Origin of the sequence: Paragemmobacter amnigenus, assembly GCF_009908265.2 — a bacterium.
Taxonomy (GTDB): Bacteria; Pseudomonadota; Alphaproteobacteria; order Rhodobacterales; family Rhodobacteraceae; genus Paragemmobacter; species Paragemmobacter amnigenus.
This window is the reverse complement of the sequence record NZ_JAAATX020000004.1, coordinates 55,776-166,903: the sequence shown is the minus strand read 5'-3', so window position 1 is coordinate 166,903 and position 111,128 is coordinate 55,776. Positions and strand designations below refer to the sequence as shown.

The following is a 111,128-nucleotide window of genomic DNA, read 5'->3' as shown; positions in this document are numbered from 1 at the left end:
CCGAGTCGATGCTGCCAAGGCCGAAGCGGCTGGAGGCCCAGAGCGACAGGATGGAGCCGATATTGGGCAGAAGGTCGCCCAGATAGTGCAGCCGGTCCGCCGCGACGACGCGGCTGCCGGTGCGGCGGGCGACGCGGCCCTGCCACCAGACGAGGCCGAGCGTCAGCACGATCGAGACGCCCATGATGGCGATGCCCAGCCGTTCATCCGTCAGCGCCACGGGTTCGGGCGCGAGCAGGCGTCCGGCCGCGCTCCATGCGATGGTGCCTGCGGCGATGGCGATAAAGACGGACTGGCCCAGCGCGGCGAGGTCCTCGGCGGAGGTATGGCCGAAGGCGTGATCCTCGTCGGCGGGCTTGGCGGCGTAGAGGATGGCGGCCATCGCGCCGAGACTGACCATGAGGTCCATCGCGCTGTCGGCCAGCGAGGCCGCGACAGAGAGCGCGCCGGTCTGGCCGAAGGCCCAGAGTTTCAGCCCGACAAGGCTGCCGGCCACGAGGACCGAGGCCAGACCTGCGGAGAGGTTCATGCGGACGGTGGAAGGTCGGGTCATGGCAGGCTCCGGTCACGCGCCGCGTGGTGTCTGGCGGCGCGCTAGCAAAGGTATGCCTTGCCGATCAAGCGAAAGCGACTCGCAGCTTTGTCATTCGATGGTTTCGTCGGGTTTCACGCCCCAGAGCGCGGTCTTGCGGATCCAGCCCTCTTCGCCCTGCACCGACAGGCGGCACCAGTCGGGCAGGCATTCCTCGATCCAGCCGATGACGTTGCGTTCGGCCTTGAAGGTGACGGTGGCGTCATCCTGCGGGCGGGCGCGGAATTCGGCCATGTCGACGGCGACAAGGGCCGAGCGGACGCCGGAGAGCAGCGCGTAGTTGACCCAGCCGCCGAAGCCTTCGGCATCCTCGACCCGGCGCCAGTGTTCGTATTCGGCGGTTATCTTGAGCGGCATGCCCGAGCGGGTGAAGACCCAGTCGATCCGGTGCGTCAGGCCCGGGCCGCGGCGGGCGTTGCCGCCATTGCCCTTGAGGCTGACGAAGCGGGGCAGGGGCAGGTTGGTGACCGAGCCCTTGGACATGTCGCGGGCAGGCGGGCGGGCGGCGGTGGCCTGCGCGGGGGCGGGCTGGGCCGGAGCGGCGAGGGCGGGGGTTTCGGTGGCCGCCGCCGCAGCGGGGGGCGGGGCTTGGCCACTCTGGGTTCCGGCGCTTTGGGTTTCGGCGCTGGCGGGGGCGGGTGCGGCGGCACCTGTCACCAGATCTGCCGGTCGCGGCATGGGGCGGAGGGTTTCCGCCGCCAGTCCCGTCGCCGACAGGATGAGCGCGCCCGCAAGCGCCGCCCTGAGAATGATCGCCATCGCGTCCGCCCGTCCTTGCCGCGGTTCCCCCTGCGGGGGCCGCTGTTGCCGCCTCTGGGGTCCGCGTCGTTGCGCGGACCTTTGCGGGGGCTTGTACCTTGCCCCGCTTCCCGCCACTTTGCCATTCCGAGGACGGATTTGGAAGTGCAGGGAGACGCCAATGCCCGCAGGACGGCTGAGTGTTGTCGTGACGCGACGGTTGCCGGAACCGGTGGAAACGCGGATGAAGGAGCTGTTCGACGTCGATCTGCGCGATCCCGACACGCCGATGTCGCGCGACGAGCTGGCGGCGGCGATGCGGCGGGCGGATGTGCTGGTGCCGACGATCACCGACCAGATCGACGCGGGCCTGCTGGCGCAGGCGGGCGAGAAGCTGAAGCTGATCGCGAATTACGGGGCGGGGGTGGACCATATCGACGTGGCGACCGCCCGCAGCCGCGGGATTCTTGTGTCAAACACCCCCGGTGTGGTGACCGAGGATACGGCGGACATGACCATGGCGCTGATCCTTGGCGTGACGCGGCGCATCCCCGAGGGGATCGCCATGATGCAGGCCGAGGGCTGGTCCGGCTGGTCGCCCATGGCGATGCTGGGCGGGCGGATCGGGGGCAAGCGGCTGGGCATCCTTGGCATGGGGCGCATCGGGCAGGCGGTGGCGCGGCGGGCGCGGGCCTTCGGGATGCAGATCCATTACCACAACCGCCGCCGCCTGCGCCCCGAGGTGGAGGCGGAGGTCGAGGCGACATGGTGGGAAAGCCTTGACCAGATGGTGAGCCGGATGGATGTCATCTCGATCAACTGCCCGCATACGCCGTCGACCTATCACCTGATGAACGCGCGGCGGCTGAAGCTGATGAAGCCCTCGGCGGTGATCGTGAACACGAGCCGCGGCGAGGTGATCGACGAGAATGCCCTGACCCGCATGATCCGCGCCGGAGAGATCGCGGGGGCGGGGCTGGACGTCTACGAGCGCGGGGCCGAGATCAACCCGCGCCTGCGCGAGCTGCCCAATGTGGTGCTATTGCCGCATATGGGATCGGCCACGCTGGAGGGCCGGATCGAGATGGGCGAGAAGGTGATCATCAACATCAAGACCTTTGCCGACGGGCACCGTCCGCCGGATCAGGTCGTGCCCGGGATGCTGTAGGGGCGCAAGGCGGGGGTGACGGCGGGAGGGGGTCAGACCCGTTCCAGCGCGATGGCGATGCCCTGCCCCACGCCGATGCACATGGTTGAAAGCGCGCGTCGGCCGCCGGTTTCCTGCAAGTCCAGCGCGGCGGTGCCCGTGATGCGCGCGCCCGTCATTCCGAGGGGATGGCCCAGCGCGATCGCCCCTCCGTTGCGGTTCACGCGCGGGTCGTCATCGGCGATGCCGAGCTGGCGCAGGGTGGCGATGCCCTGTGCCGCGAAGGCCTCGTTCAGTTCGATCACGTCGAAATCGTCCTGCCGCAGTCCGAGGCGGGCCATGAGTTTCGTGCTGGCCGGTGCGGGGCCGATGCCCATGATGCGGGGGGGCACGCCCGCCGTGGCGCCGCCGAGGATACGGGCAAGCGGGCGCAGCCCGTGGCGCGCCATGGCAGGTTCCGAGGCCAGCAGGAGCGCCGCCGCGCCATCGTTCACGCCCGAGGCGTTGCCTGCGGTGACGGAGCCGCCGGGGAAGAGCGGCGCGAGTTTCGCGAGGGATCCGGCCGTGGTGGCACGGGGATGTTCGTCTTGCGCCACGCGAAGGGGGTCGCCCTTGCGTTGCGGGAGGATGACGGGCGTGATCTCGCGCGAGAGCCTGCCATTGGCCTGCGCGGCGGCGGCCTTGGTCTGCGAGGCCAGCGCCATGGTATCCTGCGCCTGACGGTCGATGCCGTAGTCATCGGCCACGTTCTGCCCCGTCTGCGGCATGGAGTCGGTGCCGTAGGCGGCCTGCATGGCGGGGTTGACGAAGCGCCAGCCGATGGTGGTGTCGTGGATTTCGGCATGGCGGGAAAAGGCGGTGTCGGCCTTGGGCATGACGAAGGGCGCGCGGGACATGGATTCGACGCCGCCTGCGACCATCAGCTCTGCCTCGCCCGAGGCGATCTGCCGCGCGGCCATGAGGACGGCATCCATGCCCGACCCGCAGAGGCGGTTGATCGTGGTGCCGGTGACGCCGACGGGCAGCCCTGCGAGCAGGAGCGCCATGCGCGCGACGTTGCGGTTGTCCTCGCCCGCCTGATTGGCGCAGCCGAGGATCACGTCATCCACGGCGTCCCAGTCGGTGCCTGCATTGCGCTGCATCAGCGCGCGCAGCGGGATCGCGCCGAGGTCGTCGGTGCGGACATGGGCGAGGGCCCCGCCGAAGCGGCCGATGGGGGTGCGGATGTAGTCGCAGATATAGACGGGGGTCATTCAAGGCTCCGCTCGGGTCAGGGCCGCCGGTGCGGCGCGGAGCAGCATTTCGCCGCCTGTCGGGGAATGCAATTCGTCTCGCGACAGGGCAGGCGTTTTCTGCGCGGCAGGGGCGGGCATCCGATCCGCGCGGGGCGGGGTGGCCCTTCAGACGCGGTAGTAGTCGCGATACCAGTCGACGAAGCGGCGGACGCCGTCGCGGATGGCGGTGCGGGGCAGGGGGCCGGTCAGCGCCTCGATCAGCGTCGCATCGGCCCATGTGGCGGGCACGTCGCCAGGTTGCATGGGCAGGAGGTTCTTTTTCGCGGTCGTGCCCAGCGCCTCTTCGATCGCCTGCACGAAATCCATCAGCCCCACGGGCGCGCCGTTGCCGATGTTGACGATGCGGAAGGGGGCGACGGGCGAGAGGCTGTCGCGGTCGCCTGCGCTGTGCCGTGGCGGGACGGCGATGAGGCGGATGATCCCTTCGACCAGATCGTCGACATAGGTGAAGTCGCGGCGCATGTCGCCGTGGTTGTAGATGTCGATGGGTTCGCCTGCGAGGATCGCGCGGGTGAATTTGAACAGCGCCATGTCGGGGCGGCCCCATGGCCCGTAGACGGTGAAGAAGCGGAACATCGTGGTGGGGATGGCGTAGAGGTGGGCGTAGGAATGCGCCATCGCCTCGGCCGCCTTTTTGGTGGCGGCGTAGAAGGACATGGGAAGGTCGGCCTTGTCCGTCTCGGCATAGGGCATGGCGGTATTGGCACCGTAGACCGAGGAAGTGGAGGCGATCAGCAGATGCGCGGGGCGGGTGGCGCGGGCGGCCTCGAGCACCTGGAAGGTGCCGGTGAGGTTGGCGTCGACATAGCTGCGCGGCGCGTCGATGGAGTGGCGCACGCCGGCCTGTGCGGCAAGGTGGAGGATGGCGTCGGCGCCTTGGGCGAGGGCGGCGACGCGGCCCTCGTCCTCGATCCGGCCTTCGACGGGGCGGAAGGCGGGGTGCTGCGCCAGCAGGGCGTGGCGGCGCTGTTTGAGCGTGACGTCGTAATAGGGGGTCATGGCGTCAAGGCCCGTGACCTGCCAGCCCGCGGCCAGAAGGCGGTGGCAGAGGTGGTAGCCGATGAAGCCCGCCGATCCCGTCACCAGCGCCCGTTTCGCCATGATCACACCCCTTTTGTCACGTCACCCGCCACCTGTCGCAGGGGCGGGGGAAAAATCAAGCCCGCGCGTCGGGGGGTGACGGGGGCGCATGATTTTCTGGCGAAAATCATGCGGGGCAAATCTTCTGCGAAGATTTGGGGGGGATGGGGGGATCCTTCGCAGAAGGATCGCGTGAAACCTCTTCGCGGGGCGGATTTTGCGGTCAGAAGCGGTGGGGCAGCAGGGGGCGCAGGTCCATCTCGGTCGGGCGGCCCGCGATGATGTCGGCCACGAGGCGGGCGGTCACGGGGGCGAGCGTCAGGCCGATATGGCCGTGGCCATAGGCATGGATCACCTCGGCCCCTGCGCGGGAGGGGCCGATGACGGGGACGGAATCGGGCATCGACGGGCGGAAGCCCATCCACTGGCGCGAGGGTTCGGGCAGGTCGGGGAAGATGGCGCGGGCCCCTTCGACAAGGCGCGCGATGCGGTGCGGCGAGGGGGGCGCGGTCAGCCCGCCCAGTTCCACCGTGCCTGCCACCCGCAGCCGTCCCTGCATCGGGCAGAGGTAGAAGCCCCGCGTGGTCGGGCAGGTGGGTCGGGTGACGGGGGGGCAGTCCATGTCCCATTCGACATGGTAGCCGCGTTCGGTGTCGAGGGGCACGCGGTCGCCTGCCATGGCGGCGAGGCGGCGGGAATGGGCCCCTGCGGCGATCACCACGCGGCGGGCGTGCAGGTGCAGGCCGGGGCCGGTGAGGGTGACGCCGTCGACCTGCCGGTCGAGGCGGTCGGCGCGGGTGGCGATGATCTCGGCGCGGCGGGTGACTTCGGCGGCGAGTAGGGCGACCATCCGGCCGGGATCGTCGAGGAAGACGGCCTGCGGGAAGAAGGCGGCGCCGCCCTCGACCTCGGGCAGGGCGGGTTCCATCTGGCGCAGGGTGGCGGGGTCGATCAGGTCCACCGTGACGCCGAGGCTGCGGCGGAAGGCCATGTCGGTGGCGGCGGCGCGGAAGGCGGCGGCCTTTTCGTAGACATAGAGGCAGCCACGCTTTTTCAGGATGTCGCCGCCGCCGAGACGGTCGCCGAGGTCAAGCCAGTCGGCGGTGGCGGTGGAGAGGAGGGCGGCGATGGTGCGGGCGTTGGCCTCGGCCCTGCGGGGCAGGGATTGCAGGGCGAAGCGGGCGAGCCAGGGCAGGAGCGCGGGCAGCGCGGCGCGGCGGATGGCGAGGGGGGAATTGCGGTCGAAGAGGAGGGAGGGGAGGTTTTTCAGCACGTCCGGCGTGCCGACGGGCAGGACGGCGTAATCGGCGATGGTGCCGGCATTGCCGTAGCTGGCCGCCGTCTCGGCCACGGTTGCGGCGGGCGGGTGGGGGTCGAGGAGCGTCACCGCGTGCCCCTGTGCCAGCAGGCGTTCGGCCACGGCCAGACCAACGACGCCCGCGCCGATGACGGCGATTTCGGTGGTAACGTGGCGGGTCATGGCGGTGCGGTCCGGTGGGGCGCAGGATGGGCGCTATAGCCCATCCTGCGGGTGCCTTACATGCAGGCGGCGTAGAGGGCGCGGGTATTCTCGCGCGTCATCTCGATCGGGTTGCCGCCGCAGGACGGGTCTTCCAGCGCCATGTCGGTGAGTTCGTCCAGACGCGCGGCCTCGACCCCCATGGCTGTCAGGTTGGCGGGGATGTTCAGCGTGGCGCGCAGGTCCATCACCGCCTTGCGGAAGCCGTCGAAGCCGCCCGCGATGCCGATATAGGCGGCTGCCTTTTCGAGACGCGCCTCGATCGCGGGGCGGTTGAAGTCGAGCACCATGGGCATGACCACGGCATTGGTGGTGCCGTGATGGGTGTTGTAGACCGCGCCCACGGGATGCGAGAGCGAGTGGATCGCGCCCAGACCCTTCTGGAAGGCGACCGCGCCCATGGCGGCGGCGGACATCATATGCGCCCGCGCCTCGAGGTTGGCGGGGTCGCTATAGGCGGTGGGCAGGTTTTCGAACACCAGCCGCATCCCTTCGAGCGCGATGCCCTGCGACATCGGGTGGTAGAAGGGGGAGCAGAACGCCTCGAGGCAATGGGCCAGCGCGTCCATGCCGGTGCCTGCGGTGATGAATTTGGGCATCCCCACGGTCAGCGCAGGGTCGCAGATCGTGACGGCGGGCATCAGTTTGGGGTGGAAGATGATCTTCTTCTTGTGCGTGACGGAATTCGTCAGCACGCCCGCGCGGCCCACTTCCGAGCCGGTGCCTGCGGTGGTGGGGACGGCGACGATGGGGGCGATCTTGTCGCCATCGGCGCGGGTGTACCAGTCGTCGATATCTTCCAGATCCCAGACCGACAGGTCGGCCCGCTGATGCGCCATCAGCGCGATCATCTTGCCGAGGTCGAGCGCCGAGCCGCCGCCGAAGCAGATCACGCCGTCATGGCCGCCCGCCTTGTAGGCGGCGATCCCTGCGGCCATGTTGCCTTCGTTCGGGTTGGGGTCGACTTCGGAGAACACTGCCGATCCCAGCCCCGCCTTGGACAAGACCGCTACGGCTTCGGCCGTAATGGGCAGCGAGGCGAGCGCCTTGTCGGTGACGAAGAGCGGCTTGGTGATCCCTGCGCCCTTGCAGTGATCGGCCAGTTCCGCGATGCGGCCCACGCCGAATTTGATGGCGGTGGGATAGGACCAGTTCCGGTTGGGAACGTTGTGGGTCATGGGGTCAGACCTTCTTGAGGTGATAGGATTTCGGACGGGTCACCGAATGGAACCCGAGATAGGACAGGCTGCCGCCGCGACCCGTATCCTTGCACCCTGTCCAGCAGAGCGCGGGGTCGAGGTAGTCGGCGCGGTTCATGAAGACCGTGCCGGTTTCGATGCGCTGGCCGATGGCCTGTGCCGTCTCGTAATCCTGCGTCCAGACCGAGGCGGTCAGGCCATAGGGCGAGTCGTTCATCAGGCGCACGGCTTCTTCATCGTCCTTGACCTTCATGATGCCGACGACGGGACCGAAGGATTCCTCGGTCATCACGCGCATGGAGTGGTCGACATTGACGAGGATTTGCGGCGCGAGATAGGCGCCGCCGTCATCGGCGGGGAAGAGGGCGGGGTCGATCAGGGGTTTGGCGCCTGCGGCCACGGCCTCGGCGATCTGGGAGCGGACCACGGCGGCGAAGCGCTTGTTCGCCATCGGCCCGAGGGTGCTGTCCGCGTCGAAGGGGTTGCCGAGTTTCAGGGTTTTCACCCATGCCACGGCCTTTTCGACGAAGGCGTCGTAGAGCGATTCATGCACGTAGATGCGTTCGATCCCGCAGCAGCACTGGCCCGCATTGTACATCGCGCCGTCCATGAGTGTATCGACGGCGGCGTCGAGGTTCGCGTCGTGGCGGACATAGCCCGGGTCTTTCCCGCCCAGTTCGAGGCCGAGGGGGGTGAAGGTTCCTGCGGCGGCCTTTTCCATCGCGACCCCGCCCGCGACCGAGCCGGTGAAGTTGACGAAGCCGAAGGAGCGCGCGGCGATGAGCGATTCCGTCGTGGCATGGTCGAGGACGACGTTCTGGAACACGTCTTCCGGCACGCCTGCGGCGTGGAAGGCCTCTGCCAGACGCTCGCCGACCTTCATGGTCTGGCTGGCGTGTTTCAGGATCACGGTGTTGCCCGCGATCAGGGCGGGGACCAGCGTGTTGATGGTGGTCAGGTAGGGATAGTTCCACGGGGCCACGATGAAGACCACGCCCACCGGATCGCGGGCGAGGTAGCGGCGGAATTTGTCGCTGTCCTCGATCATCTGCGGGGCGAGGGTCGCGGCGGCGATGTCGGACATGTATTCCGTGCGGGCATTCACCCCGCCGAATTCGCCGCCGAAGCGGGTGGGGCGGCCCATCTGCCAGGCCAGTTCCTCGACGATCACGGCCGACATTTCGTTCAGCTTCTTCACGCCCGCCTTGACCAGCGCGATGCGGTCCTCCAGCGGGCGGGCGGCCCATGCCTTTTGCGCGCCCTTGGCGCGGGCGACGGCGGCCTGTGCGGCCTCGGGCGTCAGGGGCATGCGTTCCAGATAGACCGATCCGTCGACCGGCGAGATGAGTTGGATGGGTTTCATGTTCGGCGTCCTTGTAGGGCGGGGTTCACCCCGCCGATCCGTCCCAGGGCGGGGTGAACCCCGCCCTACTTATGCGCGTTCCAGCAGTCGCTGGAGTTCGAAATCGGTCACCACGCGGTCCGTTTCCGAAATCTCCCACTGCGCGGCGTGGTGGTAGTGGTCCACCACATCGTCGCCGAAGGCCGCGCGCAGCATGGACGAGCCATGCAGGCGGTCTGCGGCCTCGCGCAGGGTTTTCGGAATTTCGCGGATACCGGCGGTGTTGTACATGTCGCCCTTCATCTCGGGCTCCAGCTCCATCTTGCCTTCGATGCCTGCAAGTCCTGCGGCCAGAAGGGCGGCGCAGCAGAGGTAGGGGTTCACGTCGGAGCCGGGGATGCGGCATTCCACGCGCACGGCCTTGGTATGCTCGCCGCAGATGCGGAAGCCTGCGGTGCGGTTGTCCGCGCTCCACACCGCCTTGGTCGGCGCGAAGAGGCCGATGCAGAAGCGTTTGTAGCTGTTGACGTAAGGCGCGAGGAAGGCGGTGATTTCCTGTGCATGGGCAAGCTGGCCCGCGAGGAAGTGCTTCATCGTGGCGGACATGCCGTGTTCGTCATCATGGTCGTAGAAGGCGGGTTTGCCGTCCAGCGTCCAGAGCGACTGGTGCACGTGTGACGACGACCCCGCCTTGCGGTGGTCGTATTTCGCCATGAAGGTCACCGACTTGCCCTTCAGATGCGCGATCTCCTTCACGCCCTGCTTGACGATGACGTGGTTGTCGGCGGTGTCCAGCGCGTCGGAATAGCGGTAGTTCACCTCGTGCTGGCCGCTGTCGGCCTCTCCCTTGGTGTTTTCGATGGGGATGCCTGCCGCGTAGAGGTGGTTCCTGACGTCGCGCATGAGGCTTTCTTCCTTGGTCGTCTGGAAGATGTGGTAATCCTCGTTATAGGCGCTGATGGGCTTGAGGCCGCCGAAGCCGGTGTCGCGCAGGTCTTCGTAGGCGTTCTCGAAGATGTAGAATTCGAGTTCCGTCGCCATCATCGCGTCAAAGCCCATGGCGCGGGCGCGGGCGACCTGTCTTTTCAGGATGGCGCGGGGGCTGACGGCCACCTCCTCATGCGTGTGGTGGTCGAGCAGGTCGGCAAGGCAGAGCGCGGTGGCGGGCAGCCACGGGATACGGCGCAGGGTGGCGAGGTCGGGTTTCATGACGTAGTCGCCATAGCCCTTTTCCCAGCCGGCGGTCTTGTAGCCGGGGACGGTGTTCATCTCCATGTCCACGGCGAGGAGGTAGTTGCAGCAATGGGTTTCCTTCCAGCCGCCATTCACGAAGAAGGCGGCGTGGAAGCGTTTGCCCATCAGCCGCCCCTGCATGTCGACCGAGGCGACGAGGACGGTGTCGATCTCGCCGCGGTCCACGGCTTCTTTCAGGGCGTCGAGGGTCATGTTGCCGGGCATGTCTTGCTCTCATCTGTTGTGCGGTGCGTCTGGCCCTTGGCCGGGCCGGGGAACGGGCTGGGTCGCTCAGACGGAACGGGCACCGCCGAATTCGGGCTTGCGGGGCCAGCAGTCGCGCAGAAGGGGGTCGGAGGGCGGCATGGCGGGGTCCGTGGGTTGGACGGGGAATTTGATCATATCTTTGCGGGCCGCGTCGCGGAAGGCAAGGGGCCTGCGCGGCGGGGCGGGCCGCGTCATGCCGTCACCCCGGCGGGAAGGGCGGCGATGGCGGCCGACAGGACGGGGGCAAGGGTGCCGGCCATGGCCTGTTCGGCCGCGGGGGTGGCGATCAGGTCGTTGCGGATTTCCAGCATGGCATTGGGCAGGCCATAGGGCGTGGCCTGCAGGCGCAGGGTGTGGGTCACATCGTCCAGCGCGGAATAGGGTTCGTTCCATTCGGCGCGGAGCGGCGTGCGGGCGCGGGCTTCGGACAGGATGGTGCGGGGCAGGGTTTCGTCGGCATCGTGGATGACGCCGAATTCCACCGCGCGGGGCGTGCCGAAATAGACCGGCGTGAAGCTGTGGATGGTCACCATCACCGGGGCAAGGCCGCGGGCGAGGCGGTCCATCAGCAGGGAATGCAGGCCATGGTGGAAGGGAGTATAGACCGCCGCCGTGCGCGTGGCGCGCTGGTCGGGGGTGAGGGCGGCATTGCCGGGGATGTCATGCACCTCGGATCGTGCGGGCATGGCGCCCGCCATATGCGGCGCGCGGTTGAGATCGTAGACAAGCCGCGAGACGGGCGCATGGACCAGCACGGCGTCGAGCAGGCGCGCAAGCCCGCGCGCCACGCCCAGCGCGCCGGGGTCCCAGGCGATATGGGCCATGCGCTGTTCCGCCGTCAGGCCCAGATCGCCCCAGCGCGCGGGGATATGGTTCGAGGCATGTTCGCAGACCAGCACCAGACGCCCACGGGCCGTGCCATTCTCGACCACGGGCGGAAAGACCGCCGTATTCCCCGTTCCGCCCGCGTTCATGGCGCGAGTCCCCTTCGCCGCTGATGGGGCCAAGAGTTCCGCCGCGGCGTGGGACTGTCAAGAATTTTTCGGCCCGCGCATTTCTGTTACAAACTTTTCTGACTTGGACGGTTGCGGGAATTCGGCCACGCTGGCCGAATGTGCCCCGGGCGGGGGAAAGAGGAGGCCGCATGGACGCTGCGCTGACGATCGAGGACCGGATGCGCGGCGCGATGGGTGACCTGACGCGGGCCGAACGGCAGTTGGCGGGGCATATCCTGACGCATTATCCCGTGGCGGCGCTGGGATCGATCACCGAACTGGCCAAGGCGGCGGGGGTGTCGAATCCGACGGTGGTGCGGCTGTGCCAGAAGCTGGGCTACAAGGGCTATCCCGATTACCAGCAGGCGCTGCGGGGAGAGGTAGAGGCGATGCTCGTCTCGCCGCTGGTCAAGCATGACCGCTGGGCGGGGGGGGTACCGGATACGCATATCCTCAACCGTTTTGCCGATGCGGTGGTGGGCAATCTGCAGGCGACGCTGGGGCAGATCGACCATGCGGAATTCGACGCGGCGGCGGCGCTGCTGGCCGATCCGGCGCGGCGGGTCTTTGCGATGGGCGGGCGGATCACCCATGCGATGGCGGATTACCTTGTCACGCTGATGCGGAATGTTCGGTCGGATGTGACGCTGCTGTCGGGGATGTCGAATACGTGGCCGCCCGCTCTTCTGGACATGCGGCGGGGGGATGTGCTGGTCGTGTTCGACATCCGCCGCTACGAGAATTCGGTGCTGCAACTGACCGAGCTGGCGCTGGAGCAGGGGGCGGAGGTGATCCTTGTCACCGACCGCTGGCTGTCGCCCGCCGCCGCCCATGCGCGGCATGTGCTGGCCTGCCATATCGAGGCGCCGAGCGCGTGGGATTCCACCGTGTCCCTGCTGGTTCTGGTGGAGACGCTGCTGGCGTCGGTGCAGGACCGGACGTGGGAGGTGACGGAAGGGCGGCTGAAGCGGCTGGAGGAGCTTTATGCCAAGGCGCGGTTCTTCCGGCGGCACCGGTAGGTGGGCAATAGTGCCCATCCTATGGCCAGTTCCGCGCGCTGTGCAGGACGCGCAGGATGGTGACGGTGTCTTCGGCGAGGGCGTAGACGAGGATATAGTTCGGGTGCACCACCATCTCGCGCGTGCCGGCAAGGCGGCCGGTGCGATGGGCGCGGGGGTTGGCGGGAAGGCGGGCAACGCGCTCGAAGATCGTGGCGCGAAGGGCCGCCGCTGCGACCGGATTGTGGTCTGCGATAGGCATGGATCGAGGCCACGTCGAGACGGGCGCGTCTACTCCAGCGGACTTCTGTCTCGGACACGGATACGGATCAACTCGTCAATTTCACGGATCGCTTCTTCATGGGACAGGAGCGGCCCCGGGTCGTCAAGCGCCTCTTGCACCTTGCGGCGGAACCATTCGTCGTGGGTTTCCTCGGACACGGTCAGGCCGGGGGGAAGGCCGCCCTCGCGCGCGACGCGGGTCAGCAGGATGCGGACGGCGTCCGAGAGGGTGAGCCCCACCCCTTCGAGCGCGGCGGCGGCGCGGGTCTTGACGTCTTCGTCGATGCGGATGTGGAGCATGGTGGTGTTGGCGGGCATGCGGGCTTTCCCTTGGACCTGCGGGCAAGGGTGTATCTCGATTGAGATACAGTCAAGGGGGTCTGCGGGGCGTGGGGGCGGGGTCAGGCGGCCGCGGCCCGCCTTGCGCCGGAGATGCCGTTCATGGTGACCGCGACCAGCAGGACCGCCCCGCCGAGGAAGGTGGCGGCAGAGGCCGTCTCGCCCAGGAACAGCCAGACCCAGAGGGGGGCGAGCATCACCTCGATATTCGACAGGAGCGCGGATTCGGCGGCGGGGACCACGCGGCTGCCCAGTTCGTAGAGCACCATCCCCCCCGACAGCGTCACCGCCCCCATCGCCATGGCCCAGAGCGCGTCGGGCAGGGGGACGGCCAGCGTCTGGCCCATCTGCGCGGCGACGGTGGCGCCTGCGATGATCGAGAAGAGCCCGCCCAGCAGGACCGAGGGCAGGCTGTCCGACACCTTGCCCCAGCGCAGGGTGACGGTGAATACGGCAAAGCCCAGCGCCGAGAGGAGTGCTGCGGCATTTCCCGCCAGCGCGCCGCCCGACAGGTCGCTGCGGACCATGATGAAGATGCCCGCCAGCGCCACGCCCATGGCGGCCCATGTCTCGGTCCGGACGCGTTCGCCCAGCGCCATCCAGCCGATCAGTGCGGTCAGGAAGGGCGAGGCGGAAAAGAGGAAAACGGCATTGGCGATGGTGGTGGACTGGATAGAATAGATCGCGCCGCCGAAGGCCCCCACCAGCCCCAGCCCGCCCAGCGCGCCCGCAAGCCCGACCGAGCGGATGGCGGGGAGGGGCGAGCCGCCCGCGCGCCACATCAGGAAGCCCAGAAGCACGGGGATCATCCCGACCGAGCGCCAGAACAGCGTGGCCCATGTGCCCGCGTCATGGATCTGGCGGAAGATCAGCCCCTGCAACGACCATGTCACGCCTGCCGCGACCACCAGCACCATGCCCGTTCCGTAGCGCATCCGTCCCTCCGCCCTTGACCGACATCAGGAGCACGGGGCGCGGGGTGGCGTCTGTTCCAATCCCGACTTGCGTGCCGCCTTTTCCGCAGGGGCCGCGGATCAGCCCTGCGCGCCGCTGCCGTCGCGCCAGCGCATGACCATGGGATAGCGGCGGTCGAGCCAGAACGCCTTTTGCGTGAGCCGCACGCCGGGGGCGGACTGGAAGCGCTTCCATTCGCTGGTATAGAGCAGCCCTTCCACCCGTTTCACCGTGGCAAGGTCGTGGCCCTGTGCCACGATCTCGGCCACCGACAGCTCCTTTTCCACCAGTCCTTCGAGGATGGCGTCAAGCACCGGATAGGGCGGCAGCGAATCCTCGTCCTTCTGGTTGTCGCGCAGTTCCGCGCTGGGGGGCTTGTCGATGATGGCGGGGGGGATCACCTCGCCGCGCGGGGCCTTCATCCACGGGCGATGATGGGCGTTGCGCCAGCGGCAGGTGTCGAAGACGCGGGTCTTCCACAGGTCCTTGATCGGGTTGAAGCCGCCGTTCATGTCGCCGTAGATCGTGCAATAGCCCACCGCCACCTCGGACTTGTTGCCGGTGGTCAGGAGCATCGCGCCGAACTTGTTGGACAGCGCCATGAGCAGGAGGCCGCGCAGGCGGGACTGAATGTTTTCCTCGGTGATGCCCGGCTGAGTTCCGGCAAAGAGGGGGGCGAGTGCGGTACCCACGGCATCCTGCGGGCCGGTGATGGGCAGGGTGTCGAGCCGGCAGCCCAGACGCCGCGCGCAATCGGCGGCATCGTCGAGCGAGCCTTGCGAGGTGAAGCGCGAGGGCAGCATGACGCAATGCACGTTCTCCGGCCCCAGCGCATCGGCGGCGATGGTGGCGACGAGCGCGGAATCGATCCCGCCCGAGAGGCCAAGGACGACCTTGGAAAACCCCGATTTGCCCAGATAATCGCGCAGGCCGATGGTCATGGCGCGATAGTCGGCCTCGGCCACGGGGGGGATGTCGGCCATCAGGCCGCGCGCGGCCTGCCAGCCGTCGGGGGTGCGGGTGAAGTCGACATGGGTGATGCAGTCCTCGAACTGGGGCATCTGCACGGCAAGGTGTCCGCCCGCGTTCAGCACCATGGAGCAGCCGTCGAACACCTGATCGTCCTGCCCGCCGGTCATGTTCAGATAGACCAGCGGCAGGCCCGTTTCGACCACCCGCGCCACCATCAGGTTCAGCCGCAGGTCCGGCTTGCCGCGGTGATAGGGCGAGCCGTTGGGGACGAGCAGGATCTCGGCCCCCGTCTCGGCCAGCGTTTCGGCCACGTCGGGGTGCCAGCTGTCCTCGCAGATCGGGGTGCCGATGCGGAGGCCGTTCACCACATAGGGGCCGTGCACATCGGCAGGGGTGAAGAGGCGCTTTTCGTCGAAGACGCCGTCATTGGGCAGGTGGTGTTTCAGCACGCGCGCCGACACCTTGCCGTGCTGGAGAACGTACCAGGCGTTGTAGAGCGCCCCGCCGTCGGACCACGGCCCCCCGATGCCGAGGGCTGGGCCATCGGCGCAGGCCGCCGCCAGCGACTCGACCGCCGCCATGGCATCGCGGACGAAGGCGGGTTTCAGGATCAGGTCCTGCGTCTGGTAGCCGGTCACGAACATCTCGGTCAGGGCGACCATGTCGGCGCCTGCCGCGCGCCCCTCGTCCCATGCGGCGCGGGCCTTGGCGATGTTGCCCGCGATGTCGCCCACCACGGGGTTCAGTTGCGCCAGCGTGAGGCGGAAGGTATCGGCCATGCGAGGACATCCGTTGCGTCTTTGGTCCGTTCTAGCAGAACCCCCGCCGAGGGAAAGGTGCGCGCCTTGCGGCAGGGCGGGGCGGCGGCTAGGGTTCGCGCAGGATCATGGGCGGGGCGCGGCGCGGATGCGGGTGACGGGACGGGCGGTTCTTGCGGTGTGGCTGGCGTTGGCGCTGCCTGTGGCGGCGGTGGCGCAGGACGGGGGCGAGGTCGTCACCAAGCAATATGACGACGGGTCCGTCTACGAGGGCACCTTCCGCAACGGATTGCAGCACGGGACCGGCACATACCGCCTGCCCAACGGGTTCGAGTATTCCGGCGAATGGGTGGACGGCAAGATCACCGGACCGGGGCGGGCGCGCTATCCCAACGGGTCGGTCTACGAGGGGGCGTTCAGGGACGGCCAGCCCGACGGGACGGGGCGGATCACCTATTCCGACGGCGGCAGCTACGAGGGTGACTGGGTCGCGGGCGCGATCACCGGCAAGGGCGTCGCACGCTATGCCGACGGGTCGGTCTATACCGGCAGTTTCCGCGACGGGCGGCACGAGGGCGAGGGCGTGCTGGAGGCAAAGGGCGGGTTCCGTTACGAGGGCAACTGGTCCGACGGTGCCCTGCAGGGCGAGGGCCGCGTCACCTATCCCGATGGCGCGGTCTATCAGGGCGCTCTGGTGGCGGGCCAGCGCGAGGGGGCGGGGACGCTGACCCTGCCGGACGGGATGGTCTATGTGGGCAACTGGTCGAAGGGCCAGATGAACGGGCAGGGCAAGCTGACCTATCCGGCGGGCGACGTCTACGAGGGCGGCTTTGCCGAGGGGCAGAAGACCGGCAAGGGGCGGCTCGCCTATGCCAATGGCGATGTCTACGAGGGCACCTTCGCCGCCGACCGGCGCAGCGGGCAGGGGGTGTTCCGCGCGGCCGACGGCTATGTGCTGGAGGGGAACTGGCGCGCCGGGGTGCTGGAGGGGCAGGGGAAGCTGACCTATCCCGACGGGTCTGTCTACCAGGGCACGCTGAAGGCGGACCGGCCGGACGGGCGGGGCAGGATCACCTATCCCGGCGGCGCGAGTTACGAGGGCGACTGGAGCGCGGGGGTGATCGGCGGGACGGGGCGGGCGACCTATGCCGACGGGTCGGTCTACGAGGGGCCTTTCAAGGATGCGCGGCCCGACGGGATCGGGACGATGACCATGCCCGACGGCTATGTCTACAAGGGCCAGTTCAAGGCGGGCCAGCGCGAGGGGTTCGGGCGCGCGGTCTGGCCCGATGGCACGGTCTATGCGGGCGAATTCCGCGCGGGGCTGCGCGAGGGCAAGGGGCAGCTGACCATGCCCGACGGCTTTGCCTATGTGGGCGACTGGCTTGGCGGCGAGATCCACGGGCAGGGCACGGCGACCTATGCCAGCGGCGATGTCTATGTCGGGGCCTTCGAGAAGGGGCGGCGTCAGGGGCAGGGCAAGCTGACCTATGCCTCGGGTCAGGTGGCCGAGGGGGTGTGGCTGAACGGCATCCTCGTCGCGCCGCCGGAGGCACCCGCAGAGACGGGCGAGGCGGCGGCGCCTGCCGAACCTTCCGTTCCGGCAGAGGGGGGCAACTGACCCGCCCCTTCATCTCGGCCCAAATACTCCGGGGGTTCGGGGGCTGGCCCCCGATATGCGGCGGGGGAGGCGGGGTCAGACTTCGGAGACCACCGCCTCGGGCAGGAGGCGGGCCACGTCGCCGGCGTTGCACAGTTCGGTCGCGGCGGACATGACGGCGGCGGCGGCGGCGGCGACGCCCTGCGAGAGCGCCGCATCCTCGGACTGCCCGCGGGCGAGGGCGAGGACGTAGCCCCCTACGAAGCTGTCGCCTGCGCCGACCTTGGAGGTGACCTTCACCTTCGGGGCCTTGGCGAAGATGCGGCGGGTGGCATCGGCAAGGACCGACCCGTCCGCCCCGCGCGCCACGATCACCTTGCGCGCCACGCCGCGGCGGACCAGCGACTGGGCGAAATCGGCGGTGTCGGCGCGGGTGTCGAGGGTGCGGCCTGCCAGCGTCTCGGCCTCTTCGCCGTCCATGCGGAGGACTTCGAGATCGGGGATGGGATGCGTGACCGCCTGCGTCAGGGCCGCCCCCGATGTATCCACCACCACGCGCATTCCGGCCATGGCGGCGGCAAGGCGGGCGGGGAAATCCATCGGTACGCCGGGCGGCTGGCTGCCCGAGATCACGGCGAAACCGCCCGGTTTTCCGGCGGCGCGCAGCAGCATGAAGACGCGGGCCTGATCCTGTTCCTGCCAGACGGGGCCGGGGAGCATGAAGCGGTATTGCCGGCCGGTGGAAGCTTCGTTCACCGTCAGGCTCTGCCGCGTTTCGCCCGGGCCGGTGATGCCGAGGAACATGACCCCCTCGCGCCGGATGAGTTCGGCCAGACGGTCGCCGGTCAGCCCGCCGAGTGCCACGAGGGCAAGGGATTCGCCCCCCAGCGCGTGGATGGCGCGGCTGACGTTCAGACCGCCGCCGCCGGGGTCGAGTTGCGGGTCGGAGCAGCGCAGTTTTTCGTCCGGCACCATCCGCGGCACCGAGGAGGCCATGTCGAGCGCCGGGTTCAGCGTCAGCGTCAGGATCGAGGCGGGCTGCGAAATCTTGGCTTGGTCAGGCATTTCGCGGCCCCTTTCGGTCGGTCGTTCCGGTCGGGGCGCATGATAGCGCTAACGGATGGTATGGGGCAAGGTGGTGCGGGGCAAGCGGTGGCCTTGCCCCGCCCCTGCCTTAGAGCATGAGCTGGTAGCTGGCCGGAACGTAGCGGAAGCCGTCGCCATTCGCCTCGACATAGCCGATGGCGGGGAAAGGCATGTGGTAGCCCGCAAAGGGGATGCGGTCGGTGGCGAGCATCCCGAGGATCTGGCGGCGGGTGGCGGCGGCCTGTGCCTTGTCCTGATCGAAGCGGACCTCCCAGTCGGGATGGGCGAGGGACCAGACATAGTGGTTGGTGGTGTCGGCAAGGATCGCCATGCGGGCGTTGCCGCTTTCCAGCATATAGGTGAAATGGCCGGGGGTGTGGCCGGGGGCGGCCATGGCGGTGATGCCCGAGACGACCGCGCCGCCGTCATCGAGGAAGCTGAACTTCTCGTTCAGCGGTTTGACCTTGGCGTCGAACGTCTCGTTCCCGGCGGCGGACCAGGTGTTGTGTTCGGTCGCGCCGGTGACGTAGCGGGCATTGGTGTAGGTCGGGCTGCCATCCTCGCCCGAGAGGCCGCCGATATGGTCGCCGTGCATGTGGGTGATGATGACGATGTCGATCTGGTCGGGGGTGATGCCCGCGCCGGAAAGGGCGGCGGTGGTGGCGGTGGCGTCAAGGCCCGTGTCGAAGAGGACAAGCTCCGCGCCGGTGTTCACCACGACGGGGGTGAAGAAGTTGAAGGTCCGGTCGGCGGGGATGAAATTCGCGGCGGAGACGGCGGCGAATTCCTCGGCCGGGACGTTCATGCCGAAGGTTTCCTGCGGCTTGTCGCCCGCGCGGGTGCCGGCGAGGATGGTCGTGACCTCGAAGGCGCCCAGTTTCACGCGGTGGAAGGGGGCGTGGCCTGCGCCCTGCTGGGGCGCGGCGGCAAGGGCGGGGCGGGCGGAAAGCAGCGCGGGGGCGGCAAGCGGAAGGGCGGCACCGGCAAACAGCGCCGAGCGGCGCGACAGGGTCGGGGTCGTCATGTGGCATCCTCCGGTTTGAAGTACTATCCGGAAGGATAGGGTCGGGGCGGGGGCGGGCCAGTCACGGTGACGTTAACGGGTGCGAACGGGCGCACAGTCGCTGTGCGGTTGTGCGGGGTGGGGGCATGGGAGCGTCGGGCAGGTCTGGGTTTCGCCCGGGGCCAAAGCCCCGGGCGGCGGCCGCACCGCCCCCACGGGGCGGCCGCACGTATACGTGCGACCACCCCGCGGTGCGGCCGCCGCCCTGCCGTTGCGCCGGATCGGGGCTATTCCCACCACGGGTCGATGGCGGCGATGTCGTCATCCGACCAGCCGAAATGGTGCGCCAGTTCATGCACCACCACATGCGACACCAGATCGCCCAGACCCACATCTCCGCGGTCGATCCATTCTTCAAGGATCGGGCGGCGGAAAAGCCAGACCACGTCGGGATGCTGGGGCTGGTCCATCACCGATTTCTCGGTCAGGGGGGTGCCTTCGTAAAGGCCGGTGAGTTCGTAGGGGTCTTCCAGACCCATCGCCTCCAGCACCTCGTCGGGCGGGAAGTCGGTGATCCGCAGGGCGACGCGCGTTGCCGCGTCGCGCCACGGCTGGGGCAGGTTGACCACGGCGTCATGGGCAAGCTGTTCGAACAGCGCAAGGTCGGGGGCGGTGAAGCCGTCCCATCCGGGCGCATCCTCGTCGGGGTTGTCGGCTGTGGTCATGCGGGCCCTCCATCCCCCAGATATGGACAAAAGCGCCCGCCTGTGAAAGAGGAACGGGGTTCCAACGGAGCCGTTCCCCCATGTCCACCGCTTCTGCCGTCACCACCCGTTTCGCGCCCTCGCCCACCGGTTACATCCATGTGGGCAACCTGCGCACCGCGCTGATGAATTACCTGATCACCCGCAAGGCGGGGGGGACCTTCATCCTGCGGCTGGATGACACGGATCAGGAGCGCTCCAAGCAGGAATATATCGACGGGCTGATGGAGGATCTGGACTGGCTGGGCATCCGCTATGACCGCGTGGAACAGCAGTCCAAGCGGCTGGCGCGCTATGCCGAGGCGGCCGAGCAGTTGAAGGCGGCGGGGCGGTTCTACGAGTGTTTCGAGACGCCGACCGAACTGGACCTGAAGCGGAAGAAACTGCTGAACATGGGCAAGCCGCCGGTTTATGACCGCGCATCGCTGCACCTGACCGAAGAGCAGAAGGCGGCCTATCGCGCCGAGGGGCGGCAGGGCTATTGGCGCTTTCGTCTGGATCAGGAGCGGATCGAGTGGCGCGACGGGATCATCGGGGACATTTCCATCGATGCGGCGTCGGTGTCGGACCCCGTGCTGATCAAGGCGGACGGGCAGGTTCTTTATACCTTCGCCTCGTCGGTGGATGACGTGGACATGGGCGTCACGCATATCGTGCGGGGCGCGGACCATGTGACGAATACCGCGACGCAGATCCAGATCATGAAGGCGCTGGGCGGCACGCCGCCGCAGTTTGCCCATCACAGCCTGCTGACCGGCCCGCAGGGCGAGGAATTGTCCAAGCGTCTGGGCGTGCTGAGCCTGCGCGACTTGCGGGCGCGGGGGGTGGCGCCCTTGGCGCTGATGTCGCTCATGGCGCGGCTGGGGTCGTCGAAGCCGGTGGAACTGGCGTCAAGCATGCAGGACCTGATCGACGGGTTCGATGTGGGATCCTTCGGCGCGGCGCCGACGAAGTTCGATGCCGAGGACCTGTTCCCGCTGACGCGGGCGCATGTGCAGGGGCTGCCCTATGCGGCGGTGGCTGACCGGATCGCCGCGCTGGGCGTGCCGGCGGGCGAGGCGGAGGCGTTCTGGAACGTGGCCAAGGGCAATATCACGGTGCTGGACGATCTGGGCGAGTGGTGGACCCTGTTCCGCGACGGGGCGGAGCCCATGGTCGAGGCGGGCGACGAGGAATTCGTGGCGCAGGCGGTGGCGATGCTGCCCGCGCGGCCCTGGACGCAGGCGACCTGGGGCGAGTGGACGGAGGCGGTGAAGGCCGCGACGGGGCGGAAGGGCAAGCAGCTTTACATGCCGCTGCGCAAGGCGCTGACGGGGCGGGCGAACGGGCCGGAGATGGCGGATGTGATGCCGCTGTTGAAGGTGGTTAAGGCGGGCTGAGGGCGAATTTTCTGGCGAAAATTCGGGCGCTTCGGTCCCGACGTCGTGACGGTTGAAACGTCGGACCGGGGGTTTTGCACCCCCGGACCCCCGCAGGATATTTGAGAACGGATGAAGGGCAGGGGCCTTTCGAAGGGGGGACTGGCGTGACGGCGGCGGGGATGGCGGGGCCTGAACAGGCGAAGTTCGTGTCGGGCAACCTGTTCCGGCATATCGCGGTGATGTCGCTGACATCCTCGGTCGGGTTGATGGCGATCTTCGTCGTGGACCTGATCAACATGCTGTACATCAGCTGGCTGAAAGACCCCGAAAAGACGGCGGCGATCGGCTATGCGGGGGCGGTGCTCTTCTTCACCACGGCCTTCGGGATCGGGCTGTCGGTGGGGGTGTCGGCGCTTGTGTCGCGGGCGGTGGGGGCGCGGGACGTGGCGCTGGCGCGGCAGCGGACGACGGAGGGGCTGTTGCTGGGCGTGGGGTTCGGCGGGGCCTTTGCGGCGCTGGTCTGGCTGGCGCTGCCGTGGATCGTGGCCCTGCTGGGGGCCACGGGCGGCACGGCGGAGGAGGCGCTGCATTTTCTGCGGGTGCTGGTCCCGTCGCAGCCTTTGCTGATGGTGGGCATGATCGGGGCGGGGGTGCTGCGGGCGCATGGGGATGCGCGGCGGGGGATGATGGTGACGGTCTGGGGGGCGGTGGTGCTGGCGGTGCTGGACCCTGTGCTGATCCTCTGGGCGGATCTGGGGCTGACGGGGGCGGCGCTGGCGGGGTGGGGGTCGCGGGCGGCGATTTCGGGCATGGCGCTGTGGCCGGTCTGGCGGCATTACGGCGGGTTCGGGCGGCCGTCAGTGCGGTCGGTCTGGCTGGCGGCGGCGCCGATCTTCGCGATTTCGGGGCCGGCGATCCTGACGCAGCTTGCCACGCCGGTGGGGCAGGCGGTCGTCACGCGCATGGTGGCGGGACATGGCGAGGCGGCGGTGGCGGGGATGGCCATCGCGGGGCGGCTGACGCCCGTGGCCTTTGGCATCATCTTCGCGCTGTCGGGGGCGGTGGGGCCGATCATCGGGCAGAACCTTGGCGCAGGCCGGATGGACCGCGTGCGGCGGGCATTCCGCGAGTCCATCGTCTTTGCGGGGCTGGTGATCGTGGGGATGTCGGCGATCCTGTTCCTTGCGCGGGGTGCCATCGCGGATGCTTTCCATGCGACGGGGCAGACGCGCGACCTGATCTACCTGTTCTGCGGGCCGCTGAGTTTGCTGTTCTTTTTCAACGGCCTGATCTTTGTCGCCAATGCCGCCTGCAACAATCTGGGGGCTGCGATGCAGTCGACCATGGTGAACTGGGGGCGGCATACGATCGGGACCGTGCCCTTTGCATGGGCGCTGGGCCTGTGGTGGGGGGCGGAGGGCGTGCTGGTCGGGCAGGCGGTGGGGGGCATCCTCTTCGGGCTGCTGGCGGTCTGGCTGGCGCTGCGGGTGATCGACCGCGTCGAGGCGGGCGCGCGGGTTTGATGCCTTTTGCGACGGGGTGTTTTGCCCCGTTGTATACCGTGGCATCCAAAATTTTGCTTGCCCGGTGACGCGGCCTCGGGGTATTGCATGGGGGTCAGCATCGGGAGAATCCGGCGCTCGGGGCGTGCCCCTTGTGAGCCGGTGCCGAAGGAGCAACCGCCCCGGTAAACTCTCAGGCAACAGGACCGTTGCTGGCGAAGAACTCTGGAGAGTGGCGCGGACGCGCCCGCCGAAGGGATAACGATCTCAGGCGCCCGAGGATCGGGCAAGGACAGAGGGGGCATCGTGGGACAGGGATTGGCCTGTCCGGACGGTGCCGCGTTTGCAAGACCGGCGCTGATGACGGGGGAGGGACGTGGTGTCCGACCTGAAGCGATTGGGTCTGCATGACCTGCATGTGGAACTGGGGGGCAAGATGGTCCCGTTTGCCGGATACGAGATGCCGGTGCAGTATCCCGCGGGGGTGATGAAAGAGCATCTTCACACGCGCGCGGCTGCGGGGCTGTTCGATGTCAGCCATATGGGGCAGGTGATCCTGCGTCCGAAGAAGGGGATGGAGGCGCTGTGTCTGGGCTTCGAGGCGCTGATGCCGGTCGATGTGGCCGGGCTGGCGCAGGGGCGGCAGCGATACGGGCTGTTCACCGACGAGACGGGCGGGATTCTGGATGACCTGATGTTCGCCAATCGCGGCGACCATCTGTTTGTGGTCGTCAATGCGGCCTGCAAGGAGGCCGATGTGGCCCATATGCGCGCCCATCTGGGCGACGTGGCGGAGGTGGAGTTCCTGTCCGACCGCGCCCTGATCGCGTTGCAGGGGCCGGGGGCGGAGGAGGCTTTGGCGTCCCTTGTGCCGCAGGTTGCGGCGATGCGGTTCATGGATGTGGCGATCTGCGCGTGGCAGGGGGCCGAGCTGTGGGTGTCGCGGTCGGGCTATACCGGCGAGGATGGCTATGAGGTTTCGGTGCCCGATGCGGCAGCGGAGGCGTTCGTGCGGGCCTTGCTGGCCTGCGACGGCGTGATGCCCATCGGTCTGGGCGCGCGGGATTCCCTGCGGCTGGAGGCGGGGCTGTGCCTCTATGGCCATGACATCGACACCACGACCAGCCCCGTCGAGGCCGGTCTGACATGGGCGATCCAGAAGGCCCGCCGTGCGGGTGGCGCGCGCGAGGGCGGCTTTCCCGGTGCCGCGCGCATCCTGCGGGAACTGGCCGAGGGGCCGGAGCGGTGCCGCGTGGGCCTGCGCCCCGAGGGCCGCGCGCCGATGCGCGAGGGGGTGGAGCTGTTCGCGACGGATGGCACGTCCCTTGGCCGCGTGACATCCGGCGGGTTCGGGCCGAGTGTCGAGGCCCCTGTCGCCATGGGCTATGTGCCTGCGGCATTCGCGAAATCCGGTCAGGCCGTCGAGGGCGAGGTGCGCGGCAAGCGCCTGCCCGTGACGCTGGTCGATATGCCTTTCAACCCCACCACCTACAAGCGTTGAGGACGTGCGATGAAGTATACCGAAGAACATGAATGGCTGCGGGTCGAGGGTGACTATGTCGTCGTCGGCATCACGGAACATGCCGCGACACAACTGGGCGACGTGGTCTTTGTCGAGCTGCCCGAGACCGAGACGATGGTCGCGGCAGGCGACGAGGTCGTGGTGATCGAGAGCGTCAAGGCGGCGTCCGACATCCTTGCCCCCGTGGATGGCGAGATCGTCGCGGTCAATTCCAAGCTGACCGACAACCCCGGTCTGGTGAACGAGGACCCGACGGGGGCCGCGTGGTTCTTCAAGATGAAGCTGGATGACCTGTCGGTTCTGGACCAGTTCATGGACGAGGACGAGTATAACGACCTGATCGGGTGATCCCGGCAAGCCGTTGATAGGCAAAAGTTTTCCAAAACTTTTGCAAATTCCTTCGAAGGAATTTGGCGGGCGCGTGCGGCGGCCGTCATGCCCAAACCCGCATCCGGTGAGGCCGCGCCATGTCTTACACACCTGTCGACTACAACCCCTATGACTTCGCCAACCGCCGCCATATCGGGCCTTCGCCGTCCGAGATGGAGGAGATGCTGAAGGTCGTGGGCGTCAAGACGCTGGACGAGCTGATCGACCAGACGGTTCCGGCATCCATCCGGCAGAGCATCCCCTTGGGCTGGGCGCCGCTGTCGGAGCATGAGCTGCTGGCGCGGATGCGGGCTGTGGGGGCGCGGAACAAGGTGATGACCAGCCTGATCGGGCAGGGCTATTACGGCACGGTGACGCCGCCTGCGATCCAGCGGAACATCCTTGAGAACCCCGCGTGGTATACGGCCTATACGCCCTATCAGCCGGAGATCGCGCAAGGTCGGCTCGAGGCGCTGCTGAACTATCAGACGATGATTGCCGACCTGACGGGCCTGCCGGTGGCCAATGCGTCGCTGCTTGACGAGGCGACGGCGGCGGCCGAGGCCATGGCGATGGCCGAGCGGGTGGCGAAGTCGAAGGCCAAGGGGTTCTTCGTCGATCAGGGCTGCCATCCGCAGACGATCGAGGTCATCCGGACCCGTGCGGTGCCGCTGGGGATCGAGGTGATCGTGGGCGATCCGGCCAAGATGGAGCCGGAAAAGGTGTTCGGGGCGATCTTCCAGTATCCGGGCACCTATGGGCATGTCACGGATTTCACAAAGGAAATCGCGGCGCTGCATGCGGCCAAGGCGGTGGCTGTCGTCGCCACCGATCTGCTGGCGTTAACCATTTTGAAAGAACCGGGCGCGATGGGGGCGGATATTGCCATCGGGTCCAGCCAGCGGTTTGGCGTGCCGATGGGGTACGGTGGCCCCCATGCGGCCTTCATGTCCTGCAAGGATGATTACAAGCGCGCTATGCCGGGGCGGATCGTCGGCGTGTCCATCGATGCGCGGGGGAACAAGGCCTACCGGCTGTCGCTGCAGACACGCGAACAGCATATCCGGCGTGAGAAGGCGACGAGCAACGTCTGCACGGCGCAGGCGCTGCTGGCGGTGATGGCGTCCTTCTATGCGGTGTTCCACGGGCCGAAGGGGCTGCGCGCCATTGCGGAACGGGTGCATTTCCTGACCAACCGTCTGGCCCGCGCCCTGAAGGCGGCGGGGGCGAAGGTCAGCCCCAAGGCGTTCTTCGACACGATCACGGTGGAGGTGGGTGTCGGGCAGGCCGGTATTCTGGCCGCCGCACGGCATGAGGGGTTGAACTTCCGCAAGATCGGCAGCGACCGCGTCGGCATCTCGCTGGACGAGACGACGGATGAAAAGGTGCTGATCCGCGTGCTGCGGGCCTTTGGCATCGAGGGCGTGCCGCCCCACCGCGCGACGCTGGGCTTCCCCGAGGAGATGGTGCGGACGACGGAGTACCTGACCCATCCCGTTTTCCACATGAACCGCGCGGAATCCGAGATGATGCGCTACATGCGCCGTCTGTCGGATCGCGACCTTGCGCTGGATCGGGCGATGATCCCGCTGGGCTCTTGCACGATGAAGCTGAACGCGGCGGCAGAGATGATGCCGATCACCTGGCCGGAATTCGGCACGCTGCACCCCTTTGCGCCGGCGGATCAGGCGGCGGGATACCGCGAGGCGATCGAGGACCTGACGGCCAAGCTGTGCGAGGTGACGGGGTATGATGCCTTCTCCATGCAGCCCAACAGCGGTGCGCAGGGGGAATATGCGGGACTTCTTACCATTCAGGCCTATCACCGTGCGCGGGGGCAGGGGCACCGGAACATCTGCCTGATCCCCGTGTCGGCGCATGGGACGAACCCTGCCAGCGCGCAGATGGCGGGGATGCAGGTGGTCGTGGTGAAGTCGGCGCCGAATGGCGATGTGGATCTGGAGGATTTCCGGCAAAGGGCTGAAGAGGCTGGGGAAAATCTGGCGGCCTGCATGATCACCTATCCGTCCACGCATGGCGTGTTCGAGGAAACGGTGCGGGAGATCTGCAAGATCACGCATGAGTTCGGGGGGCAGGTCTATCTGGATGGCGCGAACATGAACGCGCTGGTGGGGCTCGTGAAACCCGGCGAGATCGGCAGCGATGTGAGCCACCTGAACCTGCACAAGACCTTTGCCATTCCGCATGGCGGCGGTGGTCCCGGCATGGGGCCGATTGGCGTCAAGGCACATCTGGCGCCCTATCTGCCGGGGCATCCGGAGACGGGTGGCTCGGAAGGGCCGGTATCTGCGGCGCCTTACGGGTCTGCCTCCATCCTGCTGATTTCTTGGGCCTATTGCCTGATGATGGGGGGCGAGGGGCTGACGCAGGCGACGCGGGTGGCGATCCTGAATGCGAACTATATCGCGGCGCGGCTGAAGGGGGCTTATCCGATCCTGTTCATGGGGAACAAGGGGCGGGTGGCGCATGAGTGCATTCTGGACACGCGGCCCTTTGCGGAGGTGGGCGTGACGGTGGATGACATCGCCAAGCGGTTGATCGACAACGGCTTCCACGCGCCGACGATGAGCTGGCCGGTGGCGGGCACGCTGATGGTGGAGCCGACGGAGAGCGAGACGAAGGCCGAGATCGACCGGTTCATCACCGCGCTGATGGCGATCAGGGCCGAGATCGAAGCCGTTGAAAAGGGGGAGATTTCTGCCGAGGATTCGCCCTTGCGCCATGCGCCGCACACGGTGGAGGATCTGGTGGCGGACTGGACGCGGAAATACCCGCGCGAGCAGGGCTGCTTCCCGCCCGGGGCGTTCCGGGTGGACAAGTACTGGCCGCCCGTGGGCCGCGTGGACAATGTCCATGGCGACCGCAACCTGATCTGCATCTGCCCGCCGGTGGAGAGCTATGCCCAGGCGGCGGAGTAGGGCGGGGTTGTCCGGCTTTCGTGCCGCAAACAGTACCGCAAAGTGTACATACAAATTGGCGCACCTTCGGGTGCGCCTTTTTGGTTTCTGTGCGTGGGTGCGCAGGGGGTGATCTGGTGGCTGCAAGTGCGAGGGCGCGCGAAAGGTGCCAGTGGCACGTTTCGCGTGACCGGTGGTAGGGGCGCGCATGATCCGCCGGGGCGGGTCGTGCGCGGCCCGTGCCTGTAGCACGGGCCAATCCTGACCGTTGCTCGGATTGGCCCCCAGAGTTGACGCCGTCCGACGGCACGGTTAGCCCTGCGTCCGGCGTGGAGGGATCATGGACGCGCGGCAGGAGACATTCACAGCCGGACTGGTGACGGCGCTGCCCATCGGGTTGGGCTATTTTCCCATCGCCTTCGCCTTTGGTGTGGCGGCGACGGGGGCGGGGCTGAGCGGGTGGGAGGCGGCGGCGCTGTCGGTGATCATCTATGCCGGGGCGTCGCAATTCCTTGCGCTGGCGCTGCTGACATCGGGGGCGGCGCTGCCGGTGGCGGCGTTCACGCTGATCGCGATGAATTTGCGGCATGTCCTTTATGGCCCTGCGCTGATGAAGGCGGCGGGGGGCGGGGCGGGCAAGCGGCATGCGTGGCTCTGGGCCTGGGGACTGACGGACGAGGTGTTCGGCGCGGCGCTGGGCGAGATCGCGCGGGGCAAGCGGTTTTCCGAAGCGGGGATGTTCGGGCTGGGCCTTCTGCCCTATGCGGCGTGGATTTCCGGCACGGTGGCGGGGGCGCTGGCGGGGGGCGGGGCGCTGGAGGGCTGGCCGGTGCTGCAGGCGGGGCTGGGGTTTTTGCTGCCCGCGCTGTTCCTTGCGCTGCTCTTGTCCATCCTGACGCGGCCGCAGGTGCCGGTGATCACGGTGGCGGGGCTGGCCTGCGTGGCGGGGACGCTGGCGGTGTCCTCGACCGGCGGCATCCTTGGCGGGATGGTGGCGGGCGCGCTGGCAGGCGTGCTGCGGAGGGCGCGGGGATGAGTGGCGAGGTGCTGGTGCTGGCGCTGGTCGTGGGGGCGGCGAACTGGGCCTTCCGCTATCTGCCGATCCGCTTTGGCCTTGGCAGTGGCGGGGGCGCTGGCGGGGGCGACGGGGTTCTGGCGCGGTTTCTGGCCGCCGTGGGGCCTGCGGCGATTGCCACGCTGTTCGTGGCATCGAGCCTGCCTTTCGTGCAGGCGGGCGCGGTGGCCGCGCCGCTGGCGGGGACGGCGGGGGTGGTGGCGGTCTGGGTCTGGCGGCGGTCGGTCGTGCTGGCCACGCTGGCGGGGGCCGTGGCCTATGCGGCGGGCTTCGCGCTGGCAGGTTAGGGCTTGCACAGCGGGGCGCGCGGCGCGACCATCGGACAGGGACAAGAGGGAGTCGCGCCATGTTGGAGATCAGTCCGGAAAAGGTGGTGCATGTGATCTTCCAGTCGCGGGAGGGCGACGCGGCGGATGGCGAGTTGCACGCCTTCATCGAGGGTCTGAACGATGACGAGAAGGCGCATCTGACCGCCATCGCATGGGTCGGGCGCGGCGCTTTCGAGCCCGAGGACTACCAGACCGCGGTCGAAACCGCCTATGCCGAGGCGACGATCCCGACGGACCAGTATCTGATGGGGATGCCGCATCTGGCCGAGAATCTGGAGGCGGGGCTGGAGGCGATGGGCATCGACGTGACGGAAGTGGAGAGCGATTTCCTCTGATCGTCGGGTGCCGGATGGAGCGGCGGTCCGGTCGTCGGCGTCTGCGTGCGGCCTCCGCGGCAGGGGACGTTCCGTCCCCTCTTGGCCGCAGGGCGGCCAATTCACCCCTTGAGGGTATTTGGACCAAGATGAAGGGGCTTGAAAGGGGGGCCGCCCTCTCCACATATCATGAAAATTGCATGTGATGGAGGGCCGGATGGCCGAGGCGGTGAAACTGTGCTGTGTGGCCTGCGGGCAGATGAACCGCGTGCCTGCGGCGAAGCTGGCGGCGGGGCCGAAATGCGGGGTCTGCGGGGCGGCGCTGGCGGACGGGCGGGTGTTCGAGCTGGACGCGGCGGCGCATGACAGGGCGGTGCGGGGGGATGACCTGCCGCTGCTGGTCGATTACTGGGCGGCATGGTGCGGGCCCTGCCGGATGATGGCACCGGAATTCGCCAAGGCGGCCAAGGCGATGGCCCCTGCGGTGCGCTTTGCCAAGCTGGATACCGAGGCGCATCCGGCGGTGGCGCAGCGGGCGGCGATCCGGGGGATTCCCGCGCTGGTCCTGTATCATCGCGGGCGCGAGGTGGCGCGGCTGGCCGGGGCGCGGCCGGCGGCGGATATCGCGGCCTTCGTGCGGTCGCATGTCGCGGCGGGGACGGGGTGAAAACCGCGCCTCCGGTCGCTTGACAAGGCGCGGGCTTTGCGCGAGAACGCCCGCGCGGATGGGGCAGTAGCTCAGTTGGGAGAGCGTATCGTTCGCAATGATAAGGTCAGGGGTTCGATCCCCCTCTGCTCCACCAGATCCTTCCCCGACAGATGACTGACGATCCCTTGCCCGCCTGTCCGGCGGGTTTTTGCATTTCGGGCGGCTGGTCAGGGGTCGACGAAGGTGGCGGCGATGCGGGCCGCCTTGTCCGAGATGGACAGGAAGGCGGCGGCGATGTCGGGGTCGAAATGGGTGCCCGCGCCCTGCGCGATGATCTCGAGCGCGGTGGATTGGGGCATGGCCTCTTTGTAGCAGCGTTTGCTGATGAGGGCGTCGTAGACATCGGCCACCGCCATCAGCCGTGCCGAGACGGGGATACGGTCGCCTGCGAGGCCGTCGGGATAGCCCTTGCCGTCCCAGCGTTCGTGATGCGAGAGGGCGATGTCGCGCGCCTCGCGCAGGAAGCGGCTTTTGAAGGGCATGGCCTGTTCGGCGCGCACCAGCGCGTCATGGCCAAGGCGGGTGTGGGTCTTCATGATCTCGAATTCGTCGGGGTCGAGCCGTCCGGGTTTGAGCAGGATGCGGTCGGGGATGCCGACCTTGCCGATGTCATGCAGGGGGGCGGCGCGGACGATGATCGCGGCCTCGTCCTCGGTCAGGAAATCCGCGAATTTCGGGTGGGGCCGGAGGGCGGTGACCAGTGCCTCGATATAGAGCTGGGTGCGGCGGATGTGGTTGCCCGTTTCGTTGTCGCGGGTTTCGGCCAGCGAGGCGAGGGCGACGACGGTGACATCCTGAAGCGCGGAAATCTCGGCCGTGCGGCGCTTCACCTCGGCCGTGAGGTAGGCGTTGTTGTCGCGCAGCAGGTCGCGGGCCTGTTTGAGCTGCACATGGGTGGCGACGCGGGCCATGAGGATGGGCGGGCTGATCGGTTTGGTGATGTAGTCGACCGCGCCGAGTTCCAGACCTTCGCGTTCGTCCTTCATGTCGGCGCGGGCGGTGAGGAAGATCACGGGGATGTGCTGGAGGTGGGGCTGGGCCTTGATCGCGCGGCAGACGTCCCAGCCCGAGATGCCGGGCATGACCACGTCGAGCAGGATGAGGTCCGGCGGGTCGCCGGAGGAGAGCATCTTGAGCGCGCGTTCGCCGCTGGAGGCGACCTTGACCCTGTAATGCAGGCTGAGGAGGCCACCGATCAGTTCGATGTTTTCTGGCGCGTCGTCGACGAGGAGCACGGTGTGTTTGAAGCCGGTCGCCATGGGGGATGTCCTTGCTAGTCGAAGCCGCGCAGGGCGAGGATCGACAGGGCCGTTTCGTAGTCATATCCGGTGATGGCGCGCTGCAGCCGGTCGAGGTCGGGGCCCAGATGGGCGCGGGCGGCGGGCGAGAGGCGCTGGAAGGCGGCGGGGACCTGGAAGTCGTCGGCCGCGAGAAGGGCGGTGAAGCCGCGCAGTTCCCGCGCCGCGCCGTCGGCGTCGTCCGCCGCGGGCGGCGGCGGCGGGGCGGCGGGGGGCGCGTCGAAGACGGCGGTCAGGTCGGCAAGAAGGCGGTCGAGCGGGCGGGAGAGGGCGTCGAGGAGGGCGGAAAGCTCGTCCTGCGCTGCGCCCGCCCGCGTTGCGGTTTCGAGCGCGCCGGCGGCGGCCGAGAGGAGGGGCGCGCCGATATTGGCGGCGACGCCCTTCATCGTATGGGCGGCGCGTTCCAGTTCGGTCAGGTTGCCTGCGGCGAGCGCGGTCCGGCAGGCGGGCAGGAAGTCGGGATTGCGTTGGGCAAATCCGCGCAGGATCGACAGGGCCAGCGTCACGTCGCCGCCCGTGTTGTGCAGGAGGGCGGCGGGGTCGATCAGGTCGGAGGACGGGAGTGCCGCCGGTGACGGGGCATCGTGCGCGGGGGCGGGGGCGGTCTGCGCCATGTCGGGCAAGGCGGGGCCCGTGTCGGGCACCCAGCGGTCGAGGATGCGCCACAATTCGCGGGGGTCTATGGGTTTGCTGACAAAGTCGTTCATGCCTGCGTGCAGGCAGCGGTCGCGGTCCTCGGCCATGGCATTGGCGGTGAGGGCGATGATCGGCAGGTCCTGCCGGTCGGGCAGCCTGCGGATGGCCTGCGTAGCACTGATGCCGTCCATCACGGGCATGTGCATGTCCATGAAGATGATGTCCCACGGTTCCGCCGAGGCGCGGGTCACGCCGTCCTGACCGTTCACCGCCGTCTCGATGGTCAGGCCGCGCTGGCCGAAGAGGCCGACGGCGACCTCGCGGTTGATCTCGTTATCCTCGACCACCAGCACGCGCAGGCGGGAATAGTCGCGCGCCACGCTGTCGCGTCTGGGCCCGCGTCGGGTGTCGGGCGCATCGGCGGTGCCGGAGGGGGCGGGGAAGATGGCGTTGTGGAGGGTGTGCATCAGGGACGAGCGCAGCGCGGGTTTGCAGAGCGTGTCGTCAAAGGTGTCGTGGATGCGGGCGGCGTGGACGATCTCGAACCCCAGTGTGGAGAGGAGGACGAGTTTCGGCAGGCGCGGCAGGTCGAGCCTGCGGACGGTGGCGGCAAGGTCGGGGCCGCTTTCGCCGTCCAGCGTGCTGTCGATCAGGGCGACGTCGATCCCGCTGCCGGCAGGGTCGGCCTGCAGGAGCGCGCGCAGCGCCTCGCCCGAGCCGAGGGGGACCGGAACCGCCCCGAGCGAGCGCAGGAGATCGGCGATGGCGTCGCGGGCGGAGTCGTTGTCGTCGACCACCGCCACGATGCGCCCGTGCAGGGGCGAGGTATCGGGCAGGGGCGGCTGGCGTTCGGCATGGGGCAGGCGCAGGGTGAACCAGAACTGCGAGCCCTGCCCGAATTCGCTTTCCACACCGACGGTGCCGCCCATCATCTCGGCCAGTTGCTTGCAGATCACGAGGCCCAGACCCGTGCCGCCGAAGCGCCGCGTGGTCGAGGCATCGCCCTGTTCGAAGCTGCGGAAGAGCTGGCCGATATGGCGGGGGTGGATGCCGATGCCCGTGTCCCTGACCCCGAAATGCAGGACGAGGTGGGTGTCGTGCTGTTCCAGAACCGAGGCGTCGACCACCACCTCGCCCTTTTCGGTGAATTTGATGGCGTTGTTGACCAGATTGATGAGGATCTGGCCGATCCGCAGCGGATCGCCGTGCAGGGTGGCGGGCACGTCGGGGGCGATGCGGAAGACGAGTTCCAGCCCCTTGGACTCCGCCCTGTCCGACACGACCGAGACGAGGTCGCGGAACAGGGTTTCGCTGGGGAAATCGGTCTGTTCGATGGTCATGCGGCCGGCCTCGATCTTGGAGAAATCGAGAAGGTCGTTGATGATCGACAGAAGGTTGCGCGCCGATTGCTGGATGCGTTCGACATGGTTGCGCTGGCGCGGGTTGAGGTCGGTGTCCAGAACGAGGTTCGCCATGCCCATGATCGCGTTCATGGGGGTGCGGATCTCGTGGCTCATATTGGCGAGGAATTCGGATTTGGCCTGCGCGGCCGAGAGCGCCTCTTGCGTGGCGGCCTGTAGCTGGAGGTTCTTGTCGTTGAGTTCGCGGAAGAGTTCGTTGCGCGATTTCTCGTTCAGGATGGCCGAGAGCCGTTGCAGCCGGTCCGGTGACGGCATGCGGGCGGGAAGGGGGAAGCTGCGCGTGACGGGCGGGCCGGGGGGGAAGCCGGGCGTGTCGAGGGGGGCAGCGGCGGGCGTATCGGGCGGGGTCTGCCGGATGCTGAGCCTGAGGTTGGCCTGTCCCTGCCCTTCGGCAAGCTGCACATGGGCGAGGGCGGCATGGCCCGCGTTCAGGCAGTGGCGCAGGTCCTGCGAGAAGGTGCCGGTGAGTTCCGCCGCGATGTCGCGGGTGCCGGTCAGTTCCGAGACGAAGGCGAAGTAGCGCGCGCGCGCCTCGTGCAGGTCATCTTCGGTTTCGACGCGGAGCGTGGCGAGGTCTGCCATCACAGCCACCGGAACAGGACGCAGCCCGCGTCGTCATGCGGCTTGCCCAGCGTGGTGGCGAGGTTGCGGGCAAGGGTCTGGGCGGGGACGCTGCGGTTTTCCTGTGCGTAGCGCGGGCCTTGCAGTTCCGAGATGCCGTCGGTCCACATCAGGAAGGTGTCGCCGCGGTCCAGCGCGCCGTCCTGCGCCAGCAGGCCCGGCAGGCGCGAGCCGAGCAGCCCGTCCTTGGACACGCCGCGCCAGCGGTCGCCCACCACCCGTGCCACGCCGGTATTGCCGACCCCGACATAGGAAAAGCGCGCGGCGGCGGTGTCGATCAGCAGAAGGCCCACGGCGGCCCCGATGGTGCCGATGAGGGTGGCGTGGATGTCGCGCATGAGCAGGGCGGGGTCCTGCCCCGCCCATGTCTGGACAAGGGATTCGATCCGGCCGCGCAGGCTGTGGGCCCGTTCGCCATGGCCGGTGACATCGGCGATGGCCAGAAGGATGCAGTCGCCCACGGGCCGGATCAGGGCGAGGTCGCCGCCGCGGATCGTGCCGGGCATGGGGCGGACGAAGGCGCCGGCCTCCCACCCTGTGGCGGCGAGGGTCGGGCGCGGGGGCGGCGGCGGGCCGTCGGGCAGGGCGGGGCGCGCGGGTCTGCCTCTGCCGCGCCCGCCGATGGTCTTTTGCGCGATGACGAGCGTGCCCTGCCCCGGTTTGGACGAGATGCTGAACCCGTCCGCCATCCGCCGCACCCCCGGCAGCCCCAGACCGAGCGTGTGGCCGGTGGTGAAATGGTCCTTCATCGCAAGGGCGATGTCGTCGATGCCGGGGCCGTAGTCGCGCGCCGAGATTTCCACCGACTGGCCATCGCGGCCCGAGGTGAAGGCGAGGGTGATCTTGCCGCGGCCTGCGTATTTCAGGATGTTGGTGCCCAGTTCCGAGACGATGGTTGCCAGAAGGCCGCGTTCCATATCGTCGGCAAGGTCCATCCATGGCAGTTTTGCCATGCGGCTGATCGCGATCCGCAGGTCGAGCGTGTCGGCGATGGGGAAGGTGACGGAGCCGTCGGGGACCGGGCGTTGCTGCATGGCCTAGACCGCGAAGAGGGCAAGCGCGTCGTCCAGCCCGAGCGCGCCCTGTATGCCCGAGATGTCGGCGTCGGATTTGACCAGATGGCTGATGATCCCCGGGCGGAGCCCGACGAAGACCGTGCGCGCGCCAAGGTGGCGCACCAGCGTCGCCACCGTCCGCAGGTCGTGGAATTCCTGCACGTCCATGTAGTTGACGCCCGTCAGTTCGAAGATGACCGCGGTGGCCTTCTGTTCGCACAGGGCGTCGATGGTCAGGCGTTCGAGTTCCTGAAGCCGGCCCTGCCCCAGATCGGGCGGGGCGGTGATGACGAGGCAGTCGTTCACGCGTGTCCGCACGACCGAGCGGTCGCCCTGCATCTGCCGGTGGTCCTGCCTGCCGGACACGGCGCGCCTATCCCGCGACCGGCCGTTCGGACCCGAAGAGCTCGCGCCCCGCGCCGACCGAACGCAGGGCAAGTTCGAAGGAATCGCGCAGGGTCGCGGTGGTGCGGACATCGCCCACATTGACGCCCAGTTCGACAAGAGTGCGGGCGATGGTGGGCGAGACGCCGGAAATGATCGTTTCGCATCCCATGAGCTGGGTCGCGCGGGTGATCTTGATCAGCTGGTTGGCGACGGCCGTATCCATCGCGCCCACGCCCGAAATGTCGAGCACGAAGACGCGGGCGCGCGTCTCGGCTATCTTGTTGAGAGTCTTGGTCATGATGTCCTGCGTGCGTTCGGAGTCGATGACCCCCACGAGCGGCAGGAGCAGGATGCCTTCCCAGATCGGGGTGACGGGGGTGGACATCTCGAGCAGGGCCTTGCTGCCGGCCTCGATCTTCTCGCGCTGGCTGCGGGCGATTTCCTCGATCACCACGAAGGCGTCGAAGAACATCAGCTTGCCGACGGAGTCGATCGTCGCCTCGATCTGTTCAAGGCGGTCGTCCATGTGGCGCAGGCGGCGGATGATGGATTCCGAGCTGCGGCAGACGCCAGCGAAATAAATGTCGTTGGGCAGGTTGATATGGGCATGGACCGCCCCGACATGGCGGCGCGAGGCCATCCACTCGGCGTCGATCTGCGCCTCGAAAAAGGTTTTCCAGTGCAGGACCTGCATCGACTTGACGCGGGCAAGGCGGCCTTCGTTATGACTGAAGAAGGTCTGGTATTCGTCGTGGACGGCGAGCCAGTGATAGAATTCCTCGATATGGTCGTCGATTTCGGGAAGGATGACGGAGCCCGCTGCCCTGACAAGGGCGAGGTCCTCCGGACCGATCCGGAACTTGTGCATCACATCGTTCACTGACTCTCGGTTTGGCATTGCCTGTCCCTGAATTAATCTATGTGAACGTTATCAGCCGCATTCCCGATCCGCAATATAAGGGATGGGCTTCCGGGGCCGGTTTGATCCACGAGGGTCGGGGTTTTATTTATCTTTAGTTAATTTTTATCTTTTATATTTTTTAAAGTAAAAAATGGCAAGAAAGTCCATTTATGGCAAGCAGATCAGAGTAAAACTTTAGTTACGACTACCACTTTAGTATATAAAAATTCTGACCTTTGGCCTGAAAAATCAGACCAAGCGTCAATGAATGACGTAGGGGGGTCTTGTTTGTGCACGGCTTTGACCGAATTATTATAACGATAATGTTCGGCACGTTTTTAGGCAGATTGCACGATTTTTCGCGGTCTATGTGGCGGTTCAGTAAACGATAAGACGCATTTGCGATCCGGGGGAAGATACAGGAAAGGCGCTACCGTGCAGGGCGAGACGATCAGTGTGCTTGTGGTGGACGACCACACCCTTACTGCGGAAATGACCAGTGCATGGTTGCACAACGAGGCGGGGTTCCGCACGGCTCATGCCGAATCCGTGGATTCGGCGTTGAAGGTGATCCGCGAGGACGGGGCCTATAGCGTGCTGCTGCTGGACCTCGACATGCCCGGGATGAACGGTGTGGAGGGGGTGGAGCGGATGGTTGCGGCCAATGCTCCGGGATCGGTCGTGCTGTTTTCGGGGCAGGTGCGCGCCGAGGGGGCGCTGCGGGCGATCGAGATGGGCGCGCGGGGGTTCATTCCCAAGACGCTGCCTCTCAAATCTCTGGCCAATGCTGTGCGCTTCGTGGCCCTTGGCGAGACGTTCCTGCCGCATTCCTTTGCCGTGTCGCAGCGCAGGCCGACGCGGCGCAAGGCGCAGTCCGACGCGCTGAGCCCGGCCGAGATGGATGTGGTCAAGGGGATCACGCGCGGCATGACCAACAAGGCCATCGCGAACGAGCTGGGCCTGTCGGAGATCATGGTGAAGGCGCATGTGCGGTCGATCTGCGCCAAGCTGAATGCCGCCAACCGGACGCAGATCGCCCTGACGGCGGTCATGCAGGGCATCGGCTGAGGCCATGACCCACAGGAACGGCGCCACGTTCCGTGGCAGGCCAGAGGTGACGCCCGCGCGCGGCGCGGCGCTGGTATTCGCGCTGGCGCTGCTTTTCGGTCTTTTCTGGGCGGGTGCCAGCGAAAAGGCGGCGGTGACGTCCTTTGCACGGTCCTTCGAGGCGCGTTTCGCGGCCGAGATCGACCGTCGCAAGGCCGTTCTGGACGGGTTTGCCAATGCCGTTGGTCAGTATGACGTTCCCGATCCGCAGGTGCGGCAGCTTGCCACGGATCTTGCCGAACCGGTGGGCGCGTGGTTCGTCATCGTCCGCCCCGGACAAGAGGCGGTCTACGAAATGATGACGCTGGGAGATGGGGCCATCCCGCCGTCGATCGCACGGACGGACCAGCGCTATGCCGTGCCGCTCAAGGCGGAAAAGCGGGCGTCGGTCACCAAGGCGGCGGTGCTGACCGATGTGTTTATCGGACTCAAGAGTGCTGTGCCCACCGTGTCGCTGGTGCGGGAGGTCAGTTTCGGGCAGCAGTTACGCTATGTCTATCTGTCCCATTCCGTGGACAGTTTCGGCCCGCTTCTGGACGTGGATGCACCGGTCGGGATGCATGTCGACCTGCGCGACGCGAACGGTGCGCGGGTGCAGCACGCCGAACGGTGGATCGACAATCTGAGCATCCATGACTCGTGGCTGGTTTCGGTGTTCTTCACGAAACATGCAGTCCATGAATTGCCCTTCGGCTGGACAGTCTCTGTCCACCGGCACTGGTTGCGGCCATCGACACTGGCCATTCCCGTGCTGTTCGCGGTTGTCATGAGCCTCTTGGCGCATGTCCTGCTGCGCCGTGCGCCCCGCCCGCAGCCGGTGGATGCGACCCAGCCGTTGCGGGACCGGCTGGCCTTTGTCCTGACGCTGGGGCATGAGTTGCGCTCGCCGCTCCTCTCGCTGCTTTCGGCCATCGATGCGGTGAAGCGCAAGCCGGACCGCGGGGCCGAGGCGTTTCTGGATCACGCCACGCGCGAGGCGCACGGGCTGTTACGGCTGATCGACGACGTGCTGGACTGCGCCAAGCTGAGCCAGTCGGATATCCTTGTGCACGAGGAACCCTATAGCCCCGAGGAGTTGGCCCGCGCCTGCATCGAGACGGTGCAGCCGACGATCTATCCCGGTGTGCAACTGGAGGTGACGGTCGAGGGGCTGGCGGAGCCGCTGGTCGGGGACCGGTCGAAGATCCGGCAGATCCTGCTGAATTTCCTGACCAATGCCGCGAAGTTCACGATGCAGGGGACCATCGCCCTGAAGGTCGGGGTGCGCGAGAAGGCGCCGGGTCTGGCAGAGGTCGTGATCGTGGTGAGCGATACGGGCGAGGGGATGGACGAGCGTACGCTGTCGCACCTGTTCCAGCGCGCCGGCGTGCTGGAGGGCGGGGTGGAGCGCAATCCCAAGGGCAACGGGCTGGGTCTGGTGACGGCGCGGCTGCTGGCCGAGGCGATGGGCGGCACGGTCGGGGCGGACAGCAGGCAGGGCAGCGGCAGCATGTTCTGGCTGCGGCTGGACCAGCGCGTGGCACCCGGGCAGCCGAAGGGCGCGACCCTGTCGGATGCCTGCCTGCGGGGGATGCGGATCGTGGTGGCCGAGGATGACCCCATCATCGGGCGCGTGATCGTGGACGATCTGTCGGCCTGCGGGGCGCAGGTGACGCTGGTGTCGGACGGGCAGGAGCTGGTCGATATCTGTCTGGCCGAGAGCTTTGATGTCATCCTGACCGATCTGCGGATGCCGCGGGTGTCGGGCTATGACGCGATTTCCCGCATCAGGTCGACGCTGCACGATGCGGTGCCGCCTGTCTTTGCGATCAGCGCGCATTACGCCGCCTCGCCCTTTGCACAGGATGGCGAGGGGTTGTTCGACGGGGTGCTGCCCAAGCCCTTTACGGTGCGGAACTTCGTCGCGCTGCTGGGCGAGATGCACGAGGCGGAGGAGGAGGTCATCGCGCATGACCTACCGCAGATGGAGGCGCTGTTGCGGGCCTATGGCGCGCGGGCGGGTACCCTGGCGCAGGAGGTTTGCGACAGTGTGACGTCGGGCTATGAGGAATGCCGCCAAACGCGGGAGTTGCAGCGGATCGGCGCGATCTGTCACCGGCTGTCGGGGGTGACGCTGACCATCGGGATGAAGCGGCTGGGTCTGCAACTGCTGGAGGTCGAGCAGTTGTGCGAGGCGGGCGACCCGCAGGCGGTGGAAGAGGCGCTGGTCCGGCTTGGTCCGGTGATCGCCGAGGCCTGCGATCTTTTGCGCGCGCGGGCCGAGAAGGCGGTGCTGGCGGCGGCGGCCTGAAGGCGGCGGGGGATGCATGGGCTGCGCGAAAGATTTGCGGGCCATTCGGATGGTTGGGGCGATGCGCTGCCCATCTACCTTGCAGACCTTTGCCACTGGCGGGATGGCTGGACTGTGACGCGAATTTGCACAACCTAGGGGCGGCCAATTCCGGTGGGACAGTGCGTCGCGAACCGGACGGCCAAACGGGCAGGACCATAAAGAATGAACCGTCTCGCGGGTGCGTCGGCGCACCGTTACGATGATTTCTCGCACCTTCTGGGGCTGCGGCTTCTGAAGGTTGTCATGCTGTTCTTCAGCTTTCTGATCACGGTCCTGCTCTATCGCCGTGTGGTGGTGGGAGAGACGGAGAGCTTTCCGGTCTTCGTGGCGCTTTACTGCGTGGGGTGCGGCATCTACGCCATACGGTCGCGGCTGAGCGGGCGACAGATCATCCTGTTCCTGCTGACGCTGTTCGGATCGGCCGCTCTGACGGGGTTTGCCGTGAACGGGCTGGCCTCGGGCGGGCCCTATCTTTTCTTCGTGGCGCTTCTGCTGGCCGGTATCCTGGACACGCGGCGCGCGCGGTTCGCATCGCTGCTGCTGCTGGCGATTCCGCTGGCCGCGGTCTTTGCGCTGGCCGTGGCGGGGCTTTATATCCCGCTGCCGCCGGATATCGGGGTGCACCTGTCCTCGCCCAGCAACTGGTTGCTGATGGGGTGCCTGCAGCTGATGACGGGGATGTTGCTGTACCTTGTGTCGGGCGAGACGCGCAGGGTCATGGTGGACTATCAGGACACGCTACGCCGCGGGCTGATCAATGCCATGGTCGCCATCACGCGCCATCGCGACAACGAGACGGGCGCGCATCTCGAGCGGTGTTCGCAATATGCGCGCGCGCTGCTGGGTGCGGCACGGGAGGCGGGCATCCGGGGGGCGGCGGAGATGAACGAGACGGATCTGGCCGAGGCCGTCCGCCTGCATGACATCGGCAAGGTCGCGGTGCCCGACAGCATCCTTCTGAAGCCCGGACGGCTGTCGAAGGAAGAGTTCGACGCGATGTCGGTCCATGCCAGCATGGGCGGCCAGATGATCCGCGATTTCACCGAAAAGAGCGGGTTGGACGACGAGCCGGTGCTGACCATTTCGGAGGATGTGGCGCGCTATCACCATGAGAACTGGGACGGCACCGGCTATCCCGAGGGGCTGAGCCGCGACGATATTCCGCTGGCGGCGCGGATCATGGCGCTGATCGATGTCTATGACGCGTTGCGGTCACAGCGCCCCTACAAGGCGGCGCTGAGCCACAGGGAAGCCTTGCAGAACATGTCGCAGCTGGTCGGCACGAAGTTCGACCCCGATCTCTTCGCCGCCTTCGACAAGGTCAGCGTGGAATTCGCGCGGATCTTCGAGCAATACGAGCAGGACCATCCCGCAAGCTGACAGTCACCAGCGGTTGGAGCGCAGGTAATTCTCGTCCACGGGGGGATAGGCTTCGCGGTCGGCCAGATAATCCTCGTAGGACAGGATCTCGATCCAGACGATGCTGCTGCTGCGGACCAGACGCGTGCCGGACAGCGTCCGCAGGGGGAAGTATTCGCGCCGTTCGATCGCATCCAGCACGCGGCCGTCATTGCTGATGAAGACCAGTCCCTTGAGAGATCCGCCATTGGTGAAATGGATGCGGACGGGGACGCCCGGCTTCTTGATCACTTTGCTGCGCTCGAAATGCATTCCGGAACTCCGATGGTGTGCACGCAGCTTAACAGCAGCGGGACGGACGTAGAATTCACTCCGGATGGTCTATTGGTATGTGTGTTTATCCTAATTGCAAAACCATCGGATTGATTTCCCCCTTGGGTGCAAATTGCATCCAAAAGCCGGACCGGCCTCGACTTTACGCATCCATGATTTTTACCTACCGTCCGGTTCTGTTTTACGCGGCAATTTCCCGGGGGATCACGGAATGGCTTTCGGCAGGGCGCAGCGCACGGGCACACCGCAGGCGGTTCCGCTGCGTACGGTGACGGCGGCGGCGGCGGCGGTCACGGAGCCGGAGGCGCAGGCGGCCGCGCTGAGCGCGGAAAACGACGAATTCTACCCCATCATGGACGAGGTGCGGCAGTCGCTGGTCGAGATCTTCGACGCGACGCGCCTGAACCAGTTGAACCCGCAGGATGCGCGGGCCGAGATTGCGGGGGCGATCCGGCGCATCCTTGCGCGGCGGCAGACGCCGGTGCCGACCTTCGTGGCCGACCGGATCGTGGACGAGCTGGTGGATGACGTGCTGGGCTTCGGGCCGCTGGAGCCCTTGCTGGCGCAGGACGACCTGAGCGACATCATGGTCAATGGTCCGAAGGAAATCTATGTCGAGCGGGGCGGGAAGATCCACAGGGTGGATGTGCAGTTCCGCGACAATGCGCATCTGCTGAACATCTGCCAGCGCATCGTGTCGCTGGTCGGGCGGCGGGTGGATGAATCCTCGCCCATCTGCGATGCCCGCCTGCCGGACGGGTCGCGCGTCAACGTGATCGTGCCGCCCCTCGCGCTGAAGGGGCCGACGCTGACCATCCGGAAGTTCCGCAAGGAAAAGCTGACGCTGAACGATCTTGTCCGCTACGGATCGATCACCGCGGACGGGGCGGAGCTTTTGCGGATCATCGGGCGGACGCGGTGCAACACCATCGTGTCGGGAGGGACGGGGTCGGGCAAGACGACGCTGCTGAACTGTCTTGCGGGCTTCATCGACAAGTCCGAGCGGGTCGTGACCTGCGAGGATTCGGCTGAGTTGCAGTTGCAGCAGCCCCATGTCGTACCGCTGGAGACGCGGCCGCCCAATCTGGAGGGCGAGGGCGAGGTGAAGATGCGCGATCTGGTCCGCAACTGTCTGCGGATGCGGCCGGACAGGATCGTGGTGGGCGAGGTGCGCGGGGGCGAGGCGTTCGACCTGTTGCAGGCGATGAACACGGGGCATGACGGGTCGATGGGCACGGTGCATGCCAACAGCCCGCGCGAGGCGCTGCGGCGTCTGGAAAGCATGATCACGGCGGCGGGTCTGGCGCTGCCTGCGCGGCAGATCCGCGAGATGATCGCCAATTCGGTCGAGGTCATCATCCATGCCGCGCGTCTGCGGGACGGGCGCCGCGTCATCACCCATGTCACCGAGGTGGTGGGCATGGAGGAGGACACGATCACGACGCAGGATATCTTCGTCTACCGGATCGAGGGCGAGGATGCGGATGGCCGGATTCTGGGCCGTCACAGCGGAACGGGGATCACCCAGCCCAATTTCTGGCCGCGTGCCACCTATTTCGGCGAACAGCAGCGTCTGGCGGCGGCGCTGGGCGCGCTGAACGCGCGGCGGAATTCGGCCGAGGACGCCGAGTTGGGGATCGTCTGAGCATGTCCGCGCTGGTCAGTGATCCTGTCATGAGCCTGCTGTTCGGCCTGTCCGTCACGCTGACCGTGGGGCTGGTGCTGATGGCCTTTGCCGGAGGCGACCGGAAGGGCAAGTCTGCGCTTGACGCGCGGCTGCTGGCCGCGGGGTTGGTCAGTGTCGCCTCGGTCGAGCCAGATGACGAGGCGCGGGCGCGCGAGGAGATCCAGAAGGCGCTGAACGAACTGGAGGCGACGCGGCAGCGCGAGGGGCGGTTCCTGCTGGCGCGGCTGCTGAAAAGCTCGGGCACCGAGCGGTCGGTGGAGCGGCATCTGGGCTATACGGCGGCGGCGACGGTGGTGATGGCGCTGGTGCTGTGGCTTCTCGACCTGCCGCTGCTGCAGGTGGCGCTGGGGGCTGTGGGTCTGGGGATCGGGGCGCCGCTGCTGCAGGTGCGGATTCTGGCCAGACGGCGGTTGAAGCTGTTTACGGATGACCTTCCCGATGCGCTCGACCTCATGGTGCGGGGGGTGCGGGCGGGGTTGCCGCTGATCGAGTGCCTGCGGCTGGCCGCGACGGAGTGGCGCGATCCGCTGCGGCGCGAGCTGTTCCAGATCATGAACGATCTGGGCGTGGGCCTGTCCATGCGCGAGGCGGTCGCCCGCTTTGCCGACCGCGTGCCGGTGCGCGAGGCGCGGCTTTTTGCGATCGTCGTGGCGATTCAGGCCCAGTCGGGCGGGAACATCGCGGAGGTTCTGACCAATCTGGCCAACCTGCTGCGTGACAAGGCGACGCTGCAGGGCAAGCTGCGGTCGATGACGGCCGAGGCGCGGACATCGGCCCTGATCATCGGGGCGGTGCCGGTGCTGCTGATCGGGGCGCTTTCGCTGCTGGCGCCCGACTTCCTGCGTCCGCTGATCGACACGGAGACCGGCAATATCATCGTGGGCGCGAGCCTTGGCTGGATGCTGGTCGGCGTGGTGGTGATGCGGTCGATGATGCGGATCGAATTGTGATGCGGGAAGAGGTGCTGTCGCTGGTCCTGTCCTTTGCGCCGCTCGCGCTTGCCGCGATTGCGGCGGTGACGACCTATGTCCTGCTGGCCGGACCCGGCCGGACCGAAAGCTCGGCCCTTGCGCGGCGGGCGCGGTCGATCCTGCAGGATGCAGTGCAGCAGGAACGGCGCAAGTCCATCTTGCGCCACCCGCTGGCCTGGCTGTCGGGCAAGCTTGCGCTGGACGAATGGCGGCAGAAGGCCATCGACTGGATCTGGGACCGGTCGACCTTTGGCAAGCAGCGCCGCGTGCTGCTGCGTCAGGCGGGGCTGCGCGCGCCGCGGATGTATCTGTATTTCGAGGGTGTCCGCGCGCTTCTGGCCATTCTGCTGGCGGCGGGGACGTTCCTGTTCCTGAGCGGGATGCCGCGCGGACCGGGGGGGCTGGCGACGGTGGCGCTGACGGTGCTGGCCTTTGCGGTGGGGATCTACCTGCCCGAAGGCTGGCTGAAGCGGCGGATCGCGGCGCGCAGGCGGGCCTTTGGCGATTACTGGGACGATGCGATCGGGCTTTTGATCATCTGTCTGGATTCCGGACTGTCCATCGAGGTGGCGATGCGGCGGATCGCGCAGGAACTGGCCCCCGTGGCACCGATCCTGGCCGAGGAATTCGTGATCACCGTGGCCGACCTGTCGCTGCTGAAGGAACGCCGCATGGCCTATGTCAACCTGTCACAGCGCATCGACCTGCCCGGGGTGAAATCTGTCACCATCGCGCTGGTGCAGGCCGAAAAGCAGGGTGCCTCGATCGCGCATTCGCTGCGGACGATCTGGGCGGCGAACCGTCAGGCCCGTCTGGCCAATGCCGAGGCGCGGGCGGCGTCGCTGGGCCCGAAGATGACGGTGCCGATGATCGTGTTCTTCCTGCCGGTGCTGTTCGTCGTGATCATCGCGCCCATCGTGCTGACGGCGGATTTCTAGGTGGTGTCCATGCGGTCCTTCCTTCGGTCGGAAAGCGGTGCGGCGGCGGTCTATATCGCGCTGGTATCGCCCATCCTCATCGGCTTTGCGGCGCTGGGCAGCGAAGTGGGCATGTGGCTGCTGACGCAGAGGAAGATCCAGCACATCGCGGATGTCGCGGCCTATACCGCGGCGACGCGGTCGCTTTCGACGGATGACATCGGGAAGGTGCGGGAGTCTGTCATGGACCGTGCCAGCGGCGCGGGTCTGCTGGCGGATGACGATCTGGTGCTGACGCTGCCCCCCACGACCGGCAGCTATGCGGGGCGCAAGAACCATGCAGAGGTGACCGTTTCCCGCGCTTTGCCGCGCTATCTGACGGCCCTGTTCAGCACGACAGGTGCGGCTGACGATGTGCTGATCACGGCACGGGCGGTGGCCGGCGTGGACCCCGAAAGCGGAGAGCAGGCCTGCATGGTAGCGCTGGGCAAGACCGGTGTGACGCTGTCGATCGGCGGGTCGGGGGAAGTCACCATGGTGAACTGCGCGGCGGCATCGAATTCGGTCGCGTCCAATAGCGCGCAGAGGGTCGGCAACAATGCGGAACTGACGGCGACCTGTGTCTATACCGTGGGTGGAACGGACAACCTGCAGGAAGATAACGTCAAGATCACCTATACCGATCCCGAATGCGCGGCCCCGAAGATCCGGCAGCGGCCGTCTGCCGATCCATATGCCGATCTGCACATGCTGACTTCGTCCGAGGTCGGCGGGATCAATGCCGTTTCCCCGACTGCCGATCCGGTCAATGCAGGCGGGGTGGTCTATGCGGCGCGGCAGAGCATTTCTTCGCTGGGCGAATTGAAGATTGCGCGGTTTGACGATCTGAATCTGAAGGGTGAGGTCCGTTTCGAACCGGGTCTCTATATCATCGACGGTGCAAGGAACGGCGACCTGACGATCAACGCCGGAGCTGTCGTCGAAGGAGAGAATGTCAGCTTCTATCTGATGAACGGCGCGACGCTGTCGGTGAGCGGGAGTGCACAGGTCAAGCTGACCGCGTATAACAAAGCCACCAGCAACAGAACGGACCCCTATAACGGCATCCTGTTCTTTGGCGACAGGGTCGGGACCGAACTGAAGCATTCCTTCACGGGCAACAATGGCACGGTGCTGTCGGGTCTGATCTATTTCCCGAATGACGAAGTCGAGTTTTCGGGCAATACGAACCGGGATGTCGTGGAGCCTTGCATCCGGCTTCTGTCCGGCCGGATCACGATTTCGGGCAATTCGACGGTCGAACTGGACGATTCCTGCGATTTCCGGTCGGCAATGCCGCCCAATGCGCCGAAGATCACGGCACAGCAGCGCATCTCCCTCAAGGAGTAGCGGGCTTGCGGATCACGACGTGGCGGTCTGACGACAGCTTGATCGTGCCCGTGAGGATCGACGGGACGAGGCTGACGAAGTCATAGGTCACGGTCAGGCGTCTTGTCGTGAAATCCTCGGAATTCACCGTCGTCGGCGCGAGGTCCAGACTGACGTCGAGGCGGAGCGGATCGACGAAGAACACGCTGTCGACCACCGCCTGTTCCATCGCGGACTCGGTCGCGGTGGGGTTTATGTAGAGGATGCGTGCAGCCCTGTCCGCCCCGAAGCTGAGCGCCTGCTGCATGTAGAGCGCGCGTCCGATCTCGATGATGCCGAAGGTCAGCGTGATGAGCGGAAGGGAAATGAGGGCGGTTTCCACCGCCGTGGCACCACTTGTATCGCGGAAGAAACGGCGCAGGGTCATCGCAACTGCACCCGCAATTCGCTTGTCAGTTCCCGTGGCCCGTATCCCTCGATCGGGAGGGGAGGGGTGAAGGGGATCTTCGTGCTGATCTTGAACACCAGTTCCCATGGCATGCCGGTGGCCGTACAGCTTGCCGTTTTCTGCACCGTACAGAGCGCTTCGGCGAGATCTTCGATCCCGCAGAGGCATCTGAGCTCCACCAGAACTGCACCGGTGCTGCCGGACGTCGGCAAGCCCGCGTCTGTCAGTGCCGCGCGCAGTATGGCGGACAGCACTGCCGTGTCCTGCGTGAAGAGTGCGGCCTCGGCCGTCTCTCGGACGGTCTGGTTCAGCCGCGCCTGTGTGAAGGCCTGCGAGCCGAGGTTCAGCATGCCGACAAGCAGGATCAGGAACAGCGGACTGAGAATCGCGAATTCGATGGCGGCTGCCCCGGAGGTTTCCGTCAGGAATTGGCGCAGCCGGCGCATGGGTCAGGACGCCTTTTTCCCGAACAGCCGCGACAGGAGCGGTTTGGTCTGCCGCGTCCTTGGCACGATGGGCGTTCCGGTCTTGGATTCGAGATAGCGGGTGAAGTCCTGCAGGGCCGAGGCGGTGGGGGCGGTTTCGGCCAGCGTGCGGGCGGCGGCGTCGCTTTCGATGGCGAGGGGGCCGAACTCTCCGACCTGGACCATCCGGCCGCCGCGCAGGAGGTCGGTATAGAGCGAGGAGGAGATGACCCCTTCGGAGGCGGGCGTCCAGCGGTTCAGCACGAGATCGACCGGCGGCATCCCCTCGCGCAGTTTGGCGGAGAGTTGCTGGATGCGGTGCAGGAGGTGGAAGCTGCGAAGATCGGGCAGCCCGACGAGGCCGACATGTTCGGTCATGGCCAGAAGGCGGCTGTGCAGGGTGCTCCATCCGCCGGGAAGGTCGATCACGACATAGTCGACCAGCATCCGCGCCTGATCGAGGATGTCGACGAAATGGTCCACCTTGAGCGCGAAGCCCGGCTCCAGCGAGGGGACCGAGCAGAGCACCTGCAGGCCGGCATTGCGTTCATGCGCGATGCGGGCGATTTCCTGTGCCGAAATGGATTTCGGATCGCGCAGCAGGTCGTGGACCCCGCGCACCGGTGTGATGCCGAAGGTCATGGCGACGCTGCCCGTATGCAGGTCGAAATCCATCAGCATGACCTTTTTGTCGGGCACCTGCGACAGCAGCACCGCCGCATTCTGCGCCACGGTCGAGGCGCCGGTTCCGCCGCCGCAGCCGAAGAAGGCGAACATGCTGGCGGTCTTGCGGTTTTCGGCCCGCGCGAAGGAACGGCTGATCGAGGCGACCAGCAATTCGGGCGAGACGGGGGTGAAAAGGTAATCGGACCCGCCCCTGTCCAGCAGCTGGCGGTAGCGCCCGATGTCGTTGTTGCCCGACAGCACGATCAGTTGCGTATGCGGTGCGCTGATCTCGGCCACGCGGTCGAGGTCGGGGATGGGGCCGTCATGTTCCAGCAGCAGAAGCTGGGGCGTCCCGCCGGTGGGATAGTGGTTGACCAGATCGTCGATCCCGCCGTGATAGGCCTCGTATTGGGCGCGGGTCAGGAGCGGGTGGGATTTGAGCGCCTTGAGCACCTCGTAGACGCCTTCGCTTTTGGCGAAGGCGGCGATGGTGCTGCGCGGAATGAAGAGCGAATCCTGGATCATTATCGTGTTTCCCCGCCGGTCAGGATTTCGACCAAGCGTTCATTGCCCCCTTCGATCAGTCGGACCGTCACCTTTTCCGGCTCGGCCGCGGAAGCGGCCGTGGCGGTCGGGGCCGGGGCTGCGGTCGGGGTCGGTTCCTGTGTCTGAGCCGCTGCAGGCTCTGCCACGGCGGGGGCGGCAGGCTCTGCGGCCATAGCGGGTTCGGGCGTCGGGGCCCCGGGGCCCTGTTCGAAGCCCAGGATGGAGGCGATGCCGGATGGCTCGGAATCTTCGAGTGCGCGCAGGGCGAGCGAGATCTGGCCGCTGGCCATGGCCGAGAAGAGGACGGCGGCCTCGGCCTCGCCCAGTTCGAGGGTGACCGTCTCGCCGTCGAGGGTGACGTCGGATTGCGTCCCGTCCTCTTCGGCCTGTTCGCCCGCGGTGCGGTTGGTGACGCGGCCCGAGGGTGTGGTGCCCACGGCAAGGACGCGCACGTTCTTGAGGATGGTCTGCGAATAGCTGCTGGCGCGGCCGTCGCCGTCGAAATCGCCGTCCACCGTGTGGATCACGTCGACGCGGTCGTCAGGGAGGATGAACCCGCCCGCAAGTTTCTGCGGCGTGACCGCCAGACCCACCGCCCGCATTCCCGGCTGCAGCGTCAGCGACATGAAACCGGCGGGGCCGTCCACGAAGACGCCGGCATTCACCGGCTCTCCGGCCAGCACGTCGCGGCGCAGGAGCTTGCCCGTCACGCCGTCCGGAAAGCGCGCATCCGGTCTGGTGGCGGTGATCGCACCGGCGGGAACGGCGGAGATGAGTTGTTCCTGCCAGCGCAGGCTGGACCCGTCCACGAGCGTGCCCCGCGCAAGGTCGCCTGCAAAGACGAGGACCTGGCTTGTGGTGGGGGCGACCGTCTCTTCCTGCGCGACCTGCTGCTGCGCCATCCGCGCATATTGCATGAGCCCGAGTGTTCCGAGACCGGACAGCACCGCCAAGAGAAGGATTCGGCTGCGTCGCATGGATCGTTGCACTCCATCAATGGCCCCGCTGCAGGGGCCTGCCTTCTGTTCCACCCCGTCGGCCCTGCGGGGCCGGACGGTCTGCCGCCGCGCCGTCTATTGGCGCGGCAGGATGTGCCCGTAAGGCCCGGTGACACCGAATCCGCCAAGGAAACGGCTTTTCACCTCGTCATTGTCCTCGACCGCGCCGAGCAGGAAGGTTTCCGCATCATCGGGATCGCCCGCCTGAAGGGTCGGGTCGCCGTCGATGTTCTCGGGCGAGTCGCCGTTCACGAGATAGGGCGTGACCACGACCACCAGTTCGGTCTGGTTCTTCTGGTAGGCCGAGGACCGGAACAGCGCGCCGAGGATCGGGACATTGCCCATCCACGGATATTGCCGCGCGGAGCGGACGCTGTCGCTTTGCAGCAGGCCCGCGATGGCGAAGCTTTCGCCACTTTGCAATTCGATCGTGGTGTCGACCTTGCGCGAGACGAAGGCGGGGTTGTCGTTCACGCGGCGGGACCAGTCGACCTCGCTCACCTCGGGCATGATCTGCAGGCGGATGACGCGGCCGTCCAGAACCTGCGGGGTGAAGGCGAGCTTCACGCCGTATTCACGGTAGGTGGTCGATTCGCCATCTTCGGTGGCGGTCGTGATCGGCACTTCGCCACCCACGACGAAGCTGGCGGTCGATCCGTTCACCGCGACCAGTGTCGGGTTGGCCAGACGGCGGGCAATGCCCTTCGTCTCGAGCGCCTGCAGCAGAAGGTCGACACTGTAGGGCTTGCCGTTGGCCGAGAGTCTCAGGTTGCGGCTGATCGTACCGAAGGGGTCGCCATTCGTGCCTTCCATGCCCTGAGGGTCGCGGAAGGTGTTGATGCCCAGCTCCTTGCCGCCGCTGCGCGAGAGTTCGAGGATATTGACCTTGAGCATGATCTGACGCGGGTCTGCGACCTTGAGCGCGTCGATCACGTCGCCGTCGCTGTAGGAGCGGGCGATGTCGAGGATGCGGCTCGCCTCGGCCTCGTCGCCCACGATGCCCGCGACGAGGGCGCGGCCGTTGACGTTGCGGACCTCGATGTTCGCGCGGGGCGAGACTTCGTCAAGGATGTTCTGGAGCTGGGCGAAATCCTCGCGCACGGCGACCGAGAGGGTCAGGCGGGCGGTGCCTTCGGCATCGCGCAGCATGACCTGCGTGCTGCCCGCCGCGAGGGGGGTGACCAGCAGGCTTTGTGCCGAGAGCAGGGTGATGGAGGCGACCTTCTGGTCGGCCACGATCACATCGGCCAGACCGAAGGGGACGTCGATCACCTCGGTCTCGCCCATGGCGAGGCGCAACACCTTCACCTCTTGTGCGGTGGCGGTGCCGGAGGGGGTGGTGGCCGCAAGCAGGACCAGCGCCAGAAGGGCGAGGAGAGATCCGAGCCGGACCGAGGCTGCGCGCCCCGCGATGATGAGCCGATGCGGGGTCATTGGAGCGGTGCCACCCTTTCAAGCATCGCCGCATTGTTGGCGATGGTCACATTGGCCGCATCGTGGCGGCGCGCTTCGGCCAGATAGGCGGATGCACGGGCGTAATCGCCGCGCAGCATGTAGGAATAGGCCATGTTGTTGAAGAGCATGGCGCGGTCGGTCTCGCGCAGGAGCAGTTCCTTGTAAGCGCGGTCGGCGGTGCGGAAATCGCCGGTCATGTCCGAGGCGACGGCAAGGCCCATCAGCGCGCGCCGGTCACCGGTGCGGAAGGGCTGGGCCGATTGCAGCGTGGTCTTGGCCTTGGCGTAGTCCTTCTGGCCGATGAGCGTGTAGCCCTGGCTGACGGTGGCGGCTGCGGTGGCGGGATCGGTGGCGGGGCCGGTTGCCGGTACGCAGCCGGCCAGCAGAAGGCCGAGTGCGAGGCAGCGTGCCACACCCATCGTTGAAATCGTGCCGGTCAACTTTGTCAGTCCCTGCCTTATTTTATCACGGCACACCGCCACGCGATTGTTGATCTTGATATTAAACAGCAAACGCAAGAGCAGTAATCCAGCCATTGGAATTGGGGTCTTTATCGAAAGATAAAATTATAACTTTAGTGAAGTAAGCGAGTGGAAAAAAGATCGCCGCACATTAAAAATTTGCCAGACGATCAAATCATTCTTATGTGAATCTTCAGGCCACGACTCGTCCCGTGCACGTAAAACCGGGCTGGAGTGGATCACGCAAAAGAAGGGTGAAGCTCATGAAAATCAAGAATTTCGTCAAGAGCGTTGCGCGGTTTGGGCGCGACGAGAACGGTGCGACTGCGATTGAGTACGGGATTATTGTTGGGATCCTTGCAGTTATCATCATTGCAGCTTTCACCACGCTTGGTGGCGTAATCGAAACAACGTTTGATGACGTAAAAACCAAGCTTACTACCACGACCACGCCGTAAGGCCGCGAACACTGCGGCTTGGTCGAGCTTGTGTTGTTGAAATAGGTAGGGTCCATTATGAAAGTGGTCTCTACTTTGTTACTCGACATTGGAACACTCTTTTGCGCGAGAGCTGCAAGATATGTTTATTCAGCGGTTTTGGCCACATGCTGGTTTCTCAGTTTTTGCGACAGCGTGCACTGTCGTACTGACCTCAGAATCCGCCCACGCCAACCACGACGAAATACGCATCGCCACCAATGTCTGGCCGGGATATGAGCCGCTTTACCTGATCGGGGCGCATGCGCCCTCCGATGCGTCGCGGCCGCTGGAGCTCGTGCGGTACTGGAACGCGTCCGAGGTGACGTCGGCGCTCGAGATCGGGCTGGTTGACATGGCGGCGCTGACGCTGGACGAGGCGGTCTCCTCGGCCGCGCGGGGGACGGAGCTGGTCGTCGTCGCGGTGACGGACATCTCCAGCGGGGCGGATGTGATCTGCACCACCACGCCGGATGCGGCAGTGCGCGACCGCGTCTATGCCCATGAGAGCACCGCGCTGGGCGAATATTTCCTGTATCTTTATCTGTCGCGGAACGGTCTGGCCCTGTCGGACGTGACGCGCGTCAATGCCTCGGTCGACGAGCATCTGGACCTCTTGGTCGCGGGGACGGCGGATACCTTCCTGACATTCAACCCCTTTGCCTCTGATCTTGTGGCGGCGGGGTGTGCGCCGATCTTCGATTCGTCGCAGCTGGGCCCTGCGATCATCGACGTGCTGGTCGTCCGCAAAGAGCGTTACGACGACCGGATGCAGGGCGATGTCGCGGCGATGATGCGATCCTTTCAAGAGATTGCAGGGCGCATCCGCGCGAAGGATCCCGAACTGGTCCCCGCCCTTGCCGCGGGGCTGGGGGTGGCCGAGGACGATGTCTATGCCCAGTATGACGGGCTGACGCTTCCCACGGCGGCGGAGGGCGAGGCGATCCTTGCCGCGGAGAGTTTCCGAAGGCTGGTGTCGGGCATCCATGGCTGGCTTGTGGAGACCGGGCGCAGCGATCTGGCCTTGCCGGATCTGCTGGACCGGATCGAGCCGCACGGAACCGGTCGCTGAGATGCGGATCCGGCCGGGGTTCAGCACGACCATGACGGTCCTCATGTCGGCGATCTTCGTATCGGCGAATGCTGCCATCATGGCGCTGGTGATCCAGTCGGCCTATTCGTGGATGTCGCGCGTGACCGAGCAGGAACTGCTCGAGATGACCTTTTCGCTGCGCGTCCTGCTGGAAAGCCAGCTCAGTCAGAACACGATGCGCGAGTTGCGGCACAGTCTGGCCGCGATGCAGGGGCGCGACGGGTTTGTCGATGCCTTCCTGATCAATGGCGGGGAGGTGATCGCCTCGGCCTCGCCGCGCCGGTCGGCGGTGCCGGTGGACGAGTTGAAGGCCTCGCTCGGGATCGACCCGAGCCAGAAGAGTTCGGCCGTCCTGACATGGCACGGGGACCGGCTGTTCACCCGCACGAGCATCTGCCTGCCGGTCGCGACCGTCTCGCCCGCCTTTGCGCTGAAGGAAACCTGCAGCGACCTTTACGTCGTGATGAGCACGCAAAGCCAGAACGCTCAGCTTATCCAGACCTTCGTGAAGCCCGTCATCTTTGCCGGTTTCGTCTTTGTGGGAAGCGTGTCGTGCTTCTGGCTGCTGATGCGGCGCTTTCTGTCCAGACGGATCGGGCATATCGCCAGCTATTTCGAAAGCAATCCCGCGACCGGCCAGATGAAGCCGCTGGTCGATCCGCGACAGGACGAGTTCAGCTTCTTCTCGCGGGTGCTGAACCTGTTCATCGCGCAACTGAACCGGACGACCGAGGCGCTGCGGAGCGAGGCGCATTACGACAACCTGACCGGCGCGATGCGACGGCCGCGGTTTCAGGAGCTTTACGCGCATGACCACCGCGAAAAGGACTATTACCTTGCCATAACGGATATCGACGATTTCAAGTCGATCAATGCCAGCCACGGGCACAGGGTCGGGGATCTTGTCCTTGGCCGACTGGCGCGGAACCTGCTGTCCGTCATTCCCGAGGCCGAGGTCATCTGCCGCTTTGGCGGCGAGGATTTCCTGATCCTCGTCCCGGTGGAGGCGACGGGGCCGTCGGCGCAGGCCTTCTTCGCGCAGGCGGTGGAACGCATCGCGGCCACGGAGATGCGCTTTGACGATGCGGTAGCCTTTTGCACCATATCGCTGGGCTTCGGGCTGCTGCGGCGGGGTGACAATATCACCGTGGCGTCCGAGCGGGCCGACATGGCCCTGCGCTATGCCAAGGCCACGGGCAAGAACCGCGCGGTCGAGGCGGACGCGCATCTGCTGGAGCAGCTGGGATACAGCACCGAGACACCCAAGCTGATGGATCTGGTGCAGGCAATCCGTGCGCGCGAGATCTGCTTTCACCTGCAGCCCATCGTTGCCATCGGGTCGGGCCTGCCCGTCGGCTACGAGGCGTTGGTGCGCTGGCAGCGACCGGATGGCAGGTTCGTTCCCTTGCCGTCCTTCATCACGCATTTCATCGCGGCGCTGCGTGACAAGGGGCTGGTGCAGGACATGGCGGCGATCGTGCGCGCGGCCCTGCCACCCCGCCCGCCCGACGGGGCGGATGCGCCCTATTTCTCGTTCAATTATGATCCGTTCGACCTGTTCAACCAGTTCGAGAACAACGCGCTGACGCCTGTTCTGCTGGAGCTGGTGAGAGAAGGCTACCGCATCGCCATCGAGGTCACGGAAACCCCCTATCTGGAAAAGATGCAGCCCGACCAGATCGCGCGGAACCTTGCGAAGATCCATGACTGCGGGTTCCTCGTCTATCTGGACGATTTCGGGAAGGAAGGTTCGGGGCTGGAGCGTCTCGCCTCGTTCGATTTCGCCACCGTCAAGGCCGACAAGTCGCTGATCGCCGGACTGCGCGAGTCCGGTCGGCGCCGGCACATCATCCGCCTGATCGTCGAACTGACCGGATCGATCGGGGCGAGCCTGGTGGTCGAAGGGGTCGAGACCGAGGAGGACAGTGCGATCCTTGCCTCGCTCGGGGTGCGGTATGTGCAGGGTTATCTGTTTGGAAAACCACACAAAATCAACTGGAACACCGATCCGGGCCGAGGTGCGGGATGACAGGCGGAACCCAAGAGCTGGCCGGTGCGGACATGCCCGATGCCATTTCGGACGCGATCAGGATGGCGATCCGCCAGATATGGAATTCGCTTGTGATCACCAGCGCGGACCCCGGCTATCCGGTGATCTATGCCAATCCCGCCTTCTGCCGGATGACGGGATACGAGCTGCACGAACTGGTCGGACGGTCGCTGTCGATGTTGCAGGGGCCCGAGACGGACCCCGAGGTGATCGCCCATCTGTCGAAGTCGATCCGCGAGGGGCGGGGCTTTGACGGGGTGGCCTACAATTATCGCAAGACGGGCGAACGCTATCTGGTGCACTGGACCGTCACGCCGGTGCTGAACGATGCCGGCGAGCCGCAATACTATGTGTCGATCCAGTCGGACATCACGGACAAGCCTTTCGGGCTGAACAGTTTTTCGGCGCTTTACAAGGCGCTGCACGTGATACCGGAACCGATCTTCACGATCGATACGGACTATACCCTGACCTTTGCCAATGTGGCCTTTACCTCGCTTCTCAGATGCCGGCAGCGGGTCAATCTGCGCGACCTTGTGGTGGGGGATTTCGCGGTGGCCGCGCAACTGCTGGAGCAGGCCCGTGCGGGCAACGCGCTGGCCACGGCGCGCGGGATCGTGCCGTTCCGCGGGCTGGACGAGGAGATCTGCTATCTGGACCTGACCGCCTGCCGTTTCGATGCCGGACCGGCTGCCGAGGCGGATATCATCGTGGTGGCAAAGGATGTGACGCTGCACATCCTGCAGAACCGCGAACTGTCCGAGGCGGCCTCGACCGATCTGCTGACGCGGCTGCTGAACCGGCGCAGCGGCGAGGCGCTGTTGCAGCACGCCCATGTGCAGGTCAAGACGCAGGGGGCGCAGGCCGCGCTGGTGATGTGCGATCTGGACCGGTTCAAGGATATCAACGACATCCACGGCCATCTGGTGGGCGACCGTGCCATCCAGCGCGTGGCGCGCGTGCTGCGGATCGAGTCGCGGCGCGAGGATGCGGTGGTGCGCTGGGGCGGGGACGAGTTCATGATCCTGCTTTTCGACACGGACATCACTGCCGCGACCGAATTCGCCGAGCGGATGAAGGTCGTGATCGAGGAACAGGTCGATCCGCAATACGGACGGCTGACCATGTCCTTCGGGGTGGCGATGCTGTCGCCCGACCGGTCGCTGGACGAGACCTTCGCGCAGGTGGACAGCGCCATGTATGCGGCCAAGGATCAGGGCCGGAACCGCGTGGTGGTCGTCTAGCGACCGGACGGCGCGGCGCGACCCTGCGGGCGTAGGGTCGGACCGCGGGCCGGTGATCCGCGACCGGCTGATCAATTTTTCCCCTAACAGAACGCGGCCTTGCGCCGTTCCTGCAAGCGATGGGGCGGGTCTGTCCCGCAATGCGCGAAAGGGGGACGGGATGTCGGGGGCTGTGCTTGAACTGGAGGGCGATCTGCGCGCGGGCGATGCGGAGGCCCTGCGGGCGCGTCTGCTGGGGGCGTTGGCCGAGGGAGATGTCGTGCTTCGCACGGCGGGGCTGACGGCTGTGGATACGGCCGTGGTGCAGGTCCTGCTGTCGGCACAGCGGACGGCGCGGCAACTGGACCGGAACTTGCAGATCGATGCGCCACAGGCAGGGGCGCTGGGCGTGATGGCGGCGCGGCTGGCGCTGGGCGATGCCCTTGCCGCCTGAACTGCCCGATGCCGGAAAAGAGATAGAGAGCCGAGAAACATGTCCAAGACAGTACTGACCGTCGATGATTCCCCGTCCATCCGCAGGATGATCGCGATGACGCTGGAAGAGGCCGGCTATGCCGTGATCGAGGCGGTCGACGGACAGGACGGGTTGGCCAAGGCGCTGGCCCAGCCGGTGGATGCGATCATCACCGACCAGAACATGCCCAATCTTGACGGGTTGGGGTTCATCCGCGCGCTGCGCCAGCATCCGGCGGGCAAGGGCGTGCCGATCGTCGTGCTGTCGACGGATTCCGCCGAGGATCTGAAGGCACAGGCGCGCGAGGCGGGGGCGCTGGGCTGGATGGTCAAGCCCTTTACGCAGGACAAGCTGCTGGCCGTGATCAAGAAGGTGCTGGGCTGATGACCGACGATATGGCGGCGATCTTTCGCGAGGAATTGCGCGATCTTCTGGAAAGTCTGGAACGGGGCCTGCTGGATCTGAAGAAGCGGCCCGGCGACATGGCGCTGGTCAATCAGGTGTTCCGCGACCTGCATACGGTCAAGGGCAGCGGGGCGATGTTCGGCTTTACCGATCTTGCCGCCTTCATCCACGAATTCGAAACGGTCTTCGACCGTATCCGGTCGGGCGCACTGGCCGTGGGGGCGGAAATCCTGCGTCTGGCGCTGGCCGCCAAGGACGAGATCCCGGGGCTGGTAGAGGGCGAGCCGGACCCTGACGGGCGGCGCGCGGCGATCCTTGCGGGGCTGAAGGCGATGATGGCGGGCGGCGAGGTCGAAGCGCCCGCCGCCGTCACGGCACCGGTGGCGGCCCTGCCTGCGGCGGACGCACCGTCGCGGCTGCGCTTCCGGCTGTCGGGGGCTGCGCTGGCGATGGGCGCGCGGCCCGAGATCGTGCTGGACGAGCTGCGCGGGCTGGGGGCTGCGGGGATCGTGGCCGATCTTTCCGATGTGCCGCCGCTGCACTGGCTGGACGTGGAAGGCTGCGCCATCGGCTGGGAGATGGACCTGCCTGCGGGGGTGGATGCCGCGCAGGTGGAAGAGGTTTTCATGTTCGTCGATGCCGACTGGCGGCTGGAGCCTGCGGCGGGGACGGATGCCCCGGTGCTGACAGAGGACGCGGCACCGCCGGACGCGGACACCGGACCTGTGGCGAGCGCCCCTCCGGCGGCGGCTGCCGCACCCGCGCGCGAGGCACGGCAGGGGCCACGATCCGCGTTCCGGCCGAACGGCTGGATGCGCTGATGGATGCGGTGGGCGAGCTGGTGATCGTCGAGGCGCGGCTGACCGAACTGGCGCGGCAAAGCCGCGATCCCGCGCTGATCGCCACGGCGGAGCAGATCACGCGGCTGGCCGGTGGCCTGCGCGATGCGACGATGACGATGCGGATGGTGCCGATGCGGTCGCTGGTGGGGCGGTTCCGGCGGCTGGTGCTGGACCTGTCGGACAGTCTGGCCAAGCCCGTGGAATTCTCGGTTCTGGGCGAGGATACGGAACTGGACAAGACGGTGATCGAGAAGCTGGCCGATCCGCTGGTCCATATCCTGCGTAACGCCATCGACCACGGGATGGAGACGCAGGCCGAACGCTCGGCCGCGGGCAAGGCGCGCGAGGGGCTGATCGAGCTGTCGGCGGAACATGCGGGGGCAGAGGTGCTGATCCGCGTGCGCGATGACGGGCGGGGGATGGACCCCGAGAAGATCCGCGCCAAGGCCGTGTCGCAGGGGATGATCGCGCCCGACGCGCAACTGACCGACGCGCAGATCTTTGCGCTGGTGTTCGAACCCGGCTTCTCGACCGCCGAGAAGGTGACGGAACTGTCGGGGCGGGGCGTGGGAATGGACGTGGTGCGCCGCACCATCGAATCCCTGCGCGGATCGCTGGAGATCGAGAGCCGCAAGGGCAAGGGCACGACCGTGACGCTGCGCCTGCCGCTGACGCTGGCGATCATCGAGGGGCTGCTGATCGAGGTGGCGGGCGAACGCTACACCCTGCCCATGGCCAGCGTGCAGGAAATCGTGGAACTGCCCGCCGAAAAGGCACAGCCCAAGCGGACGGGGGATTTTCTGGATATCCGCGGGGGATTCGTCCCCTTCCTGCGGCTGCGCCACCTGTTCGACTGCGGGGGCGAGCCAGGGGCGGCGCAGAACGTGGTGATCGTGATGTCGGGCGAAAGCCGCGTGGGCATCGTGGTCGACCGGATCATCGGGACGAACCAGACCGTCATCAAGCAGATGTCGAAGCTGCACGCGGGCGTGCGGGCCGTGTCGGGGGCAACGATCCTTGGCGACGGGTCGGTCGCGCTGATCCTTGACGTACAGCATCTGGTGGGCATGGGGCGGGCGCAGGACGGCGCCGCGCGGGAGGTGGCGGCATGAAGCTGCATGATCTGAGGCCGCAGAAGAACCTGACGGTGGTGACGATGTCGCTGGGCACGCAGACGCTGGCCATTCCGGCGCATCTGCTGCGCGAGATCCTCGACCCGCTGCCGGTGACGCGGGTGCCGGGGGCCGGGGCGCATGTGCCGGGCGTGGTGAACGTGCGCGGGTCGGTGGTACCGCTGGCCGATCTGAAACAGGTGCTGACCATCCCCGACGAGGGCGCCGACGACCGCCGCCGCATCCTTGTGCTGGAGGTCGGGGTGGCGGGCGAGGCGACGGTCGTGGCCATCGAGGCCGATGCCGTGCACGAGGTGTCCACCATCGAGACGGCGGTGATCGAGCCGGTCCCCGCCTCGGCCAGTTCGTGGCCGCCGGAATACCTGACCGGACTTTATCGCGGGCCGCAGGGTTTCATCCTGCTGCCCAACCTTGAGACCATCTTTTCCAACCTCGCCAGCCGCTCGCTGGCTGCGCAGCCTTGAGGGAGAAATCCATGCGCCTGACCATCAAGACGAGACTCGTCGCCACCTTCCTAATGATCTTCGTGCTCTGGGCGGTATCGACGGTTCTGGCAATCCACAACCTTGGCACTGCCGCGGAAAGCTATTCCCGCGCGATGGACGAGGATGTGGAGGAGCTGCTGGAGATCGAAGATATCGTCACGGCCAAGATGCAGGTCCGCGCGATCGTGGGGCGCATCCTTGTCGGGCTGCCCAATGCGCCCGCCGACCATATCCCCAACCTTCGCAAGCAGCTCGAGGCGCAGGCGGCCGAGGTGGACCGTCTGATCGCGAAACTGCGCGAGACGGCGACCGAAGAGGACGTGCAGCGCGCCGTGGACGAATTCGATGCGATCCACAAGGAGGCCTTCCAGTTGCAGGTCCGCATCGTGCAGACCGAGCTGGCGGGGAATGGCGATCTGGCCAACACGCTTTACCACACCGAGGCGCAGGCGATGCAGGAGCGGATCGTTGCCGCGCTGTCCGACATGCGGATGATCGTCAAGGATCGTGCCCACGCCAACGAGGCGGCGAACACGGCCGCCTTCGAGTCGGCGCGGATGCAGATGATCATCCTGTTCGTCGTGTCGGCGCTGGTGGCGACGGGGTCGGCCTTCTTCATCGTGAGCGGCATCGCGCGCGGGCTGAAGAAATCGGTCGACATGGCCGCTCTGATTGCCGAGGGCGACCTGCGCCGGACGGCCGAGGTGAAGGGCAATGACGAGATCGCGGACCTGCTGCGCGCGCAGAACGACATGGTCGCAAAGCTGCGCGAGGTGGTCACCAGCGTGAACGGCGCGGTTCGCAACGTGGCGTCGGGGTCGACCCAGATGGCGGCAACGTCCGAAGAGCTGAGCCAGGGCGCGACCGAGCAGGCCTCGGCCACCGAGGAATCCTCGGCTGCGGTGGAGCAGATGGCCGCCAACATCAAGCAGAGCGCCGAGAATGCGAGCCTGACCGAGAAGATGGCGACCAAGTCGGCGGACGATGCCCGCGCCAGCGGCAAGGCCGTAGCCGAGGCCGTGCAGGCGATGCAGACCATCGCGGACCGCATCATGATCGTGCAGGAGATCGCGCGTCAGACCGACCTGCTGGCGCTGAACGCCGCGGTCGAGGCGGCGCGGGCGGGCGAGCATGGCCGCGGCTTTGCGGTCGTGGCGGCGGAAGTGCGCAAGCTGGCGGAACGCAGCCAGACGGCGGCGGCGGAAATCTCGTCCCTGTCGGCCTCCACGGTGCGGACGGCGGCGAGCGCGGGCGAGATGCTGCTGGGGCTGGTGCCGGATATCGAGAAGACCTCGGCGCTCGTGACCGAGATCTCGGTGGCGTCGCGCGAACTGGCGACGGGGTCGTCGCAGATTTCGATGTCGATCCAGCAGCTGGACAAGGTCACGCAGGAAAACACCTCGGCCGCGGAACAGCTGTCGGCCAGCGCGACGGAACTGGCGAGCCAGGCCGATGCATTGGCCGAGGCGATCGGGTTCTTCCGGGTCGAGGAAGGCGCGGTCGCTGCGGCGGGTGTGCGGAGCAAGTCCGCGCACCATGCCGGTGCAGGCGCGGCTTTGTCGCGCGGCAAGGCCAAGCCTGCGGGGCGTGACGGCGGCTTCGACTTCGACCTGGGCGATCTGGGCGATGATCTGGACGCGCGCTTCACGCGTGCGGCCTGAGGGGGACGCGATGAGCAGCGTGGACGTCGTCACCTTCATCGCGGAAGGGTCGCTTTACGCGGTGCCGGTCAGCCGTGTGCAGGAAATCCTTGACCTGCGCCCGGTGGCGGCGATGCCCAACGCGCCGGCCCATCTTCTGGGGATCATCGACCTGCGGGGGGCCAATATCCCCGTGGTCGACCTGCGCCGGCTGCTGGGCCGTCCGGCGGGCGAGGATACGGCGCAGAGCCGTATCCTTGTCGTGTCGGTGACGCATGGCGGAGCGCGGGCGACCATCGGGGTCAAGACCGACCGCGTGATCGAGGTGACCGCGCTGGACGATCCCGAGCTGCGCCCGCTGGAAGAGGCGGAGCTGCTGCAATGGTCGGGCAGCGCCATCGCGGGCATCGGGCGCTGCAAGGGCGAGGTGGTGAGCGTGCTGGACCTTGACCGGTTGTTCACCCGCCGCGATCTGGCGGCGGCGCCAGTTCTGGCCGCGGCCGATCTGGACGACGTGGCCTGATCCCATGACCCAGACGGCGAACCACACCACCCATGGCGACCGATTCCGCGAGCTGATCCGGTCCATCACCGGCATCAGCCTGCCGCCGAGCAAAGTGCAGATGATCGACCAGCGGCTGCGGCGGCGTGTCATGGCCTTTGGCCTGCCCGACACCGAGGCCTATCTTGAAAAGCTGCTGGGCGGGGCGCTGCCCGGCGATGAATTGCGCACGGTGATCGACCTGATCACCACCAACACCACCAGCTTCTTCCGCGAGGCGGACCATTTCGACTATCTGGCCGACCACATCGCGCGAGAGATCGCGGGCAAGGCCGGTGCGGGGCGGCGGGCGCGGCTGAAGCTGTGGTCGGCGGCGTCGTCAGAGGGGGCCGAGGCCTATACCGCGGCGATGGTGCTGGAGGAGGCGCGGCGCAAGGGGCTGCCCTTCGACTATGCCATCCTTGGCACCGATATCAGCCAGCGGATGCTGGAACGGGCCGAGGCGGCGATCTATGGCAACGACCAGTTGACCACGGTGCCGACCGACCTGCTGCGGCGCTATTTCCTGTCGTCGCGCGATCCGTCGGTGGCGGGCAAGTCGCGCGTGGTGCCGGAACTGCGCCGCCATGTGCGGTTCCGCCATCTGAACCTGATGGACGAGACCTATCCCGTCGACCGCGATGTCGACGTGATCTTCCTGCGCAACGTGCTGATCTATTTCGATCCCGACGACAAGGAGCGGGTGGTGGAGCGGTTGGCACGGCATTTGAAGCCCGGTGGCTATCTGCTGGTGGGCCATGCCGAGAGCATGGTGGTGCGTAACGATAACCTGCGGCAGGTCAAGCCGACGATTTTCCAGAAGATCTGACATGCCCCTCACCCCATCCGAACCCGTCAAGGTGCTGATCGTGGACGACTCGACCTCGGCCCGCGCGATGCTGCGGTCGATCGTCGAGAAGGACCCGGGGCTGACCGTGATGGGGACCGCGCCCGATGCCTTTGCCGCGGCGAAGATGATGAAGGCGAACCTGCCGGACGTGATCCTGCTGGATCTGGAACTGCCGGGGATGGACGGGTTGACCTTCCTGCGCCGGATCATGGAGCAGCGGCCGATTCCGGTGGTGGTCTGTTCCGGCTTCACCGCGCGCGGGTCCGAGCAGAGCCTTGCCGCGCTGGAGGCGGGGGCGCTGGAGGTGATCCTGAAGCCCGGCGCGGGGGATGAACGCGCGCGGGCCGAGGCGCAGGTGCGGATTTGCGACGCGCTGCGCGCGGCCAGCCAGTCGCGCAGCGGGCGGGGCAGCGTGCCGGGCGCGCTGCGCGGGCCGGGGCAGAAGCTGTCGGCGGACGAGGTGCTGCCGCCGCCGAACCTGTCCAAGCCGGTGCCGGTGACCGAGCCCGTGGTGGTGATCGGTGCCTCGACCGGCGGGACCGAGGCGCTGCGCGCGCTGCTGATAGCGCTGCCGCCGGATGCGCCCGCCATCGCCATCGTCCAGCACATGCCCGCAGGCTTTACCACAGCCTTCGCGCGGCGGCTGGACGGGCTGTGCGCGGTCGGCGTGTCCGAGGCGGTGGATGGCGCGATGCTGAAACAGGGCGAGGTGCTGATTGCGCCGGGGGACCGGCACATGATGCTGCGCCGCCTGCCTTCGGGATACCGCGTCAACGTGGTCGAGGGGCCCTATGTCAGCCGTCACCGCCCGTCGGTGGATGTCCTGTTCCGGTCGGCGGCGACGGCGGCGGGGGCGAATGCGCTGGGGATCATCCTGACGGGGATGGGCGATGACGGCGCGCGCTGCATGGGCGAGATGAAGGCGGCAGGCGCGCTGACGCTGGCGCAGGACGAGGCGAGTTCGGTTGTGTACGGGATGCCGCGCGAGGCGGTGAGGATGGGCAGCGCGGTGCAGAGCGTCGCGCTGGACCGGATGGCGGCGGCGATCATGGCCTTTGCCCGCCGTCACAGGACAGGAGTGCAGGCATGACGATCGCAACCCCCGTTTCCGCCCAGCAGCGCCGCGCGGCCCCCGGGGATGCGCTGTCAGGCGTGCTGCGCCTTGCCGAGGACTGTTTCGTGCAGGCGGGCGACGGGCTGTCGCGCGCGGTCGAGATCCTGCGCGGGACCGAGGCGCTTTTCGCGCGGCTGGACGTGACGCTGGGCGAGGAGACGAGCCGCCAGCTCGGGTCGCTGATCGCCGAGACCTTCGGGAATGTGGGCGTGATCCGCGCCGATTTCGACACGTTCCTGAGCCAGAGCGAGGGGCTGCGCGCTGCCGTCCGCAGTGTGCGGGTCGAGGTGAGCGAACTGGACCGCGTGGTGCGGACGATTTCCAACGTGTCGATCAACGCGCGCATACAGGGCAACGGGCTGGTGCCGCCGCGCCCGCAGGTCAATTCCTTTATCGAGCGGCTGGCGGCCATGGCCTCCGAGGCCGAGGGCATCCTGCAGGAGGTCAAGGATGCCATGGTGGGCATCGGCCATGATACGGCGGCGATGGACCTTGCCCTGCAGGAGTTGCGGCAGGAATTGCTGGTGCAGGTGCTGCCGACGCTGAGCCGTTTTGCGGGCATCGCCCAGAAGGTGCAGGACGGGCGGGCCGAGATGACGCGGATGAGCGCCGACCTGTCCGAGCGGATGCGTGACGTCTTTGCCGAGGTGTCGCGGCTGATCATGGCGCTTCAGGCGGGGGATTCCACCCGCCAGCGGCTGGAGCGGGTACGCGAGGTGGTGGATGCCGCGGGCAGCACGGGCGACGCGGCGCTGGAGGCGGTGCTGGTCGATCTGGCGCGCGGTCTGGCCGATGCGGCGCGGACCGATGCCGAGGACGAGGTGGGCATTTCGGTCGCCGCGCTGGAGATGGTGCGGCGCAATGCCGAACAGGCGATGAATGCCGCCCGGGTGTTCTATTTCGCGCAGGCCGGACGGGGCCGCGACGGCGCTGCGGGCGAGGGCAGCGGGCCGGGGCAGCTGGAGGCCAGTCTGGGCCGCGTGCGGCGGCATCTGGTGGCGATGCGGGCCTGCGCGGATGACCTGCGCGGGCGGCTGGACCTGATCCTGAAGCACGAGGCGACGATCCGCCAGATTGCCCAGCAGGTGCGTCTGTCGGGGCTGAACGCGGTGCTGATCTGCGCCAAGCTGGGCGAGGAGGGGCGGTCGCTGCGCGAGCTGGCGCAATGGCTGCGGATGCTGACCGATGAAAGCGACGCGATCGTGCAGCGGTTGCAGGTCAATCTGGGCGAGACGCGGACGCGCACGCGCGAGGCGGGACAGGCGGGCGTGGACCGGCTGGAGACGGCGCTGTCGGGCTTCATCGGGGATGCCGAGGCGCTGAACGGGGCCATGACGCAGATCGACAGCGTGGTGTCCGAGACGGCGCGGGGCTTTGACGCGGCGGGGCGGGAACTGCCCCACCGGCTGGGGCAGGCCGCCGGACGGCTGGAGGCGTTCCGGATCGCGCTTGCCGATGTGCGGACGCTGTCGGTGTCGCTGGGCCTGCGGAGAATGCAGCTTGCCGATCCGGTGCTGCCCTTTGCCGCGGGCAGTGCCGCCGCAGAGCTGCTGGCGGGGCTGCGGTCGCGCTGCACCATGCAGCAGGAGCGGGCGATCCATGACGGGATCGTCGGGACGGGCGCGGCACCTGCGGCCGTTGCCCCGCCCCCGCAGGCGGTGGCCGAGGAATCGCTGGACGACATCCTGTTCTGACGCGCCTGTCCGCGCGACTGCGGTCAGGCGGGCGCGGACCGCGGATTTGACAGGGATCAAGGCGCGGGCGGCGGCAGGATGCGACCTTGGCAGCAACGGACCGCGCCCTACCGGAGAGCTGCCATGTTGCGCCACAGTCTGCCCGTGTTCCTGCCGCTTGCCCTGATCCTGTCGGTGGCGGGCGTGGCCTATACCGTCACCATGGGGCATCTTGATCCCCAGCGGCTTGTCGCGGCGGCGCTGACGGGGGCGGTGCTGGCATTGGGGGTGACGCCTCTCATGCTGCGGGCGCGGGAATGAGCGGGGAGAGTGTGTGATGGCACCCAAGGGATATTCGCGCCTTCAGATCGCGCTGCACTGGGTCGTCCTGCCGCTGATCGCGGTCAATCTGGTCTTCGAGGACTGGATCGAGACCGCTTGGGAGCAGGTGGAACATGGCGGGCCTGCCCTCTATGACGCGGGCGCGCTGGCCCATATCGGGGTGGGCGTGGCGGTGCTGGTCCTTGCGCTGTGGCGTCTGGGGCTGCGGCTGGGGCGGGGCGTGCCGGACCTGCCCGCGGGCAATCCGCCGCTGATGCGGGTGGCGGCGCATCTGGGGCATTGGGCGCTTTATGCCGCGATGATCGGGGTGCCGGTCGTCGGGCTCATGGCGTGGTTCGGCGGGTCCGAGGATCTGGCCGAGCTGCACGAGCTGGGCAAGCCGGTCTTCATCCTGCTGGTCGCGGGGCATGTGGCGGCGGCGGTCTGGCATCAGGTCGTGCTGAAGGACGGGCTGATGGCGCGGATGAAACGGGCGGGATAGGCCGGTTCAGGCGTTCAGGAAGACGCGGGCCGTTTCCTCGAATTCGCGCGGTTTCTCGGCGTGGAGCCAGTGGCCGGTGCCCGGGATCTTCGCAAAGCGCGCGGCGGGAAACAGGGCGCGGATCGTGTCGCGATATTCCGGTTTGACGTAATGGCTGTCCGCCCCCGTCAGGAACAGCGCGGGGCGGTCGAATTGGCCTTGGGTGCCGGGCCAGCCGACGATCTTTGGCATCTCGCGCGCCAGCGTGTCGAAGTTCAGCCGCCAGCGCGGGCCGCCTTCGGCCTTGAGGTCCAGCGATTGCAGGAAGAAGGCGCGCAGCGAGGGGTCGTCGATATGGGCCGAGAGGCGGCGGTCCGCCTCGCCGCGCGTTGTCAGGCCGGTGAGGTCGAGGGCGCGCATGGCGTCGATGTGGCGGGTCTGGTCGTGGCTGTAGGCCACGGGGGCGATGTCGGCCACGATCAGGCGGCGGATCAGGTCGGGCTGGGTGAGCGCCAGTTGCATCGCGGCCTTGCCGCCCATGGAATGGCCCAGAAGGTCGACAGGCGCGCCGACATGGCGCGCGACTTCGGCCAGATCGGCGGCGAGGTCGGGGTAGCTGTGGCTTTCGGTGCGGGGGCTTTCGCCGTGGTTTCGCATATCCACAGCCCAGACGTCGCGGGTATCGGCCAGACGGCGGGCGATGACGCCCCAGTTCCGGCCCGAGCCGTAAAGGCCATGCGCGATCACCAGCGGGGGATGGGTCCGTTCGCCACTGGCAGGGTGGTGGATCAGGTTCAGCATTGTTTCCCCCATGCCGTCGCGCCGTTTCCGGCGGGGTGGTTTTTCCGCCGCAGTCTTGCCGCTATTCTGCCGCAATCCACAAGGGCTTCGGGCGGGGTTCGGCCATGACGGCAAATGCGATCATCCTGCGGCAGAAGACCGGCCGTCTTGCCGAGGTGCTGGAAGAGCGGGCGGGCGTCAAGGGGCCGACGCTTCAGGCGCGGTTGCAGCGCGCGCGGCGGCTTTTGCCGCGCGAGGTGCGGGCGGCGGGGGCGCGGATCGTGGCGGCGGAACGCAGGGCGGACGAAGGCGGGATGCGCGACAGCGACGCGCTGCGGTTCGATCAGGATTACCGTCTGGTGCTGCGGCATCTGCAGGGGCTGGATGCCCGCGCGCGGCAAAGGGCGCGGCGCTGGGCCCTGCTGCGCGACGGGGTAACGGCCTTTGCGGCGGGGATGCTGCTGGGCTTGGGTCTGGTCTCGTCCGGGGTGATCTGAGCGGGCCGCCAAATGCAAGGGCGCGCCGTCCTGCGACGGCGCGCCCTGCGAAGTTCCGTAAGGAAATCAGAGGTTCGGGTAGATCGGGAAACGCTGGCAAAGCGCCTCGACCTCGGCCTTCACCTTGGCTTCGACCGCGCCGTTGCCATCCTCGCCATTGGCGGCAAGGCCGTCGACGACTTCGGTGATCCAGCGGGCGATCTGGCGGAATTCCTCTTCACCGAAGCCGCGGGTTGTGCCTGCGGGGGTGCCCAGACGGACGCCCGAGGTGATGGTGGGCTTTTCGGTGTCGAAGGGGATGCCGTTCTTGTTGCAGGTGATGTGGGCGCGACCCAGAGCCTTCTCGGTCGCGTTGCCCTTCACGCCCTTGGGGCGCAGGTCAACCAGCATCAGGTGCGTGTCGGTGCCGCCGGTGACGATGTCCAGCCCGCCCTTCATCAGCTCGTCCGCCAGAGCCTTGGCATTGGCGACGACCTGCTTCTGGTAGGTGACGAAGCCGGGTTGCAGCGCCTCGCCGAAGGCCACCGCCTTGGCCGCGATCACGTGCATCAGGGGGCCGCCCTGGATGCCCGGGAAGATGGCCGAGTTGCACTTCTTCGCGATCTCTTCCGAGTCGGTCAGGATCATGCCGCCGCGCGGGCCGCGCAGGGTCTTGTGCGTGGTGGTGGTGGCGACATGGGCATGGGGGAAGGGCGAGGGGTAGAGGCCCGCCGCGACCAGACCGGCGAAATGTGCCATGTCCACAAGGAGATAGGCGCCGACCGAATCCGCGATCTCGCGCATCCGCTTGAAGTCGATGACGCGCGGGATGGCCGAACCGCCGGCGATGATGAGCTTCGGCTTGTGCTCGGCCGCCAGTTCCGCGACCTGATCGTAATTCAGTTCGAGGTCCTGCTTGCGCACACCGTACTGGATGGCCTTGAACCACTTGCCCGACTGGTTGGGCGCGGCGCCGTGGGTCAGGTGGCCGCCTGCATCCAGCGACATGCCGAGGATGGTGTCGCCGGGCTGCAGCAGCGCCTGGAAGACGCCCTGGTTGGCCTGGCTGCCCGAGTTCGGCTGGACGTTGGCGAAGCCGCAGTTGAACAGCTTGCACGCCCGCTCGATCGCCAGATTCTCTGCGATGTCAACGTATTGGCAGCCGCCATAGTAGCGCTTGCCGGGGTAGCCCTCGGCGTATTTGTTGGTCATCACCGAGCCTTGCGCTTCCATCACGGCGCGCGAGACGATGTTTTCCGAGGCGATCAGTTCGATCTCGTGCCGCTGGCGGCCGAGTTCCTGCGTGACGGCGCCGAAGAGTTCGGGGTCGCGCGAGGCGAGCGATTCAGTGAAGAAACCGGAGTCGCGGTGGGGGGCGTTCATGTGCTCTCCTTAAGGCGGTGCCAAAGGCGGTGGTCGCGGGCTTGCGCTGCATCTAGCGCGAAGGAACGAATGCGGAAAGGCAAGAAAACGACTCCAAACCCTGTCGCTGCGAAATAAATGGACGGATCGGAAAGAAGGTTGCCCATCGGAACGGTCAGGCAGGGGTTGAGTTCGCGCCCTGCGCCCCGCAAGACTGTGGCGCAGGCGCAAGTGGTGCGCGGGACGGGGAGCCTTTGCCAGATGCCGTTTGACCGGATCGCCTTCATGGCCTCGACCGCGCCGGCGGCGGTGGAGGCGCTGCATGTGCTGACGGCCCGTTACGGGCAGGTGCCGCTGGAGAAGGCAGATGTTGTGGTTGCCCTTGGGGGTGACGGCTTCATGTTGCAGACCCTGCACGAGACCGAGGCGCTGGCCCTGCCGGTTTACGGGATGAATTGCGGCACGATCGGGTTCCTGATGAACGCCTATCAGCCCGGCGACCTGCCCGCGCGGGTGGCGCAGGCCGAGGAGGCGGTGCTGAACCCCCTGCGGATGCGGGCGGTCGGCGTGGATGGCGTGGTGCACGAGGCGCTGGCGATCAACGAGGTAAGCCTGCTGCGCGCGGGTCCGCAGGCGGCGAAGCTGCGGGTCATCATCGACGGGCGGGTGCGGATGGAGGAGCTGGTCTGCGACGGGGCGCTGGTGGCAACGCCCGCGGGATCAACGGCTTACAACTATTCGGCCCATGGTCCGATCCTGCCCATCGGGGCGGATGTGCTGGCGCTGACGGCGATGGCGGCATTCCGGCCAAGGCGGTGGCGCGGGGCGCTTTTGCCCAAGACGGTGACGGTGCGGTTCGAGGTGCTGGAGGCGGCGAAGCGGCCGGTGATGGCGGATGCCGACAGCCGCGGGTCGGTCAGGGCGGTGGCGAGCGTCGAGGTGCGGTCGGAACCGGCGGTGCGGCACCGCATCCTGTTCGATCCGGGGCATGGGCTGGAAGAGCGGCTGATCAACGAGCAGTTTGTCTAAGTCCCTGCGGACGCACGGTTTATTTGCGGCAGAGGGCGCGCGGAGCCGTGCCGCGGGTTGTGCAGGCGGCTGTACCGCAGGCTGTGCATACGCGCGGTGGGGTGCGGGGGCGTTAACCATGGGGCGGAAAGGGGTGATTCGCTCCGCAGGGAGCGCTTCAGCCCTTCCAGCCGTCGAGTTTGCGGTAGAGCGTCGAGGGTGCGATTTCCAGCACGCGTGCGGCCTTGGGGACCGAGCCGTCGAAGCGGGCCAAGGTCGCCTCGATCACGATGCGTTCGATCTCGGCCAAAGGGCGGCCGACCAGCGTGTCGAGCGCGGGTTCCTGTGTGAGCGGGGCAAGCGTCGCGGGGGGCGGGGTGAAGCCGCCCTCGTCCGCCACGATGTCGGGTAGCATGTCGGGGGTGACAGGGCCGCCTTCGTTCATCACCACGACATGGCGGATCACGTTGAGAAGCTGGCGCACGTTTCCCGGCCATGGCAGGCGGCGGAAGAGGGCGGTCACCTCGGGCGAGAGCCCGTCGAAGCGGCGGCCTTCCTCGGCCGCGAAGCGGGCAAGCGCGGCCTCGGCGATCTCGATCACGTCGTCGTCGCGTTCGCGGAGCGGCGGCATGTGGATCGGGACGACATATAGGCGGTAGTAGAGATCCTCGCGGAACTGGCCGCGGCGGACGGCGTCGAGCGGGTCCTGATTGGTGGCGCAGACGATGCGGACATTGACCTTGCGCGGGCGGGTGGCCCCCACGGGCTGCACGGTGGAGGTTTGCAGGAAGCGCAGCAGTTTGGTTTGCAGCGCGGGGGCCATCTCGCAGATTTCGTCAAGGAAGAGGGTGCCGCCATCGGCGGCGGCGGCGGCGCCGGGCTTGTCGGAGATGGCGCCGGTGAAGCTGCCCTTCACATGGCCGAAGACTTCTGATTCCAGCAGATCCTGCGGGATCGCGCCGCAGTTCAGCGCGATGAAGGGGCCGCCCGCGCGGGCGGAATTGTCATGCACGGCAAGGGCGCAGAGTTCCTTGCCGGTGCCGCTTTCGCCGGTGATGAAGACGGTGGCCATGGACCGCGCGACGGAGCGGATCTTGGCGTGGATGCGGGACATGGCGGCAGAGGAGCCGACGAAGGCGCCGGTTTCGGGCAGAAGGGCGGCGGGCGTGACTACGGGGCGTGGCGCGGGTGGCGGGGCGCGGCGGGGGCCGGAGCGACCGGCGAGCGCGTTGTCCACCGCGCCCAGAAAGCGCGTCTCGTCAAAGGGTTTGACGAGGAATTCGTGGGCACCGGCGCGCATCGCCTCGACCGCCTTGTTGATCGAGCCGTTGGCGGTGATGACGATGACGTTGACCTCGGGGCGGAGGGCCAGCATCTCGCGCATGAGGTCGAGCCCGTCGCGGTCGGGCAGCATGAGGTCGAGAAGGATGACGCTGGAGCCGGTTTCGAGGAAGGCGGCAAGCCCTTCGGCGGCGGTGCCTGCGGTGCGGACGGCGTGGCCCGCATTGGTCAGGACCGAGCGGTAGACCATCTGGAGCGAGGGCGTGTCCTCGATCAGGAGGAGGGGCGTCTGCGGCATCAGCTGGCCCCCGCATCGGGAAGGCGGGCCGCGAGCAGGGCGATGACGCCGCGCAGATCAGCAAGGAGCGGTGCGGCAAGGCTGTCGATGCGACGGGCGGCGCGGTCATGGGCGGCGGTGTTGATCTCGACCGCCAGCGCGTGCAGGCCGGCGGCCCCGATGGTGCCCGCCACCGAGATCAGGACATGGGTCTGGCTGCGGATGAGGCTGTGGTCCTTGTCCCGCAGGGCGGCGGAGAGGGTCGCGTCGACGCCGCGCAGATCGGTGACAACCTGCGCGAGGATGCGCGCGGCCATGTCGGGGCCGGCGAGGGCGAGGATGTCGCGCAGGGCCTGACCGTCGCCCAGCAGGCCGATCGCGGCGGGGGCGGTCATGCCGCCCCCTGCCGCGGGGCGGGGTGGGTGATATGGGCAGCAGGCCGGATCATGCGTTCCAGACTACCCGCGCGGGGCGGGTTGTCCAGTCTGGCTTCGCCCATCCCCGCCGTCAGGCGCGGGCGAGGCCGAGGCTTTGCAGCGCCGTGCGGATCTCGTCCAGGATGGCGGGATCGTCGATGGTGGCGGGCATCTTGAAATCCTGCCCGTCGGCGATCTTGACCATGGTGCCGCGCAGGATCTTGCCCGAGCGGGTTTTGGGCAGGCGGTCCACCACGACGGCGCGTTTGAAATCGGCGACGGGGCCGATCTTTTCGCGCATGAGGGTGACGCATTCCTTGACGATGTCGGCATGCGGGCGGGTGCAGCCCTTGTTCAGGCAGAGGAAGCCCAAGGGGGATTGGCCCTTCAGCTCGTCCGAGATGCCGATGACGGCGCATTCGGCGACGTCCTTGTGGAAGCCCAGCACTTCCTCCATCGCGCCGGTCGACAGGCGGTGGCCCGCGACGTTGATGACGTCATCGGTGCGGGCCATGATGTAGAGATAGCCGTCCTCGTCGATATAGCCCGCATCGCCGGTTTCGTAATGGCCGGGGAAATGGGTGAGGTAGGATTTGCGGAAGCGGTCCTCGGCGTTCCAGAGCGTGGGCAGGGTGCCGGGGGGGAGGGGGAGTTTGATGGCGATGGCGCCCAGTTGGCCGGGGGCGACGGGGTGGCCGCCTTCGTCCAGCACCTGCACGTCGAAGCCGGGCATGGCGACGGAGGGGGAGCCGACCTTGATGGGCAGCTGTTCGATGCCAAGGGGGTTCGCCGCGATGGCATAGCCGGTTTCGGTCTGCCACCAGTGGTCGACGACCGGCACGTTCAGGTGGCGGCTGGCCCAGTTGATGGTGTCGGGATCGGCGCGTTCGCCGGCGAGGTAGAGGGCCTGCAGGTTGGTCAGGTCGTAGTCCTTGACCAGATGCCCTTCGGGATCGTCGCGCTTTATGGCGCGCAGGGCGGTGGGCGCGGTGAAGAAGGAGCGGACCTTGTGTTCGCTGATGACGCGCCAGAAGGCGCCCGCGTCGGGGGTGCCGACGGGTTTGCCTTCGTAGACGAGGGTGGTGCAGCCCGCGATGAGGGGGGCGTAGCAGATGTAGCTGTGGCCCACGACCCAGCCCACGTCGGAGGCGGCCCAGAACACATCCCCCACGCCGCAATTGTAGATGGCGCGCATGGTCCATGCGAGTGCGACGAGGTGGCCTGCAGTGGGGCGGACGACGCCCTTGGGCGCGCCTGTGGTACCGGAGGTGTAGAGGATATAGGCGGGGTGGTTGCCTTCCACGGGTTCGCATTCGGCCGGTTCGACGCCGTATTGGAAGGAGTGCCACGCCACGTCGCGGCCTTCGATCAGCTTGGCCACTTCCTGTTCGCGCTGGAGGATCACGCAGAAGTCGGGCTTGTGGGTCGCCATGTCGATGGCGGCATCGAGGAGCGGTTTGTAATGCACGACGCGCGAGGGTTCGATGCCGCAGGAGGCGGCGATGATGGCCTTGGGCGTGCAGTCATCGATGCGGACGGCGAGTTCGTTGGCCGCGAAACCGCCGAACACCACCGAATGGATCGCGCCGATGCGGCCGCAGGCGAGCATGGCTTCCAGCGCCTCGGGGACCATCGGCATGTAGATGATGACGCGGTCGCCCTTGGCGACGCCCTTTGCCTTCAGCGCCCCTGCGAGGCGGGAGACGCGGTCGTGAAGTTCGGCATAGGTGATGACGTGTTTGGTCCCCGTCACGGGGCTGTCATGGATGATGGCGGGCTGCTTGCCGCGTCCGGCGATGACGTGGCGGTCCACGGCGTTCCAGCAGGTGTTGACGCGGGCGTCGGTGAACCATTCATACAGCGGCGCGCGGGACGCGTTCAGCGCGTGGGTGGGTTTCGACACCCAGTCGATGGCCCCTGCGGCGTCGAGCCAGAAGCCTTCGGGGTCGGCCTGCCATTTCGCATAGAGTTCACGGTATGCCATCGTATGCCCTCCTCCACGAGTTGCGGTTTGTTACGCGACGGCGGGCTGTTCACGCAACGCTGTTACCGTGAACAGGGGGCGGGTGCGGCAAAAAGTTTTGCAGATTTGGTGCGGGTGGGCTGCAAAGTTTTGCAAATATTTGGGAATTTCGCGCGGGGGAGCGAAGCGGGGCGGGGTTTGCAAAGTTCGGGGCGACTCGGTTTGCAGGTGGGGAGGGGCGCGAGTGTTGGTTTTGTCTGGTGGTGCGCGACGGGCGGGGATCACCCGGGCCCAAAAGGCCCGGGTGGCGGCCGTCCCGCCCCCCCGGGGCGGCCGCACATATATGTGCAGCCACCCCGGCGTGACGGCCGCCACCCTGACGACGCGCGGTGCCGGGTTCGCGTGTGCCGTAGGATGGGCAATATTTCCCATCCTACGGCTTAGCCGTAGTGTGTCACCGGCGTTCCGGCCAGCGCCGAGATGTTCAGCAATCCCCGCGCGGTGATGGCGGGGGTGACGATATGGGCCTTGTTGCCCATGCCCATCAGGATCGGCCCGACCTCCAGCCCGTTCGCCTTCATCTTGAGGATGTTGCGCGAGGCGGCGGCGGCGTCGGTCGAGGCGAAGACGAGGACGTTGGCCGCCCCTTCCATCCGCGAGTTCGGGAGCAGGCGGTCGCGCAGGGACTGGTCGAGCGCGCTGTCCACGTTCATCTCGCCCTCATAGCAGAAATCGGGTTCGCGCGCGTCGAGCAGTTCGAGTGCGGCGCGCATCCGCTGGGCTGCGGAATTGTCCATGTTGCCGAACTGGCTTTGCGTGCAGAGCGCGATCTTGGGGACAAGGCCGAAGCGGCGGACGTGGCGGGCGGCACCGATCACGGTTTCCATGATCTGCTGCGGGGTCGGTTCGGGGTTCACCTGCGTATCCGCGATGAAGAGCGGCCCGTCCTCGAGGATCATGAGCGAGAGCGCGCCGACGGGATGCAGGCCGCCCCGCGCCAGAACCTGCCGGATGTAGTTCAGGTGCCAGTGATACTGCCCGAAGGTGCCGCAGATGAGGCTGTCGGCCTCTCCGCGATGGACCATGATCGCGCCGATGGCGGTGGTGTTCGTCCGCATGACCGCCCGCGCGATGTCGGGCGACACGCCGCGCCGCGCCATCAGGTCGTGATAGGTGCCCCAGTAATCGCGGTAGCGCGGGTCGTTTTCGGGGTTCACGAGGTGGACATCCTGACCGGGCCGGATGGGCAGGCCCGCGCGTTCGCAGCGCATCTCCACCACTTCGGGGCGGCCGATGAGGACGGGGATGTCGTTGGTTTCCTCCATCATCGCATGGGCGGCGCGCAGGACGCGTTCATCCTCGCCCTCGGCAAAGACGATGGTGCGGGAGGCGGCGCGCGAGGCTTCGAACACGGGGCGCATGATGAGGGCGGATTTGAAGACCGATCCGTCCAGCTTGCGCTTGTAGGCGTCGATATCCTCGATGGGCCGCGTGGCGACGCCCGACTCCATCGCGGCCTTCGCCACGGCGGTGGCGACGACGCCGATCAGGCGCGGGTCGAAGGGTTTGGGGATCAGGTAGTCGGCACCGAAGGACAGCTTCTCGCCGGAATAGGCGGCCGCTGCCTCGGCGCTTGTCGTGGCGCGGGCCAGCGCGGCGATGCCTTCGATGCAGGCCAGTTCCATCTTCTTGTTGATCTCGGTCGCGCCCACGTCCAGCGCGCCCCGGAAGATGAAGGGGAAGCAGAGGACGTTGTTGACCTGATTGGGGAAGTCCGACCGACCCGTCGCGATGATCGCATCCGGCGCGACAGAACGGACCTGATCGGGCAGGATTTCGGGCGTGGGGTTGGCAAGGGCAAAGACGATGGGGCGGGGGGCCATCTTGGCCACCATCGCGGGCGTCAGCACGCCGGGGCCGGAGAGGCCGAGGAAGAGGTCCGCGCCCGCAATCACCTCGTCCAGCGTGGCGGGGGTGGTGCCTTGGGCATAGGCCTCTTTCTGGGCGGTCATCTGGTCGTGGCGGCCTTCATAGACGAGCCCCGCAAGATCGCAGAGCCAGACATTCTCGCGCTTGACGCCAAGGTTGAGGAGCATGTTCAGGCAGGCGATGCCGGCCGCCCCGCCGCCGGTGGAGACGACCTTGATATCCTGAAACCGCTTGCCCGCGACGAGAAGCGCGTTGGTCGCCGCCGCGCCCACCACGATCGCGGTGCCGTGCTGGTCGTCATGGAAGACGGGGATGTTCATCCGCTCGCGGCACAACTTTTCGACGATGAAGCAGTCGGGGGCCTTGATGTCTTCGAGGTTGATCGCGCCGAAGGTGGGTTCGAGGGCACAGACGATCTCGGCCAGTTTCACCGGATCGGGTTCGTTCAACTCGATGTCGAAACAGTCGATATTGGCGAATTTCTTGAAGAGGACGGCCTTGCCCTCCATCACGGGCTTCGACGCCAGCGCGCCGATGTTGCCAAGGCCGAGGACGGCGGTGCCGTTCGAGACGACCGCGACGAGGTTGCCGCGCGCGGTGTAGCGCGAGGCGGTGGCGGGGTCGGCCTTGATTTCGAGGCAGGCTTCGGCCACGCCGGGGGAATAGGCGCGGGACAGGTCGCGGCCGTTGGCCAGAGGTTTGGTGGCGCGGATCTCCAGTTTCCCGGGCTTGGGGAATTCGTGGTAGTCCAGCGCCGCCTGCCGCGCATTGTCGCGACCGTCACCCTTTGCCTGTTCGTCCATCGTCCCCCCGCCCGTTTTGTTCAACGTTAAACTATTTTCTGGCGTCCAATTTGCTGTCCTTTCCAATAGGCGTTTTCGGCCCCGCTTGCAAATCCCCGGAAGGCGCGGCCATTCTTCGCAGCGATGGACGGAGGGGAAGATGTTCGAAGTCAAAGGCGAAACGCGGGCCGAGGTGCGGTTGCCGACGCAGGAATTGCGCGACGACCTGCCGTTCTGGACGAAGAAGCTGGGGTTCCGGCTGGACATGATCTATCCGGCCGACAACCCGGAAGTGGCGGTGCTGTCGGGGCACGGGTTGCGCCTGCGTATCCAGAAGGGGGCGGTGGAGCATCCGGGGACGGTGCGGATCCTGACGGATGAGGAGGGGTTCGCGGGGGGCGAGCGGTTGCTGGTCGCGCCCAACGGCACGCGGGTGGAGATCGACCAGGCCAACCCGCCCTTGGTGCTGCCGCCGACGGAACATGCCTTCGTCGTGCGGCGGCTGGCGGAACAGGCGCCCTGGATCATCGGGCGGGCGGGGATGCAGTACCGCGATCTGGTGCCGTCGCGTCTGGGCGGCGCGATGATCGCATCGCATATCCGCATCCCCGATGGCGGGCCGGTGCCCGACATGGTGCATTTCCACAAGGTGGGCTTCCAGCTGATCTTCTGCATCAATGGCTGGGTCGATGTGGTCTATGAGGATCAGGGGCCACCGATCCGGCTCACGGCCGGGGATTGCTTCATTCAGCCGCCCGAGATCCGGCATCGCGTGCTGCATGCCAGCGACGGGATCGAGGTGATCGAGATCGGGGTGCCGGCCGAGCATATCACCGAGATCGACCACGAGATGGTACTGCCGACCCCCCATCTGCGGCCGGACCGCGAATGGCAGGGCCAGCGCTTCGTCCATGATCAGGGCGCGAAAGGGGTGTTCCGCCCCTTCCGCCTGCCGGGCTTTGTGGCGCGGGATACGGGGATCCATGAGGCGACGAAGGGGGTGGCGTCGGTGATGGTGGCGCGGCCTGACGGGGGCGGGACGGCATGGACGAAGCATGGCGGGAATATCCTGTTCTGTTTCGTGATGTCGGGGAGCTTCGTGCTGGAGGGCGAGGGGAAGGACCCCTTCCGCCTGTCGCCCGGCGATGCCTTTGTCATCCCGCCGGGGATGGCCACGCGCTATGCCGATCCGACGGGGGATCTGGAGCTGCTGGAGGTGACCTTGCCGGGCAATCCCGCAACCACGGTGATCTGACGGCGCGGGCGTGCCGCCCGCACGCCATGCATCGGGGGGCATTCTTCTCCCGTCGCCGCGCGGGCGCGGCGACTCCCCTGAGGATATTTGTCGACGGAAAATGCGGGCGCGTTCAGGGTTCCTTAACCGGCGTGGGAGAAAGTCGGGCTTGCGGTACAGGCGGGGACGCCGATGACCGCGACGGGAAATGGCACTCCGTCCGGGTTCCGGGCGGAGTGTTTTCCATTTTCCGTCCGGAAATATCCTGCGGGGGGTGAGGCGCGGCACGCGCCGAGGGGGGCGCAAAGCCCCCCTGATCCTTCACGGGCAAATCGTGACTGCTTGCCAATCGGGGCGCAGCCTTCCAGACTGTGACCATCCGGTCAGATTTTGCAGGAGCCGCGCCCCATGACCCTTCTTGCCAGAGCGACCGAGGTCCGCGAGCGGGCCTATGCGCCCTATTCCCGTTTCAAGGTCGGGGCCGCGCTGCGGACGGTCGACGGGGCGGTCTTCACCGGCTGCAATGTGGAAAATGTCGCCTATCCCGAGGGCACTTGCGCCGAGGCGGGGGCGATTGCCGCGATGGTGGCGGGCGGAGGGCTGCGGATCGCGGAGGTCTGCGTGATTGCCGACAGTCCTGAGCCGGTGCCGCCCTGCGGCGGCTGTCGGCAGAAGATCGCGGAATTCGCCGCGCAGGACGTGAAGGTCACGCTCTGCACCACGGACGGGAAGGCGCGGGTGATGACGGTGGCGGAGTTGCTGCCCGGGGTGTTCACCGCCGCGCATATGGACCGGGCCTGAGGTGGACGCGCGGGCGATCATCGCGAAGCTGCGGGACGGGGGGCAGCCTTCGGCGGACGAGCTGGGCTGGTTCGCGCGCGGGCTGGCGGATGGCACGGTGAGCGACGCGCAGGCGGGGGCCTTTGCGATGGCCGTCCTGCTGCGGGGTCTGGGCGAGGCGGGGCGCGTCGCACTGACGCGGGCGATGCGGGATTCGGGGCGGGTGCTGGAGTGGGACCTGAACGGGCCTGTGATCGACAAGCATTCCACGGGCGGGATCGGGGATTGCGTGTCGCTGCTTCTGGCGCCCGCCTTGGCGGCCTGTGGCGCCTATGTGCCGATGATTTCGGGGCGGGGCTTGGGCCATACCGGCGGGACGCTGGACAAGCTGGAGGCGATTCCGGGGTTCCGCACGGGGTTGGGCGAGGAGGCGCTCAGGCGGCAGGTGGGCGAGGTGCGCTGTGCCATCGTGGCGGCGAGTGCCGAGATCGCGCCGGCGGACAAGCGGCTTTATGCGATCCGCGATGTCACCTCGACGGTGGAGAGCGTGGACCTGATCACGGCGTCGATCCTGTCGAAGAAGCTGTCGGCGGGGCTGGAGGCGCTGGTTCTAGATGTGAAATGCGGGTCGGGCGCGTTCATGGATACGCTGGAGAAGGCGGAGGAACTGGCGCGGGCGCTGGTCACCACGGCGCAGGGAGCGGGGTGCATGACGCGGGCCTTGGTGACCGACATGAGCCAGCCGCTGGCCACGGCGGCGGGCAATGCGCTGGAGGTGATCGAGGTGATGGAGACGCTGACGGGGACATCCGTCAACGTGGCGCTGTGGGATCTGACGGCGGCTTTGGGGGGCGAGGCGCTGGCGCTGGGCGGGTTGGCGGCGGATGCCGAGGATGGCGAGGGGCGGATCATCGAGGCGCTGGAGAACGGGCAGGCGGCGGAGTGGTTCGGGCGGATGGTCGCGGCGCAGGGCGGGCCTGCCGATTTCGTGGAGCGCTGGCCGGACCGGTTGCCGAGCGCGCCTGTCGTGCTGGAGGTGCCCTGTGACAGCGACGGGTTCATCGTGGCGATCGACGGGCGGGCCTTGGGCGAGGCGGTGGTGCATCTGGGCGGGGGACGGCTGCGCGAGGGGGACCGGATCAACCCGTCGGTGGGGTTGAGCGATCTGGCAGGTCTGGGCGAGGGCGTGTCGCGGGGCGTGCCGCTGGCCATGGTCCATGCGGCCGATCAGGCGGCGGCGGAGCGGGCGGTCAAGTCAGTGCAGGCGGCCTATCGCGTGGGGACATCCGCGCCGGACGAGCCGCCTTTGGTGTTGAAGCGGGTGGGATGATGGCGCGGGCCTTTCTGGTGGTGATGGATTCCGTGGGCTGCGGGGGCGCGCCGGATGCCGATGCCTTTGGCGATGCGGAGTCCAACACGCTGGGCCATATCGCGGCGGCCTGTGCGGAGGGGCGCGCGGAGGAGGGGCGGAGCGGGCCGTTGTCTGTGCCGAACCTCGATGCGCTGGGGCTGGGGGCGGCGGTCAGGCTGGCCTCGGGCCATGCGATGCCGGGTTTGACGGCGGTGCCTGCGGGGCGCTGGGGTGCTGCGACCGAAGTGTCGCGGGGCAAGGATACGCCGTCGGGGCATTGGGAACTGGCGGGGGTGCCGGTGCCGTGGGACTGGACCTATTTCCCCGATACGGTTCCGGCCTTTCCCGACGATCTGGTGGCGGAGGTTTGCCGGTTGGCGGGGGTTGCGGGGATATTGGGCAACTGCCACGCCTCGGGGACCGAGATCATCGACCGGCTGGGGGCCGAGCATCTGCGGACGGGGTGGCCGATCTGCTATACCAGCGCGGACTCGGTCTTCCAGATTGCCGCGCATGAAGAGGTGTTCGGGCTGGAGCGGCTGGTGGCGCTGTGTCGTGATCTGGCGCCGCGGCTGCATGCGATGAAGGTCGGGCGGGCGATTGCGCGGCCTTTCGTGGGCGCGCCGGGGGATTTCCGGCGCACGGGGAACCGGCGAGATTTCGCGATTGCGCCTCCCGCGCCGACGCTGCTGGATTGGGTGCAGGTGGCGGGGCGGGTGACGCATGCGGTGGGGAAGATTGGCGATATCTTCAGCCATCGGGGGATTTCGCACCTGCACAAGGGCAAGGATGATGCTGCCCTTTTCGATCATCTGGACCGGCTGGGGGCAGAGGCGGAGGAGGGGTCCTTGACCTTTGCCAACTTTGTCGAGTTCGACACGAATTTCGGGCATCGCCGCGATGTGGCGGGCTATGCGCGGCAGCTCGAATGGTTCGATGCGCGGGTGGGGGCGTTTCTGGCGCGGCTGGGGCCCGGGGATCTGGCGGTGTTCACGGCGGATCATGGCAATGATCCGACCTTCCGCGGGACGGAGCACACGCGCGAGAGGGTGCCGGTGGTCTGTCATGGCGCGGGGGGCGGCAGTTTCGGGCTGTGCGGGTTTGTCGATGTGGGGGCGTCGGTCGCGGCGCATCTGGGGATTGCGGCGCAAGGGCCGGGGAGGAGCTTCCTGTGATTTCGACCATGCCGAAGGTGGAATTGCACCTGCATCTGGAGGGGGCGGCGCCGCCCGCCTTCATCCGCGGGCTGGCGCAGGAGAAGAAGGCCGATATCGGCGGGATTTTTGATGAGCGGGGGAATTACAGGTACAAGGATTTCTGGGATTTCCTGAAGGTTTACGAGGCGGCGACGTCTGTCCTGACGACTCCGGACGATTACGCGCGGCTGGTGCTGGCGGTGCTGGAGGAGAGTGCGAAGTCCGGGGTTGTCTATAGCGAGACCTTCCTTTCCCCCGATTTCTGCGGGGGCCGCGATGTGGGCGCGTGGCGGGAATACCTGCATGCCATGCGCGAGGCGGCAGACAGGGCCGAACGGGAGATGGGCATCACCCTGCGGGGGATCATCACCTGCATCCGGCATTTCGGCCCCGAGAAGGCGCGGGAAACCGCGCTTTGTGCGGCCGAGACGGCGGGGGACTGGATCGTGGGTTTCGGCATCGCGGGCGACGAGAAGGTGGGCAAGCCCAAGGATTACCTGTGGTCCTTCGACTGCGCGCGCGAGGCGGGGTTGCGGCTGACCGCCCATGCGGGGGAATGGGGCGGGCCGGAGTCGGTGCGCGATGCCGTGCGCGATCTGGGGGTGGAGCGGATCGGGCATGGCGTGCGGGCGATCGAGGATCTGGCGCTGGTCGATGAACTGGCCGAGCGGGGGATCGTGCTGGAGGTCTGCCCGGGATCGAACATCGCGCTGGGCATCTATCCCGACTGGCGCAAGCATCCCATCGGAGAGTTGCACCGCAGGGGCGTGAAGGTGACGGTGTCGACCGACGATCCGCCCTTCTTCCACACCACCATGGCGCGGGAATATGACCGGCTGAACGCCGCCTTCGACTGGGACGAGGGGGTTTTTGACGGGATCGCGCGCACCTCGCTTGACGCCGCCTTCTGCGATGGCGATACGCGGGAGCGCATCAAGAAAAAGCTGGAGGCCCGCGATGCTTGACCATCTGACAGTCGTTTCCCATCCGCTGGTCCAGCACAAGCTGACGCTGATGCGCGAGAAGGACACCTCGACCGCGTCCTTCAGGCAGCTGCTGCGGGAAATCAGCCTGCTGCTGGCCTATGAGGTCACGCGGGAACTGCCGATGACCACCAAGCGGATCGAGACGCCGCTGTGCGAGATGGATGCCCCCGCGATCGAGGGCAAGAAGCTGGCGCTGGTGTCGATCCTGCGGGCGGGGAACGGGTTGCTGGACGGGATACTGGAGCTGGTTCCGGCGGCGCGGGTGGGGTTCGTGGGGCTGTACCGCGATCCGCAGACGCTGCAACCGGTGCAGTATTACTGCAAGCTGCCCGAACAGCTGGAGGATCGGGTGACCATCGTGGTCGATCCGATGCTGGCCACCGGCAATTCCAGTGCGGCGGCGGTGGACCTGATCAAGCAGAAGGGCGCGCGGAACATCCGCTTCCTGTGCCTGCTGGCCGCGCCCGAAGGGATCGCGCGGATGAAGGAAGCCCATCCCGATGTGCCGATCGTGACGGCCTCGGTCGACAGCCATCTGAACGACCATGGCTATATCGTTCCGGGTCTAGGGGATGCGGGCGACCGGATGTTCGGTACAAAATAACGGGTTGAGCCCCCTTTACCCCGACCCCTCTCCCGTTGCATGATCTGGCCACGCTACTGGGGGGTAGTCATGTTCGTGAAGGTTTTTGTCGGGGCCGTTCTGGCCTCGGCTCTGGGTGTTTTCGGCGCCCTCGCCCAAACTGCCGCCGATGTGGGCGGGCCGCGCGAGCGGCCTCCGGCGGATTTCCGTGGACAGCAATTCGTCGACAGCCGCGGCTGCGTCTTCCTGCGCGCCGGAATCGGCGGGGCGGTGAACTGGGTGCCGCGCGTGGACCAGAACCGCAAGGCGATGTGCGGCTATCCGCCCACCTTTGGCGGCGGCAAGCCCGTGGCCGTGGCGGCGGCGCCTGCGCCCGCGCCTGCCCCTGCCGTGGCTGCCGCGCCCAAGCCGCAGGTCGCGCCGAAGCCCGTGGTGCGCGCGGCCGAGCCGCCACCCGAAAGCTATGTCCCCGCGCCGGTCCGCAACGCGCAGGCGGCCCCCGCACCGATGCCGCGTGTCGCGCCCGTGCTGGCAGCGCCCGCGCCGCTGCCGGTGGTGCGGAGCATGGAGCCGTCCTTCTCGGGCAGCCGGATCGGGTGCACGCGGTCGGCGCCCGTGCCGCAGCGGCTGCAACTGACCAATGGTGGCAGTGTCGTGGTCTGCACGCGCGGGGATGGCAGTCTGGATGGCCTGCGCGCGCCGGTCTATCCGCGCGGGGCGGGGGTGGGGGCGTCGCTGACGCCGCCCGCCGTCGCGGCGCCGCGTGCGGTCGTGCCGCTGGGCCAGCCGTCGGGGATCGGGGATGGCCGTCCGGGTGCGCGGGTGGCCGGCGTTGTGCCGGTGCCCGAAGGCTATCGCGTGGCGTGGGAGGATGACCGGCTGAACCCGCTGCGCGGGGTGGGCACGGCCCAAGGGCAGGCGATGCAGGATCAGGTCTGGACGCGCAAGGTTCCGGCGACGCTGGTCGCGGATGCGCCGCGCCGGCAGCGGGTGAACGAAGGCGAGGTCGTGCTGTCGGCGAAGAACGCGCCTGCGGCGGCGGCCCCGAAGGCGGCGGGTGGTCGCGTCTATGTGCAGGTCGGCAGCTTTGGCGTGGTGTCCAATGCGGCGGGCGCTGCGGCGCGGCTGGCGGCGCTGGGTCTGCCGGTGGCGCAGTCGCAGGGGCGGATCGGGGGCAAGGTGGTGCAGGTGGTGCTGGCCGGTCCCTTCGGATCGGCCGCCGAGGCGCAGGGCGCGCTGGGCACGGTGCGCGAAGCGGGCTTTGGCGATGCCTTCCTGCGGTGACGGGGGCGCGGCTGCGCGCTGTCACTTGCAGATGGACTTGAGCGCCTCCCAATCCTCGACATTCAGAAGCGCGCGGGGCGTGCCGCCGCGATAGGGGTCGGCCTCGATCAGGCCGAGCGTGCTTTCCCCCGTGGGGTCCAGCGCGAAGCCATAGGCGGCGGAGGAGACGGCGGCGGCGTCGAAGCGGGAGAGCAGCGGTTCGGCGGCAGGGGCGGGGCGGGGGGCGGCGAGGAACGCCTCGCCATAGCCCGACAGCGCGCCGTCGGGCAGGGTTCCGGTGGTCAGGAGCCGCAGGGTGGCGGCAAGGCCCGCATGGCGCAGGATGGGCAGCATCGGGTCTTCGGTTTCGGCGCGCAGGGTTTCGGCAAGGGCGAAGCCTGCGGGGGCATCGGGCAGTTGCGCCGCGTCGATCATCGGCGCGCCCAGCAGGATGACATTGGCGGGCAGGGCGGCGGCTTGGGGCAGCCCCTCTTTCAGAACGACGAATTCCACGCCGGTCCCGCCGAACAGCCGTTCCGACAGCAGGTCCAGCGCCCGTTTGCCAAGCGGGGTGGAGCAGGGCGCGCCGGTCAGGCGGGTGATGTCGGCCAGCGCCTGCCCCGCGATTTGCAGACGGGTGGCAGGGGGCAGCATGGCGGCGGTGTGGCGCACCAGCGCGTCGGGCAGGAAGATCGCGCCCACGGCAAGGATGGCCAGCGTCGCCCCGCCAAGGATCGTGCCGCGCAGCCGGCCCGAGCGGGGCTTGCCCTTCTTCAGCGCGCCGCGGATGGTTTCCAGCGCCGCGATCATGTCGGCATCATCGATTTCCAGCGTCTCGTCCGTGTCGAAACCGGGGGCGTAGAGCGCGGGCAGCACGCCGGGGTTCAGCCGTTCCACGGCGGGCAGGGACCAGTGGGACAGGGCAAGCTCGCTGCGCGGATCGGAGAGGACGAGGGTGGCGTCGCGGAAGGCCACGACCACCTCGCGCCGCTGCGCGTCCGGCGCATCGCGCCAGAGGCCGGGGCTTTCCAGCCTCTGGTATTTCGTGAGCGCGGTCATTGCGCGGGGTCTGCCTTGGCCTGTCCTGTCCAGTTGCAACAGACGTTACCGCAGCGCCCTGTCCGCCACAAGCAACGGGGGGCTGGCCTCCCTCTGCCGTCGGCAGCGACTGTCAGGCGTCCAGCAGTTTGGCCACGGCGCGGAGTTCGAATTTCTGGATCTTGCCGGTCGAGGTCTTGGGCAGTTCGGCAAAGACCACGTGTTTCGGCGTCTTGAAGCCCGCCAGACGTTCGCGGCAGAAGGCGATCAGCTCTTTCTCGGTGGCGGTCTGCCCCGGTTTCAGCTCGACGAAGGCGCAGGGCACTTCGCCCCATTTCTCGTCCGGTTTGGCGACCACGGCGCAGAGCAGGACGGCGGGGTGGTGCATCAGCGCGCCCTCGACCTCGACGGAGCTGACGTTTTCGCCGCCGGAGATGATGATGTCCTTGGCGCGGTCGGTGATCTTGATATAGCCGTCGGGATGCTGGAAGGCGATGTCGCCGGAGCGGAACCAGCCGCCCTTGAAGGCCTCGGCCGTGGCCTTGGGGTTCTTGTAATAGCCCTTCATCACCATGTTGCCGCGCATGGCGATCTCGCCCAGATGCGCGCCGTCGCGGGGGACGGGGTTGCCATGGGTGTCGTGCACCTCGGCCCCTTCGAGCATGGGCATGGCGATGCCGGTGCGGGCCTTGTAGGCGGCGCGGTCGTCTTTCGATGCGCCGTTCCATTCGTCGCGCCATGTGCATTCGGTGGCGGGGCCGTAGGTTTCGGTCAGGCCGTAGACCTGTGTGACGTTGAAGCCCAGCGGTTCGAAGGCGGCAAGGGTGGCGGCGGGGGGCGGGGCGCCTGCGGTGAAGACTTCGACGATATGGTCGAAGGGGCGGCGGTCGGTTTCGGGGGCGTTGATGATGGTGTTCAGGACAATGGGCGCGCCGCCGAAATGGGTGACGCCCTCATCCGCGATGGCGTCATAGATGGCCTTGGCCGTGATGTCGCGGCAGCAGACGAGGGTTCCGGCAAGGATGGGGGTCATCCATGTGTGGGTCCAGCCGTTGCAATGGAAGAGCGGCACGATGGTCAGGTAGACGGGGTGGAGCACCATGCGCCATGACAGGATGTTGGCGGTGGCGGACAGATAGGCGCCGCGGTGGTGGTAGACCACGCCCTTGGGCCGCCCCGTGGTGCCGGAGGTGTAGTTGATGGCGATGGATTCCCATTCATCCTGCGGCATGATCCATGCCGCGTCGGGGTCGCCCTGTTCCAGCAGCGCGTCCCAGGTCAGGTAATGGCCCGATGCGGTGAAGCCTTCGTCCACCACCTCGATGATCCGGGGGGCGGGGCCTTCCATGCGTTTGATGGCGTCCTCGGCCAGCGGAAGGAAGGCCGTGTCGCACAGCACGATCTTTGCGCCTGCATGGCCGAAGATATAGGCCACCGTATCGGCGTCGAGGCGGGTGTTGATCGTGTTCAGGATGGCACCCGCGGCGGGGACGCCGAAATGGGCCACGGCCTGCGGCGGGATGTTAGGCATGAGGGTGGCCACCACATCGCCCGGCGCGATGCCGTGGCGGGCAAGGGCCGAGGCGAGGCGCGTCACCTGTCCGGCATAGTCGGCATAGGTCAGGCGGGTGGATTTCCAGACGACGGCGGTGCGGGTCGCGTGCAGGTCGGCGGCGCGCTTGAGGAAACTGAGCGGTGTGAGCGGGACATAATTCGCCGCGCATTTTTCCAGACCCGTCTCGTCGGCCAGCCAACCCATCCGTCACTCTCCCCTTGATAATTATGCGTCATGTCGCTTTCGGGCGCGCAATGGGCAACCTAGCAGGCTTCACAGAGGATGCGAGAGGGACGAAAAGGCAATTTCATGGGCAATTCCGACAGGACGCTGGCGGCGGCGGGGTTCATCTTCGTCTATGCGATGGTGATCGGGTTCACCGACAATTACGTGCGGGTGATCGCCTCCGAGGTCGGGCTGTGGCAGTTCCACTTCACGCGGACCTGCATGGCGATGGTGCTGCTGGGGGTGGCGTCCTATGCGCTGGGGTTCCGCGTGCGGCCCAAGCGCTGGGCGGGGGTGGCGGGGCGGTCGGCGATCCATGGGCTTGCCATGCTGATCTATTTCGGGGCGCTGGCCTTTCTGGATGTGGCGCTGGTGGCGGCGGGGCTGTTTTCGGCGCCGATCTGGGTGCTTCTGATCTCGCGCTTTGTCTATGGGCATCGCTTCGGGCCGGTGCAGGTGGTGGCGGTGGTGCTGGGCTTTGCGGGCGTGATCCTTGTGCTGGGGCCCGAGGCGATGGCGGGGGCGTCCTTGCCTGCCGTGCTGCCGGTGCTGGCGGGGGCGATGTATGCGATGGGCAATATCGCGACGCGCGAATGGTGTGAGGGCGAGGAGGCGGCGACGCTGACCGCGGGGTTCTTCGTGGCGCTGGGGGTGCTGGGGGCGATCGGGATGGCGGTGCTGACGCTGGCGCCGATGGCGGTGCCCGAGGGGACGGCGGGGTTCCTGCAGCGCGGGCCGGTTGCGCCTTCGGGGACGTTCTATTTCTGGACTTTCGTGCAGGCGACGGGGTCGCTGGTGGGGGTGGGAATGATGATCCGCGCCTATCAGATCACCGATGCGGCCAAGGCGAGCGTGCTGGAATATGTGATCCTGCCGGCCTCGGCCTTCTGGACCTTCGTGCTGTGGGGGACGGGGTTGGCGCCGCTGGCGGCGTCTGGGATGGTAATGATCGTGGCGGCGGGGACACTGATCGCGTTCAGGGGGCGGGTGGAAGAGGTGGGGGCGTAGGGACTGCGCTGGTCCGCGGGGCTCAGAGCGCATGGGCGTGACGGTCGGGGATCACCCGGGCCCAATGGCCCGGGTGGCGGCCGCACCGCCCCCACGGGGCGGCCGCACGTATAGGTGCAGCCACCCTGCGGTGCGGCCGCCACCCTCGCGTTGCGCCAACGTTTTTTCTATTCTATCGCAACGCCTTACGCGTCGCCCACCGCTTCGCGCCAGTGTTTGCGGCAGAGGCTGACATAGGTCTCGTTCCCGCCGATCACCACCTGTTCGCCCGCCGTCAGCGCCCGCCCGTCGGGGCCGCGGCGGATGACCATCGTGGCCTTTTTCCCGCAATGGCAGATCGTGCGGACCTCGCGCATCTCATCCGCCCAGGCGAGCAGGGCGGCGGAGCCGGGGAAGAGGTTGCCCTGGAAGTCCACGCGCAGGCCGTAGCACATCACGGGGACCTTCAGGTCGTCCACCGCGCGGGCAAGTTGCCAGACCTGATCCTTGGACAGGAATTGCGCTTCGTCGACGAAAATGCAGGCGACGGGGCCTTGCGACAGGCGGCTCCTGATCTTTTCGAACATGTCCTCGCCCGGGGCGAAGGTGTCGGCATCCTCGCCGATGCCGATGCGGGAGGCGATGCGGCCTTGCCCTGCGCGGTTGTCGAACTGCGCGGTGATCAGGTAGGTCGCCATCCCCCCCTCGCGGTAGTTGTGCGAGGCTTGCAGGAGCAGGGTCGATTTGCCTGCGTTCATGGTCGAGTAATGGAAGTAGAGCTTGGCCATGCGCGGGGATTAGCGCAAAGGCCCGTGCGTGGCTAGGGGGGGCAGAACCCGGGGGGCTGTCGGCCCCCCCGGACCCCCCGAGGATATTTGTGAACGGATGAAAGGGCTTAGCCCCTGCGTCCGCCTTGCCCTTGCTGGCGCGGCTTGCCCGTGTTGCCCGAGCGGGTGGGGCTGCCGCCGCCGCCCATGGGGCGGGCGGGTTTGGCGCCCTGTTTCGGCTGGGGCTTGGGGGCCTGCGACTGGAATTCGGGGCGGGAACCCTGCGGCTTGCCCTGCGGTTTCTGGCCCGGACGGCCACCGCCCGGACGTTGACCGCGGTTCTGGCCGGGTTTCGGGGCGGCTGCCACGATATCGGCGGCCCATGGGGCGCCGCCGATGACCGGAATCTGTTTTTTCAGAACCTTTTCAATTGCTTGCAGCTCACCCATCTCGGCCGGGGCGCAGAAGGCGACGGCGTTGCCCTCGGCCCCCGCACGGGCCGTGCGGCCGATGCGGTGGACGTAGTTTTCCGGCACGTTGGGCAGGTCATAGTTGTAGACATGCCGCACGCCGGGAATGTCGATGCCGCGCGCGGCGACATCGGTGGCGACGAGCACGTCAAGCTCGCCATTTCGGAATTCGGTCAGCGTGCGGTCACGCTGGTTCTGGCTTTTGTTGCCGTGGATGGAGCCGACCTTGAAACCCCATTGTGCCAGCAATTTGCTAAGTTTCTCTGAACCGTGCTTGGTGCGGCCGAAAACCAGCGCCTGTTCGCCGGGATGTTTTTTCAGATAGTCCTCGAGCAGCTTCGCCTTGTCGCCGTTGGGGATGAAATGGACGCCCTGGACGATCTTTTCGGCGGGCTTGCCCGGGGGGGCCACCTGCACGCGGACGGGGTCGCGGAGGTAGGTTCCGGCGATCTCCTCGATATCCTTGGGCATGGTGGCCGAGAAGAGAAGTGTCTGTCTTTTCAGGGGGATATGCTTTGCGATCTTCCGCAGGGCATGGATGAAGCCCATGTCGAGCATGTGGTCGGCCTCATCCAGCACCAGATAGCCGGTGTTCTGCAGCGAGACGTCGCCGCGTTCCAGAAGGTCGATCAGGCGACCGGGGGTGGCCACCAGCACATCCGCCCCGCGCGCCAGCGCCATGGCCTGCCGGTTGAGGGACGCGCCGCCCACCACGGTCAGCACCTTGACGGGGGTGCCCTTGGTGAAAATCGTAAGGTTGTCAGAGATTTGCGTGACGAGTTCGCGGGTCGGGGCAAGGATCAGGGCGCGCACGTTGCGCGGGCCCGGCGGGTGGCCGATGTCCAGAAGGCGGTGCAGGAGCGGCAGGCCGAAGGCGGCGGTCTTGCCCGTGCCGGTCTGGGCCAGACCCATCAGGTCGCGGCCCTTCATCACATGGGGGATGGCCTGCACCTGAATCGGCGTGGGCAGTTTGAGGGTGGTTTTTTCCAGCGCTTTCAAAATCTTGGGCGAAAGGCCGAGGTCGGCGAAAGTGGTCATGTGTCGTGTCTTTCCGGCCCTGTTCATAGGCCAAGAGGGGCCGCAGCAAGGGCGGCCGGTGGCAGTGGGTGCGCCGATCGCGCGGCGCGGAACCCCTGCGTGAAGGTGGGAACCTGTGGCCCGGTCCAGCTCCCTAAACGGGCTGCTCACGCGGCAGCGGAGGGCGGGCGTGAGGGGGAGATGGGGCTTTTCGGGTGCAAAGTCAACCGTCACGTCGTCCGTGCCGCTGGCTGTGCCGCAAGCTGTCAGCACGCGGCGCGCGGCGGGTTCGGGTTTCGTCAAGCTCTGGCAGGCAGGGTGGGCGGGTTGATCGGACGCGGAGGGTGCGATGGAACCGGCGAGGATGCGGGGCAAGGCGGCGGCGCATTACCACTATATGGCGGACGCGATGCGGCGGCTGGAATGGGACCTGCATCACCGGATCGAGGTGACGGGGCGCATTCCGGCCGAGTGGCACGAAATCGCGCGGGAGGAGCCGCAGGGCGGGACCGAGCGGGTGTCGCTGCGGCTGGACCGCGACGTGGTGAAGTTCTTCCGGTCGATGGGCTTGGGATATGGGCCGCGGATCAACCGCGTGCTGCGGTCCTATATGCATGCGCGGCTGGCGGGGGTGATCCGGGGGGCCGAGACGGCGCCGCAGTTCCGGCTGCCGGTGGAGGGGGAGCGGCCGATGTGGGGCGAGACGGCGCGGGTGATGGGTCTGGGCGAGGGGCCGGATGCGGCGGAGCGCGAGGCGGAGGCGCGGGCGCGGCTGGAGGAGCGGGTGAGGGGGGTGGGGTTGTGACGCGGGGCGGAATGGCGGGGTGAATCCCGCCCTACGCGGCTTTGGTGCAAGGGCGCGCGAAAGGTGCCAGTGGCACGTTTCGCGTGACCGACGGTAGGGGCGCGCACGTCCCGGTGGGGCGGGACGTGCGCGCCCGTCCTGCGGACCTTTGGGCCACGGGGCGGACCTGACCGTTGCGCTGGTTTCTTTACATTCAGGAGCCGTAGGGCGGGGTTCACCCCGCCTTTGGCTTACCCCTGCAACGTCCGCACGCCGTACCCTTCGCCCCGTGCCTTCATCGCCGCCACTGCCGCGATGGAGGCGGCGGCGGTGGTGAAGTAGGGGATCTTGTCCATCAGCGCGACGCGGCGGATGTCGCGGCTGTCGGACACCGCCTGTGTGCCGTCGGTCGTGTTCAGCACCAGCGCGATGTCGCCGTTCTTCAGGCGGTCGACGATGTTCGGGCGGCCTTCATAGACCTTGTTCACCCCCTCGGCCTTGACCCCTTGGGATTTCAGCCAGTCGGCGGTGCCCTTGGTTGCCACGATCTCGAACCCCATGGCGATGAGGTCGCGCGCGGCGGAGGCCAGCGTTGCGGTCTTGTCCATGTCCTTGACCGACAGGAACACGCGGCCCGATTCCGGCAGCATAGTGCCCGCGCCCATCTGCGCCTTGAGGAAGGCCAGCGCGAAGCTGCGGTCCCAGCCCATCACCTCGCCCGTCGAGCGCATCTCGGGGCCGAGGAGGGGGTCGACGCCGGGGAAGCGGGCGAAGGGGAGGACGGCTTCCTTCACGCTGAACCACGGCGTGATGGGGTTCGCCAGCGTCAGCGCATCGGCCAGCGGCAGCGGGCTGTCGGGGCCGACGCCTGCCGGATAGGGCGCGCGTTCGGGGAAGTTCGACAGCGGCTCGCCGGCCATGAGGCGGGCGGCGATGGAGGCGATGGCGCTGTCCGTCGCCTTGGCCACGAAGGGCACGGTGCGGGACGCGCGGGGGTTCACCTCGAGGACGTAGATGACGCCGTCCTTGATGGCGAATTGCACGTTCATCAGGCCGACGACATGCAGCGCGCGGGCCATGAGGACGGTCTGGCGCTTGAGTTCCTCGACCGTTTCGGTGCTGAGCTGGTGGGGGGGCAGGCAGCAGGCGCTGTCGCCGGAATGGACGCCCGCCTCTTCGATATGTTCCATGATGCCCGCGACATGGACGTTCTCGCCGTCCGAGAGGGCGTCGACGTCCACTTCCACCGCGCCGGAGAGGTAGCTGTCGAGCAGCACGGGCGAGGTGCCCGAGACCTGCACGGCGGTGGCAATGTAGCGTTCCAGCTGGTCGTCGGAGCGGACGATTTCCATCGCGCGGCCGCCGAGGACGTAGGAGGGGCGGATGACGAGGGGGTAGCCCACCTGTGCTGCGATGGCGAAAGCCTCGTCGCGGCTGTGGGCGATGCCGTTTTCGGGCTGTTTCAGGCCGAGGTCGTGCAGCAGGTGCTGGAAGCGTTCGCGGTCTTCGGCCAGGTCGATCGCGTCGGGCGTGGTGCCGAGGATCGGGATGCCCTCTTCATGCAGCGCGTTCGCCAGTTTCAGGGGGGTCTGGCCGCCGAATTGCACGATGACGCCGTGCAGCGTGCCGTTGTCCTGTTCCACGCGCAGGATTTCCAGCACGTGTTCCAGCGTCAGGGGTTCGAAGTACAGGCGGTCCGACGTGTCGTAGTCGGTGGACACGGTTTCGGGGTTGCAGTTGACCATGATGGTTTCATAGCCCGCGCCGGTCAGCGCGTAGCAGGCATGGCAGCAGCAATAGTCGAATTCGATGCCCTGCCCGATGCGGTTCGGGCCGCCGCCGAGGATGACGACCTTTTTCGCGCCCGAGGGGCGGGCTTCGCATTCCACGTCGCCCATGACGGGGCTTTCATAGGTGGAATACATGTAGGGCGTCTGCGCCTCGAATTCGGCGGCGCAGGTGTCGATGCGCTTGAACACGGCGGTGACGCCGAGGTTGCGGCGGGCGCGGCGGACCTGCGCCTCGTCCCGGCCGGTGAGTTTGGCAAGGCGGGCGTCGGTGAAGCCCAGCATTTTCAGGCGGCGCAGGTCGTCCGCGGTGACGGGAAGGCCGTCCTTGCGGACCTGCGCCTCGGTGTCGATGATTTCGCGGATGCGGGCGAGGAACCACGGATCGAATGCGGTGGCGGACTGGATGTCGTCATCGGTCAGCCCGTGGCGCATGGCCTGCGCGATGACGCGGAGGCGGTCGGGGGTCTGCTGCGACAGGGCCTTGATGATGGCGGCTTTGTCCGGTGCGCCGGGTATGGCGATTTCGTCAAAGCCGGTCAGGCCGGTTTCCAGCGAGGCCAGCGCCTTTTGCATGGATTCGTGGATGGTGCGGCCGATGGCCATGGCTTCGCCCACCGATTTCATGGCGGTGGTGAGGTTGGGCTCGGAGCCCGGGAATTTCTCGAAGGCGAAGCGGGGGATCTTGGTGACGACGTAGTCGATCGAGGGCTCGAACGAGGCGGGCGTGACCTTGGTGATGTCGTTGTCCAGCTCGTCCAGCGTGTAGCCCACGGCGAGTTTCGCGGCGATTTTCGCGATGGGGAACCCCGTGGCCTTGGAGGCCAGCGCCGAGGAGCGCGAGACGCGGGGGTTCATCTCGATCACGACCATGCGGCCATCGGCGGGGTTGATGGCCCATTGCACGTTGGACCCGCCGGTTTCCACCCCGATCTCGCGCAGCACGGCGATGGAGCCGTTGCGCATGATCTGGTATTCCTTGTCGGTCAGCGTCAGCGCAGGCGCGACGGTGATGCTGTCGCCCGTATGCACGCCCATCGGATCGACGTTTTCGATGGAGCAGACGATGATGGCGTTGTCGGCGCGGTCGCGCACCACCTCCATCTCGTATTCCTTCCAGCCGAGGAGGGATTCATCCACCAGCACCTGCGCGACGGGCGATGCCTCGAGGCCGGATTTCACGATGGCCTCGTAATCGTCGCGGTTGTAGGCCACGCCGCCGCCGGTGCCGCCAAGGGTGAAGGCGGGGCGGATGATGGCGGGCAGGCCGACATATTCCAGCGCGGCCATGGCTTCGGCCACGCCGGCGGCGATGTCGTATTTGCCGGAGGGCAGTTTGGGGGCGGCGACGATGGTGGCCTTGGGGTTTTCAAGGCCGATGCGATCCATCGCCTCGCGGAAGAGCTTGCGGTCTTCGGCCATTTCGATGGCCTGACGGTTGGCGCCGATCAGTTCCACGCCGAATTTTTCCAGCACGCCCATGTCGGCGAGTGCCAGCGCCGTGTTCAGGCCGGTCTGGCCGCCCATGGTGGGAAGGAGCGCGTCGGGGCGTTCCTTTTCGATGATCTTGGCGACGACTTCGGGGGTGATGGGTTCGATATAGGTCGCGTCGGCAAGACCCGGATCGGTCATGATCGTCGCGGGGTTCGAGTTGACGAGGATGACGCGGTAGCCTTCCTCGCGCAGCGCCTTGCAGGCCTGTGCGCCCGAATAGTCGAATTCGCAGGCCTGCCCGATGACGATGGGACCGGCGCCGATGATCATGATGGAGGAGATATCGGTTCTTTTCGGCATGGTCCTGTCCCGCATGTGCCATCCCGCAGCATGAGTGCAGCGGGTGGTGGATTCGTGCTTCGCGCAAATTGACGGGGGTTTAGGGGAGTAGGGGGCGCGGCGCAAGCGGTTGTGGCGGTCAGCGATTTCTGTCGCAGAAATCGCGCAAAATTCTGGCGCAGAATTTTGCGGGTGGCTGGCGTCGCGCGCTTGGAGGCGAAATCTGTGCCGGATTTCGCGGCATTTTCTGCGTCGGAAAATGCCTGCGGCGGGCGGTTCGGGGCGGCAGGGTGTCGCGCATGGGCTGGTCGGGGCACGGGGGGGGTGCTATCTCGGCCCGCGATGCAGGGGAGTTGGGTCGCGTGATCCTTTTCGAACATGGTCCGGGCGGAGAGCCTGCGCTTTTCGACGAAGCCCGCGAGGTGATCGTGGCGCGGCGGGCCGATCAGGTGCGCGCGGCCTTTGCCCGTGCCGATGCCGCGCGGGCGGCGGGGGCGTGGGTTGCGGGCTATGTCGCCTACGAGGCGGGCTATGCGCTGGAGCCGAAGCTGGCGGGGCTGATGCCGCGGCGGCGGTCGGGGCCGCTGGTGGCGCTGGGCCTCTTTGACGGGCCGCGCGATGCGGGGCCGGTGCTGGCGCGGGCGGGGGCCGAGGCGGGGCAGGCGCGGCTGTCGGGGCTGCGGCGGGGGATCGGGCGCGGGCGCTATGACGCGGCCTTTGCGCGGGTGGCGGACTATATCGCGGCGGGGGATTGCTACCAGATCAACCTGACCTTCCCGCTGTCGGCGCGGCTGGAGGCGGGCACGGCGCTGGGTCTTTATGGCAAGCTTCGGGCGCGGCAGGCGGTGGGATACGGCGTCTATGCCGATCTGGGGGCGGGGCCGGTGGTCATCTCGCGCTCGCCCGAGCTGTTCTTCCGCGTGGAGGGGGGCGTGATTTCGGCGCGGCCCATGAAGGGGACGGCCCCGCGCGATCCGGACCCCGTGCGGGATGCGGCGCTGGCGGCGGAGCTGGCGGCATCGGAAAAGGCGCGGGCCGAGAACCTGATGATCGTCGATCTGCTGCGCAACGACATCGCGCGGATCTCCGAGGTGGGGTCGGTCAAGGTGCCCGAGCTGTTCGCGGTGGAGCCTTTCGCCACGGTGCACCAGATGAGTTCGACCGTGCAGGGGCGGCTGGTGGCGGGGGCCGATCTGGGCGGGCTGATGGCGGCGCTTTTTCCCTGCGGGTCGATCACGGGGGCGCCGAAGATCCGCGCGATGGAGATCATCCGCGAGGTCGAGGGGCGGGCGCGGGGAGTCTATTGCGGGGCGATGGGCTGGATGGCGCCGGGGGGGGATGCCGCGTGGAACGTGGCGATCCGCACGCTGTCGCTGTTCCCCGAGGGGCGCGTGGTGCTGAATGTGGGCGGCGGCGTGGTGCAGGACAGCACGGCGGCGGGCGAATGGGAGGAGGCGCTGTGGAAGGCGCGTTACGCGGAAGGGCTGGAACGGCGCGTCTGATCGAGACGCTGCTGTGGGACGGGGCGCGGTTTCCGCGGCTGCCCCTGCATCTGGCGCGGCTGGCGGCGGGGGCTGAGACGCTGGGCTTTGCCCATGACGCGGTTGCGGTGGAGCGGGCATTGCGCGCGGCGGTGGGGGACGGGCCGCTGCGGGTGCGGCTGACCATGGGCCTTGCGGGGGATGTCGAGGTGACGGTGGCCGCGCTGCCTGCCGCACGGGCGGAATGGCGCGTGGGGCTGGCGGGGGCGCGGCTGGCCTCGGGCGATCCGTGGCTGCGGGTGAAGTCGACGCGGCGCGGGGTCTATGACGCGGCGCGGGCGGCGCTCCCTGAGGGGTTGGACGAGGTGGTCTTCCTGAACGAGCGGGACGAGGTCTGTGACGGGACCATCACCACGGTCTTTTTCGACCGCGGGCAGGGGATGCGGACGCCGCCTGTGTCGTCGGGGCTGTTGCCCGGGGTGTTGCGGGCCGAGATGGCGGTGCCGGAAGAGGTGCTGCGGGCCGAGGATCTGCCGCGCGTGCGGCTGTGGGTGGGCAATGCGCTGCGCGGGCTGATGCCGGCGCGCTTTGCCGGATAGCGGGGCAGGGGGCGCGCGCGCCCCCTCTGGCCCTTGCGGGCCATTCACCCCCTGCGGGTATTTGGGCCGAGATGAAGGCGGGGGGGTGGGGGGCGTGGAAGCGGGCCTTGACTTCGCACGCGGCAAGGGGTGTATCGGCGCGATGACAAAAGATGCCTCGCAAGGGGGAGCATGATGCACGCCTATCGCAGCCATACCTGCGCCGAACTGAACACCGCCCATGTGGGCCAGACGGTCCGCCTGTCGGGCTGGGTGCATCGCGTGCGCGATCATGGGGGCGTGCTGTTCATCGACCTGCGCGACCATTACGGGATCACGCAGGTGCTGGCCGACAGTGACAGCCCTGCCTTTGCCGAGATCGAGAAGGTGCGGGCCGAATGGGTGATCTGCATCGACGGGCGGGTGAAGGCGCGGGATGCGGCGCTGGTGAACCCCAAGATCCCGACCGGCGAGGTGGAGGTCTATGCGACGGGGATGACGGTGCTGGGTGCTGCGGAAGAGCTGCCCATGCCGGTCTTTGGGGAGGTGGATTATCCCGAAGAGACGCGGCTGACCTATCGCTTCCTCGACCTGCGGCGCGAGAAGCTGCATCGCAACATGATGCTGCGGTCGAACGTGGTGCGGTCCTTGCGCAACCGGATGTGGGGGCAGGGGTTCAACGAATTCCAGACGCCGATCATCACGGCCTCCAGCCCCGAGGGCGCGCGCGACTTTCTGGTGCCGAGCCGTCTGCATCCGGGCAAGTTCTATGCGCTGCCGCAGGCGCCGCAGCAGTTCAAGCAGTTGATCATGGTGGCGGGGTTCGACCGTTATTTCCAGATCGCGCCCTGTTTCCGCGACGAGGACCCGCGCGCGGACCGGTCGCCCACGGATTTCTACCAGCTTGACGTGGAGATGAGCTTCGTCGAGCAGGAGGATGTCTTTGCCGCCGTGCAGCCTGTCATCCAGGGGCTGTTCGAGGAGTTCCGGCCTGACTGCAAGGTGCCGTCGGACTGGCCGCGGATTGCCTACAAAGATTCGCTGCTGTGGTACGGGTCGGACAAGCCGGACCTGCGCAATCCGATCAAGATGCAGGTGGTGAGCGAGCATTTCCGCGGGTCGGGTTTCGCGGTCTTTGCGAAGCTTCTGGAGAACGAGGGGACCGAGGTCCGCGCCATCCCCGCGCCGACGGGGGGCAGCCGGAAGTTCTGTGACCGCATGAACGCCTTTGCCCAGAAAGAGGGCCTGCCGGGGATGGGCTATATCTTCTGGCGCGAGGCGGAGGACGGGTCGGGGATGGAAGCCGCCGGTCCCTTGGCCAAGAATATCGGGCCGGAGCGGACGGAGGCGATCCGCCAGCAGCTTGGGCTGGGTCTGGGCGATGCGGCGTTTTTCCTTGGCGGGAAGCCCGAGCAGTTCGTGGCCTTCGCGGGCAAGGCGCGCAACGAGATCGGGCGGGAGTTGGGGCTGGCGGAGACGGATACGTTCCGCTTTGCGTGGATCGTGGACTTCCCGATGTATGAAAAGACGGATGACGGGAAGATCGACTTTTCCCACAACCCCTTCTCCATGCCGCAGGGCGGGATGGAGGCGCTGATGGGCGATCCGCTGGCCGTGCATGCCTATCAGTATGATCTGGCCTGCAACGGGTACGAGCTGATCTCGGGCGGGATCCGCAACCACAAGCCCGAGATCATGTACAAGGCCTTTGAACTCGCCGGTTATCCGAATTCCGAGGTGGACAAGCGGTTTGGCGGGATGGTCAAGGCGTTCAAATATGGGGCTCCTCCTCACGGGGGCTGTGCCATGGGGATCGACCGCGCGGTGATGCTGCTGGCCGACGAGCAGAACATCCGCGAGGTCATCATGTTCCCGATGAACCAGCGGGCGGAGGATCTGCTGATGGGCGCGCCGAGCGAGCCCACGAACGAGCAGCTGCGCGAGCTGCGGTTGCGGGTCGTGCCGAAGGACCAGTGACGGGGATTGCCCTGTCGGGACGGGAGGGGCGCCGGTGGGCGCCCCTTTTGGTTTGATCGGGCAAGCGCGCGACCATCGTCGCGCGCGCCGTGACCAAGCTTCCACCCGTTCCGCCCGTGCCCAGACCGGCGGAGCGGGTGGATGACCCCTCGCGGCTTCGTTGCCTCAGCCGCGATCGGACCGGCGAAACTGTCCACCGGACAGTTTCGCGTCGGTCCTCTGGCCGATGCCCCGCCACTCGCCAAGCGCGGGTTTCCCTGCCACTCTGGCGCATCCCCGCCCGCCCGAGGTGATCCATGCCGCCGCATCCGCCGCTCTACACCGCCTCGGTTCCCGTGTTCCGCCACTATCTTGACCGTGTCGCGGGGATGGTGGAGCGGGCGGGGACGCAGGCGCTGGACCACCGGATCGCGGAGAGTTTTCCGGCGCGGCAGCAGTTCGGCACGGCGGCGGGGTTTGCCCTGCGCGTGGCCTGTCCGCTGGCGGGGCGCGCGGTGCCGGACCTGCCCGCCGCGCTGGGGCCGCGGCTGGCGGTGGCGCGGGCCACGCTGGGGGGGATGCGGCCCGGGGAGTTTGCGGGGGCGGAGGGGCGGGTGATCGCGCATCGCGCGGGCTTTGCCGATCTGGAGCAGGACGGGGCGGCCTTCCTGCACCTGTTCGGGATGCCGAATTTCCTGTTCCACGTCACCATGGGCTATGCCGCCCTGCGCGCGGCGGGGGTGGCGCTGGGCAAGGCGGATTTCGACGGGCTGCACAGCTATCCCGAAGGGTTTGCCTTCTGATCTTGCGGCCCGCCCCGTCGGCGGGGCAAGGTGGGCGCGAACGGATGGAGGCGGCGATGGCGGGCGTGACGGTGGATGGCTGGAAACCGGCGGACTGGCCGGGAGCGGAGCCGCTGGAGGGGCGCTATGCGCGGCTGGAGCGGCTGGATGCCGATGCCCATGCCGCCGACCTGTTCGCGGCCTTCGCGGGCCATGACGGGCTGTGGGATTACATGCCCTATGGCCCCTTCCATTCGGCGGCCGCCTATCACCGCTGGGCCAAGGAGGCGGTGGCGGGGCGCGATCCGGTGTTCTGGGCGATCCGCGAGGCGGGGGCGGCGCATCCGTCGGGTGTCGCGTCCTTCCTGCGGATCACGCCCGATCACGGGGTGATCGAGGTGGGGCATATCTGCCTGTCGCCGCAGCTTCAGCGCGGGCGGGCGGCGACCGAGGCGATGTTCCTGATGATGGACTGGGCCTTTTCCCACGGCTATCGGCGGTACGAGTGGAAGTGCAACGCGCTGAACCTGCCGTCGCGGCGGGCGGCGCAGCGGTTGGGCTTCTCCTTTGAGGGGGTGTTCCGCCAGCACATGGTCATCAAGGGGAAGAACCGCGACTCGGCGTGGTTTTCCATCATCGACAGCGAATGGCCCGCCCTGCGCGAGGCCTATGCGGCGTGGCTGTCGCCCGCGAATTTCGACGCAGGCGGACGGCAGCGCGAGCGGCTGTCGGACCTGACGCGGCTGGTGCGCGCGGCATCGGACTCGGCGCTGTAGCGCGGGTCAGGGCGGGTAGAGCGCCACGATGCGCGCGTTCAGCGCGTCGCGCAGCGGGGGTGGCACGGGGGCCGGATCGGGCAGGGGGATCATGGGTGCGGACATCGGGGCAGCTCCGTCCTTGGCGTCTGTCTGCACAAGGCCACAAAACCGTAACGGTTCCGTTAAGGGGGGTGCGGCGGTGCCGCCCCTTGCACCGGCGCAGGGGCGCACCCATAACGCAGGCGAGAGCTTGTGCATGAGGGAACCATGATCGGACGTCTGAACCATGTCGCCATCGCCGTGCCGGACCTTGCGGCGGCGTCGGAGCAGTATCGCGGCACGCTGGGCGCCAAGGTCGGCGCGCCGCAGGACGAACCCGATCACGGGGTGACGGTGGTCTTCATCGAACTGCCCAACACGAAGATCGAACTGCTCTATCCGCTGGGGGAGAACTCTCCCATCGCCGGTTTTCTGGAGAAGAACCCCGCGGGCGGCATCCACCACATCTGCTATGAGGTGGACGACATCCTTGCGGCGCGGGACCGGCTGAAGGCGTCAGGCGCGCGGGTGCTGGGGTCGGGAGAGCCCAAGATCGGCGCGCATGGCAAGCCCGTGCTGTTCCTGCATCCCAAGGATTTCAACGGCTGTCTGGTCGAGCTGGAGCAGGTGTAGGGCCATGAGCATCACCTCGGCCATCGTGCTTTATGCCGTCTGCTGGTTCATGACCTTCTTCATCGTGCTGCCCATCCGTTTCGTCAGCCAGGGCGATGCGGGCGAGGTGGTGCCGGGCACGCCAAGGGGCGCGCCGGCCACGCATATCGTGGCGCGCAAGGCGAAGATGACGACATGGATCGCGGCCATCGTCTGGGCCGTGCTGGCGGGGATCGTCCTGTCGGGCGTCATCACCGTGCGCGACATCGACATGCGCGGGGTGATGGGCGGCTGAGGGGGACCCCCCTAGCGGAACATCACGCTCGCGCCCTTGCTGCCGATACGGTCCGAGACGGTGATCCCGCCGCGCCATTTCTGACCGTCGAAATGGCGATATTGCAGATCGCGCAGTTTCTGGCCGTAGCGGGTGCGAAGGCTCTGCGCTGCGGGCTGCACGTGGACATTCGCCACATGGCCCGTGCAATAGGCATGGGTCGCCACCGGATAGATCAGGGCCGAGGAGATCAGGTCGCAAATCTGGATCATGGCGTGATTGTCGCTGTGTCCGAACGCCGGCAATTCCAGCAGGCGGGAGTAACCGGGGGCTGCCGTGGCGAATTTGCGCGTGAAGATGGAATGGGAGGCGTTCACGTTCTTCGGTTTGTTGCGGCCATCGACGATGCAGAAACCTTCGGAGTCCTGTTCCTCGAGGAAGGCGTCGAAGGATTGCGTCAGGGCCTGAAGCGACGAGGTGTAGACGGCGGTTCCGTTGAAGGGATCGCCGGGTTTCTTGACCCAGAGGCGCGACATGAGCCGGATTGCGTTACGCTCCAGCACACCGACGATGTGGTCGAGAAAGCCTGTGGCGTGGCTGCGCTGGCGGGCCGAGCCTTGCAGGAGGCTGTGGCGCAGGTCACTTCCCTTGACCTCGCCCAGGATCGTGTCGGGGAAGAGGGTGCTGGGGTAGTTCAGATTGGGGAAGAACCGCGCCTTCAGCGACAGGAAATCCGTCGTCACACCCCGCAGGATCGTGGCGTCCATCACCAGCGCGGTCATCAGGAAAACGGGTTGGTCGTTCGGCTTGGGCGGATCGGAGACGGCGCCGAGGTCACCGGATTCATCGACGTAACACAGATACAAGGTTCACCCCGAACGTAATATGGCCACCCGAAGGTGGCCATACGATGTGCTGCCGCATGGGTCAGCGAAGGCATTTTGCTACCCCAGAGGTAGAGTGCGGTTGCCTGACTGTCAAGTGGGTGCACGCTGCGGCAGGCGGTGCACCAGATGGGTGAAGGTCGCCACGCCGAGCACGGGGATCACCAGATTGACCAGCGGCAGCGACAGGGGGGCTGCCATCAGCACGCCCGCGCCCCAGATGCGGGCGCGGTTGGCGCGCCAGAGGGCGGCGGCGGCGGGGCGGTCCATCCGGCGCTGGGCCACCAGCGTGAAATATTCCCGCCCCAGAAGGTAGCCGTTCACCGACCAGAAGAGGAGCGGCACGAAAGGCCCCGCAAAGGGCCAGAGCAGCAGCGCCACGAGATTCGCCCCCAGCACCAGCCCGAAAAAGCGCAGCGCGCCCGCGATGCCTTCGGCCAGTCCCAGCGGTCGGGGGGCGGGAAGGGCGGGGTAATGGCGGTCCTCGACCGCGTCGGCCACCTGTTCGAGGAAGAGCCCCGTGAAGGCCGAGGCGACGGGCACCATCAGGAAGACCGAGGCGAAGAGCATCAGAACGACCGATCCCACCGAGAGCGCGGTATCGATCCCCCCCACGGGGCCGAGCAGCGGCAGGTCGGTGGTGTCGGGCACCAGCCACTGGATCACCCCCACCCCCGCCGCATAGAGCGCGACGAGCAGCGCCAGCGTCAGCGCCACCCCCGCCAGCAGCACGCGGCGGAAGCGGGGATCGCCCACCTGTCCCAGCGCGGCGGAGAAGCAGGAGAGGATCAGGCCCATATCAGCACCACGTCACCACCCGCGACAGGTCGGGGCGGGGGCGGTCGGGGGCGGCGGCGGGGCCGCGCGTGCCGATATGGACGATGCCCGCGACCCATTCCCCGACCGTGCAGCCGAAGGCGCGGGTGATGAAGGCGCGGTCATGCGCCACCCATCCGGTCAGCCATTGTGCGCCCCATCCGGCGGCGGTGGCCGCGTTGACGAGGTTCAGGCAGAGAGCGCCCGCCGACAGCGTCTGTTCGATTTCGGGCACCTTTTCCGCCGGGACGGGGCTGGCGATCACCACCACCGCCAGATGCGAGCGGTCGAACTGCCCGCGCCCCTTTTCGATGCGGACGGGGTCGTCGCCCATCTCGCGCGCCCGCGCCTCGCCCAGATCGGCCCAGCGGGACAGCGCCTCGCGCCCGCCCACCACCAGCCGCCACGGTTGCAGGTTGCCGTGGTCGGGCACGCGCAGGGCAGCGGCGAGGATCGGCTCCAGCGCGGCGCGGTCTGGGGCGGGGCCGGTCATGGCCTTGGACGGGTAGGAGGCGCGGGTGGCGAGGAAGTCGAAGGCGGCGTCGGTGCGGGTCATGTGGGGCCTATGCGGGGCAGGGGTCGCGGGTCTGGCTATGCGGGCGGGGGCGGCGGGGCAAGGGGGAGGATGGCGGATCAGGGCGCGGAAAGGCCGCGTTCCAGATCGTCGATCCAGCCGCTGACGAAGGCGTCGAAGCGGGCATCGGGTTGGCGCGCGGCGAGGGTGGGGGCGAGAGGGTCTGGCGCGGTGATGCGGCTGCCCGAAAGCTCTTCGATCACGGCATGGCCGCAGAAGGGGACGTAGACCTCGGAATAGCCGCCCTCGTGGACGAGGAGGAGGCGACCGTCGCAGAGCGTCTCGGCCGCCAGACGCGTCAGGCGGGTCAGCTCGCGGAAGGTGGCGGCGGTGGCGAGCATCCGGCCGAGCGGGTCGAGGGCGGCGGCATCGAAGCCGCAGGCGACGATGATCGCGTCGGGGCGGTGGGCGTGGAGCGCGGGCAGGACGAGGCGGGAAAACGCCTCGACATAGCCCTTGTGGCCGGTGCCGGGGGGCAGGGGGATGTTCAGGTTGGTGCCGCGCGCCGCCCCCTCGCCCCGCACATCGGCGCCGCCGGTATCGGTGGGATAGTTGCGGTCCTGATGCAGCGAGATGGTCAGGACGTCGGGGTCCGACAGGAAGATCGCCTCGGTCCCGTTGCCGTGGTGGACGTCCCAGTCGATGACGGCGAAGCGGCGGCCAAGGCCCGCCGCCTGTGCCGCGCGGATGGCGATGGCGATATTGGCCAACAGGCAGAAGCCGTTGGGTTTGTCGGGCAGGCAATGGTGCCCCGGCGGGCGCGAGAGGGCGTAGGCATTCGTCACCTCGCCCCGCAGGATGGCGCGCAGCGCAGCGGTGGCAAGACCGGCGGAGAGGGTGGCGATCTCGTACCCGCCGCGGCCGAAGGGGGCGCGGGGGCCAAGCTCGCCGCCTTCGGCATCGGAGAGGTCCTTGAAGCGGTCGAGGTAGCACGCGGGGTGGACGCGCAGCAGTTCGTCGCGCGTGACGGGATCGGCCGAGCGGAGGGAGAGGTCGCGCATCAGGCCCGTCACCTCCATCAGGTTCTTCAGGCGGCGCTTGGTTTCGGGGCTTTCGGGCAGGCCGCCGCCGGGCTGGACGAAATGGCCGACGGGGCCGCCGACGGGCAGGGTCAGGGCATAGTTGCCGCCATGGTGCCAGAAGGTGCGTTCGTCGGTGTAGAAGGCTGTGGTCATGGGCGGGGCTTTCGCGGATTGTCGGCCCGCAGGTTAGGCGTGGTGCGGGGCAAAAGGCCAGAGGGATGCAGAAGGGCGAGCGGGCAGATCTGGCCGTGGCGGGGGCGGAATTCGCGGTCCGGGTGACGCCGCGGGCGCGGGTGGCGTCCTGTGTGCTGGAGGACGGGGTGTGGAAGATCGCCGTGAATGCCCCGCCCGAGGACGGGCGGGCCAATGCGGCGGTGGCGGCGGCGCTGGCCCATGTTCTGGGCGTGGCGAAGGGGCGGGTGGTGCTGGTGCGGGGGGCGAGTTCGCGCGACAAGCGGTTCCGGCTGGAGTGACGGTTTACGCAAATTACGTAATTTGCAGGTGGTGCGGATGGTTGGCAGGGTCCGGGGTGCTGCGCGTCAGGGTTTCGCGGGCGTCTTTGCGGGCTTTGCCTCGATCCGGTAGCTGCCTTCGGGCAGGTCGAGTGCGGCGGCGAGGTCGCGCAGTTGCGCCATGGAAAGGGTGATGCGGACCGGCTCTTCGGTCATCGGGTCAAGCTGTTCCAGCGTGACGCAATCGTCGAAGGCGAGGATGGTGATGTCTTCCATCAGCCCTTCATGCCCCTCGTCGATGAGGGTGATGACGGTCGCGTCGAAGTCGTGCTCGATGGTGAACATGGGGCAAGGCTAGCGCGGGCGGGCGGGGGCGCGCAACGCGAAAAAGCGGCGGCGGGCGGCGGGGCGCTGACATGGGCGTGAGGCGGCGGGGCAGGGCTGGTCGGAGGGGCGCGCTTTGCCTAGATTGTCGGGAAAGAGGCGTGATCCCGGCAGCGGGGCGATAGGGGCGGCGGGCAGGCGATGCGGGCAGTGGTTCTGGCTTTGGTGGCGGCGGGCGGGTTGGCGGGATGCGTGCCGGCCTATGGTCCCGTGGCAGGGGCGGGGTATGAGGCCGCGCCGGTGCCGGTGGCGATGCCTGCGCCCCTTGCGCCACGGCAGGCGGCGGCGAATTTCCTGCGGGTCGTGTCCCGGGTGGAGCCGATGACCGAGGATATCTGCCGCCAGCGCACGCGGGGTGTGAATTGCGATTTCCGCATCGTGATCGACGACCGTCCGGGGCAGGGGCCCAATGCCTTCCAGACGCTGGACGAGGGGGGGCGGCCCATCCTCGGCTTCACGCTTGCCCTGATCGCGGATGCGCGCAACGAGGACGAGATCGCCTTCGTCCTTGGCCACGAGGCGAGCCACCACATCCTTGGCCATATCCCGCAGACGCAGCAGACGGCGATGGCGGGGGCGATGATGGCGGGGATTCTGGCGCAGGCCACGGGGGCAGATGCGGTGGCGGTGGAGACGGCGCAGCGCATGGGCGCGACGGTGGGGGCGCGGCGCTATTCGCGGGCCTTCGAGCTGGAGGCGGATGCGCTGGGGGCGGAGATCGCGCTGTATGCCGGATATGATCCGGTGCTGGGGACGGGCTTTTTCGACCGGCTGCCCGATCCGGGGGACCGTTTCCTCGGGTCGCACCCGCCCAATGCCCAGCGCAAGGCGCAGGTGGCCGCCGTGGTGGCGGGGCTGCGCGGATACTGAGGGCCGCTTGATTTGCGTCAATGCGTCGCGGGTCGGCCTGCGGCACCCTGTCCTTGCGCGAACGAGGAGGGCTTGCCGCCATGATGGGATATGTCGAGGCACCGAAGGCATGGGGGTTGACCCGCGGGATGGGCCGCGTGGTCGGGGTGAACCTGACCGATGCGGTGGTGGAGGGCTGGCTGAGCCGGGCGGAGCTGGCCGATCTGGTGGACCGTTGCCAGGCCTGCGACCGGGCAGAGGAGTGCACCGGATGGCTGGCGCGGACGGTGAAGGCCGAGGCGCTGCCTGCCTTCTGCCCCAATAAGGCGGGGATCGAAGCGCTGGTCGCGCGCTGATGGCGCGACGGGTGGCGTGACAGGCGGCCCGCCGCGGGCTATGGCGGGGGCATGTTGAAGCTGGGGGAAGTCCTGCGCGACCGCGGGTCGCGCTATGCCGTCTCGGGCGGGCCTGTCGCGGGCCGCGCGGGGGTGGAGGCGTTTCTGGCCGAGCTGAAGCGCGAGAAGAAATATGCCAAGGCCACGCATAACACATGGGCGGCCGTCCTGACGGACGGGGGCGCGATGAAGGGCGACGACGGCGAGGCGGGCGCGGGGGCGGTGATCCTGAAGATGCTGGAGCGGGCGGAGCTGCGCGACCATGTGGTCGTGGTGACGCGCTGGTATGGGGGCGTGCATCTGGGGGGCGACCGGTTCGCGCATGTGGTGACCTGCGTGCGGGCCTATCTCGACGCGGTGGCGCGGTCGGGATAATCCTGACGCAGGGTCAGGCTGAGGTGCATGATGATCGACTGGGTGAAGGCCGAGGTGCGGCGGATCATGAACACGACGATCTGGTCGTGGGAGGGCTGGGTTTCCGCATGGGGCCGCGAGAAGTCGCTGCGGCAATGGACGGCGCTCAATGTGATCTCGGCCGTGGCCGTGTTCCTGATCGACCTGACACCGGGGGAGCGGGCGCTGATCCTTGCGCTGGGGTTGCTGGTGCTGGCGGCGGAGCTGATCAACACGGCGGTCGAAGAGGTGGTGGACTACATCTCGGAAGAGCGCGACCCGCGGGCGAAGCGGGCCAAGGATGCGGGATCGGCCATGGTGGCCGTGGCGGCGATCGCCTGCGGGGTGGCGTGGCTGGTGGTGCTGCTGGGATAGAGCCGGACGGGGCGATTTCTGACGCAGAAATCGCGCCGGAATTTGACGCAAATTCCGGTCGGGGACCGTTTCCTGCGTCAGGAAACGGCGCGAAATCTGCGTCAGATTCCGCCTTTGCGCCGCGCCTGCCGTCGCAGATGCGCGCAGTAGAGCAGCGGGGCGGCGATGCGGTCGTAAAGGACGGTCACCACGGGGCGGATCACGGGCCAGCCCGTCACCCGCGCGAGCCAGCGCCAGCGGGGAAGGGTCGCCCAGATGGCGCGGAAGGCCGCGAGCCCCGACAGGAGGCGGCCGTCCTGCATCACATGCAGGCGGCGGGCGGCCTGATCTTCGGTCAGACCCCAGAGGGCGGCGTCTTTCAGGGGATCAAAGCGCAGGGGCGCGCTGTCACGGGTGGCGGCGGCGCGGTAATGGTCGATCTCGAACCGGCAGAGCGGGCAGGTGTCGTTGTAGAGGATGCGGGTGTCTTTGTCGGTCATGCCCGCAAAGCTAGGCGCGGGCGGAGCCGCGCCAAGCCGGTGCGACATCACAGCCGCGAATGCGACCCGTCGCAGAAGGGCGCCTTGGCGGATGCCTTGCAGCCGCAGAAGAAGAGCTTTTTGCCCTCTTCCGCCGTCACCTTCACCGGGGTGAAGGAGGTGCCCTTGTGGCTGCCATCGCAGAAGGGCTGGTTCTTCGATTCACCGCAGGCGCACCAGAAATAGGTCTTTCCCGCCTCGGCCTCGACCGGATAGGGGGCTTTCTGGGCGATCTTGGGGACGTCGGTCATGTCTGGCGTGCTCCTGTGGCGACTGCTACGCCGCAGGATGTGCGCCGCGTTCCGTCCGGGTCAAGCCATGCCTTCGGTCAGACGAGCCGCCCCCAGAGGTCGTATTCGGTTGCCTCTTCCACCTCGACCGTCACGATGTCGCCGGGGGAGAGGGTTTCGAAATCCTCGTCGATGAAGAGGTTGCCGTCGATTTCGGGCGCGTCGGCCTTGGTGCGGCAGGTGGCGCCTTCGCCGTCCACCTCGTCCACGATGACCTGCAGCGTCTGGCCCACCTTGGCGGCGAGCTTGGCTGCGGAAATGGCCTGCGCCTTTTCCATGAAGCGTTCCCAGCGGTCCTGCTTGACCTCTTCGGCCACATGGTCGGGCAGGGCGTTCGACCGCGCGCCGGGGACGTTTTCGTATTTGAAGCAGCCCACGCGGTCCAATTGCGCCTCGTCCAGCCAGTCGAGCAGGGTCTGGAATTCCTGTTCGGTCTCGCCCGGATAGCCCACGATGAAGGTGGACCGCAGCGTGATGTCGGGGCAGGTGGCGCGCCATGCGGCGATCTCGTCCAGCGTTTTCGCGGCGGCGGCGGGGCGGGCCATGCGTTTGAGGACATCCGGATGGGCGTGCTGGAAGGGGATGTCGAGATAGGGAAGGATCAGCCCGTCCGCCATCAGCGGGATCAGGTCGCGCACATGGGGATAGGGATAGACGTAATGCAGCCGCACCCATGCGCCAAGCTGGCCCATCTCGCGCGCGAGGTCGGTGATATGGGCGCGGACCTGACGGTCCTGCCACGGGCTTGTGTCATGCTTGCGGTCGACGCCATAGGCCGATGTGTCCTGCGAAATAACGAGGAGTTCGCGCACGCCCGCCTGCACCAGCTTTTCCGCCTCGCGCAGCACGGCATTGGCGGGGCGGCTGACAAGTTTCCCGCGCATGTCGGGGATGATGCAGAACTTGCACTTGTGGTTGCAGCCTTCGGAAATCTTCAGATAGCTGTAATGGCGCGGGGTGAGTTTCACGCCCGAGGCGGGCAGCAGGTCGATGAAGGGGTCGGGCTGCGGCGGGACGGCGGTGTGGACCGCGTCCAGCACCTGTTCGTATTGATGCGGGCCGGTGACGGCCAGCACCTTGGGATGCGCGCCGGTGATGTAGTCGGGTTCCGCGCCAAGGCAGCCGGTGACGATGACGCGGCCGTTTTCCTTCAGCGCCTCGCCGATGGCATCGAGGCTTTCGGCGCGGGCGCTGTCCAGAAAGCCGCAGGTGTTGACGATGACCGCATCCGCGCCCGCGTAATCGGGGCTGATCGCATAGCCTTCGGCGCGCAGGCGCGTCAGGATGCGTTCGCTGTCCACCAGCGCCTTGGGGCAGCCGAGCGAGACCATGCCGATGGTGGGCTGCCCCTCGCGCCGGTCATCGGGGACGGTGGCGCGGGCAAGGTCGGGGCGGAGGTTGGGCGGGTTCTGGGTCATGCGCGCCCCATAGCGCAAATGGCCCCGCGCGGGAAGGGGTGGGTCAGACCGGCGCGCCGCTGTCGAGCCTTGCGAGGAAGGCATCCGCATCGGTCAGGACACGGGCGCGGTGGGCCTCGTCCATGCGGTCCCATGTGCGGTACATCTGGGCCATGCGGGGATTGGCGGCGAAGCGGTCGCGGTGGCGGATCAGGAAGTGCCAGTAGAGCGGGTTGAAGGGGCAGGCGCGGTCGCCCGACTTCTCCTTCACCGCATAGGCGCAGCCGCCGCAATAGTCCGACATCCGATCAATATAGGCGCCCGAGGAGACATAGGGTTTCGACCCCACCACCCCGCCATCCGCGAATTGGGACATGCCGATGGTGTTCGGCGCCTCGACCCATTCGAAGGCGTCTATGTAGACCGAGAGATACCAGTCATGCACCTGCGCGGGGTCCACCCCCGCCAGAAGGGCGAAGTTGCCCGTCACCATCAGGCGCTGGATATGGTGGGCATAGGCCATGTCGCGGGTCTGGGCCACGGCGTGCGAGAGGCAGGCCATTCGCGTGGGCGCGCCCCAGAAGAGCGGGGGCAGGGCGCGGCTGTGGTTCAGCGCGTTGCGGGTGGTGTAATCCGGCCCTTCCAGCGCCCAGATGCCGCGCACGAATTCGCGCCAGCCGATGATCTGGCGGATGAAGCCTTCGGCCGCGTTGATCGGCACGCGGCCTGCCCGCCATTCGGCCTGCACTCGGGTGCAGATTTCCATGGGCGATAGCAGGCCGAGGTTCAGATAGGGCGAGATCAGGGCGTGCGACAGCGTCGGGTCGTCGCGCAGCATGGCGTCCTGTTCGTCGCCGAAGGTCGGCAGGGCGTGGCGGGCGAAATGGTCGAGTGCCGTCAGCGCATCGGCGCGGGTGACGGCCCAGCCGAAGGGGCGGGCCGCGCCGAAATGGGCGGGAAATCGGGTTTCGACGAGGGTCAGCACCTCTTCGGTGATCGCATCCGGCGCGAAGCGCGGCGGGCGGGGGCGGAAGAGGTCGGGTTTCGCGGGCTTGCGGTTGTCGTGGTCGAAATTCCACTGCCCGCCTGCGGGCTTGTCCCCGTCCATCATCAGGCCGGTCTTGCGGCGCATCTCGCGGTAGAAGAATTCCATGCGGAGTTGCTTGCGCCCTTCGGTCCATGCGGCGAAATCGGCTTCGGAGCAGAGAAAGCGGTCGTCGGGCAGTTGCGTGACGGGGATCGGGCAGTCGGCCAGCGCCTGCCTGAGGCGCCAGTCGCCGGGGGCGGTGGCGATGACGTCGGTCGCACCGGTTTCCGCCGCGCGGCGGATGATCTCTCCCGTGATCGACTGCGTGTTGTCGGGGTCGTCCAGCCGCGAATAGGCAACCGTCCGCCTGTCCGCCCTCAACCCCTCTGCGAAGTGGCGCATGGCCGACAGGATCAGCGCGATCTTCTGCGGGTGGTGGGGGGCGTAGGTGCCTTCGGCCATCACCTCGGCCATGACGATGGTGTCATCGGGCCGCGCGGCGCGAAGGGCGGCGATGTCGGGGGTGAGCTGGTCGCCCAGGACGAGGATGAGGCGGGTCATGGGGCGCACCATGGCGCGACGGGCATGGGCGCAACGGTCGGGATTGCCCCGATGCCCAAAGCATCGGGGCGCGGCCGTCCTGCCCCCCCGGCGCGGCCGCACATATATGTGCAGCCACCCCGGCGTGACGGCCGCGCCCCTTGCGT

General features: G+C 67.4%; 106 protein-coding genes, 1 tRNA gene and 1 riboswitch (1 of these 108 only partly in view). Of the genes, 59 read left to right on the top strand and 48 right to left on the bottom strand.

Annotated features, from left to right (window positions below):
• Window positions 1-553, bottom strand: the 5' portion of a protein-coding gene (locus GU927_RS06880) for a cation diffusion facilitator family transporter (protein ID WP_161761613.1). 410 nt of this gene lie to the left of the window's left edge; the window shows 553 of its 963 coding nt (coding positions 1-553); its start codon is at window positions 551-553; its stop codon lies beyond the left edge, outside the window.
• A gap of 90 nt (window positions 554-643) precedes the next feature.
• Window positions 644-1,351: an SH3 domain-containing protein gene (locus GU927_RS06875; protein WP_232489145.1), complete on the bottom strand. Its 708-nt coding sequence runs from the start codon at window positions 1,349-1,351 to the stop codon at window positions 644-646.
• A 160-nt stretch (window positions 1,352-1,511) separates the two neighbouring features.
• Here GU927_RS06875 and GU927_RS06870 point away from each other — a divergent pair, with 160 nt between their 5' ends.
• On the top strand, window positions 1,512-2,498 hold the full coding sequence (locus GU927_RS06870) for a 2-hydroxyacid dehydrogenase (protein ID WP_161761612.1): 987 nt from the start codon (window positions 1,512-1,514) through the stop codon (window positions 2,496-2,498).
• 32 nt (window positions 2,499-2,530) lie between these two features.
• Here the strand turns inward: GU927_RS06870 and pcaF are convergent, their stop codons facing one another.
• From pcaF to GU927_RS06835, 7 genes are all read right to left on the bottom strand, one after another.
• Entirely contained in the window at window positions 2,531-3,730 is a 1,200-nt protein-coding gene (pcaF, locus tag GU927_RS06865; protein WP_161761611.1) for a 3-oxoadipyl-CoA thiolase, read from the bottom strand.
• A gap of 147 nt (window positions 3,731-3,877) precedes the next feature.
• Window positions 3,878-4,873 (bottom strand): SDR family NAD(P)-dependent oxidoreductase, encoded by a 996-nt coding sequence (locus GU927_RS06860; protein ID WP_161761610.1) that lies wholly within the window; start codon window positions 4,871-4,873, stop codon window positions 3,878-3,880.
• Between the two features lie 202 nt (window positions 4,874-5,075).
• A complete protein-coding gene (locus tag GU927_RS06855; RefSeq protein ID WP_161761609.1) occupies window positions 5,076-6,332 on the bottom strand; it encodes an NAD(P)/FAD-dependent oxidoreductase in 1,257 nt (418 codons plus the stop codon).
• Between the two features lie 56 nt (window positions 6,333-6,388).
• Complete coding sequence (locus GU927_RS06850; RefSeq protein WP_161761608.1) at window positions 6,389-7,549, bottom strand: iron-containing alcohol dehydrogenase; 1,161 nt, start codon at window positions 7,547-7,549, stop codon at window positions 6,389-6,391.
• A gap of 4 nt (window positions 7,550-7,553) precedes the next feature.
• Window positions 7,554-8,933 (bottom strand): aldehyde dehydrogenase family protein, encoded by a 1,380-nt coding sequence (locus GU927_RS06845; protein WP_161761607.1) that lies wholly within the window; start codon window positions 8,931-8,933, stop codon window positions 7,554-7,556.
• A gap of 69 nt (window positions 8,934-9,002) precedes the next feature.
• On the bottom strand, window positions 9,003-10,370 hold the full coding sequence (locus tag GU927_RS06840) for a glutamine synthetase family protein (protein ID WP_161761606.1): 1,368 nt from the start codon (window positions 10,368-10,370) through the stop codon (window positions 9,003-9,005).
• 233 nt (window positions 10,371-10,603) lie between these two features.
• Window positions 10,604-11,386, bottom strand: a complete 783-nt coding sequence (locus GU927_RS06835) for an N-formylglutamate amidohydrolase (protein ID WP_161761605.1) — start codon at window positions 11,384-11,386, stop codon at window positions 10,604-10,606.
• 170 nt (window positions 11,387-11,556) lie between these two features.
• On the opposite strand from GU927_RS06835, the gene GU927_RS06830 reads away from it, so the two are divergent.
• Complete coding sequence (locus tag GU927_RS06830; protein WP_161761604.1) at window positions 11,557-12,426, top strand: MurR/RpiR family transcriptional regulator; 870 nt, start codon at window positions 11,557-11,559, stop codon at window positions 12,424-12,426.
• Between the two features lie 19 nt (window positions 12,427-12,445).
• Here GU927_RS06830 and GU927_RS06825 read toward each other — a convergent pair whose 3' ends face one another.
• The 4 genes from GU927_RS06825 to GU927_RS06810 form a co-directional block, all read right to left on the bottom strand.
• Complete coding sequence (locus tag GU927_RS06825; protein WP_232489144.1) at window positions 12,446-12,667, bottom strand: type II toxin-antitoxin system RelE/ParE family toxin; 222 nt, start codon at window positions 12,665-12,667, stop codon at window positions 12,446-12,448.
• A 29-nt stretch (window positions 12,668-12,696) separates the two neighbouring features.
• A complete protein-coding gene (locus GU927_RS06820; RefSeq protein ID WP_161761603.1) occupies window positions 12,697-13,005 on the bottom strand; it encodes a type II toxin-antitoxin system RelB/DinJ family antitoxin in 309 nt (102 codons plus the stop codon).
• A gap of 83 nt (window positions 13,006-13,088) precedes the next feature.
• Entirely contained in the window at window positions 13,089-13,961 is an 873-nt protein-coding gene (locus tag GU927_RS06815; protein ID WP_161761602.1) for a DMT family transporter, read from the bottom strand.
• Between the two features lie 99 nt (window positions 13,962-14,060).
• Window positions 14,061-15,731, bottom strand: coding sequence for an NAD+ synthase (locus GU927_RS06810; protein WP_161761601.1), 1,671 nt, complete (start codon window positions 15,729-15,731; stop codon window positions 14,061-14,063).
• A 127-nt stretch (window positions 15,732-15,858) separates the two neighbouring features.
• Here GU927_RS06810 and GU927_RS06805 point away from each other — a divergent pair, with 127 nt between their 5' ends.
• Window positions 15,859-17,331: an MORN repeat-containing protein gene (locus GU927_RS06805; protein WP_161761600.1), complete on the top strand. Its 1,473-nt coding sequence runs from the start codon at window positions 15,859-15,861 to the stop codon at window positions 17,329-17,331.
• A 75-nt stretch (window positions 17,332-17,406) separates the two neighbouring features.
• On the opposite strand, the gene GU927_RS06800 is transcribed toward GU927_RS06805, so the two are convergent.
• The 3 genes from GU927_RS06800 to GU927_RS06790 form a co-directional block, all read right to left on the bottom strand.
• Window positions 17,407-18,375 carry a 1-phosphofructokinase family hexose kinase gene (locus GU927_RS06800; protein ID WP_161761599.1) on the bottom strand — a complete coding sequence of 323 codons (969 nt, stop codon included), beginning with the start codon at window positions 18,373-18,375 and terminating at the stop codon, window positions 17,407-17,409.
• A gap of 109 nt (window positions 18,376-18,484) precedes the next feature.
• On the bottom strand, window positions 18,485-19,420 hold the full coding sequence (locus tag GU927_RS06795; RefSeq protein ID WP_161761598.1) for an MBL fold metallo-hydrolase: 936 nt from the start codon (window positions 19,418-19,420) through the stop codon (window positions 18,485-18,487).
• A 266-nt stretch (window positions 19,421-19,686) separates the two neighbouring features.
• Complete coding sequence (locus GU927_RS06790) at window positions 19,687-20,124, bottom strand: metallopeptidase family protein (protein WP_161761597.1); 438 nt, start codon at window positions 20,122-20,124, stop codon at window positions 19,687-19,689.
• A gap of 80 nt (window positions 20,125-20,204) precedes the next feature.
• Between GU927_RS06790 and gltX the strand changes: the two genes are divergently transcribed.
• The 10 genes from gltX to GU927_RS06740 all read left to right on the top strand — a co-directional run bounded on the left by gltX (window position 20,205) and on the right by GU927_RS06740 (window position 30,356).
• On the top strand, window positions 20,205-21,542 hold the full coding sequence (gltX, locus tag GU927_RS06785) for a glutamate--tRNA ligase (RefSeq protein WP_161761596.1): 1,338 nt from the start codon (window positions 20,205-20,207) through the stop codon (window positions 21,540-21,542).
• 146 nt (window positions 21,543-21,688) lie between these two features.
• A complete protein-coding gene (locus tag GU927_RS06780; RefSeq protein WP_232489143.1) occupies window positions 21,689-23,047 on the top strand; it encodes an MATE family efflux transporter in 1,359 nt (452 codons plus the stop codon).
• Between the two features lie 91 nt (window positions 23,048-23,138).
• A riboswitch (glycine riboswitch) is annotated at window positions 23,139-23,245 on the top strand.
• Window positions 23,246-23,405: 160 nt separating this feature from the next.
• Window positions 23,406-24,527, top strand: coding sequence for a glycine cleavage system aminomethyltransferase GcvT (gcvT, locus tag GU927_RS06775; protein ID WP_161761595.1), 1,122 nt, complete (start codon window positions 23,406-23,408; stop codon window positions 24,525-24,527).
• A 9-nt stretch (window positions 24,528-24,536) separates the two neighbouring features.
• On the top strand, window positions 24,537-24,896 hold the full coding sequence (gcvH, locus tag GU927_RS06770; RefSeq protein WP_161761594.1) for a glycine cleavage system protein GcvH: 360 nt from the start codon (window positions 24,537-24,539) through the stop codon (window positions 24,894-24,896).
• 119 nt (window positions 24,897-25,015) lie between these two features.
• Window positions 25,016-27,856, top strand: coding sequence for an aminomethyl-transferring glycine dehydrogenase (gene gcvP, locus GU927_RS06765; RefSeq protein WP_161761593.1), 2,841 nt, complete (start codon window positions 25,016-25,018; stop codon window positions 27,854-27,856).
• Window positions 27,857-28,175: 319 nt separating this feature from the next.
• Window positions 28,176-28,871, top strand: a complete 696-nt coding sequence (locus tag GU927_RS06760) for an AzlC family ABC transporter permease (protein WP_161761592.1) — start codon at window positions 28,176-28,178, stop codon at window positions 28,869-28,871.
• Window positions 28,868-29,197, top strand: coding sequence for an AzlD domain-containing protein (locus GU927_RS06755; protein ID WP_161761591.1), 330 nt, complete (start codon window positions 28,868-28,870; stop codon window positions 29,195-29,197). Before GU927_RS06760 ends, GU927_RS06755 begins: the two co-directional genes overlap by 4 nt.
• A 59-nt stretch (window positions 29,198-29,256) precedes the next feature.
• Window positions 29,257-29,574 carry a DUF3775 domain-containing protein gene (locus GU927_RS06750; RefSeq protein ID WP_161761590.1) on the top strand — a complete coding sequence of 106 codons (318 nt, stop codon included), beginning with the start codon at window positions 29,257-29,259 and terminating at the stop codon, window positions 29,572-29,574.
• 196 nt (window positions 29,575-29,770) lie between these two features.
• Window positions 29,771-30,220 (top strand): thioredoxin domain-containing protein, encoded by a 450-nt coding sequence (locus GU927_RS06745; RefSeq protein WP_161761589.1) that lies wholly within the window; start codon window positions 29,771-29,773, stop codon window positions 30,218-30,220.
• A gap of 60 nt (window positions 30,221-30,280) precedes the next feature.
• Window positions 30,281-30,356: transfer RNA gene (locus tag GU927_RS06740), tRNA-Ala, on the top strand.
• A gap of 73 nt (window positions 30,357-30,429) precedes the next feature.
• On the opposite strand, the gene GU927_RS06735 is transcribed toward GU927_RS06740, so the two are convergent.
• The 5 genes from GU927_RS06735 to GU927_RS06715 are packed head-to-tail and all read right to left on the bottom strand — an operon-like array spanning window position 30,430 to window position 36,560.
• Window positions 30,430-31,521 carry a response regulator gene (locus GU927_RS06735; protein WP_161761588.1) on the bottom strand — a complete coding sequence of 364 codons (1,092 nt, stop codon included), beginning with the start codon at window positions 31,519-31,521 and terminating at the stop codon, window positions 30,430-30,432.
• 14 nt (window positions 31,522-31,535) lie between these two features.
• Window positions 31,536-34,199, bottom strand: coding sequence for a response regulator (locus tag GU927_RS06730; RefSeq protein WP_161761587.1), 2,664 nt, complete (start codon window positions 34,197-34,199; stop codon window positions 31,536-31,538).
• A complete protein-coding gene (locus tag GU927_RS06725) occupies window positions 34,199-35,272 on the bottom strand; it encodes an ATP-binding protein (protein ID WP_161761586.1) in 1,074 nt (357 codons plus the stop codon). The genes GU927_RS06730 and GU927_RS06725 overlap by 1 nt, the downstream gene beginning before the upstream one ends.
• A 3-nt stretch (window positions 35,273-35,275) precedes the next feature.
• Window positions 35,276-35,659 (bottom strand): STAS domain-containing protein, encoded by a 384-nt coding sequence (locus tag GU927_RS06720; protein ID WP_161761585.1) that lies wholly within the window; start codon window positions 35,657-35,659, stop codon window positions 35,276-35,278.
• Window positions 35,660-35,666: 7 nt separating this feature from the next.
• Entirely contained in the window at window positions 35,667-36,560 is an 894-nt protein-coding gene (locus GU927_RS06715) for a protoglobin domain-containing protein (protein WP_217765551.1), read from the bottom strand.
• A gap of 456 nt (window positions 36,561-37,016) precedes the next feature.
• Between GU927_RS06715 and GU927_RS06710 the strand changes: the two genes are divergently transcribed.
• The 3 genes from GU927_RS06710 to GU927_RS06700 all read left to right on the top strand — a co-directional run bounded on the left by GU927_RS06710 (window position 37,017) and on the right by GU927_RS06700 (window position 41,400).
• On the top strand, window positions 37,017-37,649 hold the full coding sequence (locus GU927_RS06710) for a response regulator transcription factor (protein ID WP_161761583.1): 633 nt from the start codon (window positions 37,017-37,019) through the stop codon (window positions 37,647-37,649).
• A 4-nt stretch (window positions 37,650-37,653) separates the two neighbouring features.
• Window positions 37,654-39,978, top strand: a complete 2,325-nt coding sequence (locus tag GU927_RS06705; protein WP_161761582.1) for an ATP-binding protein — start codon at window positions 37,654-37,656, stop codon at window positions 39,976-39,978.
• A 204-nt stretch (window positions 39,979-40,182) separates the two neighbouring features.
• The gene (locus GU927_RS06700; protein WP_161761581.1) at window positions 40,183-41,400 is read left to right on the top strand and encodes an HD-GYP domain-containing protein; all 1,218 of its coding nucleotides are present in this window, start codon (window positions 40,183-40,185) and stop codon (window positions 41,398-41,400) included.
• Window positions 41,401-41,403: 3 nt separating this feature from the next.
• Here GU927_RS06700 and GU927_RS06695 read toward each other — a convergent pair whose 3' ends face one another.
• A complete protein-coding gene (locus GU927_RS06695; RefSeq protein WP_161761580.1) occupies window positions 41,404-41,691 on the bottom strand; it encodes a hypothetical protein in 288 nt (95 codons plus the stop codon).
• Window positions 41,692-41,923: 232 nt separating this feature from the next.
• Here GU927_RS06695 and GU927_RS06690 point away from each other — a divergent pair, with 232 nt between their 5' ends.
• Genes GU927_RS06690 through GU927_RS06675 form a run of 4 tightly spaced genes read left to right on the top strand, consistent with a single transcriptional unit; the run spans window position 41,924 to window position 46,676 of the window.
• Window positions 41,924-43,357: a CpaF family protein gene (locus GU927_RS06690; protein ID WP_161761579.1), complete on the top strand. Its 1,434-nt coding sequence runs from the start codon at window positions 41,924-41,926 to the stop codon at window positions 43,355-43,357.
• A 2-nt stretch (window positions 43,358-43,359) separates the two neighbouring features.
• Window positions 43,360-44,349, top strand: a complete 990-nt coding sequence (locus GU927_RS06685) for a type II secretion system F family protein (RefSeq protein ID WP_161761578.1) — start codon at window positions 43,360-43,362, stop codon at window positions 44,347-44,349.
• Complete coding sequence (locus GU927_RS06680) at window positions 44,349-45,308, top strand: type II secretion system F family protein (protein ID WP_161761577.1); 960 nt, start codon at window positions 44,349-44,351, stop codon at window positions 45,306-45,308. Before GU927_RS06685 ends, GU927_RS06680 begins: the two co-directional genes overlap by 1 nt.
• A gap of 9 nt (window positions 45,309-45,317) precedes the next feature.
• Window positions 45,318-46,676, top strand: a complete 1,359-nt coding sequence (locus GU927_RS06675; RefSeq protein WP_161761576.1) for a TadE/TadG family type IV pilus assembly protein — start codon at window positions 45,318-45,320, stop codon at window positions 46,674-46,676.
• On the opposite strand, the gene GU927_RS06670 is transcribed toward GU927_RS06675, so the two are convergent.
• From GU927_RS06670 to GU927_RS06645, 6 genes are all read right to left on the bottom strand, one after another.
• Window positions 46,666-47,082: a TadE/TadG family type IV pilus assembly protein gene (locus GU927_RS06670; RefSeq protein ID WP_161761575.1), complete on the bottom strand. Its 417-nt coding sequence runs from the start codon at window positions 47,080-47,082 to the stop codon at window positions 46,666-46,668. The genes GU927_RS06675 and GU927_RS06670 overlap by 11 nt on opposite strands.
• Window positions 47,079-47,549, bottom strand: coding sequence for a TadE/TadG family type IV pilus assembly protein (locus GU927_RS06665; protein WP_161761574.1), 471 nt, complete (start codon window positions 47,547-47,549; stop codon window positions 47,079-47,081). Before GU927_RS06665 ends, GU927_RS06670 begins: the two co-directional genes overlap by 4 nt.
• Before the next feature lie 3 nt (window positions 47,550-47,552).
• Window positions 47,553-48,758 carry an AAA family ATPase gene (locus GU927_RS06660; RefSeq protein WP_161761573.1) on the bottom strand — a complete coding sequence of 402 codons (1,206 nt, stop codon included), beginning with the start codon at window positions 48,756-48,758 and terminating at the stop codon, window positions 47,553-47,555.
• Window positions 48,758-49,756, bottom strand: coding sequence for a Flp pilus assembly protein CpaB (gene cpaB / locus GU927_RS06655; protein WP_161761572.1), 999 nt, complete (start codon window positions 49,754-49,756; stop codon window positions 48,758-48,760). The genes GU927_RS06660 and cpaB overlap by 1 nt, the downstream gene beginning before the upstream one ends.
• 96 nt (window positions 49,757-49,852) lie before the next feature.
• Window positions 49,853-51,211, bottom strand: coding sequence for a type II and III secretion system protein family protein (locus GU927_RS06650; RefSeq protein WP_161761571.1), 1,359 nt, complete (start codon window positions 51,209-51,211; stop codon window positions 49,853-49,855).
• Window positions 51,208-51,651 (bottom strand): hypothetical protein, encoded by a 444-nt coding sequence (locus GU927_RS06645; protein WP_161761570.1) that lies wholly within the window; start codon window positions 51,649-51,651, stop codon window positions 51,208-51,210. The genes GU927_RS06650 and GU927_RS06645 overlap by 4 nt, the downstream gene beginning before the upstream one ends.
• Window positions 51,652-51,956: 305 nt before the next feature.
• Here GU927_RS06645 and GU927_RS06640 point away from each other — a divergent pair, with 305 nt between their 5' ends.
• From GU927_RS06640 to GU927_RS06570, 16 genes are all read left to right on the top strand, one after another.
• Window positions 51,957-52,151, top strand: a complete 195-nt coding sequence (locus GU927_RS06640; protein ID WP_161761569.1) for a Flp family type IVb pilin — start codon at window positions 51,957-51,959, stop codon at window positions 52,149-52,151.
• A 121-nt stretch (window positions 52,152-52,272) separates the two neighbouring features.
• Window positions 52,273-53,241: an ABC transporter substrate-binding protein gene (locus GU927_RS06635; protein WP_161761568.1), complete on the top strand. Its 969-nt coding sequence runs from the start codon at window positions 52,273-52,275 to the stop codon at window positions 53,239-53,241.
• A gap of 1 nt (window position 53,242) precedes the next feature.
• Entirely contained in the window at window positions 53,243-55,291 is a 2,049-nt protein-coding gene (locus tag GU927_RS06630; RefSeq protein WP_161761567.1) for a bifunctional diguanylate cyclase/phosphodiesterase, read from the top strand.
• The gene (locus GU927_RS06625; RefSeq protein ID WP_161761566.1) at window positions 55,288-56,556 is read left to right on the top strand and encodes a sensor domain-containing diguanylate cyclase; all 1,269 of its coding nucleotides are present in this window, start codon (window positions 55,288-55,290) and stop codon (window positions 56,554-56,556) included. Before GU927_RS06630 ends, GU927_RS06625 begins: the two co-directional genes overlap by 4 nt.
• 160 nt (window positions 56,557-56,716) lie before the next feature.
• A complete protein-coding gene (locus tag GU927_RS06620) occupies window positions 56,717-56,989 on the top strand; it encodes an STAS domain-containing protein (protein WP_161761565.1) in 273 nt (90 codons plus the stop codon).
• A 39-nt stretch (window positions 56,990-57,028) separates the two neighbouring features.
• Window positions 57,029-57,394, top strand: a complete 366-nt coding sequence (locus GU927_RS06615) for a response regulator (protein ID WP_161761564.1) — start codon at window positions 57,029-57,031, stop codon at window positions 57,392-57,394.
• Window positions 57,394-58,236 (top strand): Hpt domain-containing protein, encoded by an 843-nt coding sequence (locus GU927_RS20605; RefSeq protein WP_332838490.1) that lies wholly within the window; start codon window positions 57,394-57,396, stop codon window positions 58,234-58,236. The genes GU927_RS06615 and GU927_RS20605 overlap by 1 nt, the downstream gene beginning before the upstream one ends.
• The gene (locus GU927_RS20600; protein WP_332838489.1) at window positions 58,236-59,369 is read left to right on the top strand and encodes a chemotaxis protein CheA; all 1,134 of its coding nucleotides are present in this window, start codon (window positions 58,236-58,238) and stop codon (window positions 59,367-59,369) included. The genes GU927_RS20605 and GU927_RS20600 overlap by 1 nt, the downstream gene beginning before the upstream one ends.
• On the top strand, window positions 59,366-59,854 hold the full coding sequence (locus GU927_RS06605) for a chemotaxis protein CheW (RefSeq protein ID WP_161761563.1): 489 nt from the start codon (window positions 59,366-59,368) through the stop codon (window positions 59,852-59,854). The genes GU927_RS20600 and GU927_RS06605 overlap by 4 nt, the downstream gene beginning before the upstream one ends.
• An 11-nt stretch (window positions 59,855-59,865) precedes the next feature.
• Window positions 59,866-61,536 (top strand): methyl-accepting chemotaxis protein, encoded by a 1,671-nt coding sequence (locus GU927_RS06600; protein ID WP_161761562.1) that lies wholly within the window; start codon window positions 59,866-59,868, stop codon window positions 61,534-61,536.
• A gap of 10 nt (window positions 61,537-61,546) precedes the next feature.
• Window positions 61,547-62,038 carry a chemotaxis protein CheW gene (locus tag GU927_RS06595; protein ID WP_161761561.1) on the top strand — a complete coding sequence of 164 codons (492 nt, stop codon included), beginning with the start codon at window positions 61,547-61,549 and terminating at the stop codon, window positions 62,036-62,038.
• A gap of 4 nt (window positions 62,039-62,042) precedes the next feature.
• A complete protein-coding gene (locus tag GU927_RS06590; protein ID WP_161761560.1) occupies window positions 62,043-62,885 on the top strand; it encodes a CheR family methyltransferase in 843 nt (280 codons plus the stop codon).
• Window position 62,886: 1 nt separating this feature from the next.
• Window positions 62,887-63,996: a protein-glutamate methylesterase/protein-glutamine glutaminase gene (locus GU927_RS06585; RefSeq protein ID WP_161761559.1), complete on the top strand. Its 1,110-nt coding sequence runs from the start codon at window positions 62,887-62,889 to the stop codon at window positions 63,994-63,996.
• On the top strand, window positions 63,993-65,714 hold the full coding sequence (locus GU927_RS06580) for a hypothetical protein (protein WP_161761558.1): 1,722 nt from the start codon (window positions 63,993-63,995) through the stop codon (window positions 65,712-65,714). Before GU927_RS06585 ends, GU927_RS06580 begins: the two co-directional genes overlap by 4 nt.
• A 123-nt stretch (window positions 65,715-65,837) precedes the next feature.
• Window positions 65,838-66,014, top strand: coding sequence for a hypothetical protein (locus GU927_RS06575; RefSeq protein ID WP_161761557.1), 177 nt, complete (start codon window positions 65,838-65,840; stop codon window positions 66,012-66,014).
• A 16-nt stretch (window positions 66,015-66,030) separates the two neighbouring features.
• Window positions 66,031-66,516, top strand: a complete 486-nt coding sequence (locus GU927_RS06570) for a cytochrome b (RefSeq protein ID WP_161761556.1) — start codon at window positions 66,031-66,033, stop codon at window positions 66,514-66,516.
• A gap of 6 nt (window positions 66,517-66,522) precedes the next feature.
• Here GU927_RS06570 and GU927_RS06565 read toward each other — a convergent pair whose 3' ends face one another.
• Window positions 66,523-67,296 carry an alpha/beta fold hydrolase gene (locus GU927_RS06565; protein ID WP_161761555.1) on the bottom strand — a complete coding sequence of 258 codons (774 nt, stop codon included), beginning with the start codon at window positions 67,294-67,296 and terminating at the stop codon, window positions 66,523-66,525.
• Between the two features lie 104 nt (window positions 67,297-67,400).
• On the opposite strand from GU927_RS06565, the gene GU927_RS06560 reads away from it, so the two are divergent.
• Window positions 67,401-67,772 carry a hypothetical protein gene (locus GU927_RS06560; RefSeq protein WP_161761554.1) on the top strand — a complete coding sequence of 124 codons (372 nt, stop codon included), beginning with the start codon at window positions 67,401-67,403 and terminating at the stop codon, window positions 67,770-67,772.
• 66 nt (window positions 67,773-67,838) lie between these two features.
• On the opposite strand, the gene glyA is transcribed toward GU927_RS06560, so the two are convergent.
• The gene (gene glyA, locus GU927_RS06555; protein WP_161761553.1) at window positions 67,839-69,134 is read right to left on the bottom strand and encodes a serine hydroxymethyltransferase; all 1,296 of its coding nucleotides are present in this window, start codon (window positions 69,132-69,134) and stop codon (window positions 67,839-67,841) included.
• A gap of 240 nt (window positions 69,135-69,374) precedes the next feature.
• Here glyA and GU927_RS06550 point away from each other — a divergent pair, with 240 nt between their 5' ends.
• On the top strand, window positions 69,375-70,142 hold the full coding sequence (locus tag GU927_RS06550) for an NAD kinase (RefSeq protein ID WP_161761552.1): 768 nt from the start codon (window positions 69,375-69,377) through the stop codon (window positions 70,140-70,142).
• A gap of 157 nt (window positions 70,143-70,299) precedes the next feature.
• Here the strand turns inward: GU927_RS06550 and GU927_RS06545 are convergent, their stop codons facing one another.
• From GU927_RS06545 to GU927_RS06530, 4 genes are all read right to left on the bottom strand, one after another.
• Window positions 70,300-71,700, bottom strand: coding sequence for a sigma-54-dependent transcriptional regulator (locus tag GU927_RS06545; protein WP_161761551.1), 1,401 nt, complete (start codon window positions 71,698-71,700; stop codon window positions 70,300-70,302).
• Window positions 71,700-72,074, bottom strand: a complete 375-nt coding sequence (locus GU927_RS06540) for a hypothetical protein (protein WP_161761550.1) — start codon at window positions 72,072-72,074, stop codon at window positions 71,700-71,702. The genes GU927_RS06545 and GU927_RS06540 overlap by 1 nt, the downstream gene beginning before the upstream one ends.
• A gap of 112 nt (window positions 72,075-72,186) precedes the next feature.
• On the bottom strand, window positions 72,187-74,079 hold the full coding sequence (locus GU927_RS06535) for a propionyl-CoA synthetase (RefSeq protein WP_161761549.1): 1,893 nt from the start codon (window positions 74,077-74,079) through the stop codon (window positions 72,187-72,189).
• A gap of 419 nt (window positions 74,080-74,498) precedes the next feature.
• A complete protein-coding gene (locus GU927_RS06530; protein WP_161761548.1) occupies window positions 74,499-76,790 on the bottom strand; it encodes an NADP-dependent malic enzyme in 2,292 nt (763 codons plus the stop codon).
• 139 nt (window positions 76,791-76,929) lie between these two features.
• Between GU927_RS06530 and GU927_RS06525 the strand changes: the two genes are divergently transcribed.
• The 7 genes from GU927_RS06525 (at window position 76,930) to GU927_RS06495 (ending at window position 84,183) form a co-directional block, all read left to right on the top strand.
• A complete protein-coding gene (locus GU927_RS06525) occupies window positions 76,930-78,024 on the top strand; it encodes a cupin domain-containing protein (RefSeq protein WP_161761547.1) in 1,095 nt (364 codons plus the stop codon).
• A 387-nt stretch (window positions 78,025-78,411) separates the two neighbouring features.
• The gene (locus GU927_RS06520) at window positions 78,412-78,804 is read left to right on the top strand and encodes a cytidine deaminase (protein ID WP_161761546.1); all 393 of its coding nucleotides are present in this window, start codon (window positions 78,412-78,414) and stop codon (window positions 78,802-78,804) included.
• Between the two features lies 1 nt (window position 78,805).
• Entirely contained in the window at window positions 78,806-80,113 is a 1,308-nt protein-coding gene (locus GU927_RS06515) for a thymidine phosphorylase (protein ID WP_161761545.1), read from the top strand.
• A complete protein-coding gene (locus GU927_RS06510; RefSeq protein WP_161761544.1) occupies window positions 80,113-81,309 on the top strand; it encodes a phosphopentomutase in 1,197 nt (398 codons plus the stop codon). The genes GU927_RS06515 and GU927_RS06510 overlap by 1 nt, the downstream gene beginning before the upstream one ends.
• An 8-nt stretch (window positions 81,310-81,317) precedes the next feature.
• Entirely contained in the window at window positions 81,318-82,295 is a 978-nt protein-coding gene (locus GU927_RS06505; RefSeq protein ID WP_161761773.1) for an adenosine deaminase, read from the top strand.
• Window positions 82,288-82,920 carry a uracil phosphoribosyltransferase gene (gene upp, locus GU927_RS06500; RefSeq protein ID WP_161761543.1) on the top strand — a complete coding sequence of 211 codons (633 nt, stop codon included), beginning with the start codon at window positions 82,288-82,290 and terminating at the stop codon, window positions 82,918-82,920. Before GU927_RS06505 ends, upp begins: the two co-directional genes overlap by 8 nt.
• 39 nt (window positions 82,921-82,959) lie before the next feature.
• Window positions 82,960-84,183, top strand: a complete 1,224-nt coding sequence (locus GU927_RS06495) for an SPOR domain-containing protein (RefSeq protein ID WP_217765550.1) — start codon at window positions 82,960-82,962, stop codon at window positions 84,181-84,183.
• A gap of 21 nt (window positions 84,184-84,204) precedes the next feature.
• Here GU927_RS06495 and GU927_RS06490 read toward each other — a convergent pair whose 3' ends face one another.
• A complete protein-coding gene (locus tag GU927_RS06490) occupies window positions 84,205-85,221 on the bottom strand; it encodes a hypothetical protein (protein WP_161761541.1) in 1,017 nt (338 codons plus the stop codon).
• Window positions 85,222-85,333: 112 nt separating this feature from the next.
• The gene (locus tag GU927_RS06485; protein ID WP_161761540.1) at window positions 85,334-86,959 is read right to left on the bottom strand and encodes an AMP-binding protein; all 1,626 of its coding nucleotides are present in this window, start codon (window positions 86,957-86,959) and stop codon (window positions 85,334-85,336) included.
• Between the two features lie 105 nt (window positions 86,960-87,064).
• Between GU927_RS06485 and GU927_RS06480 the strand changes: the two genes are divergently transcribed.
• Complete coding sequence (locus tag GU927_RS06480; RefSeq protein WP_161761539.1) at window positions 87,065-87,988, top strand: DMT family transporter; 924 nt, start codon at window positions 87,065-87,067, stop codon at window positions 87,986-87,988.
• Between the two features lie 185 nt (window positions 87,989-88,173).
• Here the strand turns inward: GU927_RS06480 and GU927_RS06475 are convergent, their stop codons facing one another.
• Window positions 88,174-88,755, bottom strand: a complete 582-nt coding sequence (locus GU927_RS06475) for a thymidine kinase (RefSeq protein WP_161761538.1) — start codon at window positions 88,753-88,755, stop codon at window positions 88,174-88,176.
• A gap of 107 nt (window positions 88,756-88,862) precedes the next feature.
• Window positions 88,863-90,242: a DEAD/DEAH box helicase gene (locus GU927_RS06470; protein WP_161761537.1), complete on the bottom strand. Its 1,380-nt coding sequence runs from the start codon at window positions 90,240-90,242 to the stop codon at window positions 88,863-88,865.
• Window positions 90,243-90,570: 328 nt separating this feature from the next.
• On the opposite strand from GU927_RS06470, the gene GU927_RS20455 reads away from it, so the two are divergent.
• Window positions 90,571-91,026, top strand: a complete 456-nt coding sequence (locus tag GU927_RS20455) for a BrnA antitoxin family protein (RefSeq protein WP_161761536.1) — start codon at window positions 90,571-90,573, stop codon at window positions 91,024-91,026.
• A 230-nt stretch (window positions 91,027-91,256) separates the two neighbouring features.
• On the opposite strand, the gene carB is transcribed toward GU927_RS20455, so the two are convergent.
• On the bottom strand, window positions 91,257-94,586 hold the full coding sequence (gene carB, locus GU927_RS06460) for a carbamoyl-phosphate synthase large subunit (RefSeq protein WP_161761535.1): 3,330 nt from the start codon (window positions 94,584-94,586) through the stop codon (window positions 91,257-91,259).
• A gap of 341 nt (window positions 94,587-94,927) precedes the next feature.
• Between carB and GU927_RS06455 the strand changes: the two genes are divergently transcribed.
• The 7 genes from GU927_RS06455 to GU927_RS06425 all read left to right on the top strand — a co-directional run bounded on the left by GU927_RS06455 (window position 94,928) and on the right by GU927_RS06425 (window position 101,066).
• Entirely contained in the window at window positions 94,928-96,067 is a 1,140-nt protein-coding gene (locus tag GU927_RS06455) for an aminodeoxychorismate synthase component I (RefSeq protein WP_161761772.1), read from the top strand.
• Complete coding sequence (locus GU927_RS06450; RefSeq protein ID WP_232489142.1) at window positions 96,025-96,645, top strand: aminotransferase class IV family protein; 621 nt, start codon at window positions 96,025-96,027, stop codon at window positions 96,643-96,645. The genes GU927_RS06455 and GU927_RS06450 overlap by 43 nt, the downstream gene beginning before the upstream one ends.
• 174 nt (window positions 96,646-96,819) lie before the next feature.
• A complete protein-coding gene (aspS, locus tag GU927_RS06445; RefSeq protein WP_161761771.1) occupies window positions 96,820-98,601 on the top strand; it encodes an aspartate--tRNA ligase in 1,782 nt (593 codons plus the stop codon).
• Window positions 98,602-98,897: 296 nt separating this feature from the next.
• Window positions 98,898-99,383 carry a DUF1993 family protein gene (locus GU927_RS06440; protein WP_161761533.1) on the top strand — a complete coding sequence of 162 codons (486 nt, stop codon included), beginning with the start codon at window positions 98,898-98,900 and terminating at the stop codon, window positions 99,381-99,383.
• Between the two features lie 56 nt (window positions 99,384-99,439).
• A complete protein-coding gene (locus GU927_RS06435) occupies window positions 99,440-100,138 on the top strand; it encodes a GNAT family N-acetyltransferase (RefSeq protein ID WP_217765558.1) in 699 nt (232 codons plus the stop codon).
• 249 nt (window positions 100,139-100,387) lie between these two features.
• The gene (gene mce, locus GU927_RS06430) at window positions 100,388-100,792 is read left to right on the top strand and encodes a methylmalonyl-CoA epimerase (RefSeq protein ID WP_161761531.1); all 405 of its coding nucleotides are present in this window, start codon (window positions 100,388-100,390) and stop codon (window positions 100,790-100,792) included.
• Window positions 100,793-100,796: 4 nt separating this feature from the next.
• The gene (locus GU927_RS06425; RefSeq protein ID WP_161761530.1) at window positions 100,797-101,066 is read left to right on the top strand and encodes a DUF1467 family protein; all 270 of its coding nucleotides are present in this window, start codon (window positions 100,797-100,799) and stop codon (window positions 101,064-101,066) included.
• An 11-nt stretch (window positions 101,067-101,077) separates the two neighbouring features.
• Here the strand turns inward: GU927_RS06425 and GU927_RS06420 are convergent, their stop codons facing one another.
• From GU927_RS06420 to GU927_RS06405, 4 genes are all read right to left on the bottom strand, one after another.
• Window positions 101,078-101,911: a DUF3800 domain-containing protein gene (locus GU927_RS06420; RefSeq protein WP_161761529.1), complete on the bottom strand. Its 834-nt coding sequence runs from the start codon at window positions 101,909-101,911 to the stop codon at window positions 101,078-101,080.
• 111 nt (window positions 101,912-102,022) lie between these two features.
• Entirely contained in the window at window positions 102,023-102,718 is a 696-nt protein-coding gene (locus tag GU927_RS06415) for an EI24 domain-containing protein (RefSeq protein WP_394357664.1), read from the bottom strand.
• 10 nt (window positions 102,719-102,728) lie between these two features.
• The gene (locus GU927_RS06410; RefSeq protein WP_161761527.1) at window positions 102,729-103,301 is read right to left on the bottom strand and encodes a nitroreductase family protein; all 573 of its coding nucleotides are present in this window, start codon (window positions 103,299-103,301) and stop codon (window positions 102,729-102,731) included.
• Window positions 103,302-103,378: 77 nt separating this feature from the next.
• Window positions 103,379-104,494: a class II histone deacetylase gene (locus GU927_RS06405; RefSeq protein ID WP_161761526.1), complete on the bottom strand. Its 1,116-nt coding sequence runs from the start codon at window positions 104,492-104,494 to the stop codon at window positions 103,379-103,381.
• 65 nt (window positions 104,495-104,559) lie between these two features.
• Between GU927_RS06405 and GU927_RS06400 the strand changes: the two genes are divergently transcribed.
• Entirely contained in the window at window positions 104,560-104,814 is a 255-nt protein-coding gene (locus GU927_RS06400; RefSeq protein ID WP_161761525.1) for a DUF167 domain-containing protein, read from the top strand.
• Between the two features lie 66 nt (window positions 104,815-104,880).
• On the opposite strand, the gene GU927_RS06395 is transcribed toward GU927_RS06400, so the two are convergent.
• The gene (locus GU927_RS06395; protein ID WP_161761524.1) at window positions 104,881-105,138 is read right to left on the bottom strand and encodes a hypothetical protein; all 258 of its coding nucleotides are present in this window, start codon (window positions 105,136-105,138) and stop codon (window positions 104,881-104,883) included.
• A gap of 180 nt (window positions 105,139-105,318) precedes the next feature.
• Here GU927_RS06395 and GU927_RS06390 point away from each other — a divergent pair, with 180 nt between their 5' ends.
• From GU927_RS06390 to GU927_RS06375, 4 genes are read left to right on the top strand one after another with little or no spacing between them, the layout of a single operon-like run.
• Entirely contained in the window at window positions 105,319-106,047 is a 729-nt protein-coding gene (locus GU927_RS06390; protein ID WP_161761523.1) for a M48 family metallopeptidase, read from the top strand.
• A 20-nt stretch (window positions 106,048-106,067) separates the two neighbouring features.
• The gene (locus GU927_RS06385) at window positions 106,068-106,382 is read left to right on the top strand and encodes a DUF6455 family protein (protein WP_232489141.1); all 315 of its coding nucleotides are present in this window, start codon (window positions 106,068-106,070) and stop codon (window positions 106,380-106,382) included.
• Window positions 106,383-106,433: 51 nt separating this feature from the next.
• Entirely contained in the window at window positions 106,434-106,796 is a 363-nt protein-coding gene (locus GU927_RS06380; RefSeq protein ID WP_161761522.1) for a YigZ family protein, read from the top strand.
• A gap of 27 nt (window positions 106,797-106,823) precedes the next feature.
• Window positions 106,824-107,189: a diacylglycerol kinase gene (locus GU927_RS06375; RefSeq protein ID WP_332838488.1), complete on the top strand. Its 366-nt coding sequence runs from the start codon at window positions 106,824-106,826 to the stop codon at window positions 107,187-107,189.
• 101 nt (window positions 107,190-107,290) lie between these two features.
• On the opposite strand, the gene GU927_RS06370 is transcribed toward GU927_RS06375, so the two are convergent.
• From GU927_RS06370 to GU927_RS06355, 4 genes are all read right to left on the bottom strand, one after another.
• Window positions 107,291-107,668 (bottom strand): thiol-disulfide oxidoreductase DCC family protein, encoded by a 378-nt coding sequence (locus GU927_RS06370; protein WP_161761521.1) that lies wholly within the window; start codon window positions 107,666-107,668, stop codon window positions 107,291-107,293.
• Window positions 107,669-107,715: 47 nt separating this feature from the next.
• Entirely contained in the window at window positions 107,716-107,958 is a 243-nt protein-coding gene (locus tag GU927_RS06365; protein WP_161761520.1) for a CDGSH iron-sulfur domain-containing protein, read from the bottom strand.
• 77 nt (window positions 107,959-108,035) lie between these two features.
• Complete coding sequence (gene rimO / locus GU927_RS06360) at window positions 108,036-109,415, bottom strand: 30S ribosomal protein S12 methylthiotransferase RimO (RefSeq protein ID WP_161761519.1); 1,380 nt, start codon at window positions 109,413-109,415, stop codon at window positions 108,036-108,038.
• 43 nt (window positions 109,416-109,458) lie between these two features.
• On the bottom strand, window positions 109,459-110,982 hold the full coding sequence (locus GU927_RS06355) for a cryptochrome/photolyase family protein (RefSeq protein ID WP_161761518.1): 1,524 nt from the start codon (window positions 110,980-110,982) through the stop codon (window positions 109,459-109,461).
• Window positions 110,983-111,128 lie beyond the last annotated feature (146 nt).

Excerpts from the sequence above, each read along its gene's own strand:
- GU927_RS06875 (WP_232489145.1), bottom strand. The coding sequence starts at position 1,351 with ATGGCGATCATTCTCAGGGCGGCGCTTGCGGGCGCGCTCATCCTGTCG.
- GU927_RS06870 (WP_161761612.1), top strand. The coding sequence starts at position 1,512 with ATGCCCGCAGGACGGCTGAGTGTTGTCGTGACGCGACGGTTGCCGGAA.
- pcaF (WP_161761611.1), bottom strand. The coding sequence starts at position 3,730 with ATGACCCCCGTCTATATCTGCGACTACATCCGCACCCCCATCGGCCGC.
- GU927_RS06860 (WP_161761610.1), bottom strand. The coding sequence starts at position 4,873 with ATGGCGAAACGGGCGCTGGTGACGGGATCGGCGGGCTTCATCGGCTAC.
- GU927_RS06855 (WP_161761609.1), bottom strand. The coding sequence starts at position 6,332 with ATGACCCGCCACGTTACCACCGAAATCGCCGTCATCGGCGCGGGCGTC.
- GU927_RS06850 (WP_161761608.1), bottom strand. The coding sequence starts at position 7,549 with ATGACCCACAACGTTCCCAACCGGAACTGGTCCTATCCCACCGCCATC.
- GU927_RS06845 (WP_161761607.1), bottom strand. The coding sequence starts at position 8,933 with ATGAAACCCATCCAACTCATCTCGCCGGTCGACGGATCGGTCTATCTG.
- GU927_RS06840 (WP_161761606.1), bottom strand. The coding sequence starts at position 10,370 with ATGCCCGGCAACATGACCCTCGACGCCCTGAAAGAAGCCGTGGACCGC.
- GU927_RS06835 (WP_161761605.1), bottom strand. The coding sequence starts at position 11,386 with ATGAACGCGGGCGGAACGGGGAATACGGCGGTCTTTCCGCCCGTGGTC.
- GU927_RS06830 (WP_161761604.1), top strand. The coding sequence starts at position 11,557 with ATGGACGCTGCGCTGACGATCGAGGACCGGATGCGCGGCGCGATGGGT.
- GU927_RS06825 (WP_232489144.1), bottom strand. The coding sequence starts at position 12,667 with ATGCCTATCGCAGACCACAATCCGGTCGCAGCGGCGGCCCTTCGCGCC.
- GU927_RS06820 (WP_161761603.1), bottom strand. The coding sequence starts at position 13,005 with ATGCCCGCCAACACCACCATGCTCCACATCCGCATCGACGAAGACGTC.
- GU927_RS06815 (WP_161761602.1), bottom strand. The coding sequence starts at position 13,961 with ATGCGCTACGGAACGGGCATGGTGCTGGTGGTCGCGGCAGGCGTGACA.
- GU927_RS06810 (WP_161761601.1), bottom strand. The coding sequence starts at position 15,731 with ATGGCCGATACCTTCCGCCTCACGCTGGCGCAACTGAACCCCGTGGTG.
- GU927_RS06805 (WP_161761600.1), top strand. The coding sequence starts at position 15,859 with ATGCGGGTGACGGGACGGGCGGTTCTTGCGGTGTGGCTGGCGTTGGCG.
- GU927_RS06800 (WP_161761599.1), bottom strand. The coding sequence starts at position 18,375 with ATGCCTGACCAAGCCAAGATTTCGCAGCCCGCCTCGATCCTGACGCTG.
- GU927_RS06795 (WP_161761598.1), bottom strand. The coding sequence starts at position 19,420 with ATGACGACCCCGACCCTGTCGCGCCGCTCGGCGCTGTTTGCCGGTGCC.
- GU927_RS06790 (WP_161761597.1), bottom strand. The coding sequence starts at position 20,124 with ATGACCACAGCCGACAACCCCGACGAGGATGCGCCCGGATGGGACGGC.
- gltX (WP_161761596.1), top strand. The coding sequence starts at position 20,205 with ATGTCCACCGCTTCTGCCGTCACCACCCGTTTCGCGCCCTCGCCCACC.
- gcvH (WP_161761594.1), top strand. The coding sequence starts at position 24,537 with ATGAAGTATACCGAAGAACATGAATGGCTGCGGGTCGAGGGTGACTAT.
- gcvP (WP_161761593.1), top strand. The coding sequence starts at position 25,016 with ATGTCTTACACACCTGTCGACTACAACCCCTATGACTTCGCCAACCGC.
- GU927_RS06760 (WP_161761592.1), top strand. The coding sequence starts at position 28,176 with ATGGACGCGCGGCAGGAGACATTCACAGCCGGACTGGTGACGGCGCTG.
- GU927_RS06755 (WP_161761591.1), top strand. The coding sequence starts at position 28,868 with ATGAGTGGCGAGGTGCTGGTGCTGGCGCTGGTCGTGGGGGCGGCGAAC.
- GU927_RS06750 (WP_161761590.1), top strand. The coding sequence starts at position 29,257 with ATGTTGGAGATCAGTCCGGAAAAGGTGGTGCATGTGATCTTCCAGTCG.
- GU927_RS06745 (WP_161761589.1), top strand. The coding sequence starts at position 29,771 with ATGGCCGAGGCGGTGAAACTGTGCTGTGTGGCCTGCGGGCAGATGAAC.
- GU927_RS06735 (WP_161761588.1), bottom strand. The coding sequence starts at position 31,521 with ATGGCGACCGGCTTCAAACACACCGTGCTCCTCGTCGACGACGCGCCA.
- GU927_RS06730 (WP_161761587.1), bottom strand. The coding sequence starts at position 34,199 with ATGGCAGACCTCGCCACGCTCCGCGTCGAAACCGAAGATGACCTGCAC.
- GU927_RS06725 (WP_161761586.1), bottom strand. The coding sequence starts at position 35,272 with ATGCAGCAACGCCCGGTCCCCGACGGCTCCGTCACCTTCCCCATCGCC.
- GU927_RS06705 (WP_161761582.1), top strand. The coding sequence starts at position 37,654 with ATGACCCACAGGAACGGCGCCACGTTCCGTGGCAGGCCAGAGGTGACG.
- GU927_RS06700 (WP_161761581.1), top strand. The coding sequence starts at position 40,183 with ATGAACCGTCTCGCGGGTGCGTCGGCGCACCGTTACGATGATTTCTCG.
- GU927_RS06695 (WP_161761580.1), bottom strand. The coding sequence starts at position 41,691 with ATGCATTTCGAGCGCAGCAAAGTGATCAAGAAGCCGGGCGTCCCCGTC.
- GU927_RS06690 (WP_161761579.1), top strand. The coding sequence starts at position 41,924 with ATGGCTTTCGGCAGGGCGCAGCGCACGGGCACACCGCAGGCGGTTCCG.
- GU927_RS06685 (WP_161761578.1), top strand. The coding sequence starts at position 43,360 with ATGTCCGCGCTGGTCAGTGATCCTGTCATGAGCCTGCTGTTCGGCCTG.
- GU927_RS06680 (WP_161761577.1), top strand. The coding sequence starts at position 44,349 with ATGCGGGAAGAGGTGCTGTCGCTGGTCCTGTCCTTTGCGCCGCTCGCG.
- GU927_RS06675 (WP_161761576.1), top strand. The coding sequence starts at position 45,318 with ATGCGGTCCTTCCTTCGGTCGGAAAGCGGTGCGGCGGCGGTCTATATC.
- GU927_RS06670 (WP_161761575.1), bottom strand. The coding sequence starts at position 47,082 with ATGACCCTGCGCCGTTTCTTCCGCGATACAAGTGGTGCCACGGCGGTG.
- GU927_RS06665 (WP_161761574.1), bottom strand. The coding sequence starts at position 47,549 with ATGCGCCGGCTGCGCCAATTCCTGACGGAAACCTCCGGGGCAGCCGCC.
- GU927_RS06660 (WP_161761573.1), bottom strand. The coding sequence starts at position 48,758 with ATGATCCAGGATTCGCTCTTCATTCCGCGCAGCACCATCGCCGCCTTC.
- cpaB (WP_161761572.1), bottom strand. The coding sequence starts at position 49,756 with ATGCGACGCAGCCGAATCCTTCTCTTGGCGGTGCTGTCCGGTCTCGGA.
- GU927_RS06650 (WP_161761571.1), bottom strand. The coding sequence starts at position 51,211 with ATGACCCCGCATCGGCTCATCATCGCGGGGCGCGCAGCCTCGGTCCGG.
- GU927_RS06645 (WP_161761570.1), bottom strand. The coding sequence starts at position 51,651 with ATGGGTGTGGCACGCTGCCTCGCACTCGGCCTTCTGCTGGCCGGCTGC.
- GU927_RS06640 (WP_161761569.1), top strand. The coding sequence starts at position 51,957 with ATGAAAATCAAGAATTTCGTCAAGAGCGTTGCGCGGTTTGGGCGCGAC.
- GU927_RS06635 (WP_161761568.1), top strand. The coding sequence starts at position 52,273 with ATGTTTATTCAGCGGTTTTGGCCACATGCTGGTTTCTCAGTTTTTGCG.
- GU927_RS06630 (WP_161761567.1), top strand. The coding sequence starts at position 53,243 with ATGCGGATCCGGCCGGGGTTCAGCACGACCATGACGGTCCTCATGTCG.
- GU927_RS06625 (WP_161761566.1), top strand. The coding sequence starts at position 55,288 with ATGACAGGCGGAACCCAAGAGCTGGCCGGTGCGGACATGCCCGATGCC.
- GU927_RS06620 (WP_161761565.1), top strand. The coding sequence starts at position 56,717 with ATGTCGGGGGCTGTGCTTGAACTGGAGGGCGATCTGCGCGCGGGCGAT.
- GU927_RS06615 (WP_161761564.1), top strand. The coding sequence starts at position 57,029 with ATGTCCAAGACAGTACTGACCGTCGATGATTCCCCGTCCATCCGCAGG.
- GU927_RS20605 (WP_332838490.1), top strand. The coding sequence starts at position 57,394 with ATGACCGACGATATGGCGGCGATCTTTCGCGAGGAATTGCGCGATCTT.
- GU927_RS20600 (WP_332838489.1), top strand. The coding sequence starts at position 58,236 with ATGGATGCGGTGGGCGAGCTGGTGATCGTCGAGGCGCGGCTGACCGAA.
- GU927_RS06605 (WP_161761563.1), top strand. The coding sequence starts at position 59,366 with ATGAAGCTGCATGATCTGAGGCCGCAGAAGAACCTGACGGTGGTGACG.
- GU927_RS06600 (WP_161761562.1), top strand. The coding sequence starts at position 59,866 with ATGCGCCTGACCATCAAGACGAGACTCGTCGCCACCTTCCTAATGATC.
- GU927_RS06595 (WP_161761561.1), top strand. The coding sequence starts at position 61,547 with ATGAGCAGCGTGGACGTCGTCACCTTCATCGCGGAAGGGTCGCTTTAC.
- GU927_RS06590 (WP_161761560.1), top strand. The coding sequence starts at position 62,043 with ATGACCCAGACGGCGAACCACACCACCCATGGCGACCGATTCCGCGAG.
- GU927_RS06585 (WP_161761559.1), top strand. The coding sequence starts at position 62,887 with ATGCCCCTCACCCCATCCGAACCCGTCAAGGTGCTGATCGTGGACGAC.
- GU927_RS06580 (WP_161761558.1), top strand. The coding sequence starts at position 63,993 with ATGACGATCGCAACCCCCGTTTCCGCCCAGCAGCGCCGCGCGGCCCCC.
- GU927_RS06575 (WP_161761557.1), top strand. The coding sequence starts at position 65,838 with ATGTTGCGCCACAGTCTGCCCGTGTTCCTGCCGCTTGCCCTGATCCTG.
- GU927_RS06570 (WP_161761556.1), top strand. The coding sequence starts at position 66,031 with ATGGCACCCAAGGGATATTCGCGCCTTCAGATCGCGCTGCACTGGGTC.
- GU927_RS06565 (WP_161761555.1), bottom strand. The coding sequence starts at position 67,296 with ATGCTGAACCTGATCCACCACCCTGCCAGTGGCGAACGGACCCATCCC.
- GU927_RS06560 (WP_161761554.1), top strand. The coding sequence starts at position 67,401 with ATGACGGCAAATGCGATCATCCTGCGGCAGAAGACCGGCCGTCTTGCC.
- glyA (WP_161761553.1), bottom strand. The coding sequence starts at position 69,134 with ATGAACGCCCCCCACCGCGACTCCGGTTTCTTCACTGAATCGCTCGCC.
- GU927_RS06550 (WP_161761552.1), top strand. The coding sequence starts at position 69,375 with ATGCCGTTTGACCGGATCGCCTTCATGGCCTCGACCGCGCCGGCGGCG.
- GU927_RS06545 (WP_161761551.1), bottom strand. The coding sequence starts at position 71,700 with ATGCCGCAGACGCCCCTCCTCCTGATCGAGGACACGCCCTCGCTCCAG.
- GU927_RS06540 (WP_161761550.1), bottom strand. The coding sequence starts at position 72,074 with ATGACCGCCCCCGCCGCGATCGGCCTGCTGGGCGACGGTCAGGCCCTG.
- GU927_RS06535 (WP_161761549.1), bottom strand. The coding sequence starts at position 74,079 with ATGGCATACCGTGAACTCTATGCGAAATGGCAGGCCGACCCCGAAGGC.
- GU927_RS06530 (WP_161761548.1), bottom strand. The coding sequence starts at position 76,790 with ATGGACGAACAGGCAAAGGGTGACGGTCGCGACAATGCGCGGCAGGCG.
- GU927_RS06525 (WP_161761547.1), top strand. The coding sequence starts at position 76,930 with ATGTTCGAAGTCAAAGGCGAAACGCGGGCCGAGGTGCGGTTGCCGACG.
- GU927_RS06520 (WP_161761546.1), top strand. The coding sequence starts at position 78,412 with ATGACCCTTCTTGCCAGAGCGACCGAGGTCCGCGAGCGGGCCTATGCG.
- GU927_RS06510 (WP_161761544.1), top strand. The coding sequence starts at position 80,113 with ATGGCGCGGGCCTTTCTGGTGGTGATGGATTCCGTGGGCTGCGGGGGC.
- GU927_RS06505 (WP_161761773.1), top strand. The coding sequence starts at position 81,318 with ATGCCGAAGGTGGAATTGCACCTGCATCTGGAGGGGGCGGCGCCGCCC.
- upp (WP_161761543.1), top strand. The coding sequence starts at position 82,288 with ATGCTTGACCATCTGACAGTCGTTTCCCATCCGCTGGTCCAGCACAAG.
- GU927_RS06495 (WP_217765550.1), top strand. The coding sequence starts at position 82,960 with ATGATCTGGCCACGCTACTGGGGGGTAGTCATGTTCGTGAAGGTTTTT.
- GU927_RS06490 (WP_161761541.1), bottom strand. The coding sequence starts at position 85,221 with ATGACCGCGCTCACGAAATACCAGAGGCTGGAAAGCCCCGGCCTCTGG.
- GU927_RS06485 (WP_161761540.1), bottom strand. The coding sequence starts at position 86,959 with ATGGGTTGGCTGGCCGACGAGACGGGTCTGGAAAAATGCGCGGCGAAT.
- GU927_RS06480 (WP_161761539.1), top strand. The coding sequence starts at position 87,065 with ATGGGCAATTCCGACAGGACGCTGGCGGCGGCGGGGTTCATCTTCGTC.
- GU927_RS06475 (WP_161761538.1), bottom strand. The coding sequence starts at position 88,755 with ATGGCCAAGCTCTACTTCCATTACTCGACCATGAACGCAGGCAAATCG.
- GU927_RS06470 (WP_161761537.1), bottom strand. The coding sequence starts at position 90,242 with ATGACCACTTTCGCCGACCTCGGCCTTTCGCCCAAGATTTTGAAAGCG.
- GU927_RS20455 (WP_161761536.1), top strand. The coding sequence starts at position 90,571 with ATGGAACCGGCGAGGATGCGGGGCAAGGCGGCGGCGCATTACCACTAT.
- carB (WP_161761535.1), bottom strand. The coding sequence starts at position 94,586 with ATGCCGAAAAGAACCGATATCTCCTCCATCATGATCATCGGCGCCGGT.
- aspS (WP_161761771.1), top strand. The coding sequence starts at position 96,820 with ATGCACGCCTATCGCAGCCATACCTGCGCCGAACTGAACACCGCCCAT.
- GU927_RS06440 (WP_161761533.1), top strand. The coding sequence starts at position 98,898 with ATGCCGCCGCATCCGCCGCTCTACACCGCCTCGGTTCCCGTGTTCCGC.
- GU927_RS06435 (WP_217765558.1), top strand. The coding sequence starts at position 99,440 with ATGGCGGGCGTGACGGTGGATGGCTGGAAACCGGCGGACTGGCCGGGA.
- mce (WP_161761531.1), top strand. The coding sequence starts at position 100,388 with ATGATCGGACGTCTGAACCATGTCGCCATCGCCGTGCCGGACCTTGCG.
- GU927_RS06425 (WP_161761530.1), top strand. The coding sequence starts at position 100,797 with ATGAGCATCACCTCGGCCATCGTGCTTTATGCCGTCTGCTGGTTCATG.
- GU927_RS06410 (WP_161761527.1), bottom strand. The coding sequence starts at position 103,301 with ATGACCCGCACCGACGCCGCCTTCGACTTCCTCGCCACCCGCGCCTCC.
- GU927_RS06405 (WP_161761526.1), bottom strand. The coding sequence starts at position 104,494 with ATGACCACAGCCTTCTACACCGACGAACGCACCTTCTGGCACCATGGC.
- GU927_RS06400 (WP_161761525.1), top strand. The coding sequence starts at position 104,560 with ATGCAGAAGGGCGAGCGGGCAGATCTGGCCGTGGCGGGGGCGGAATTC.
- GU927_RS06395 (WP_161761524.1), bottom strand. The coding sequence starts at position 105,138 with ATGTTCACCATCGAGCACGACTTCGACGCGACCGTCATCACCCTCATC.
- GU927_RS06390 (WP_161761523.1), top strand. The coding sequence starts at position 105,319 with ATGCGGGCAGTGGTTCTGGCTTTGGTGGCGGCGGGCGGGTTGGCGGGA.
- GU927_RS06385 (WP_232489141.1), top strand. The coding sequence starts at position 106,068 with ATGCGTCGCGGGTCGGCCTGCGGCACCCTGTCCTTGCGCGAACGAGGA.
- GU927_RS06380 (WP_161761522.1), top strand. The coding sequence starts at position 106,434 with ATGTTGAAGCTGGGGGAAGTCCTGCGCGACCGCGGGTCGCGCTATGCC.
- GU927_RS06375 (WP_332838488.1), top strand. The coding sequence starts at position 106,824 with ATGATGATCGACTGGGTGAAGGCCGAGGTGCGGCGGATCATGAACACG.
- GU927_RS06370 (WP_161761521.1), bottom strand. The coding sequence starts at position 107,668 with ATGACCGACAAAGACACCCGCATCCTCTACAACGACACCTGCCCGCTC.
- GU927_RS06365 (WP_161761520.1), bottom strand. The coding sequence starts at position 107,958 with ATGACCGACGTCCCCAAGATCGCCCAGAAAGCCCCCTATCCGGTCGAG.
- rimO (WP_161761519.1), bottom strand. The coding sequence starts at position 109,415 with ATGACCCAGAACCCGCCCAACCTCCGCCCCGACCTTGCCCGCGCCACC.
- GU927_RS06355 (WP_161761518.1), bottom strand. The coding sequence starts at position 110,982 with ATGACCCGCCTCATCCTCGTCCTGGGCGACCAGCTCACCCCCGACATC.